Annotated in this window: 120 protein-coding genes, 1 pseudogene and 1 riboswitch (1 of these 122 only partly in view); of the genes and pseudogenes, 62 read left to right on the top strand and 59 right to left on the bottom strand. The window is 57.8% G+C overall.

From position 1 onward, the window contains the following. The 4 genes from ctaD to ACR0BI_RS00590 all read left to right on the top strand — a co-directional run. Positions 1-306, top strand: partial view of a cytochrome c oxidase subunit I gene (gene ctaD / locus ACR0BI_RS00605; protein WP_170393460.1) — the end only. It extends 1,353 nt beyond the left edge of the window; the window shows 306 of its 1,659 coding nt (coding positions 1,354-1,659); the start codon falls outside the window, past its left edge; the stop codon is at positions 304-306. A gap of 231 nt (positions 307-537) precedes the next feature. After that, the gene (locus ACR0BI_RS00600) at positions 538-1,497 is read left to right on the top strand and encodes a bestrophin family protein (protein ID WP_480747106.1); all 960 of its coding nucleotides are present in this window, start codon (positions 538-540) and stop codon (positions 1,495-1,497) included. Positions 1,498-1,580: 83 nt separating this feature from the next. Then, positions 1,581-2,180, top strand: coding sequence for a 2-hydroxychromene-2-carboxylate isomerase (locus ACR0BI_RS00595; protein WP_170393465.1), 600 nt, complete (start codon positions 1,581-1,583; stop codon positions 2,178-2,180). Between the two features lie 46 nt (positions 2,181-2,226). Further along, positions 2,227-2,712 carry a DUF2244 domain-containing protein gene (locus ACR0BI_RS00590; RefSeq protein WP_170510555.1) on the top strand — a complete coding sequence of 162 codons (486 nt, stop codon included), beginning with the start codon at positions 2,227-2,229 and terminating at the stop codon, positions 2,710-2,712. Here ACR0BI_RS00590 and ACR0BI_RS00585 read toward each other — a convergent pair whose 3' ends face one another. After that, entirely contained in the window at positions 2,713-3,195 is a 483-nt protein-coding gene (locus tag ACR0BI_RS00585; protein WP_170393469.1) for a GatB/YqeY domain-containing protein, read from the bottom strand. It abuts the gene before it with no gap. A gap of 182 nt (positions 3,196-3,377) precedes the next feature. On the opposite strand from ACR0BI_RS00585, the gene carA reads away from it, so the two are divergent. Both carA and ACR0BI_RS00575 read left to right on the top strand, forming a co-directional pair. After that, positions 3,378-4,544 carry a glutamine-hydrolyzing carbamoyl-phosphate synthase small subunit gene (gene carA / locus ACR0BI_RS00580; protein WP_170393471.1) on the top strand — a complete coding sequence of 389 codons (1,167 nt, stop codon included), beginning with the start codon at positions 3,378-3,380 and terminating at the stop codon, positions 4,542-4,544. Between the two features lie 62 nt (positions 4,545-4,606). Beyond that, on the top strand, positions 4,607-6,535 hold the full coding sequence (locus ACR0BI_RS00575) for a glycosyltransferase family 2 protein (RefSeq protein WP_480561743.1): 1,929 nt from the start codon (positions 4,607-4,609) through the stop codon (positions 6,533-6,535). Here the strand turns inward: ACR0BI_RS00575 and ACR0BI_RS00570 are convergent. Next, a complete protein-coding gene (locus ACR0BI_RS00570) occupies positions 6,492-7,139 on the bottom strand; it encodes a GntR family transcriptional regulator (protein ID WP_170662202.1) in 648 nt (215 codons plus the stop codon). The two genes, ACR0BI_RS00575 and ACR0BI_RS00570, sit on opposite strands and share 44 nt — an antisense overlap. A 100-nt stretch (positions 7,140-7,239) precedes the next feature. On the opposite strand from ACR0BI_RS00570, the gene ACR0BI_RS00565 reads away from it, so the two are divergent. From ACR0BI_RS00565 to ACR0BI_RS00555, 3 genes are all read left to right on the top strand, one after another. Further along, entirely contained in the window at positions 7,240-7,884 is a 645-nt protein-coding gene (locus tag ACR0BI_RS00565; protein ID WP_170393475.1) for a pyrimidine 5'-nucleotidase, read from the top strand. 87 nt (positions 7,885-7,971) lie between these two features. After that, the gene (locus ACR0BI_RS00560; RefSeq protein WP_170393477.1) at positions 7,972-8,220 is read left to right on the top strand and encodes a hypothetical protein; all 249 of its coding nucleotides are present in this window, start codon (positions 7,972-7,974) and stop codon (positions 8,218-8,220) included. Positions 8,221-8,292: 72 nt separating this feature from the next. Further along, positions 8,293-9,489: a UbiH/UbiF family hydroxylase gene (locus ACR0BI_RS00555; protein ID WP_170393479.1), complete on the top strand. Its 1,197-nt coding sequence runs from the start codon at positions 8,293-8,295 to the stop codon at positions 9,487-9,489. 31 nt (positions 9,490-9,520) lie between these two features. Here the strand turns inward: ACR0BI_RS00555 and ACR0BI_RS00550 are convergent, their stop codons facing one another. Next, entirely contained in the window at positions 9,521-10,648 is a 1,128-nt protein-coding gene (locus ACR0BI_RS00550) for an aminotransferase class V-fold PLP-dependent enzyme (protein WP_170393481.1), read from the bottom strand. A gap of 232 nt (positions 10,649-10,880) precedes the next feature. Between ACR0BI_RS00550 and ACR0BI_RS00545 the strand changes: the two genes are divergently transcribed. Beyond that, positions 10,881-11,582, top strand: a complete 702-nt coding sequence (locus tag ACR0BI_RS00545) for a GntR family transcriptional regulator (protein WP_170393483.1) — start codon at positions 10,881-10,883, stop codon at positions 11,580-11,582. Here ACR0BI_RS00545 and ACR0BI_RS00540 read toward each other — a convergent pair. Together ACR0BI_RS00540 and ACR0BI_RS00535 are read right to left on the bottom strand one after the other, a co-directional pair. Then, positions 11,579-12,037: an Lrp/AsnC family transcriptional regulator gene (locus ACR0BI_RS00540; RefSeq protein ID WP_170393485.1), complete on the bottom strand. Its 459-nt coding sequence runs from the start codon at positions 12,035-12,037 to the stop codon at positions 11,579-11,581. The genes ACR0BI_RS00545 and ACR0BI_RS00540 overlap by 4 nt on opposite strands. Continuing rightward, on the bottom strand, positions 12,034-12,489 hold the full coding sequence (locus ACR0BI_RS00535; RefSeq protein WP_170421091.1) for an Lrp/AsnC family transcriptional regulator: 456 nt from the start codon (positions 12,487-12,489) through the stop codon (positions 12,034-12,036). Before ACR0BI_RS00535 ends, ACR0BI_RS00540 begins: the two co-directional genes overlap by 4 nt. 131 nt (positions 12,490-12,620) lie before the next feature. Here ACR0BI_RS00535 and ilvC point away from each other — a divergent pair, with 131 nt between their 5' ends. Next, positions 12,621-13,643, top strand: a complete 1,023-nt coding sequence (gene ilvC, locus ACR0BI_RS00530) for a ketol-acid reductoisomerase (protein WP_170393489.1) — start codon at positions 12,621-12,623, stop codon at positions 13,641-13,643. 45 nt (positions 13,644-13,688) lie between these two features. Here the strand turns inward: ilvC and ACR0BI_RS00525 are convergent, their stop codons facing one another. Beyond that, on the bottom strand, positions 13,689-14,144 hold the full coding sequence (locus ACR0BI_RS00525) for an SRPBCC domain-containing protein (RefSeq protein WP_170421089.1): 456 nt from the start codon (positions 14,142-14,144) through the stop codon (positions 13,689-13,691). Beyond that, on the bottom strand, positions 14,141-14,449 hold the full coding sequence (locus ACR0BI_RS00520; RefSeq protein ID WP_480561745.1) for an ArsR/SmtB family transcription factor: 309 nt from the start codon (positions 14,447-14,449) through the stop codon (positions 14,141-14,143). Before ACR0BI_RS00520 ends, ACR0BI_RS00525 begins: the two co-directional genes overlap by 4 nt. Before the next feature lie 78 nt (positions 14,450-14,527). On the opposite strand from ACR0BI_RS00520, the gene ACR0BI_RS00515 reads away from it, so the two are divergent. Next, the gene (locus tag ACR0BI_RS00515; RefSeq protein ID WP_480561747.1) at positions 14,528-15,430 is read left to right on the top strand and encodes a DMT family transporter; all 903 of its coding nucleotides are present in this window, start codon (positions 14,528-14,530) and stop codon (positions 15,428-15,430) included. Here the strand turns inward: ACR0BI_RS00515 and glmM are convergent. From glmM to ACR0BI_RS00470, 9 genes are all read right to left on the bottom strand, one after another. After that, the gene (gene glmM / locus ACR0BI_RS00510) at positions 15,427-16,770 is read right to left on the bottom strand and encodes a phosphoglucosamine mutase (protein WP_170393497.1); all 1,344 of its coding nucleotides are present in this window, start codon (positions 16,768-16,770) and stop codon (positions 15,427-15,429) included. The two genes, ACR0BI_RS00515 and glmM, sit on opposite strands and share 4 nt — an antisense overlap. A 33-nt stretch (positions 16,771-16,803) precedes the next feature. Then, complete coding sequence (gene folP / locus ACR0BI_RS00505; RefSeq protein WP_170563320.1) at positions 16,804-17,802, bottom strand: dihydropteroate synthase; 999 nt, start codon at positions 17,800-17,802, stop codon at positions 16,804-16,806. Continuing rightward, positions 17,799-18,719 (bottom strand): dihydroneopterin aldolase, encoded by a 921-nt coding sequence (locus ACR0BI_RS00500; RefSeq protein WP_170801230.1) that lies wholly within the window; start codon positions 18,717-18,719, stop codon positions 17,799-17,801. The genes folP and ACR0BI_RS00500 overlap by 4 nt, the downstream gene beginning before the upstream one ends. Before the next feature lie 105 nt (positions 18,720-18,824). Beyond that, positions 18,825-20,198 carry a multicopper oxidase family protein gene (locus tag ACR0BI_RS00495; protein WP_480561749.1) on the bottom strand — a complete coding sequence of 458 codons (1,374 nt, stop codon included), beginning with the start codon at positions 20,196-20,198 and terminating at the stop codon, positions 18,825-18,827. Positions 20,199-20,271: 73 nt separating this feature from the next. Then, positions 20,272-20,910: a cell wall hydrolase gene (locus ACR0BI_RS00490; protein ID WP_170393504.1), complete on the bottom strand. Its 639-nt coding sequence runs from the start codon at positions 20,908-20,910 to the stop codon at positions 20,272-20,274. Between the two features lie 186 nt (positions 20,911-21,096). Further along, positions 21,097-23,658: a pyruvate, phosphate dikinase gene (locus tag ACR0BI_RS00485; RefSeq protein WP_170563328.1), complete on the bottom strand. Its 2,562-nt coding sequence runs from the start codon at positions 23,656-23,658 to the stop codon at positions 21,097-21,099. A 36-nt stretch (positions 23,659-23,694) separates the two neighbouring features. Continuing rightward, entirely contained in the window at positions 23,695-25,914 is a 2,220-nt protein-coding gene (gene glyS / locus ACR0BI_RS00480) for a glycine--tRNA ligase subunit beta (RefSeq protein ID WP_480561751.1), read from the bottom strand. 9 nt (positions 25,915-25,923) lie between these two features. Then, positions 25,924-27,132 (bottom strand): sodium/glutamate symporter, encoded by a 1,209-nt coding sequence (gene gltS, locus ACR0BI_RS00475; RefSeq protein ID WP_170596125.1) that lies wholly within the window; start codon positions 27,130-27,132, stop codon positions 25,924-25,926. Between the two features lie 5 nt (positions 27,133-27,137). Then, entirely contained in the window at positions 27,138-27,659 is a 522-nt protein-coding gene (locus ACR0BI_RS00470; RefSeq protein WP_170635552.1) for a DUF6446 family protein, read from the bottom strand. Positions 27,660-27,737: 78 nt separating this feature from the next. On the opposite strand from ACR0BI_RS00470, the gene ACR0BI_RS00465 reads away from it, so the two are divergent. After that, positions 27,738-28,370, top strand: coding sequence for a MarC family protein (locus ACR0BI_RS00465; RefSeq protein ID WP_480561753.1), 633 nt, complete (start codon positions 27,738-27,740; stop codon positions 28,368-28,370). Positions 28,371-28,378: 8 nt separating this feature from the next. Here the strand turns inward: ACR0BI_RS00465 and ACR0BI_RS00460 are convergent, their stop codons facing one another. Next, complete coding sequence (locus ACR0BI_RS00460; protein WP_480561755.1) at positions 28,379-29,308, bottom strand: glycine--tRNA ligase subunit alpha; 930 nt, start codon at positions 29,306-29,308, stop codon at positions 28,379-28,381. A gap of 206 nt (positions 29,309-29,514) precedes the next feature. Between ACR0BI_RS00460 and ACR0BI_RS00455 the strand changes: the two genes are divergently transcribed. Continuing rightward, complete coding sequence (locus ACR0BI_RS00455; protein ID WP_480561757.1) at positions 29,515-31,254, top strand: serine protease; 1,740 nt, start codon at positions 29,515-29,517, stop codon at positions 31,252-31,254. A 56-nt stretch (positions 31,255-31,310) separates the two neighbouring features. Here ACR0BI_RS00455 and ACR0BI_RS00450 read toward each other — a convergent pair whose 3' ends face one another. The 5 genes from ACR0BI_RS00450 to metZ form a co-directional block, all read right to left on the bottom strand. Further along, positions 31,311-32,885 (bottom strand): thiamine pyrophosphate-binding protein, encoded by a 1,575-nt coding sequence (locus ACR0BI_RS00450; RefSeq protein ID WP_480561759.1) that lies wholly within the window; start codon positions 32,883-32,885, stop codon positions 31,311-31,313. After that, positions 32,885-34,333: a TrkH family potassium uptake protein gene (locus ACR0BI_RS00445; RefSeq protein ID WP_170393516.1), complete on the bottom strand. Its 1,449-nt coding sequence runs from the start codon at positions 34,331-34,333 to the stop codon at positions 32,885-32,887. The genes ACR0BI_RS00450 and ACR0BI_RS00445 overlap by 1 nt, the downstream gene beginning before the upstream one ends. A gap of 51 nt (positions 34,334-34,384) precedes the next feature. Continuing rightward, positions 34,385-35,152 (bottom strand): hypothetical protein, encoded by a 768-nt coding sequence (locus ACR0BI_RS00440; RefSeq protein WP_480561761.1) that lies wholly within the window; start codon positions 35,150-35,152, stop codon positions 34,385-34,387. 281 nt (positions 35,153-35,433) lie between these two features. Further along, positions 35,434-36,537 carry a GTP cyclohydrolase FolE2 gene (gene folE2 / locus ACR0BI_RS00435; RefSeq protein ID WP_170511035.1) on the bottom strand — a complete coding sequence of 368 codons (1,104 nt, stop codon included), beginning with the start codon at positions 36,535-36,537 and terminating at the stop codon, positions 35,434-35,436. 181 nt (positions 36,538-36,718) lie between these two features. Then, positions 36,719-37,909, bottom strand: a complete 1,191-nt coding sequence (gene metZ / locus ACR0BI_RS00430) for an O-succinylhomoserine sulfhydrylase (RefSeq protein WP_480561763.1) — start codon at positions 37,907-37,909, stop codon at positions 36,719-36,721. Positions 37,910-37,971: 62 nt separating this feature from the next. Then, positions 37,972-38,049: riboswitch (SAM riboswitch) on the bottom strand. A gap of 130 nt (positions 38,050-38,179) precedes the next feature. Between metZ and ACR0BI_RS00425 the strand changes: the two genes are divergently transcribed. From ACR0BI_RS00425 to ACR0BI_RS00410, 4 genes are all read left to right on the top strand, one after another. Next, on the top strand, positions 38,180-38,869 hold the full coding sequence (locus ACR0BI_RS00425; RefSeq protein WP_480561765.1) for a glutathione S-transferase N-terminal domain-containing protein: 690 nt from the start codon (positions 38,180-38,182) through the stop codon (positions 38,867-38,869). Positions 38,870-38,929: 60 nt separating this feature from the next. Continuing rightward, positions 38,930-39,556: a GNAT family N-acetyltransferase gene (locus ACR0BI_RS00420; RefSeq protein ID WP_480561767.1), complete on the top strand. Its 627-nt coding sequence runs from the start codon at positions 38,930-38,932 to the stop codon at positions 39,554-39,556. 136 nt (positions 39,557-39,692) lie between these two features. Next, on the top strand, positions 39,693-40,016 hold the full coding sequence (locus ACR0BI_RS00415) for a 2Fe-2S iron-sulfur cluster-binding protein (RefSeq protein ID WP_170393530.1): 324 nt from the start codon (positions 39,693-39,695) through the stop codon (positions 40,014-40,016). Positions 40,017-40,108: 92 nt separating this feature from the next. After that, entirely contained in the window at positions 40,109-40,807 is a 699-nt protein-coding gene (locus tag ACR0BI_RS00410) for an FG-GAP repeat domain-containing protein (protein ID WP_480879046.1), read from the top strand. A gap of 94 nt (positions 40,808-40,901) precedes the next feature. Here ACR0BI_RS00410 and purD read toward each other — a convergent pair whose 3' ends face one another. After that, complete coding sequence (gene purD, locus ACR0BI_RS00405; RefSeq protein ID WP_480561771.1) at positions 40,902-42,164, bottom strand: phosphoribosylamine--glycine ligase; 1,263 nt, start codon at positions 42,162-42,164, stop codon at positions 40,902-40,904. A gap of 74 nt (positions 42,165-42,238) precedes the next feature. On the opposite strand from purD, the gene xseA reads away from it, so the two are divergent. Both xseA and ACR0BI_RS00395 read left to right on the top strand, forming a co-directional pair. Beyond that, on the top strand, positions 42,239-43,723 hold the full coding sequence (xseA, locus tag ACR0BI_RS00400) for an exodeoxyribonuclease VII large subunit (protein WP_480561773.1): 1,485 nt from the start codon (positions 42,239-42,241) through the stop codon (positions 43,721-43,723). 3 nt (positions 43,724-43,726) lie between these two features. Continuing rightward, positions 43,727-44,389, top strand: a complete 663-nt coding sequence (locus ACR0BI_RS00395) for a glutathione S-transferase family protein (protein ID WP_480561775.1) — start codon at positions 43,727-43,729, stop codon at positions 44,387-44,389. On the opposite strand, the gene ACR0BI_RS00390 is transcribed toward ACR0BI_RS00395, so the two are convergent. Beyond that, a complete protein-coding gene (locus tag ACR0BI_RS00390) occupies positions 44,365-44,760 on the bottom strand; it encodes a hypothetical protein (RefSeq protein WP_170421058.1) in 396 nt (131 codons plus the stop codon). The genes ACR0BI_RS00395 and ACR0BI_RS00390 overlap by 25 nt on opposite strands. 141 nt (positions 44,761-44,901) lie before the next feature. Between ACR0BI_RS00390 and ACR0BI_RS00385 the strand changes: the two genes are divergently transcribed. The 5 genes from ACR0BI_RS00385 (at position 44,902) to ACR0BI_RS00365 (ending at position 49,129) form a co-directional block, all read left to right on the top strand. Beyond that, on the top strand, positions 44,902-45,540 hold the full coding sequence (locus tag ACR0BI_RS00385; RefSeq protein WP_170645842.1) for a lysoplasmalogenase: 639 nt from the start codon (positions 44,902-44,904) through the stop codon (positions 45,538-45,540). Between the two features lie 58 nt (positions 45,541-45,598). After that, positions 45,599-46,738 (top strand): signal recognition particle-docking protein FtsY, encoded by a 1,140-nt coding sequence (ftsY, locus tag ACR0BI_RS00380; protein ID WP_170645841.1) that lies wholly within the window; start codon positions 45,599-45,601, stop codon positions 46,736-46,738. 88 nt (positions 46,739-46,826) lie between these two features. Next, positions 46,827-47,729, top strand: coding sequence for an EamA family transporter (locus tag ACR0BI_RS00375; protein WP_480561777.1), 903 nt, complete (start codon positions 46,827-46,829; stop codon positions 47,727-47,729). Between the two features lie 16 nt (positions 47,730-47,745). Beyond that, positions 47,746-48,351 carry an inner membrane-spanning protein YciB gene (locus tag ACR0BI_RS00370; RefSeq protein WP_480561779.1) on the top strand — a complete coding sequence of 202 codons (606 nt, stop codon included), beginning with the start codon at positions 47,746-47,748 and terminating at the stop codon, positions 48,349-48,351. 109 nt (positions 48,352-48,460) lie between these two features. Then, entirely contained in the window at positions 48,461-49,129 is a 669-nt protein-coding gene (locus tag ACR0BI_RS00365; protein ID WP_170393550.1) for a Crp/Fnr family transcriptional regulator, read from the top strand. A gap of 229 nt (positions 49,130-49,358) precedes the next feature. Here ACR0BI_RS00365 and ACR0BI_RS00360 read toward each other — a convergent pair whose 3' ends face one another. The 6 genes from ACR0BI_RS00360 to rpiA all read right to left on the bottom strand — a co-directional run bounded on the left by ACR0BI_RS00360 (position 49,359) and on the right by rpiA (position 55,559). Continuing rightward, complete coding sequence (locus tag ACR0BI_RS00360; RefSeq protein WP_480503421.1) at positions 49,359-50,801, bottom strand: Do family serine endopeptidase; 1,443 nt, start codon at positions 50,799-50,801, stop codon at positions 49,359-49,361. Positions 50,802-50,980: 179 nt separating this feature from the next. Then, on the bottom strand, positions 50,981-51,175 hold the full coding sequence (locus ACR0BI_RS00355) for a DUF2065 domain-containing protein (protein WP_170393554.1): 195 nt from the start codon (positions 51,173-51,175) through the stop codon (positions 50,981-50,983). Further along, positions 51,175-52,071 carry a protease modulator HflC gene (hflC, locus tag ACR0BI_RS00350; protein ID WP_170393556.1) on the bottom strand — a complete coding sequence of 299 codons (897 nt, stop codon included), beginning with the start codon at positions 52,069-52,071 and terminating at the stop codon, positions 51,175-51,177. Before hflC ends, ACR0BI_RS00355 begins: the two co-directional genes overlap by 1 nt. Further along, positions 52,071-53,213, bottom strand: coding sequence for an FtsH protease activity modulator HflK (gene hflK / locus ACR0BI_RS00345; RefSeq protein ID WP_170393723.1), 1,143 nt, complete (start codon positions 53,211-53,213; stop codon positions 52,071-52,073). The genes hflC and hflK overlap by 1 nt, the downstream gene beginning before the upstream one ends. 72 nt (positions 53,214-53,285) lie before the next feature. Beyond that, positions 53,286-54,644: a glutathione-disulfide reductase gene (gene gor / locus ACR0BI_RS00340; RefSeq protein ID WP_170393558.1), complete on the bottom strand. Its 1,359-nt coding sequence runs from the start codon at positions 54,642-54,644 to the stop codon at positions 53,286-53,288. Between the two features lie 129 nt (positions 54,645-54,773). Continuing rightward, a complete protein-coding gene (gene rpiA, locus ACR0BI_RS00335) occupies positions 54,774-55,559 on the bottom strand; it encodes a ribose-5-phosphate isomerase RpiA (protein ID WP_480561781.1) in 786 nt (261 codons plus the stop codon). A 167-nt stretch (positions 55,560-55,726) separates the two neighbouring features. Here rpiA and ACR0BI_RS00330 point away from each other — a divergent pair, with 167 nt between their 5' ends. Genes ACR0BI_RS00330 through ACR0BI_RS00315 form a run of 4 tightly spaced genes read left to right on the top strand, consistent with a single transcriptional unit; the run spans position 55,727 to position 59,207 of the window. Continuing rightward, complete coding sequence (locus ACR0BI_RS00330) at positions 55,727-56,428, top strand: glutathione S-transferase family protein (RefSeq protein WP_480561783.1); 702 nt, start codon at positions 55,727-55,729, stop codon at positions 56,426-56,428. A 1-nt stretch (position 56,429) separates the two neighbouring features. Next, positions 56,430-57,803, top strand: a complete 1,374-nt coding sequence (locus ACR0BI_RS00325; protein WP_170393564.1) for an L-serine ammonia-lyase — start codon at positions 56,430-56,432, stop codon at positions 57,801-57,803. Positions 57,804-57,830: 27 nt separating this feature from the next. Continuing rightward, positions 57,831-58,247: a GFA family protein gene (locus ACR0BI_RS00320; protein WP_170510657.1), complete on the top strand. Its 417-nt coding sequence runs from the start codon at positions 57,831-57,833 to the stop codon at positions 58,245-58,247. A 45-nt stretch (positions 58,248-58,292) separates the two neighbouring features. After that, positions 58,293-59,207: a DMT family transporter gene (locus ACR0BI_RS00315; protein ID WP_223118233.1), complete on the top strand. Its 915-nt coding sequence runs from the start codon at positions 58,293-58,295 to the stop codon at positions 59,205-59,207. Here ACR0BI_RS00315 and ACR0BI_RS00310 read toward each other — a convergent pair. Further along, complete coding sequence (locus ACR0BI_RS00310) at positions 59,152-59,859, bottom strand: thiamine diphosphokinase (RefSeq protein ID WP_170510662.1); 708 nt, start codon at positions 59,857-59,859, stop codon at positions 59,152-59,154. The two genes, ACR0BI_RS00315 and ACR0BI_RS00310, sit on opposite strands and share 56 nt — an antisense overlap. Positions 59,860-59,979: 120 nt before the next feature. Here ACR0BI_RS00310 and ACR0BI_RS00305 point away from each other — a divergent pair, with 120 nt between their 5' ends. Next, on the top strand, positions 59,980-61,668 hold the full coding sequence (locus tag ACR0BI_RS00305; protein WP_480561785.1) for a hypothetical protein: 1,689 nt from the start codon (positions 59,980-59,982) through the stop codon (positions 61,666-61,668). A 99-nt stretch (positions 61,669-61,767) separates the two neighbouring features. On the opposite strand, the gene ACR0BI_RS00300 is transcribed toward ACR0BI_RS00305, so the two are convergent. From ACR0BI_RS00300 to nthA, 6 genes are all read right to left on the bottom strand, one after another. Beyond that, a complete protein-coding gene (locus ACR0BI_RS00300) occupies positions 61,768-62,475 on the bottom strand; it encodes a porin family protein (RefSeq protein ID WP_480561787.1) in 708 nt (235 codons plus the stop codon). A gap of 79 nt (positions 62,476-62,554) precedes the next feature. After that, positions 62,555-62,797 carry a DUF2842 domain-containing protein gene (locus ACR0BI_RS00295; RefSeq protein WP_170393574.1) on the bottom strand — a complete coding sequence of 81 codons (243 nt, stop codon included), beginning with the start codon at positions 62,795-62,797 and terminating at the stop codon, positions 62,555-62,557. Then, the gene (locus ACR0BI_RS00290; RefSeq protein WP_170465502.1) at positions 62,797-64,089 is read right to left on the bottom strand and encodes an adenylosuccinate synthase; all 1,293 of its coding nucleotides are present in this window, start codon (positions 64,087-64,089) and stop codon (positions 62,797-62,799) included. Before ACR0BI_RS00290 ends, ACR0BI_RS00295 begins: the two co-directional genes overlap by 1 nt. A 220-nt stretch (positions 64,090-64,309) precedes the next feature. After that, positions 64,310-64,639 carry a nitrile hydratase accessory protein gene (locus ACR0BI_RS00285; RefSeq protein WP_170404914.1) on the bottom strand — a complete coding sequence of 110 codons (330 nt, stop codon included), beginning with the start codon at positions 64,637-64,639 and terminating at the stop codon, positions 64,310-64,312. Then, complete coding sequence (gene nthB / locus ACR0BI_RS00280) at positions 64,636-65,313, bottom strand: nitrile hydratase subunit beta (RefSeq protein ID WP_480561789.1); 678 nt, start codon at positions 65,311-65,313, stop codon at positions 64,636-64,638. Before nthB ends, ACR0BI_RS00285 begins: the two co-directional genes overlap by 4 nt. Beyond that, positions 65,310-65,924 carry a nitrile hydratase subunit alpha gene (nthA, locus tag ACR0BI_RS00275; RefSeq protein WP_170393582.1) on the bottom strand — a complete coding sequence of 205 codons (615 nt, stop codon included), beginning with the start codon at positions 65,922-65,924 and terminating at the stop codon, positions 65,310-65,312. Before nthA ends, nthB begins: the two co-directional genes overlap by 4 nt. 151 nt (positions 65,925-66,075) lie before the next feature. On the opposite strand from nthA, the gene secG reads away from it, so the two are divergent. From secG to ACR0BI_RS00245, 6 genes are all read left to right on the top strand, one after another. Then, on the top strand, positions 66,076-66,444 hold the full coding sequence (secG, locus tag ACR0BI_RS00270; protein WP_010439184.1) for a preprotein translocase subunit SecG: 369 nt from the start codon (positions 66,076-66,078) through the stop codon (positions 66,442-66,444). A gap of 159 nt (positions 66,445-66,603) precedes the next feature. Then, positions 66,604-68,247: a CTP synthase gene (locus tag ACR0BI_RS00265; protein ID WP_170421030.1), complete on the top strand. Its 1,644-nt coding sequence runs from the start codon at positions 66,604-66,606 to the stop codon at positions 68,245-68,247. Between the two features lie 102 nt (positions 68,248-68,349). Next, positions 68,350-69,126, top strand: a complete 777-nt coding sequence (locus ACR0BI_RS00260) for an isocitrate lyase/PEP mutase family protein (RefSeq protein ID WP_170393586.1) — start codon at positions 68,350-68,352, stop codon at positions 69,124-69,126. A gap of 71 nt (positions 69,127-69,197) precedes the next feature. Then, positions 69,198-69,491 (top strand): DUF1330 domain-containing protein, encoded by a 294-nt coding sequence (locus ACR0BI_RS00255; protein ID WP_170393588.1) that lies wholly within the window; start codon positions 69,198-69,200, stop codon positions 69,489-69,491. Positions 69,492-69,532: 41 nt separating this feature from the next. Beyond that, the gene (locus tag ACR0BI_RS00250; protein WP_170393590.1) at positions 69,533-69,982 is read left to right on the top strand and encodes a tellurite resistance TerB family protein; all 450 of its coding nucleotides are present in this window, start codon (positions 69,533-69,535) and stop codon (positions 69,980-69,982) included. A gap of 21 nt (positions 69,983-70,003) precedes the next feature. Then, entirely contained in the window at positions 70,004-70,441 is a 438-nt protein-coding gene (locus ACR0BI_RS00245) for a tellurite resistance TerB family protein (RefSeq protein ID WP_170393592.1), read from the top strand. A gap of 31 nt (positions 70,442-70,472) precedes the next feature. Here the strand turns inward: ACR0BI_RS00245 and ACR0BI_RS00240 are convergent, their stop codons facing one another. Continuing rightward, entirely contained in the window at positions 70,473-71,051 is a 579-nt protein-coding gene (locus tag ACR0BI_RS00240; protein ID WP_170393594.1) for a disulfide bond formation protein B, read from the bottom strand. Between the two features lie 9 nt (positions 71,052-71,060). After that, a complete protein-coding gene (locus ACR0BI_RS00235) occupies positions 71,061-71,216 on the bottom strand; it encodes a DUF5993 family protein (RefSeq protein ID WP_223118239.1) in 156 nt (51 codons plus the stop codon). 366 nt (positions 71,217-71,582) lie between these two features. Between ACR0BI_RS00235 and ACR0BI_RS00230 the strand changes: the two genes are divergently transcribed. The 4 genes from ACR0BI_RS00230 to ACR0BI_RS00215 all read left to right on the top strand — a co-directional run bounded on the left by ACR0BI_RS00230 (position 71,583) and on the right by ACR0BI_RS00215 (position 74,913). Then, entirely contained in the window at positions 71,583-72,359 is a 777-nt protein-coding gene (locus ACR0BI_RS00230) for an ABC transporter ATP-binding protein (RefSeq protein ID WP_170393596.1), read from the top strand. A 33-nt stretch (positions 72,360-72,392) separates the two neighbouring features. After that, on the top strand, positions 72,393-73,142 hold the full coding sequence (locus ACR0BI_RS00225) for a transporter substrate-binding domain-containing protein (RefSeq protein WP_170393598.1): 750 nt from the start codon (positions 72,393-72,395) through the stop codon (positions 73,140-73,142). Positions 73,143-73,222: 80 nt separating this feature from the next. Further along, entirely contained in the window at positions 73,223-74,110 is an 888-nt protein-coding gene (locus ACR0BI_RS00220) for an ABC transporter permease (protein ID WP_170393600.1), read from the top strand. Further along, positions 74,107-74,913 carry an ABC transporter permease gene (locus ACR0BI_RS00215; RefSeq protein WP_480561791.1) on the top strand — a complete coding sequence of 269 codons (807 nt, stop codon included), beginning with the start codon at positions 74,107-74,109 and terminating at the stop codon, positions 74,911-74,913. Before ACR0BI_RS00220 ends, ACR0BI_RS00215 begins: the two co-directional genes overlap by 4 nt. Here the strand turns inward: ACR0BI_RS00215 and ACR0BI_RS00210 are convergent. Continuing rightward, positions 74,910-75,719, bottom strand: coding sequence for a M90 family metallopeptidase (locus tag ACR0BI_RS00210; protein ID WP_170404900.1), 810 nt, complete (start codon positions 75,717-75,719; stop codon positions 74,910-74,912). The genes ACR0BI_RS00215 and ACR0BI_RS00210 overlap by 4 nt on opposite strands. A 211-nt stretch (positions 75,720-75,930) precedes the next feature. On the opposite strand from ACR0BI_RS00210, the gene ACR0BI_RS00205 reads away from it, so the two are divergent. The 5 genes from ACR0BI_RS00205 to ACR0BI_RS00185 all read left to right on the top strand — a co-directional run bounded on the left by ACR0BI_RS00205 (position 75,931) and on the right by ACR0BI_RS00185 (position 81,976). Continuing rightward, complete coding sequence (locus tag ACR0BI_RS00205) at positions 75,931-77,250, top strand: glutamine synthetase family protein (RefSeq protein WP_480561795.1); 1,320 nt, start codon at positions 75,931-75,933, stop codon at positions 77,248-77,250. Between the two features lie 58 nt (positions 77,251-77,308). Then, positions 77,309-77,989: a type 1 glutamine amidotransferase gene (locus ACR0BI_RS00200; RefSeq protein WP_480561797.1), complete on the top strand. Its 681-nt coding sequence runs from the start codon at positions 77,309-77,311 to the stop codon at positions 77,987-77,989. Further along, complete coding sequence (locus ACR0BI_RS00195) at positions 77,989-79,347, top strand: glutamine synthetase family protein (protein WP_170393610.1); 1,359 nt, start codon at positions 77,989-77,991, stop codon at positions 79,345-79,347. The genes ACR0BI_RS00200 and ACR0BI_RS00195 overlap by 1 nt, the downstream gene beginning before the upstream one ends. A 12-nt stretch (positions 79,348-79,359) precedes the next feature. After that, on the top strand, positions 79,360-80,664 hold the full coding sequence (locus ACR0BI_RS00190) for an NAD(P)/FAD-dependent oxidoreductase (protein WP_170817600.1): 1,305 nt from the start codon (positions 79,360-79,362) through the stop codon (positions 80,662-80,664). 112 nt (positions 80,665-80,776) lie between these two features. After that, entirely contained in the window at positions 80,777-81,976 is a 1,200-nt protein-coding gene (locus ACR0BI_RS00185; RefSeq protein ID WP_170610082.1) for a DegT/DnrJ/EryC1/StrS family aminotransferase, read from the top strand. Between the two features lie 9 nt (positions 81,977-81,985). Here the strand turns inward: ACR0BI_RS00185 and ACR0BI_RS00180 are convergent, their stop codons facing one another. From ACR0BI_RS00180 to ACR0BI_RS00165, 4 genes are all read right to left on the bottom strand, one after another. Further along, positions 81,986-82,741 carry a trypsin-like serine protease gene (locus ACR0BI_RS00180; protein ID WP_170393616.1) on the bottom strand — a complete coding sequence of 252 codons (756 nt, stop codon included), beginning with the start codon at positions 82,739-82,741 and terminating at the stop codon, positions 81,986-81,988. A gap of 8 nt (positions 82,742-82,749) precedes the next feature. Continuing rightward, on the bottom strand, positions 82,750-83,304 hold the full coding sequence (gene phaR / locus ACR0BI_RS00175; RefSeq protein ID WP_170583624.1) for a polyhydroxyalkanoate synthesis repressor PhaR: 555 nt from the start codon (positions 83,302-83,304) through the stop codon (positions 82,750-82,752). 136 nt (positions 83,305-83,440) lie between these two features. Next, the gene (locus ACR0BI_RS00170) at positions 83,441-83,887 is read right to left on the bottom strand and encodes a phasin family protein (protein ID WP_170393620.1); all 447 of its coding nucleotides are present in this window, start codon (positions 83,885-83,887) and stop codon (positions 83,441-83,443) included. Between the two features lie 132 nt (positions 83,888-84,019). Next, complete coding sequence (locus tag ACR0BI_RS00165) at positions 84,020-85,822, bottom strand: PHA/PHB synthase family protein (protein WP_223116716.1); 1,803 nt, start codon at positions 85,820-85,822, stop codon at positions 84,020-84,022. Positions 85,823-85,933: 111 nt separating this feature from the next. Here ACR0BI_RS00165 and phaZ point away from each other — a divergent pair, with 111 nt between their 5' ends. Both phaZ and ACR0BI_RS00155 read left to right on the top strand, forming a co-directional pair. Then, positions 85,934-87,205 carry a polyhydroxyalkanoate depolymerase gene (phaZ, locus tag ACR0BI_RS00160; RefSeq protein ID WP_170626086.1) on the top strand — a complete coding sequence of 424 codons (1,272 nt, stop codon included), beginning with the start codon at positions 85,934-85,936 and terminating at the stop codon, positions 87,203-87,205. After that, positions 87,202-87,786: a DUF6151 family protein gene (locus ACR0BI_RS00155; protein ID WP_480561800.1), complete on the top strand. Its 585-nt coding sequence runs from the start codon at positions 87,202-87,204 to the stop codon at positions 87,784-87,786. The genes phaZ and ACR0BI_RS00155 overlap by 4 nt, the downstream gene beginning before the upstream one ends. On the opposite strand, the gene ACR0BI_RS00150 is transcribed toward ACR0BI_RS00155, so the two are convergent. From ACR0BI_RS00150 to ACR0BI_RS00135, 4 genes are all read right to left on the bottom strand, one after another. Next, positions 87,783-88,493, bottom strand: a complete 711-nt coding sequence (locus ACR0BI_RS00150) for an alpha/beta fold hydrolase (RefSeq protein WP_170510715.1) — start codon at positions 88,491-88,493, stop codon at positions 87,783-87,785. The genes ACR0BI_RS00155 and ACR0BI_RS00150 overlap by 4 nt on opposite strands. A gap of 73 nt (positions 88,494-88,566) precedes the next feature. Further along, positions 88,567-89,181: a hypothetical protein gene (locus ACR0BI_RS00145; protein ID WP_480561854.1), complete on the bottom strand. Its 615-nt coding sequence runs from the start codon at positions 89,179-89,181 to the stop codon at positions 88,567-88,569. Positions 89,182-89,201: 20 nt separating this feature from the next. Next, a complete protein-coding gene (locus ACR0BI_RS00140; protein WP_170645820.1) occupies positions 89,202-90,209 on the bottom strand; it encodes an alpha/beta fold hydrolase in 1,008 nt (335 codons plus the stop codon). After that, on the bottom strand, positions 90,209-90,958 hold the full coding sequence (locus ACR0BI_RS00135; protein WP_170645819.1) for an alpha/beta fold hydrolase: 750 nt from the start codon (positions 90,956-90,958) through the stop codon (positions 90,209-90,211). The genes ACR0BI_RS00140 and ACR0BI_RS00135 overlap by 1 nt, the downstream gene beginning before the upstream one ends. A gap of 216 nt (positions 90,959-91,174) precedes the next feature. Here ACR0BI_RS00135 and thrS point away from each other — a divergent pair, with 216 nt between their 5' ends. From thrS to ACR0BI_RS00110, 5 genes are all read left to right on the top strand, one after another. Then, positions 91,175-93,133, top strand: coding sequence for a threonine--tRNA ligase (gene thrS, locus ACR0BI_RS00130; protein ID WP_170626089.1), 1,959 nt, complete (start codon positions 91,175-91,177; stop codon positions 93,131-93,133). A 221-nt stretch (positions 93,134-93,354) separates the two neighbouring features. Next, positions 93,355-93,657, top strand: a complete 303-nt coding sequence (locus ACR0BI_RS00125; RefSeq protein WP_010439128.1) for a BufA1 family periplasmic bufferin-type metallophore — start codon at positions 93,355-93,357, stop codon at positions 93,655-93,657. 71 nt (positions 93,658-93,728) lie between these two features. Further along, positions 93,729-94,586, top strand: coding sequence for an MNIO family bufferin maturase (gene bufB / locus ACR0BI_RS00120; RefSeq protein WP_480561802.1), 858 nt, complete (start codon positions 93,729-93,731; stop codon positions 94,584-94,586). After that, positions 94,583-95,344, top strand: a complete 762-nt coding sequence (locus tag ACR0BI_RS00115; protein ID WP_170635511.1) for an HvfC/BufC N-terminal domain-containing protein — start codon at positions 94,583-94,585, stop codon at positions 95,342-95,344. Before bufB ends, ACR0BI_RS00115 begins: the two co-directional genes overlap by 4 nt. After that, positions 95,341-95,859, top strand: a complete 519-nt coding sequence (locus ACR0BI_RS00110) for a DoxX family membrane protein (protein ID WP_170626091.1) — start codon at positions 95,341-95,343, stop codon at positions 95,857-95,859. Before ACR0BI_RS00115 ends, ACR0BI_RS00110 begins: the two co-directional genes overlap by 4 nt. 1 nt (position 95,860) lies before the next feature. On the opposite strand, the gene ACR0BI_RS00105 is transcribed toward ACR0BI_RS00110, so the two are convergent. Both ACR0BI_RS00105 and ACR0BI_RS00100 read right to left on the bottom strand, forming a co-directional pair. Continuing rightward, entirely contained in the window at positions 95,861-96,229 is a 369-nt protein-coding gene (locus ACR0BI_RS00105; RefSeq protein ID WP_170420996.1) for a hypothetical protein, read from the bottom strand. A 42-nt stretch (positions 96,230-96,271) separates the two neighbouring features. Further along, the gene (locus ACR0BI_RS00100) at positions 96,272-96,589 is read right to left on the bottom strand and encodes an arsenate reductase family protein (RefSeq protein WP_170422413.1); all 318 of its coding nucleotides are present in this window, start codon (positions 96,587-96,589) and stop codon (positions 96,272-96,274) included. A 214-nt stretch (positions 96,590-96,803) separates the two neighbouring features. Here ACR0BI_RS00100 and ACR0BI_RS00095 point away from each other — a divergent pair, with 214 nt between their 5' ends. After that, a complete protein-coding gene (locus tag ACR0BI_RS00095) occupies positions 96,804-97,010 on the top strand; it encodes a cold-shock protein (protein WP_008758035.1) in 207 nt (68 codons plus the stop codon). Between the two features lie 115 nt (positions 97,011-97,125). Here ACR0BI_RS00095 and thyX read toward each other — a convergent pair whose 3' ends face one another. Further along, entirely contained in the window at positions 97,126-98,037 is a 912-nt protein-coding gene (gene thyX / locus ACR0BI_RS00090) for an FAD-dependent thymidylate synthase (RefSeq protein WP_170393643.1), read from the bottom strand. 177 nt (positions 98,038-98,214) lie between these two features. On the opposite strand from thyX, the gene ACR0BI_RS00085 reads away from it, so the two are divergent. From ACR0BI_RS00085 to ACR0BI_RS00075, 3 genes are read left to right on the top strand one after another with little or no spacing between them, the layout of a single operon-like run. After that, the gene (locus ACR0BI_RS00085; protein ID WP_170393645.1) at positions 98,215-98,643 is read left to right on the top strand and encodes a VOC family protein; all 429 of its coding nucleotides are present in this window, start codon (positions 98,215-98,217) and stop codon (positions 98,641-98,643) included. Further along, the gene (locus tag ACR0BI_RS00080; RefSeq protein ID WP_480561804.1) at positions 98,640-99,344 is read left to right on the top strand and encodes a DUF1194 domain-containing protein; all 705 of its coding nucleotides are present in this window, start codon (positions 98,640-98,642) and stop codon (positions 99,342-99,344) included. Before ACR0BI_RS00085 ends, ACR0BI_RS00080 begins: the two co-directional genes overlap by 4 nt. Beyond that, positions 99,341-100,111: a DUF1194 domain-containing protein gene (locus tag ACR0BI_RS00075; protein WP_480561806.1), complete on the top strand. Its 771-nt coding sequence runs from the start codon at positions 99,341-99,343 to the stop codon at positions 100,109-100,111. The genes ACR0BI_RS00080 and ACR0BI_RS00075 overlap by 4 nt, the downstream gene beginning before the upstream one ends. Here the strand turns inward: ACR0BI_RS00075 and ACR0BI_RS00070 are convergent. The 3 genes from ACR0BI_RS00070 to ACR0BI_RS00060 form a co-directional block, all read right to left on the bottom strand. After that, positions 100,058-100,555, bottom strand: a complete 498-nt coding sequence (locus ACR0BI_RS00070; protein WP_170393651.1) for a MarR family winged helix-turn-helix transcriptional regulator — start codon at positions 100,553-100,555, stop codon at positions 100,058-100,060. The two genes, ACR0BI_RS00075 and ACR0BI_RS00070, sit on opposite strands and share 54 nt — an antisense overlap. Positions 100,556-100,632: 77 nt before the next feature. Beyond that, a complete protein-coding gene (locus tag ACR0BI_RS00065) occupies positions 100,633-100,890 on the bottom strand; it encodes a succinate dehydrogenase assembly factor 2 (RefSeq protein WP_170393653.1) in 258 nt (85 codons plus the stop codon). Then, positions 100,887-101,279: a helix-turn-helix domain-containing protein gene (locus ACR0BI_RS00060; protein WP_170393655.1), complete on the bottom strand. Its 393-nt coding sequence runs from the start codon at positions 101,277-101,279 to the stop codon at positions 100,887-100,889. The genes ACR0BI_RS00065 and ACR0BI_RS00060 overlap by 4 nt, the downstream gene beginning before the upstream one ends. A gap of 92 nt (positions 101,280-101,371) precedes the next feature. Here ACR0BI_RS00060 and ACR0BI_RS00055 point away from each other — a divergent pair, with 92 nt between their 5' ends. Together ACR0BI_RS00055 and ACR0BI_RS00050 are read left to right on the top strand one after the other, a co-directional pair. Then, positions 101,372-102,574: a pyridoxal phosphate-dependent aminotransferase gene (locus ACR0BI_RS00055; RefSeq protein ID WP_170420989.1), complete on the top strand. Its 1,203-nt coding sequence runs from the start codon at positions 101,372-101,374 to the stop codon at positions 102,572-102,574. A 14-nt stretch (positions 102,575-102,588) separates the two neighbouring features. Next, positions 102,589-102,990, top strand: coding sequence for a hypothetical protein (locus ACR0BI_RS00050; protein ID WP_170404825.1), 402 nt, complete (start codon positions 102,589-102,591; stop codon positions 102,988-102,990). 4 nt (positions 102,991-102,994) lie between these two features. Here ACR0BI_RS00050 and ACR0BI_RS00045 read toward each other — a convergent pair whose 3' ends face one another. The 3 genes from ACR0BI_RS00045 to ACR0BI_RS00035 all read right to left on the bottom strand — a co-directional run bounded on the left by ACR0BI_RS00045 (position 102,995) and on the right by ACR0BI_RS00035 (position 106,199). Beyond that, positions 102,995-104,359: an MATE family efflux transporter gene (locus tag ACR0BI_RS00045; protein ID WP_480561808.1), complete on the bottom strand. Its 1,365-nt coding sequence runs from the start codon at positions 104,357-104,359 to the stop codon at positions 102,995-102,997. 129 nt (positions 104,360-104,488) lie between these two features. Then, a complete protein-coding gene (gene ppk2, locus ACR0BI_RS00040; protein ID WP_170404818.1) occupies positions 104,489-105,418 on the bottom strand; it encodes a polyphosphate kinase 2 in 930 nt (309 codons plus the stop codon). Between the two features lie 172 nt (positions 105,419-105,590). Then, the gene (locus ACR0BI_RS00035; protein WP_480561810.1) at positions 105,591-106,199 is read right to left on the bottom strand and encodes a carboxymuconolactone decarboxylase family protein; all 609 of its coding nucleotides are present in this window, start codon (positions 106,197-106,199) and stop codon (positions 105,591-105,593) included. A 291-nt stretch (positions 106,200-106,490) separates the two neighbouring features. Here ACR0BI_RS00035 and ACR0BI_RS00030 point away from each other — a divergent pair, with 291 nt between their 5' ends. The 4 genes from ACR0BI_RS00030 to ACR0BI_RS00015 all read left to right on the top strand — a co-directional run bounded on the left by ACR0BI_RS00030 (position 106,491) and on the right by ACR0BI_RS00015 (position 110,425). Continuing rightward, positions 106,491-106,940: an NYN domain-containing protein gene (locus tag ACR0BI_RS00030; protein ID WP_480561812.1), complete on the top strand. Its 450-nt coding sequence runs from the start codon at positions 106,491-106,493 to the stop codon at positions 106,938-106,940. A gap of 150 nt (positions 106,941-107,090) precedes the next feature. After that, on the top strand, positions 107,091-109,049 hold the full coding sequence (gene parE, locus ACR0BI_RS00025; protein ID WP_480561814.1) for a DNA topoisomerase IV subunit B: 1,959 nt from the start codon (positions 107,091-107,093) through the stop codon (positions 109,047-109,049). 23 nt (positions 109,050-109,072) lie between these two features. Next, complete coding sequence (locus tag ACR0BI_RS00020) at positions 109,073-109,921, top strand: DUF3800 domain-containing protein (protein WP_480561816.1); 849 nt, start codon at positions 109,073-109,075, stop codon at positions 109,919-109,921. A 222-nt stretch (positions 109,922-110,143) separates the two neighbouring features. Next, the gene (locus tag ACR0BI_RS00015; protein ID WP_170511160.1) at positions 110,144-110,425 is read left to right on the top strand and encodes a hypothetical protein; all 282 of its coding nucleotides are present in this window, start codon (positions 110,144-110,146) and stop codon (positions 110,423-110,425) included. Positions 110,426-110,484: 59 nt separating this feature from the next. Here the strand turns inward: ACR0BI_RS00015 and ACR0BI_RS00010 are convergent, their stop codons facing one another. Both ACR0BI_RS00010 and ACR0BI_RS00005 read right to left on the bottom strand, forming a co-directional pair. Beyond that, positions 110,485-111,255, bottom strand: coding sequence for an alpha/beta hydrolase (locus tag ACR0BI_RS00010; protein ID WP_480561818.1), 771 nt, complete (start codon positions 111,253-111,255; stop codon positions 110,485-110,487). Between the two features lie 58 nt (positions 111,256-111,313). Then, positions 111,314-111,462: pseudogene (locus tag ACR0BI_RS00005) on the bottom strand (iron-containing alcohol dehydrogenase); the annotation flags it as partial.

The following is a 111,462-nucleotide window of genomic DNA, read 5'->3' as shown; positions in this document are numbered from 1 at the left end:
CTGACCTTCTTCCCGCAGCACTTCCTGGGCCGTCAGGGCATGCCACGCCGCTATATCGACTACCCTGAAGCGTTTGCTCAATGGAACTTCGTTTCGTCGATTGGTGCGTTCATCTCGTTCGCCTCGTTCCTGCTGTTCTTCGGCATCGTGATCTACGCCCTGCTGCGTGGTGCGAAAGAGACACGTCCGAACCCGTGGAACGAATACGCGGATACGTTGGAATGGACCCTGCCCACGCCGCCGCCTGAACACACGTTCGAGCAGCTGCCCAAGCAGGAAGACTGGGACAAGGGCCACGCGCACTAATCCCGCCATCCAAACCAAACTCAGCAAAGCCCCGCCCCGTGCGGGGCTTTGTGTTTTTTATGCCCCCAGTCCGCAACTTGCTGCACCCAACACGTAGACGCACCAAAGATCAGGCCGCTAGTATTTGCGAAAACAGCATAATCTAAGACGGGTGCGCGCCACATGATTCTCCATCACGGCATCACACTTCGGCAACTGGTCAAAGGCTCTGCCGGGTTCATTTGCATCGTCATGGCCTGGATACTCCTGCTTGAACTAGTGGATGAAGTTACTCCGCTTGAGTTGATCTCGAACTCCAGCCCACCGGTCACGATGCTGGGTTTGGCAGTGGCATTTTTTCTGGGTTTCAAGAACACCTCGGCCTATGGCCGCTGGGTTGAGGCCCGCAAGATCTGGGGGGACATCGTCAACGCCAGTCGCGATTGGGGCAACACGATCAGCAATCTGGTTCAGGCTGACGGCACGCCGCTTGCGCCCGAGATACGGCGTGAATTGCTGGAACGTCATATCGCTTGGCTCAACATGCTGGCATTTCAGCTGCGCCAGCCCGCTACGCATGGACGTGCCCGCCGCCCGTGGATGTTCGGACACAAACCGGTCGTGGACAAAATCGCGCTGCATCAGGAACCCGAATGCTGGCGCGATACCCAACTGGCGGCTGATTTGCCTCTGCTCGAAGGGAAATCCAACCGTGCCGCGTACCTGTTGTTTCTTCAGGGTGAGCGGCTTTCATCACTGGCGCAATCCGGCAAGATCGACCCCTATTGGCATGTGGCGCTGATGAACCGGCTAGCACGGTTTGCAGACGCGCAAGGCCAAAGCGAACGTATCAAGAATACCCCCTTCCCACGGCAGGTCGCCGAGGTCGGACGCATCTTCAGCTATATTTTTATCTTCATGTTACCGCTGGCGTTGAATGACCAACGCTCGATCACCGCTGGCATGGGCTACTCGGTAACAAAATCCGTTCTGCTTGACTGGGCAGTCTTTGCTCCGATCGGAGCGTTGGTTTGCTGGATTTTCTTCGTGACTGAACGGGTCAGCGCCTCGATGGAGGACCCGTTCGAAGGCGACGTAACCGATGTTCCGATCTCGTCCATCTGCCGCATGATCGAAATCGACCTGCGCCAGATGACTTCCTGCGGCACTGCCCCTCAGCCGACAGAACCCATCGATAAAGCGTTACTTTGACCATTTAAATTGGGCAAAGATCGAAAAAACCTCCGTTTTGCGGTATTCTGGTTGGCAAAGCCCCTTTTGACAGGAGCCTTGCAATGCCCGAGATCGACTTTTGGTATTCAATCGGCAGCACTTACAGTTTTCTGACCATCACGCGCCTGGATGGCTGGTGCGAAGAAAACGATGCGACGGTAACCTGGCGCCCCTTCAACGTGCGCACGGTGATGTCGGAACAGCAAAATATACCCTTCGCGGGCAAACCGGTGAAGTCGGCCTATATGTGGCGCGATATTGAGCGGCGCGCCGCAAAATATCACATCCACGCCAAACTTCCCGCCCCCTATCCAATTTCTGACCTGGCGCTGGCAAATCAGGTGGCTTTGCTGGGCATGCAGGACGGCTGGGGCGCGGGGTTCACGCAAAATCTTTATCGGATCTGGTTCGAGGACGGGATTGAGGCCGGTAGCGAAAGCGCCATTTCCGAAGCCCTGCTTCGGTGCCAACAAGATCCACGCCTGATGCTTGCCCGTGCCCGCAGCCCGGACGCTGTTGCAGCCTTGGAGGACGAGACAAACAAGGCCATCAAACTGGGGGTTTTCGGCGCACCCAGCTTTGTTGTCCGCGACGAAGTGTTCTGGGGTGATGACCGGCTTGACGATGCCCTGTCATGGGTCCGCGTCGGCCACGTTGTCTGACTGATTTTTGCTTCGACATTGCGCCGGTCTGAGCTAGGTTCTCGCCATGCCTTATCAATGGACAGAAAACTCGGACGCTGAACAGGAACTGCGGCTTTGGCCGCACAACTCCTTGCCACCACGTGGTGCAATGACCGTCATCTTGTCGGTGTTCCTGTTCGGACTGATCCCGCTGCTGGCGATGTTGGGTTCGATCGTCCTGTGGGGTCTGCTGCCGTTCCTACTGCTGACGGTTCTGGGCCTCTGGTTGGCAATCCAGACAAATTATCGCGCGCGCAGCGTGTTCGAGGTTCTGACCTTAGGCCAGACGCAAGCCCACCTTGTGCACCACCACCCAGACAAGGGCGATCAGGAATGGACCTGCAACCGCTATTGGGCCCGTCCTGAAATGCACACCAGCGGTGGTCCGGTACCCCATTACGTAACGCTGATCGGCGATGGGCGCGAAGTTGAGATCGGCGCGTTCCTGTCCGAGGACGAGCGGATCGCGCTGTTTGATGATCTGAGTCAGAAACTGCGCAAATCGACGTGACTAAGCGCCGTTCGAGTTAGCGCAAAGATGATCTTTGACCATCGGTCCTACTTTGCCGAAATCCATCTGACCGGTATAGCGCGACTTCAACTCGCCCATCACCTTGCCCATATCGCGGATTGAGCCCGCCCCAGTAGACGTGATGGCGGTCTGAATGGCCTTGCTAACCTCGTCGTCGTCCAGCTGTTTGGGCAGGAATTCCTCAATCACCTCAACCTCGCGCAGTTCCCGCTCGGCCAAATCAAGGCGTCCGCCCTCTTCGTAGGCGCGTGCGCTTTCCTTGCGCTGCTTGGTCATTTTACCCAGAATTTCAAGCACTTCGGCATCGCCGCAGCCTTTGGTCTCTTCATTGTCAGAGGCGCGCGAAGCAATATCACGATCCTTGATCGCCGCATTGATCAGGCGCAGTGTCGAAAGACGCTCGGCGGCTTTGTCTTTCATAGCTTGCTTCAGGGCAGAGTTCACCCGTGATCGCATATCCATATGGTCTGTCTATCCCCATGGCAAAGGAACCCTGACCATATCGAAACAAAAAGGTTGGTACAACAGTGGACATTAATTGTAACTCATTGATTTTTAACAATAGCCCAAAATTTGAACAGACTTGACCCTAGCGTATAACCCACTTAGTTATGCGCCCGTTTACCTTGCAGGAGAGTCGCGCCATGGCCCAGAACGCCCCGTCCAAGCCCACCGCATGTCTGGCGTTGGCCGATGGAACCCTGTTTTACGGTGTGGGCTTCGGCGCAACCGGTCAAACCGAGGCCGAGTTGTGTTTCAACACCGCCATGACAGGCTATCAAGAGATCATGACCGATCCTTCTTATGCGGGCCAGATCGTGACCTTCACTTTCCCGCATATCGGCAATGTCGGAGTGAATCCCGAAGATGACGAAACCGGCGATCCGGTGGCAGCCGGGATGGTCGTTAAATGGGACCCGACCGAGCCGTCGAATTGGCGCGCGACAGAAGAGCTAAAAAGCTGGCTGGCCCGCCGTGGTCGCATCGCAATCGGCGGCGTCGATACCCGCCGCCTGACCCGGGCGATCCGTCAGCAAGGCGCACCGCACGTGGCGCTGGCTCATGATCCCGAGGGAAACTTCGATATCGAAGCCCTGATTGCTGCAGCGCGTAGTTTTGCGGGTCTCGAAGGGATGGATCTGGCCAAAGAAGTCACGTGCGCCCAAAGCTATCGCTGGGATGAGATGCGTTGGGCTTGGCCCGATGGCTACCAGCGTCAGGAAGCCCCGATGCACAAGGTGGTCGCGATCGACTATGGTGCCAAGCGCAACATCTTGCGCTGCCTCGCCTCGGCGGGTTGCGACGTAACCGTATTGCCCGCCACCGCAACGGCTGCGGAGGTGCTGGCACACAAGCCGGACGGAGTGTTCCTGTCAAACGGACCCGGCGATCCCGCGGCTACCGGCGAATATGCAGTTCCAATGATCAAGGAAGTGCTGGATACAACAGATCTGCCTGTCTTTGGTATCTGCCTAGGCCATCAGATGCTGGCACTGGCGCTTGGCGGGCAGACGATCAAGATGAACCACGGCCACCATGGTGCCAATCATCCGGTCAAGGATATGGAAACCGGCAAGGTCGAGATCACCTCGATGAACCACGGCTTCGCCGTGGACGCAGAAACACTGCCCGATGGCGTAGTCGAAACGCATCGCTCTCTGTTTGACGGCTCGAACTGCGGTATCCGCATGACGGGCCGCCCGGTTTATTCGGTGCAGCATCATCCAGAAGCGTCACCCGGCCCGCAGGACAGTTTCTACCTGTTCGAACGCTTTGCCGCGGCGATGGCGGATCAAAAAGCACAAGCTTAAAGGCGAATTCAACAGCGTTAACCGTGTGTTAACCCTGACTAAGCAACCCTGCCGGATGTTAAATGCGGCAGGGTTTCGTTATGGTCGAATTGAATCTCCAGCGTCAGCCACTGGCGCAGCCTGTGCCCGGGCCGCATTCGCGCAAACCGCTCGGCACATGTCTCGTCGAACAAGGCATCATCACATCCGACCAGTTGGCGCGCGCCCTGCGGATGCAAGTATTCCAGAACGCGCCATTGGGGGAAATACTGGTCAGTGAAGGATGGGCCAGCCGTGCGCAGGTCCTCTCGGCGCTGTCTGACCAAACCGGCCTTCAGATCGCCGATCTTGCGCAGGTACCACCTGCCGCAGACCTCTGCTTGCTCGAACCGGTCGAGTTTTGGTTGGAGCACAATGTACTGCCCTGGATGCGTGTGGGGCCAATCCTGCTGATCGCTACAGCCAGGCCAGATACATTCGACGCAGTGGCAGACGCATTGAAACGCCACCGTTACACAATCATCCCGGTTCTGGCAGGACCCGAGCAGATCGATGCCGCCATCGCCCGTCAATATGCTCAACCGCTGGCACAAGCTGCAGAAACTCGCGTTGAGGCGCGGCAAAGCTGCAGGAATTGGTCGGCCCAGACGCGCCGTGGGCCGATCATTGGATTTATCCTGTTCGCGGCACTCTGTGTTTGTTTCCCGATAGTTGGCCTCGGCCTTCTTTTGGGCTTTGCACTGCTGACCCTAGGACTGTTCTTGTCTCTCAGGCTCTCGGGGCTCATTGCTTATCTATGGCGAGAAAAATCTGAGCCAACAACAAAGACCTCTGGGTCGCTTCGCCTACCCCGCGTCTCGATCCTTGTGCCGCTATATAAGGAACGCGAGATTGCCGATGACCTGATCGCCCGTCTGCGCCGCCTGACCTATCCCAAAGCGTTGCTGGATGTCATTTTGGTGCTGGAAGAGCGGGATGACGTAACCAATGAGGCGCTCAGGCAAATAGAACTGCCAACCTGGATGCGCGCCATTGTTGTGCCGGATCGGGGTGACCTGACCACCAAGCCCCGTGCGATGAACTATGCGCTGGATTTCTGCCGTGGAGAGATTTTGGGCGTTTGGGATGCCGAAGACGCGCCGCAATCCGATCAGATTGAAACCGTTGTCCGCCATTTCGCGAACGCCCCAAAGGAGGTGGTGTGCCTGCAAGGTATTCTAGACTACTACAATCCGCGCACCAATTGGCGGTCGCGCTGTTTTAGCATCGAATACAGCGGCTGGTTTCGCGTCGTCCTGAAAGGCATCGCGCGAATTGGTCTGGTCGTTCCGCTGGGCGGCACAACCTTCTTTTTTCGCCGCGACAAGCTGGTCGAACTGGGCGGTTGGGATGCCCATAATGTCACCGAAGATGCCGATCTGGGTGTCCGCCTAAGCCGTGCCGGATATCGGACCGAGATCGTCAGCACCACGACCTATGAAGAGGCGAACTTTCACGCCTGGCCATGGGTCAAGCAGCGTTCGCGTTGGCTGAAGGGGTTCATGGTAACCTATCTGGTGCATATGCGCGCACCACGCCAATTGCTGCGCGATCTGGGGTTGCTGCGCTTTTTGGGCTTACAGGCCTTTTTTCTGGGAACACTGGGCCAATTCCTTCTGGCCCCGCTTTTGTGGGCGTTCTGGCCCATCTTTTTCGGGCTGCCCCACCTGTATCAACCAATCCTGACACCCGGTTTATTGACTGCCTGCGTGGTTCTGTTTCTCGTCGCCGAAGCCGCCAACCTATTGGTGGGTATCTGCGGTGTCATCGCAGGCAAACGCAGGTTCCTGCTACCCTGGGTGCCGACCATGGTGCTATACTATCCGCTGGGCGTGTTGGCGGCCTACAAAGGCCTGTGGGAACTGGCGGTCAATCCGTTCTTCTGGGACAAGACCCAGCACGGGCATGCGGTCGAGGAACATGAGACCGCTATTTCTCGCGCCGGATCGCATCCTGTTTCAGCCGCGTCATGAAGGCGACCGAAATGTGATCCTGCAACGCCTTGGCCGCCGCGTCCTCGTCTCGCGCCGCAATCGCGTCCACGATGCCTTTGTGCTCGCTCTGCGCAATCTCGCCACGCCCTTCTGCGGCCAGCGATGTGGTCGCCATCAAGGCCATGGTCCGATGCACAAGATCAAGCTGCTGCACCAGATAGCGGTTATGCGAAGCCAGGTGAATCTGTTCGTGAAATCTCCGGTTGGCCCGCGACAGCGCAACAGGATCTCCGATCAACTCATTGTCGGCCACCACCATTTCCTGAAGGACCCGAATTTCCTCTTCGGTTGCGTGTTTTGCGGCCAGACGTGCGGCCAGCCCTTCCAATTCACGCCGGACAACATAAAGCTCGGCCATCTGGTTGTGGTCCAATGAGGCCACGATCAACGACCGCCCGTCCCGTTCCAGCAACGACTGCGTTTCCAGCCGCTGCAGCGCCTCGCGGATCGGAGTGCGCGAAACGCCAAACCGCTCGGCCAGTTCGCTTTCCACCAGCCGATCACCAGGCTTGTAGACACCGACGTCTATCGCTTCGAGAATAAGGCTATAGGCGTCCGTATTGGACTGTTTGGATTGGGGCATCGGCTGAATTGTCTCCTCGTTCGGACCTGTCTAGCCGCCACACGCCCCCCCGATCAAGTGCGGCATTGAAAACCGCAGCCCATCGCCCTAAACCCAAAGCATGGTCAAACCTGCCTTTTCCCATGTCACCCAATGGGTGTTCGATCTAGACAACACGCTTTACCCGCCGCATATGCGCCTGTTCGATCAGATCGAAGTGCTGATGACGGATTACGTCGTGCAAGCTATCGGCGTCGACCGCCCCGAGGCCGACCGGTTGCGTTCACATTACTGGCGCGAATACGGCACGACACTCGCGGGCCTGATGGCAGAGCACGATCTGGACCCCGATCCCTATCTGCACGCCGTGCATCAGGTGGACATGAGCCATATGGAACCCGATGTTGCGCTGGCGGAACATATCCGCGCTTTGCCCGGGCGACGCATTGTCTATACCAATGGATCTGCACCTTATGCCGAGCGCGTTCTGGCGGCACGCGGTCTGAATGGGCTGTTCGACGCGATCTATGGCGTAGAACACGCAGGCTATCGCCCCAAGCCGCAAAAAGCCGCGTTCGAGGCGATCTTTGCGCAGGATGGAATCGATACAGCGAAAGCCGCCATGTTCGAAGATGATCCACGCAATCTGGCCGCCCCGCACGAGATGGGGATGCGTACCGTGCACGTCGCGCCTGACCCGCACGAGGCTGACCATATTCACCATCACACCGATGATCTGACCGGGTTTCTGGGTCGCCTGCGATAGGCTGTCACACTGCGACGATCTGTTCGTTTCGCAGTTGCAGAATTGACCCCATATGCAGCTCAGCGACGAACAGAATCGGAGACCCCAATGACCGCGCTTGAGATGCCTCAGCGCCTGCCTCTTTGGCAGCGCTTTTTGTTTGCAATTCCCGTGTTTGGCTGGATGGCCCGGGACGCGGCCAATGCCGAAGCTGAAGACCTTTATTATACAGCCGCGGCGCTGGTCAGCATGTGGGGCTGTTCCATCCTTCTGTTCGGCCTGCCGGGTCTTTACATTCCCGCCCTGATGCTGGTGCCGACGATGTTCCTTGTCCTGATTTTGATCTCTCGGGGATAAAGCACGAGACAGGATGTCACTTGGCGCCCACCGCGCAACAGCACTAGTGTCTGCGGCAACGGAGACATACTCATGACTGACAGCTGTGACATCCTGATTTCCGGCGGCGGAATCGCCGGATTGACCGCCGCCGCCGCCTTTGGCGCTGCCGGGTTCGACGTAGTCTGCGTCGATCCCACCCCTCCGATCACCGAGCGGGACGTGGACGGATCGGATCTGCGTACCACCGCTTTTTTGCAGCCTGCCCACGGTCTGTTGGAACAATGCGGGCTTTGGGCCAAGCTGGATGCCCACGCCGCGCCCCTGCAGATCATGCGCATCGTGGACGCGGGTGGCGATGTGCCCGAACCGCGCGTCGTGCGTGATTTCAACGCCGCCGATATCTCGGATCAGCCATTCGGATGGAACCTGCCCAACTGGCTGCTGCGCCGCGAGATGGTGGCGCGACTAGCCGAACTGCCGAATGTCGATTTCCGCCCCGGCACCGGTACGGTCAGCCTGTTCACCCGCACCAATGAGGCACGGGTCGGCCTGAGCGACGGCACCCGCATCCGCTGCAAACTGGTAATCGCCGCCGACGGGCGCAGTTCACCAATGCGCAAAGCTGCCGGGATCAATGTTCATACCACGCGCTACGGCCAAAAGGCCCTCGCCTTCGCCGTCACCCATCCCATCCCGCACGACAATGTCTCGACCGAGATTCACCGCTCGGGCGGGCCGTTCACATTGGTCCCCCTGCCCGACTGGCAAGGCCAGCCGTCCTCGGCCATTGTCTGGATGGAACGTGGGCCACGTGCCGTTGAACTGTTAAACCTTGAAACCGACGCGTTCGAAGCCGCCATGACCGAACGCTCTTGCGGGCTGTTCGGACCGCTGAAATTGGCCTCACGCCGGACGATCTGGCCGATCATCAGCCAGTCGGCGGAACGGTTGTCGGGCGAACGCATCGCGCTGATGGCCGAGGCCGCGCATGTGGTGCCACCTATTGGTGCGCAGGGGCTGAACATGTCGTTGGGCGATCTGCGCTGCTTGCTGGAATTGACGCAAGCCCGGCCCGAGGGCTTAGGCGATGCGCAGATGCTGGATTCCTATCACAAGGCCCGCCATACCGAGATCGAACTGCGCGTCAAAGGCATCGACCTGCTGAACCGCGCATCGATGATCGAAGCGCGTCCGCTGCGCGACGCACGAGCGATGGGGCTGAATGCGCTCTATTCCCTACCACCCGTGCGCAAGACGCTAATGCAAATGGGCCTCGGCGTCCGCTGAACCGTAGGGCGGGCTTCTGCCCGCCACGCTATTACAGCACCTGATCCAGAACCCGTTTCAGGCGCGCAATCGTGTCGTCAACATCATACAGCTTGTCCAAGCCAAACAGGCCGAGACGGAAGGTGCTGAACCCTTCGGGTTCGTCACATTGCAGCGGTACGCCGGCTGCGATCTGCATGCCCAGGGCCGCGAACTTCTTGCCGTTCTGCACTTCGGGGTCTGCTGTATAGCTGACCACCACACCCGGCGCGCCGAACCCTTCGGCGGCAACCGACATGACGCCCTTGTCCCTAAGATAGGCCCGGACGCCATCACCCAGCGCCCATTGCGCCGCGCGCAGCTTTTCGAAGCCGTACGCGCGCGTCTCGGCCATTGTGTCGCGGAAGGAAAGCAGAGAATCCGTTGGCATGGTGGCGTGATAGGCATGGCCGCCATTCTCGTAGGCCTGCATGATCTGGCGCCACTTCTTCAAATCTATCGCAAAGCTATCGGATGAGGTTTCTGCCAGCCGCGCCTCGGCGCGTTCGGATAGCATGACAAGACCGGCGCATGGCGTTGCGCTCCACCCCTTCTGCGGAGCCGAGATCAGCACATCCACTCCGGTGGCCTTCATATCGACCCAGGCACAGCCCGAGGCGATGCAGTCCAGCACCATCAACGCCCCCACCTCATGCGCAGCAGCGGCCATCGCTGTCACATAATCATCAGGCAGAATCACTCCGGCCGAGGTCTCAACATGCGGCGCGAAGACAATACCCGGTCGTTTCTCATGGATTGTCGCCACAACTTCATCAATCGGGGCCGGAGCAAAAGGTGACGGGCTGGAATTGCCGGTTTCGCGCGCTTTGAGAACGGTGGTCGACGATGTCAGATCACCTGACTCGATGATCTGGCTCCACCGATATGAAAACCACCCATTGCGTACGACAAGCACATCAGCATCCCGCGCAAACTGTCGCGCGACGGCTTCCATCCCATAGGTGCCTCCGCCGGGAATGACCGCAACGCCTTCAGCATTGTAAACTTCACGCAGCATTGCTGAAATATCGCGCATGACTTGCTGAAAACTTGCAGACATATGGTTCAGAGAACGGTCGGTAAAAACCACCGAGAACTCCTCCAGCCCGCCCGGGTCAACAGTATTCAGTAGTGCCGGCATGACGCATCCTTTCTATTGGGTCCTTTTTGTTCTGCCTTGTCTTGCGCGCTCGGTAAAGCGTCAAACGCAGCCTGAAGTTGACCCAAAGTAACCCACAGCCAAAAATTTCATTTTGAGTTTTTACATGCCACAATTAGCAGAAATGACGCCAACCAGAGTCAGGTCCCCTTTACACCCTAGCGTGTTTCTGAACAGATACACACACTTTGAACAAGAACGGATAATTTTACTCGTGACTGCGCAAAAGCGGATTAGTTTTCAAGTCGTTCGAGACGAGGTAAAGCGGCGGATTGAATCCCGCATATGGCCTCAGGGCTCGCTTTTACCCACCGAAACCCAATTAGCGGAAGAGTTCAATTGTGCCCGCGCCACGGTGAACCGGGCGCTGAGGGAGCTCGCTGAACAGGGCTTTGTCGAGCGCAAGCGCAAAAGCGGAACGCGGGTCAAGAAAGAACCACGCAAACAAGCCAAGCTTGAAATTTCACTTGCGAGACAAGCGGTTGAGAACCAAAACTCAGCCTATCGCTATGCGCTGGTGGAACGGAACGTGGTCTACAGCCCCGGCTGGCTGACCTCGCAACTGAATGTCGAACCGGACGCGCGCGTTCTGCACGTGATCTGCATGCACTATGCAGACAACCGCCCCTTCCAGCTTGAAGAACGCTGGATCAATATCGAAGCCGTGCCCGAGGTCGAGCAAGCCGACCTCAACAAAAGTGGCCCACACGAATGGTTGTTGAATGCTGCCCCGTTCACCGAAGCTGAAATCGCCTTTTGCGCGATCTCGGCGGACAATCGTCTAGCTGATTTCATGGGCACGACCACTGGCACTTCGATGATTCAGCTGGAACGGACCACGTGGAAGGACGGGCAACCGATGACTTTCGCCCGCATGACCCATCATCCGGGGTTCCGCATCCGCACTAAATACTAACCGATCGGCCCGGGCAGGCGTTCTTCGCTCAGCAGTACATTGGCTTCGACCTCTCCGGCCCCTGGTAAGGTCATCACCCTTCGGCGCAGAACCCGTTCGAAGTCTGCCAGATCCCGCGCCACGACGCGCAAGCGATAATCATAAAGACCCAGCACATGCTCAACCGTCTGCACCTCGGGAATGGCGCTGACGGCACGTTCAAAATCTTCAAGGCTGACCTGCCCTTTTCGCGCAAGTTTCACGCCGAGAAAGACGGTCACTCCAAAACCCAGGGCCTCGGCATTCAGACGCAGCCGCCGCCCCTTGATCACGCCTGCTTCTTCCAGTCGACGAATACGCCGCCAGGTCGCGGGCTGCGATAAGCCAAAGCGGCGCCCCAGAGCTCCCGCGCTTTGGGTCGCGTCCTGCACCAGCGCGCGCAGAATTCTGCGGTCGATCTCATCCAGTTCGATCATACCGGCAACACCTCATCCCGTTTGACTCGGGCGATATGCATAAGGGCTTCGATATCGGCGATATGCGGTAGGGTCAGAATGCGATCGCGATAGACCTGTTGATAATGCGCCATATCTCGCGCCAACACCGATAGGCGCACATCCACCCGGCCAAGGAAGGTCTGGATCTCGATCACCTCGGCCACGTTCCGCGCCGCCGCCGTGAATTCGTCGAACGCCCGTGCCTGCGTCTTGTCCAGCGTTATCCGCAAAGAGACCTCGACCGCATAGCCCAAGGCGGCCCAGTCGATAACGGCTTCCTGCCCCTCGATCACTCCTGCCGCTTGCATCTTTTCGATCCGGCGCCAGCAGACGCCCGTAGTGATGCGGCATCGCTCAGCCAATTCTGCCGTTGTCAGGCTTGGCTCGGCCTGGAAGTGGCGTAGTATACGTCGATCAACATCATCAAGCATGATTTTTTCACATTTTGTTCACTAGAAGAATTATTCTTCATCTATTTGTCAAATACCCAATCCAAACCCTATCGCCAATAGCAATCACGCAAGATAGAAGCACATCAACCGAAACTGAAAGGACCGGCGAAATGCGCGTCTATTACGATCGCGATTGCGACATCAACCTGATCAAAGACAAAAAAGTGGCGATTCTGGGCTATGGCTCGCAAGGCCACGCCCACGCGCTGAACCTGCGCGACTCGGGCGCCAAGAACCTGGTCATCGCCCTGCGCGAAGGCTCCCCCTCGGCCAAGAAAGCCGAAGCGGAAGGCCTGCAGGTGATGGGCATCGCCGAAGCCGCAGCCTGGTGCGACGTTATTATGTTCACCATGCCTGACGAACTGCAGGCTGAGACGTACAAGAAATACGTCCACGACAACATCAAGCCGGGCGCTGCCATCGCGTTCGCCCACGGCCTGAATGTCCATTTTGGCCTGATCGAGCCGAAAGAAGGCGTTGACGTGATCATGATGGCCCCCAAAGGCCCCGGTCACACCGTGCGCGGCGAATACACCAAAGGCGGCGGCGTTCCTTGCCTCGTCGCGGTCGACAACGACGCGACCGGCAAAGCGCTGGAAATCGGCCTGTCCTACTGCTCGGCCATCGGTGGCGGCCGTTCGGGCATCATCGAAACCAACTTCCGCGAGGAATGCGAAACCGACCTGTTCGGTGAGCAGGCCGTACTGTGCGGCGGCCTGGTTGAACTGATCCGCTGCGGCTTTGAAACGCTGGTTGAGGCCGGCTACGCGCCCGAGATGGCATATTTCGAGTGTCTGCACGAAGTGAAGCTGATCGTTGACCTGATCTATGAAGGCGGCATCGCCAACATGGATTATTCGATCTCGAACACGGCTGAATATGGCCAGTACGTCACCGGCCCGCGTATTTTGAAATACGACGAGACCAAAGCGCGTATGAAAGAGGTTCTGAACGACATCCAGCAGGGTAAATTCGTCCGTGACTTCATGCTGGAGAACGCTGTAGGCCAACCGACCATCAAAGCGTCGCGCCGTGCGAACGATGAGCACATGATCGAGGAAACCGGTGCAAAACTGCGCGCCATGATGCCCTGGATCTCGGCTGGCAAAATGGTCGACAAAGAAAAGAACTAAGTCTGACAATTGTCAGCGAAAGGGCGGCCCCGGTGGCCGCCCTTTTCATTTGGTGACAGCATTTGCGTAGCATTCGCCCAGAACATAATCCCAGCCACTGTCGTAACCGGTGCGTTTGTCCGACGCCTCAGATGCCCAGACTTCCCAGCCCGAATGGGTCAGAGTGACCGTGGTATGCCCGGCTCCGTGGGCTGCGAACCGGACCTCAACCCGCGTGGGGCGGTCGGTGTTGGTGCCGGGGTGCCAGCTGAAGGCCAGGCGAGCCCCCTGTTCGAAGATCAACACCTTGCCCCAATCAGCGCGGGTGCCATCGAACATGGTTTCATAAACCGCACCGCCGACATGAGGTTCGATCACAACTGCCAGCGCAGGCTTGCCTTGCGCCGCTGAGACAGCGTGCCCATCCAATGGCCACCAATTGGCGATGCGATTTACAAAAATGTCAAAGGCGCGCTCGGGCGTTGCGTTCACAACAATGGTCTTAATGATTGGTTCGATCATGCATCTCGTCCTTCGTTTACCTCGGCGGCGAAACTCTCCAACACGTCCGACCAGTATTGCTCGAGCCAGGCGCGCAGGTCGGCCAGCCCCTCGGGTCGGGCGGCATAGATGCGGCGCGTTCCCTCAGCCCTGCAAACGACAAGTCCGGCATCGGACAAGACCTTTAAATGTTGCGAGACCGCCGGGCGGCTTACGGGCAAATCCGCAGCCAGATCACCAACCGCCCTGGGGCGCTTGGCCACCGCCTCAAAAACCTGACGACGGGTCGAATCCCCTAAAGCCGAAAGCACTTCTCTGTAAGCCATAGCTTACGGTAAGTAATGACTTACCTAATGTCAATATCAGCGCGTGACACCGTCAGATTCGCGGGATAAGTGGATGGAATGGTTCAACAACCGACAAAACAGGATTGGAGCGGTGTTTTCACGCTGGGCCTCATCTGGGGCGGGACGTTTATGGTGGTTGCCATGGCGTTGGAAGGCTATGGACCGGTCACCGTGGCGACGTCGCGCACCACATTGGGTGCCGTTATGCTGCTGGTGCTGATGCGCCTTACCGGACGGCGTATTCCGAGTTTGGCACCAGCCCTTTTGAGTTCGATTTTCTTCATCGGCATTCTGTCGACGGCGGTTCCCTTCATGCTGTTAAGCTGGGGGCAACAATTTGTCCCTTCGGCCTTTGCGGGTCTGTCCATGGCGGCGATTCCGCTGATGGTTCTGCCGCTGGCACATTTCTTTTCGGATGAGCCTATGAACCTACGGCGTCTGGTCGGCGTTTGCCTTGGCTTCTCTGGCGCGCTTGTGTTGATCGGGCCCGGTCTGGCGCAATTGGGTCAGGGTACGCAGCCACTGGCGCAAATGGCCTGCGTTACGGCAGCCTTGTGCTACGCCAGTTCGTCGATCCTGACCCGCCGCTGCCCTCCGATTGAACCGATGGCTCTGGCAGCCCTGACGCTGCTGGTTGGCGCAGTACTATTGATACCTATCATGCTGCTAACCGAGGGGCTTCCCTCGTGGCAGGGAACGCGCCCCAGTCTGGCCCTGATCGTTCTGGGCCTTGTCCCCACGGCCTTCGCCACCCTGCTGCGAGTATCCATCACCCGCAGCGCCGGGTCGGTCTTTCTGACGCTGGTGAACTATCAGGTGCCCGTTTGGTCGATGGTGTTCGGGGCCTGGATTCTATCCGAAGCCCTGCCGCTGCGGTTCTATATCGCGCTTGCCATGATCCTAACCGGGCTGGCAATCAGCCAGTGGTTCACTCTGCAGAAAATGCTGCTGGGGCGTTAACCTGTCGCCGCCTCAACCTCGGATACGATCCCATCGACCACTTGGGTCAGCAGTGCGGCATCCTCGCATTCCGCCATCACCCGGATCAGAGGTTCCGTGCCCGATTTGCGGATCAGCAAACGCCCCTGCCCATTCAGACGCGCCTCGGCCTCGGAAATCGCGCTTTTGACGCTGGCCGCTTCCAGCGGGGCCTGCCCCGCGCTAAAGCGCACATTCTTCAGCAATTGCGGCACCGTCTCAAACTGGCGCGATAGGTCCGAGGCTTTCTTGCCGGATTGCACCATCTCTGCCAGAAAATGCAGCCCCGCCATCAGACCGTCGCCGGTTGTGGCATAATCGCTCATCACGATGTGACCTGACTGTTCGCCACCAAGATTGAAACCACCCTCGCGCATCCGTTCAACCACATAGCGGTCGCCAACGGCGGTCCGCTCCAGACGCAGCCCCTGCCCGGCCAGGTGCCGCTCCAACCCGAGGTTCGACATCACAGTGGCGACCAAGGCGCCGCCTTTCAGCTGATCCGCGCGGGACCAGGCGGTCGCCAACAGAGCCATCAACTGATCCCCATCGGCGACAGCGCCAGTTTCGTCGATCACAACGACGCGGTCGGCATCCCCATCCAGACATATACCTACATCGGCGCCATGTGAAACCACGGTTTCGGCCGCAACACGAGGCTGGGTTGAGCCACATCCGAGGTTGATGTTCTTGCCGTTCGGCGCGATGCCGACCGGGATCACATCTGCTCCCAACTCCCAAAGAACTTCCGGCGCAGTACGGTGCGCGGCACCGTTGGCGCAGTCGATCACGACCTTCAGCCCATCCAAGCGCAGGTTGCGCGGCAGCGATGATTTCACGCGCTCGCCATAACGGAACCGCGCATCGTCGACCCGACGCGCACGACCAATATTCTGCGCCTGTGCGGGGCTTACGCCTTCTTCGATCAGCCGCTCGATCTCAATCTCGGCTTGATCGGACAGCTTGAACCCGTCCGGCCCAAAGAATTTAATTCCATTGTCGATCGCCGGATTGTGACTGGCCGAGATCATCACGCCCAGATCCGCGCGCATCGAGCGCGTCATCAACCCTACCGCAGGAGTCGGCACCGGCCCCAGCAGAAGCACGTTCATACCGGTCGAGGTCAAACCTGCCGTCAGCGCATTTTCCAGCATATAGCCCGACAGCCGCGTATCCTTGCCAATAACAACGCGGTGTACGCCTGAGGCATCGCGGCGGAAATACCGCCCCACAGCTGCGCCAATTCGCAAAGCCATTTCCGCCGTCATAGGGTGCGTGTTGGCGGTGCCCCGCACCCCGTCGGTTCCAAACAGCTTGCGCATAAGTCGGTCTCCTGAAAATTCCTTTTGCCCGGATTACCGGACGGCGGCCCATAGACGCAAGGCCTGAGCCGTCTCGGCCACGTCATGTACCCGTACAATCTGCACGCCCTGTGATATTCCCGCCAGAGCAACCGCGATTGACCCCGGCGCGCGGGCATCCTTGCGCGGCTCTTTGCCGATCTGACCAATAAATCCCTTGCGCGAAACGCCCAAAAGGATTGGACAGCCCAGCCCGTGAAACAGGCTGAGATTGCGTAGAAGGGTCAGGTTGTGGTCCAGATTCTTGCCAAACCCGATGCCCGGATCGATGACAATCAAATCGCGGCTGAGCCCCAGTCCTTCAAGATGCGCGATTTGCCCCTCAAGGAAATCGTAAACATCCAGCAGAACATTGTCATAGTGCGGGTCATCCTGCATCGTGGTCGGATCACCCTGCATATGCATCACACAAACCGGAGCCTCAATCTGCGCGCAAAATGGTGCAAGTTTAGGATCGAAGGTAAATCCTGACACATCGTTGATCAGTCCCGCACCCGCCTGATGCGCTGCCTTGGCAACACCGGCCTTGCGAGTATCGATCGAGATCAACACATCCGTCTCGCCCCGAATTGCCTCAATCAAAGGGCGTGTGCGGGCAATCTCTTCGTCTTCAGGCACAAAATCAGCGCCCGGGCGCGTGGATTCGCCGCCAATGTCCAGAATACTTGCACCATGCGCTACCATGTCGGCGGCAGCGGTCCGAGCGGCCTCGACCGAGTTATGCAGCCCCCCATCCGAGAAGCTATCCGGCGTGGCATTCAGAATGCCCATGATCTGCGTTCGTGCCATATCAAGTCCGGCAATCGCTGGACGCGCGCAGGTCAGACGATCCAGCTGTTCCTTTGGGATTTCAACGGCATCGACGATCTGGGTGCTTTGCCCGCGCTCAATCCGCTCGGCCTGTGAGAACCACAGCACCTGCCCTGCCAGTGGCACCGCCCCGTCGACGCGCGTGCTCCCATGCTGGACCAATGGGCGGTAATAGACGGTCACAGTTGCGCCTGCTCCACCGGAACTGCGCGCAATGGCGTTTTGGGGGCTTCGGGCAGGTCTCCGCCAATAACCAGCATCTCGCTGGCTTCAAAGGTTGCAGCGAACCAAGCAGCCAGCGCCACCGCGTCAGACGGCGCGGCTGAGGGGCCATCGACCGCATCCAGAACAATTTTGGAGGGTGCCCAAACACAAATCTGGCCGTTTTTCATCGCCCAATCCAACTCGGTCCGCGTTGAAACGACCACGCAACGGTGATCGCGCGCAGCCAGAACCCAGGCGTTCTGTTCAATTGCCAACAGATCTATCCGGCGTTGGGTCATTGCGTGACCCGTCTGCGGCACATCCAGATCAGACGCCCCAACACACAGGATCAGCGGGCGCTGGCGATTCTCAAGCTGGTCGATCCAGCCGGTGAGATTACCTGATGAAATCGCTGCATTCGACAGAAAGACCAACCGTGGATGTGGCCGCTCTTCTTCGGCCACATCATGATGTACCGCATCCTTGCCGCGCACGATCTCGACGCCAAGCGCGCCGGGTCCACGATCCAGTTTTTCAATGCGGACAAAAGCTCTTACAGCCTGAGGCTCAAGCAGAATGCGCTCCGCCACGCGATCTGCCAGTGTCTCGAGCAAATTTAGCCGTTCAGCAGCCAGCTCAAACGCAATCGCTTCGGTTACACGGTCGTAAGACAGAATACGATCCACGTCATCATCGATGGGGTCTGTCAGCGGACGCACCTCGACCACGATGTTAAAGCAGATCCGTTGCGTGGTACCGCGTTCGGCCTGAAACGCCCCGATCTCGACCTCAACGATGTGATCGCGCAGCGAAATGCGGTCCAGCGCACCGCGCGCGGCGGTAGCCTCGGACCGTTCGGACGGGTGCGCAAAGGCGAGACGGATTTCAGAGCTCATGCGGCGGACCTTTTCGGGCTCGGTGGACTGATGATGAGCCCACTTTAGGCGTTTCGCGGGCGTATAGCATCGCAGCAAACGCCTTTCCAGCCACGGAATGCGGCGTTACGTGACCCGGAACCAGCTCATCATACCCGATGCCGCATGGCCTAGCATGTGACAATGCAACAGCCAGTTGCCCGGATTGTCAGCTACCAACGCTACCTGCCGCACCTGCCCTCGTTCGACTAGAACAGTGTCGCGCCACGGCCCCAGTGTACCGTCCTGCAGGATAATGCGAAAATGGTGCCCATGCAGATGCATCGCATGTGGAAACGCCGTTTCATTTGCGAATTCAATCCGATGAACTGATCCCAATCGCGCATCCAGAAACGGATCATCTGGCCGCTCTGCATATCCGTTCAAAGCCCAGAATCGTCCAAGCTGAGCCAACTCGCGCCCCGACAGCTCGGAATCGCCCAATTTGGCGCTCTCCAGCCAGCGCATTGCACCCCCCTGCATCGTCATACGATGCAGAGGTGTATTCTGCAGTTCAATTTCGGGCATTCGGTTTGCTGGCAACGGTCTAACTTTTGCATTAGCAATACGCGATGATACTCCGAACACATCAAATTTGACGAGTCCGTAAGCGCCATCCCGTTCTACACTCACAATACTTGCCGTCTGGCCGGATTCCGCTGAAACATCAACGATCAAGTCAACCCGCTGCGCAGGCGCCAAAGGAAAACTGCTCTCAACTCGCAATGGAACCTCAAGCGGCATACCGTCAAGCGCAACAATCCAGCCAGCAAGCCCGTCGAGCGCTACGTCGAATACCCGGGCATTCGCGGCATTGATCACCCGCAATCGCAATCGTTCAGACGCCTGCACCGGATAAGTAGGGTCAAACTCTCCGTTCACCGTTACAATGTTGCCCAGCCGACCCGCATGGCTCAGATCATGAGCATTATCGAAATCGCTGGATATCTTTGCGCTCTCGGTGTCAAGGCGCCAATCGTCCAGCATTAAGGTCAGGTCCTGATCAACATCGGGTCCGCTGGCTTCTTCGACGATCAAAGGGCCATAAAGCCCACGCGCGACCTGCTCCATCGATTGGTTGTGCGCATGATACCAATAGGTTCCCGCATCCGGCACCACGAAATCATATTCAAAGTTGGAATCTGGCTGCACAACTTCCTGCGTCAGGCCGGGCACTCCATCCATCGCATTGTCGATCCGGATGCCATGCCAGTGAACGGTCGTTGGTTGCGGCAGCATGTTTACAAGCTTGCGGCGTACCCGAGCACCCTGCGGAACACGGATTTCCGCGCCCGGAACACCGCCGCCATAACTCCAGACCGGAGTTTCCGGATATCCCTGGGGCGCGATCTGCTGGAGGGAAGTCTGTGCCACCAGTTCGGTGGCAGATGCCATCGCCACGCGTGGTATCATCGACAAGGCCAGGGTCGATTGCAGAAACTGTCGGCGTGTTATGGTCATTGCAAGCCTCCTGGCTCGCAACATAGTTGGTAAAACGCCTGTTGCCAGCACCCTTCCAGCGCTGGTGCGTCAATCAGTTGCTGGCCGTGCGATAATTGTGCTTGTAGAAGATATGCACGCCAATACGCGCCGTTTCTTTATAGACGCGGGACCAGGACGGGCGCACTGCCTTGGTGTGATAGTGCGTGGCACCTGCGGTCATCTCTTCAGCTACACCATCGATTGCGGCACGGGCGACTTTCGAAACGCGATCATAAGCGCGTTTTTCGTTGATAATCTCTTTCTGCCCGTCACAGGTGTAGGTGAACTGGCACTGATATTTCTTGCCCGTTCCTTGCTTGATCACACCGCACAGTGAATCCGGAAAGCGACCGCTTTCAACACGGTTCAGGATAACTTCGGCCACAGCAAACTGGCCACGCACGCTTTCACCGCGGGCCTCGAAATAGAGCGCTTCGGCAAGACAACGGAAATTTTCATCTCCGGTCGCCTTTGGCTGCTGGTCCAGCCAGGCTTTGGTGTAGGAGATTTCGACTTTTTCCGGCGCCTTACGCGGCTTAAACAGTTTCAGGTAATCGCGGAAGCTTTGTGCTGGCAACTCGTTACGTGTGACCAACTCAACAGATTTTGTATCGCCTTGCCTATCGGCAAAGGACAAACTCGGTAGCAAGGCTGCTGCCCCCACGGCAACAGCCACTATGTAGCGTCTCATCAGATAACCTCGCACAGGCACAAACGCGCCATACCCTCCCCCGGCGGGCGCGACGAGGCTAATACCCCAGACGAAGCGAGACGTCCAGTTCTGAAAAAAATGCAAGAGAAAAACCGCTCACGCCGCCAATTATTATCGACAGCGGAACGTTTCTTACGCCACTATTTCTAGGTAGGAGACAGTTAGTCAACCCCCAAGTTTGGACGAAATCGCCAGTTGAGCGGCAGACAGCCGAGCGACAGGAACCCGGAAAGGAGAACAGGACACATAGTCGAATCCAAGTGACCTGCAGATTGCGATTGATTCGGGGTTACCACCATGTTCGCCACAGACAGAAAGCGTAACGTCTGGTTGGGCTTGGCGCCCGCGCTCGGCCCCCAGCTTCAGCAATTCACCTACCCCATCTGCATCCAGAACGTGAAATGGATCTTCGCCAAACACGCCTTGGCGGACATATGCCGACATGAACCGCCCCGCGTCATCGCGCGACAATCCATAGGTCATCTGGGTCAGGTCGTTTGTTCCAAAGCTTAGGAAAGCGGAATGCGGCGCAATCTCATTCGCGCGCAGACAGGCCCGAGGCGTTTCCACCATCACTCCCAATCGATAGTCGAACTCCTGCCCCTGCTCCGAGGCAACCTCGGCCGCTACAGTATCAATGCGTGTTTTGACCAGTTCAACCTCGCGCTTGGCCGAGACCAGCGGGATCATGACCTCAGGCACGACAGGGGCACCTTCTTTGCTGGCCTCAACCGTCGCCTCGAAGATCGCGCGTGCCTGCATGTCGTAGATTTCCGGCACGGTGACACCCAGACGAACCCCGCGCAATCCCAGCATCGGGTTGTACTCGCTCATCGCCTCGACCCGACGTTCGACATCCGAGATTGGCAAATCCAGCGCCTCAGCCAGCTCGCGCTGACCAGTGCGCGTAGTGGGCAGAAACTCGTGCAAGGGCGGATCGAACAGGCGGATGCAGACCGGCTGCCCCTCCATAATCCGGAACAACTGCACAAAATCCTGCCGTTGCATCGGCAGCAACCGTTCCAGCACAGCGGCACGTCCAGACGGGGTCTGCGCAAAGATCATTTCGCGCATAACGGTCAGGCGGCCAGGATCGAAGAACATGTGTTCCGTTCGGCACAACCCGATCCCTTCTGCTTTGAAGTTTCGCGCAGTTTGCGCGTCAGCGGGTGTATCGGCGTTGGCGCGGATAGCGATGTCCCTCTCGGCATCGGCCCAGCTCATCAGGGTCTGAAAGCAATCATCCAGCGCCGCTTCAAGCATCTCGGGTTGTCCGGCCAGAACCTGACCCGAAGTCCCATCGATGGTCAGAATATCGCCTGTCTTGAACACACGCCCATCCGGTGCGCTTAGCAGCTTTTTCTTGGTCTGGAATCGCATCTCGGACGCGCCGACGATACACGGCAAACCCAGACCACGGCCAATCACCGCCGCATGGCTGGTGATCCCGCCCTTTTCGGTCAAAACAGCTACTGCGGCATGCATTCCGCGCACATCTTCGGGCGAGGTTTCTCGGCGCACAAGAATACAGGGCTCCCCCCGCGCGGCGCTGGCCTGCGCTTCGGCAGCCGTAAAGACAATTCGACCGGTCGCTGCACCGGGGCTGGCCGCGATGGCTGTGGTCAGCACATCACGCTCGGCCTCAGGATGGACCTGCCGGTGCAGAAGTTCATTCAGCGAATGCGGGTCGATCCGCATCACGGCCTCTTGCGGCGGAATGATCCCGTCTTCGGCCAAGCGCACCGCGATCCGCATCCCGGCCCGCGACCCGCGCGGAACCCGCACGCCGTCCAGAATATGCACCTTGCCGTTCTGCACCACGAATTCGACCTGCATCTCTTCGCGCAGCTTCTCGCGCATTAACGCTGCGTGGGCCTTGAGATCGGCAAAAGCCTCGGGCGCCACATCCTCCAGCGATTGGCCACGCTCGTCCTTTTCCAGATATAACGCAGCGACACCTTCGCCCAGAGCATCGCGCCCCTGGCTTTGGCTCAGATAGCGGCCTGTGATTTGGGGCATACCTGTCGCGGGGTCAATCAGTTGCAACACGCCTGAACCGCATTCCCCCTGTCCGACGCCCGGGATCATCTCTTGAATCACCAGCCCCAAACCGGCATCCGCAGGTGCGCCCTTGGCCTGCCGCAGCAGCCGGGCCGACGTGCCATCCCAGGCACGCGCCATCGAGCGCAGAACACCAATCAGTTGCTCTCCTCGATCTTGCGGGAAGGCCTCGTCGGTTTCATCTTCATACGCCCGCAGGGACAAGCTCAGCCCTTCGCGCCCATCCGCATCGATGGTATCGAACACATCCGGGTCCAGACGCGCAATATGGAGCGCATAGCTCTGCACAAACCGCAGATATAGCGCCGCCGCCGCATCCGCCCCCATTTCCGCAGACCGATCCAGATATCGGGCATCGTTCATGCCGATATTCAGCACCGCCCCCGGTCCACCCCAGTCAGGATCTTCCGAACTGGGCCGTACACACAGCAATGACTCGGCGTCGAACTGTTCCAGAATGGCTGCGATGTCGGGAATGTCGCCCTTGGCAATTCGTTGCACCGCGTCAAAAGAAAGGGCCACGGTCCGCGGCACCGGCATGTCCAGCCGGACCAGTCTTTGCAGGCACTTTGCCCGGCCACCATGGGTATTGGCGGCAACGGGCGCTTTTGGAGTGATAAGCGTGGTATGCGGATTATTCTGCACTGCGGCACCTTTTGGTTTCACCGCAGCATAAGCCCCTGCGCCCTTGGTGCAAGGGCGTTATCCCTCGATACGGGTCAGATCAGCAACGCTAGAGCAGACCTTACGGATCTGGCTCAGCAGGTTCAGACGGTTGCGGCGCAGAATGTCATTATCGGTATTGACCTGCACGTCCTCAAAGAACGCATCCACCGGCCCGCGCAGTTCGGCCATTGCCGCCATCGCTGTCGGGAAATCCTCGGCCTTCAGCGCGGGATCGATCTTGGCCTCTGCCGCGTCAAGCGCTGCAAACAGTGCCTTTTCGCTGTCAGTTTCAGCAAACTTCACATCCGCGCCGTAAGAGTATTCGACTCCATCCTTCTCTTCCGCCTGAGACAGGATGTTGTTCGCACGCTTGAACCCCTGCACGAGGTTCTCTCCATCCTCGGTCGCAATCACCGCATTCAGAGCGCGGGCGCGTTTGACCAGCAGGTTGAGGTCGTCATTCCCCTCCATCGCGATACAAGCGTCGATGACATCATGGCGGATGCCCTCGTCTCGGAGGAAGACTTTGAGGCGGTCGTGGAAGAAAGAAAGAAGATCGTCAGACGCGTCAGGAACCTTTTTCTCAAGCTCAAGAAATGCTGCTGCGGGCGATCCTTCAAGCTTTTCTTTGACAGTATGGAATGAAGCACCAAAGACACCATGTTTTGCGATTTCTTCCAGGAGATCGCGGACATTCGCTTCGGGCAAAGCCTCATTGATAGCGCGTTCTGATCGAACCAGTTGACTATCGAAAAAACGGTCCAACCGAAGACGCAGATCATTATTCACGATTAGTCGAATTACCCCTAACGCCGCACGACGCAAAGCAAAGGGATCTTTCGAACCCGTGGGTTTCTCATCTATCGCCCAGAACCCGGTCAGCGTGTCCAGCTTGTCGGCTAGCGCCACTGTCACAGACAACGGTGCGGTCGGAACATCATCCGACGGCCCCAACGGCGAGTAATGTTCCTGCGCAACGGCGGCCACTGCGGCATCCTCGCCTGCCGCTTCGATGTAATACCGCCCCATAAGCCCTTGAAGTTCAGGGAATTCATAGACCATTTCGGAGTTTAGATCAGCCTTGGCCAAACGCGCGGCTTTCTCGGCCTGATCCGCATCCGCCCCGACCACCGGGGCCAGTTCTCGGGCCAGCGCGGCAATGCGGTCGATGCGTTCCGCCTGAGTGCCCAGCTTGTTGTGGAAAGTCACATTCTCCAACGCGCGGGTCCATTGGGCGATGTCCGACTTGGCAACGCGCAGGTCGTTCTCCCAGAAGAATTTCGCATCGGCCAGACGGGCCGACAAAACCTTCTGGTTCCCCGCCAGAATGGTTGCGCCGTTATCGGCGGTCTCGCGATTGGCGACGGTAATGAAGCGCTCGATCCGCCCCGTCTTGGGGTTCTTCACAGAAAAGAACTTCTGATGCTCTTTCATCGAGGTCTGCAGTACCTCGGGCGGCAGCTCAAGAAACTCCTCGTCGATCTGCCCCATCAGCACAACGGGCCATTCGACCAGACCGGCAACTTCTGCCAGCAGACCCTTCTCGTCGACGACTTCCAGACCTGCGGCGAAGGCCATGTTCTGGGCATCGTTCCAGATATGTTCGGCGCGCTCTTCGGGCGACAGCACCACGAAGGCGCGTTTCAGCTTGGCGGCATAATCCTCGAACGAGGTCACCGTAAACCGGTTCGGGGCCATAAAACGATGGCCCTCAGTCGTATCACCGGACGTGATCCCTTCGATCGCAAGCGGCACGACCTGCGCACCTGCTTCATCGGTCAGGATGCACAGGATCGAGTGCAAGGGCCGTACCCACCGCATCGATCCAGCCCCCCAGCGCATGGATTTGGGCCAGGGGAAGTTTCGAATGGTAGCTTCTAAGACCTCGGCGATGATTTCAGCTGCTGGACGACCCGCCTTTTCAATGGTGGCGAAATACACTGCGCCTTTGGGCGTGTCGCGCTCTTCCAACTGGTCTCGGGTCAGTCCCGCGCCGCGTAGAAAGCCTTCGATGGCTTTGTCAGGCGCGCCGACCTTTGGGCCTTTGCGTTCTTCGCGGATTGTCGGGCTTTCCGCCAGCAGGCCTTCAACCGCCAGCGTCAGGCGACGCGGCGTCGTCAGTGCAGCGGCAGAGCCATAGGTCAGACCGTCTTCGACCAGACCATCGGTGATCCGCTTTTTCAGGTCTTCACCGGCGCGGGTCTGCATGCGCGCGGGGATTTCCTCGGAAAACAGTTCGATCAGCAGGTCGGGCATTTTCGGTCCTTAGAAATTGACAATCGTCTGAATGACGATGGCATTGGCGATGTCCACAAAGAATGCGGATACAAGGGGCAGTACGATAAAGGCAATAGGCGACGGGCCATATCGCTTGGTTACGGCGGTCATATTTGCGATAGCTGTGGGGGTAGCACCCAGAGCGAACCCCCCGAACCCGGCGGCCAGAACGGCGGCGCGGTAATTCGATCCCATCAACGGAAACAGAACCCAGATCACGAACACCACGGCAAACAGGGTCTGGGCGGTCATGATCACCGCAATCGCAAGGCCCAGTTCGGCGATGGTCCACAGTTGAAGGCTCATCAGCGACATCGCCAGAAATGCACCAAGCGCGAATTCCGAGATCAGCGCCAGCGAGGGCGTGCGTGAGACCGGCTTGGCATTCGGCGCGAACATGGCGCGGAGATTGGCAATCACGATCCCCATGATAAGGCAGGGCACAAACAACGGCAGTTTCAGCCCTGCGGCGCTGATTGCTTCGCTCAGGATCGCGCCTGAAATGATCGCGAGGTTGAGATACAGCAGCACCCGCATGATTGTCAGATGATCAATCTCGGATTTCTGGTCGACCTCATTGGGCAGGCCCACCGTATGCTCTTCCCCGGGGCGTTCGGGGCTGAGATTGCGCCCCTCGATCAGCAGCCGCGCAATCGGCCCCCCGACCAGAGCGGCCAGCACGAGACCCAATGTGGCCACGGCCACCCCCAACTCGGTTGCGCCACTCAAACCGGTGGCGCCCGCAACTTCGGGGGCCCAGGCGATCGCGGTTCCGTGCCCCCCGATCAGCGCAGCAGACCCGAACAGCACCCCGGCTTGCGCCGGATAACCGAACATCGCGGCCCCCGCAGCGCCGATCACGTTTTGCGCAACGATGGTCAGAAGCGTCAAAATCAGAAGCAAAAGCAAAGGCTTGCCGCCCGCAATCAAATCGGACAGACGGGCATTTAGACCAATCCCGGCAAAGAACAGAACCAATAGAAAGTCTCGTGCGGTCAAGCCAAAGGATAGCTCAATGCCGAAACCAAGATACAGCGCCAATACCACGAGCGAGGCAAGAAGGCCCCCGGTTACCGGCTCGGGGATGTTGAAGCTGCGCAATTGTGCGACACGGGCGTTGATCTCTGCCCCCAGCAGATAGACCGCAAAGCCCAGCGTTGCTGTCAGGAACTCCGGTATCTCAACGACCATCCCCATCTGCATCAGCCCTCGGGCCTGGGTGGGCACTCCTCGCCCACAACCGTGCCGTCATAGGCCTTTTCACCGCAATTGTTCAGCGCATGCCAGACGTAGCCTTTACCATCCTGTGTAATGGCAACGATCCGGTCGACACCATAATGGATGTTCTTGGTGCCCAAGAAAGCCTGTGCTTGACCCGATTTCAATACGTCGGCCAGCGCAACTGCGTCGTAGCAGTCAAACCACCCTGGCGCGGTCAATGGCTCGGGGTTCTCGACAGGGGTAAAATCCACCATTTGATCCGGCCTCAACTCGGTTTCGAAACAGGCCCGATACCGGATCGGAGAACTGTCGGCGTCAATGGCCTTAAACCCAGAATAGGCGATGGCTTCGGGCGCTTCCGCCCCTTGCGCCAGCAGGACCACATCCTGGCCCGGGCGCGGTTCTACCTCATAATAGAATCCATAAACCTGCAGGTAATACATGCCAGCACCGGCCAGAACTCCAGAAATCAGAAGGATTAGCGCAACCAATTTTCCAGTCATCGTTTACGCCGCCTCTTTCAAGTTCGCAGAAAATAGGACAGTTTCCCAACCAGTACGGGCAGAAACGAGGCTACACGCATGGAAACCACCCTTGCCGTCGGATTTTTCGGCGCGTTGTTCGCGATCATGAATCCGATCACCAACCTGCCCGTGTTCCTGAGTGTTACGCAAGACCTGCCCGTTTCGGATCAACGCAAAGTGGCTGTGAAAACCGCGCTCTACTGCTTGATCCTTGGTGGAGCCTTCGCCGCGATCGGCAGTCAGGCGCTTGGGCTGTTCGGCATCAGCGTCGATGATTTGCGTGTCGCTGGTGGCCTTGTCGTCCTGATGATCGGGCTGAACATGCTGAACGGAAACGAAAGCAGCTCGCATCACGGGACTGATGGAGAAAAGAAATCCTACCCCGCGCCCGAAACGGTTGCGTTCTATCCCTTGGCCTTTCCGATACTGGTCGGGCCCGGTACGATCACGACCTTGATCCTCTACGCGCATCACATCAAGACACCGGTCGAAGCCATTGTCTATGCAGGCGTATTTCTGTTTGTCGTCGCTTTGCTGTTGGGGACGTTCTGGAACGCCTCGGCACTGGCCAAACGGCTGTCGGAAAATGCGCGCGTGATCATGAGCCGCTTCATGGGCATGATCCTTGCAGCAATCGCAATCAGCATGATCGCAGACGGCCTGAAGGCGTTGTTGCCCGGTCTGGCCTAGGCGTTGCATCAAACCTGGAACCCGGCCGCCTCGGTCTGCACGAACGCATCGGCGCATTGCTTAGCCAACGCGCGAACGCGACCTATATAGGCCTGCCGTTCGGTCACCGAGATTACCCCGCGCGCGTCCAGCAGGTTGAAGATGTGGCTGGCCTTTATGCACTGATCATACGCGGGATGCGCCATGATGATGCGCTTGCCCGTCTTCGGATCGTCATGCTCCTGCGCCAGAATGGCCGCGCATTCGGCTTCAGCTTCTTCGAAATGGCGCAGCAAGACCTCGGTATTGGCGACGTCAAAGTTCCAGCGGGCGTATTCCTCTTCGGTCTGCTTGAAGATGTCGCCATAGGTCAGCGGGCTAGGTGATTGCGGATCGTTGAATGGCATATCCATCACATGATCGATGCCCAGTACATACATCGCCAGACGTTCCAGACCATAGGTCAACTCGCCCGAAACCGGCGTACAGTCGTGGCCGCCGACCTGCTGGAAATAGGTGAACTGGCTGACTTCCATGCCATCGCACCAGACTTCCCAACCCAGACCCCACGCGCCCAGCGTGGGGCTTTCCCAGTCATCTTCGACAAAGCGGATGTCGTGCAGGTCCATGTCGATACCGATGGCCTCAAGGCTGCCCAGATACAGCTCTTGCAGATCCGGCGGGCTGGGTTTGATCAGCACCTGATACTGATAGTAATGCTGCAACCGGTTCGGGTTTTCGCCATAGCGCCCGTCCGTCGGGCGGCGTGAAGGCTGAACATAGGCCGCCGCCCAAGCCTTGGACCCCAGCGCGCGCAGTGTGGTTGCGGGGTGGAACGTACCCGCGCCGACCTCCATGTCATAGGGTTGCAGGATCGCACAGCCTTTCGACGCCCAATAGGTCTGAAGCCGCAGGATAATCTCCTGAAATGAACGTGGTGCGCTTTTGGGTTCGGTCATGACATTTCCCTTAGACGCGCGGAGCGCCCGGTTCCGGTAGGTTCGGCCCTTCCTATGCAAGGCATCCAAAGGCGTCAACGGGCCAATCGGCCACTCTGTCACTGCGCAGCCACACCCAGAATTCCCCGTATTCCGGGCATGGCAATCGGGCAGCGATTCCGCGTAATCTGCGCGAAAGTGAAAACACTGCATAACACGGGCAGACAATGACACGCGTATTTACGGTTACTATATTCTTTTTCCTCTTCGGCCTGCGCGCCGCTTTTGCCCAGCAAGATGCGGGCGTCTTTGTTCAGATCGAGGCGCAGCCGTCGCTGCGCGAGGCGCAGGAACGGGCGCAGGCCTATGCGAACGCGCTGCCTGATGTGAACGGGTTTCGCCTGAATTCCGGCTGGTATGCCATTGTTATCGGGCCCTATTTGCGCGACGACGCCGAACAGGTTCTGCGCGTTTACCGGGCCGAGCGTCAGATTCCCTCGGACAGTTTCATCGCCTTTTCCAGCGCGCTGGGGCAACAGTTCTGGCCCATCGGCGCCAACATCCTGAACCGCGGCGTGGTCACCGCCCCTGTCCAGCCCGAGCCGCAACCCGAACAACCTTTGGCCGGTTTGACCCTGCAGGACGCGGATGAAACCCGTTCGCAGGCGCTGCAAGGCGAGCGCCTGTTGACCGCGCAAGAGCGTAAGGACCTGCAGACTGCACTGCAGGCCGCCGGATTCTACAACTCGACCATCGACGGCGCTTTTGGACAGGGCACCCGCCGCTCGATGGGTGATTGGCAGCGCTTCAACGGTTTCGAGGCGACCGGCGTTCTGACCACGGCGCAGCGCAAGACCCTGATGGATGACTATAACGCCCCGCTTACCAGCGTCGGCATGGCGCGGCATTCGGACCCGCAAGCCGGGATCGAACTGGATATGCCGCTGGGTGTCTTGGGCTTTGACCGCTACGAAGCTCCGTTTGCCCATTTCAACCCCACCTCTGATCTGGACGCCAAGGCGCTGCTGATCTCTCAGGAAGGCTCCGCCGCGACTTTGCGGGCGCTCTATCAGGTGATGCAATCGCTTGAAATCGTCCCCCTGGACGGTGAACGTAACCTGCGCGGCAACAGCTTTACGATTGAGGGGCGTGGCAACGGGGTTATCTCGTTCACGCAGGCGGCGCTGAAGGACGGCAAGATCAAAGGCTTCACGCTGGTCTGGCCCGCCGGGGATGAGGCCCGCCGCGCCCGAGTTTTGGCCGCGATGCGCGCAAGCTTTGCCACGACCGATGCCGTACTGGATGCCGGTGCCGGAGCGGATGCTGACCAGCGCATCGATTTGATGTCAGGACTGCAAATCCGCAAACCGCGGCTATCGCGATCGGGCTTCTTCGCCGACGCTGATGGTACGGTTCTGACGGTCACCGAGGCCGCTGAAAGCTGCACCCGCATCACGCTGGACGGTGACCAAGAGGTTCAGCTGGCTTGGCAGGATGCCGACCTTGGTGTCGCTGTGCTGCGTCCTAGCAAGACCCTAGCCCCGATCAGTGTTGCCGAGTTCCGCGCGGGCGTTCCGCGTATTCAGTCTCAGGTCGCTGTTTCGGGCTTTTCTTACGAAGGCGCATTGGGTGCCCCTACTCTGACCTTTGGCGAAATCGCTGATATCCGCGGCCTGAATGGAGAAGATGGCGTCAAACGCCTTGCACTGTCCGCCCAGCCCGGCGACGCGGGAGGACCTGTTTTTGACGATAGCGGCAGCGTTGTTGGCATGTTGCTACCTGCCCCTTCCGATGGGCGTACCCTGCCCGACTCGGTCAGCCTTGCGGCGAATGTGGCACGTCTGACCGAAGTTCTGACCAAGGCGGGCATCTCAGGTCAGCCCGCGCAAGGCTCAGCCCAGATTTCACCCAACGAACTGAGCCGCAGAGCCAACGGAATGACCGTTCTGGTGCACTGCTGGGACTGAACAATCAGGTTCAGGGAAAAGGCGCTGCACGAAGGTGCACGCCTTTTTTCATAGGTTTACAGGATATCCGGTGTGACCCGTATCAATGTGGGAACCTCGGCCTGAAAGGCGGCGCGCACTGCGGCCTGCATCTCATCCAGCGTCTTCGGTGCAGCTGACAGCGCCCCGAACGCCTCGGCCAGTTTGCAGAAATCCGGGTTTCGCGCGATCACCGCATTGGGCGCGATCTGACCGCGCACCATGCTCTCTTCAATCTCTTTGAGTTTACCATTGTCCCACAGAATGATGGGTAGCGGCAGGCCGAGTTCGACAGCAACCCCAAGCTCTTGCATTGTGTAGTGAAAACCATAGTCACCCGCGATGACCGCTGTGGGTTTGCCCCGCCGTGCTACTGCACCACCGATCCCGGCTGGCAGGGCGTACCCCAGCGTGCCAAATCCAGTCGGGTGGTGCCAATGATAAGGAAAGCCCATGTCCCAGACTTCTTTCGCGACATACGCGAATTGGGTCATGTCCGAATAAATCATCGTATCCAAGGGCATGGCCGCCCTGAGTGCATCGACCACGGGGACAATGCCCGGGCGCTCGGCATCTACCTCGGCCCGCCAGCGTGCGCGCGCCTCGCGCACCTCGTCCGCAGACCAACCAGCGGCTGGTTTTACCTGATCGGACACTGCCCACAGCGCATGCGCAAAACTCTCACCATCTGCCTGCAGTTTGACAGCCGCACGATGGTGGTCTGACAGCACTTGCGGGTCCAGATCAACACGCACCATAGTTGCGTTGTGGCCCAGATCATGGCGCCACAGATCAACCTCGCCCAGTTCAGCACCGACAACAACGACAAGATCAGCCGAGGCAATTACTTTGGCGCTGCCCGGTCGTGGCAGCATCGATCCGAAATCCAGCGGATAATCGGACCCGGCCAGCCCGCGACCGGCATATGTCGTGAAGCACGCCGCCCCCAACTGGGTCAGGATCTGTCGCCAAAGGTTAGACCGGCACCCGCCGCCTAATATGAACAAAGGCCGCTGCGCGATATTCAGCAGCGACAGAACCGGTGCCACATCCGGTGGAACAGTCTGGTTGCGCAAGGCAGTTTGGTTTGGAAAAGGTGCAGGCGCTGCCTCGGCCTCCAATTGCGCGATGGGTACCTGAATGTGTTTCGGTCGCGGGCGCGACAGCTCAAACTCTTCGAAGGCGCGCTCGATCAGACCATAGGCAGCCTTGGCATCGTTCGCCTGACAGGACCAGTCTGTAACTGTCTCGGCCGCAGCGCGTTGATCCTTCATCTGATGCAATTGGCCACGCAGTGCTTGTGTCTCTTCGAGGCAAGAAGACAACACCAGCATCGGCACCGAATCCGAATAAGCCTGCCCCATCGGCGAGATGATGTTGCACAGGCCCGGTCCGGTGATCACATAGGCCACCCCCGGCTTGCCAGACGCGCGGGCATATCCATCGGCCATGAAACCAGCCCCCTGCTCGTGCCGGGCCAGAACATGCGTGATCCCGGCCTCTTCGATACCGCGATACATTTCCTGATTATGCACGCCCGGTATGCCAAAGATCACGTCAACGCCACGATCCTTAAGCATGTGCGAGATCTGCGCCCCAAGGGGTCGTTTCATTAGCCTCTCCAGAATTGAACGGTAAAGATTGCGTAGACAGCCAACAGTTCAAGGCGTCCGACCAGCATCCCGATCGTCAGCAGCCACTTGGCGCCGTCATTCAGCCCCGCAAAGTTGCCTGCTGGCCCGATCTGTTCCCCCAGCCCCGGCCCCACATTAGCCAGTGCCGTCGCGGCCCCCGATACCGAGGTGATAAAGTCCAACCCGGTCAGGGCCAGTGCCCACGACAGAACCCCCATCGATAGTGCAAAGAACATGAAGAAACTCATGACCGAGGTCAGCACGTCGCGACTGATCGGTCGTCCATCATAGCGCGGCACGAACACACCATGCGGCGAACGAATTCGGCTAAGCTGGGTTTTAATCGACGCAAACAGCAATTGATAGCGGAACACCTTGATCGAACACGCGGTGGACCCCGCGCAACCGCCAATCAATCCGATCAGGAAGAACAACATGACCGGGAAACTGCCCCAGCCCATATAGTCGACACTCGCGTACCCGGTGCCCGAAATGATCGATGTGATGTTGAACAGCGACTCGCGGAATGCCTGCTCCCAATGGTGCGGAAAGACCGAAGTCAGGAAGATCGACATAATCACAACCAGAACCACGATGGTTGCCAGAAACGCCCGAATCTGGCTGTCTTTCCACAACGAGCTTGTGTGACCATTGGCCAATTGCACATACCGCACGAATGGCAGCGCCGCGAGGATCATGAAGATGGCAGCGGCATATTCCAGAGGTCCCGAAAACCGGGCGAAAGAGCTGTCATAGTTTGAAAACCCGCCCGTCGCGATTGTGGTCATGGCATGTACGACGGCGTCAAAAAAGCTCATGCCGAAACCGGCATAGACCAATGCGCAGACCACCGTCAGAAATACGTAGATCAAGGAAATCTGCCCGGCGATCTCTTGCGCACGGGGCAGAATTTTTCCCATGGTTTCAAACCCTTCCGAGCGGAAAATCTGCATCCCACCAACGCGCAGCTCGGGTAGGAACACCATCGCCACGACGATGATTCCAATGCCCCCCAACCATTGCAAAACGCCCCGCCAGAGCAACAAGCCCTGTGGCAGTTCGTCTAGCCCCGAGATCACGGTTGAACCTGTGGTGGTCAGCCCCGACATCGCCTCGAAATAGGCATCGACGAAACGCAGTTCAGTTTCCCCGAACAGAAACGGAATTGCGCCAAAAACCGGCAACGCCACCCAGACACCCGAGGTCAGCAAGAATGTCTGACGGATGGTCAAACCTTCGCCCACCCCGTTGGAACAGCTCATCGCAAGAACACTGCCGGTCAGCAGTGTGATGACCGCGCTTTCAAAGAAAACATGCCACTCGCCCCGCCCCTCGATCATGTCGACAAGCATAGGCAGCAGCATGGTCGCCCCTAGAATGGCGACCAGCAGGCCAATCACATATCCGACCGGGCGAAGATCCATCATGACGGGCAGCGTTGGCGCGCCAGCCCGACGGTGTCAAGCAGATGATCCGTGTTAACTGTCGGATTTTATCTCAACGCCCGGCATCGCGGGTGGCTTCGACGGGGCGCGTGCACGACGCGGTGCCGGTTTGGCCTGCTCAGCCGACGCAGCTGCGGGTTTCTTCGTCGCAGGTTTTCCAGCGGCAGGTTTCGGAACCGCTGTGGCCCGAGGCGCAGCTTTTGCCGGAGCGGGCTTGGCTGGGGCGGGCTTAGCCACCGCAGGTGCCTTGGGCGCCGATTTTGCCGTGTTTGCCGATGCTTTTGGCGCTGTGGCTGCCGGTCGTGCCTTGGCCTGTGCGGAAGATTTGAACTCCGCAACCGGCTTGGCCGCCGTTGATACTGGCTTGGCCGCTTTCGAGGCGGGTTTTGCAGGTACTTTGGCATTCTCCGGTGCTGCTTTCACAGCCGGTTTGGCTACCGGGGCCGCCTTGGGTGCAGGGGCCGCAACCTTAGGAGCCGCCGCTTTCGGCGCAGGTGCCACCGCAGGCTTAGCCGCCGCCTTCGGCTTTGGTGCTGCTTTGGGTTTCGGCGCCTCTTTAGGCTTTACTGCAACCTTGGCTTTTGCAGCCGGTCTGGCTGGCTTTCGCGTTGCTGGTGTCGCCACTTCGCGGGCAACCGGTGCGGGTGCCTCGGCTGTCTTCAGTCCGTGCAGAGGTGTCATCGGCAGATCAAAAGCCGCGCGGGTCATGATCTGCATGATCTCCATCTGACTGGCCATTGCGTAACCGGCCATCCGGATGGCGGCTGCCTGAAACTCAAGCGGTTGAGTAATCGGATTCATTGCATGTCTCTCCTGATAAAACCGAGGCAGCGGGTAGATGAGTAAAGGACCCCGCCCGCCCCAATCGTCCGGGCGGATTTGCAGGTTGGCGGTCCAAGGCGTTGCACGTCCCGGTTTCCTTTCGGGCTGCGCGACCCGGTTTTTACGGATGCGCAGCAGCTGCACTCGGGGACAATCTAGCGCAATTCAGGGTGCAGATGCAGCATTTCCTGCTGCATTGCGGCAAAAAAGCGCCCATGCAGGATTTTTGACTGTTTTTCCAGCAGCTTCCGCGGGGTCAATCAGCCCACATGAAACAGCGTCGTGAACAAACGCGGGTCCAGGCTCGCGGATTCGAAGGTTGGACCTTCGGTCAGAATCGAGACTGCATCATGGCTGTGCAGGCTTTCCTGATGGCTGGCGATCACACGGAAATCGCCGACATGATGATCGGCCTGCAGCTCGGCGCAGAACAGACGCGCGGCATCTTCCACGAATATGGGATTGGCCGCGTTCAGTTCGGCAAAGGCCTGTTCATCTTCGCGCTTGACCATCACCTGAGTTTCGGTCGGCACCGCGCGGCGGCACAGCGCGATCAGATCTTCGAACCACAGACAATCGGCGTTGCAATCGATAACCACCGAAATCCGCGCCACCGAGCGCTGGGAATGCGGCGTCGCCAACTGCCCGCGGGTTGCGCGCGCGTGTTCGCTAAGTTCCAATGAACAAGGGCATGTGGACGAATAGACATAGTCCAGATGCATAATCTTCAGACGTTCCCCGCCTTGATCAACCAGTTCCAGCGCGATGTCGTAATACTGGTATCCGGACAAGCCCGAACGCAGGCTCTCAATCCGATCGGGATAGGAAAACCGCATCTGTATGCGCGCATCCAAACTATCCAGATCAGTCAGATAGTCGTTCAGCGCTGCCTCCATCACCTCAAAACTAAAGGTGCGCTCGGCGTGCTTGTAGAAGGACCGCATGATCCGAGACATGTTGATGCCCTTCTTCTCGGCCTCAAGGCTGACAGACCCGGTGACCGAGGTCTCAAGTGTCAGCTCGGCACCACTTTTGCGATGGAACCGGATCGGCAGACGGAAATTCGAGATGCCGACATGCTGGATCTGCTGCATCGAACCCCGGATCAGGCTGGACGGACCGTTTTGCAGATCCGGCAATGTGGCCTTGTAGGCTGCATCCGCCTCGAACCCTTGGGGATATTCGCGCGACAGGGCTGGATAGTTTGACGGCAACAGCCCCGGGACAAGCTGCGCAATGGCCGGGTCCAGTTGACTGATCTCGGCCGCCGAGGCTGATTTCGCCCATTCGCGCAGCACCTTGAGCGCTGCTGCGGCCTGATCGTGATCGGGTGTCTCGTTGATGTCGCGCGGATGAATGTTCATTGGCACGGATCCCTTGCTAGGCCGACGGTTATATACCACCGAGGTTTAATTACCAGTCCGGAACGATACGCGCCGAATATCATCCCGGATCGAAATTAGATGGAAAAAACCGTCACTTTTCAACCAAAAGCGCCCGATCAGGCGGATCACACCCGCCTGATCATGGGTCATAGGCGCTGTCCTAGCTCTGCGAGGCGGCCAAAGCGCGTTCGATATCCGCGAGCAGATCATCGGCATCTTCCAGCCCCACCGAAAGGCGGATCAGGCCCGGCGTGATACCCAACTCATCGCGTTGTTCGTCGCTCAGACGCTGGTGCGTTGTGGTGGCCGGGTGGGTTGCGATCGACTTGGCATCGCCTAAATTATTCGAGATCACAGGGATCGTCAGCGCATTCAGGAAAGCAAACGCCGCCGCTTTGCCGCCCTTGATGTCCAGCGATAGAACCGTACCGCCCTTGCCGCCCAGCTGCTCTTGCACCAACGCGTTTTGCGCATGGGTTCTCAGCCCGGGATACAGCGTCCGCTCCAGCGCCGAATGCCCTTCCAAAGCTTCTGCAATCTTCTGTGCGCTGTCAGCTTGCGCATTCACACGCAGGGCCATAGTTTCAAGACCTTTGACCATGATCCAAGCGCTGAACGGGCTAAGCGCACCGCCGGTGTGCTTCATGTAAGGCTCGACCGTGCCACGGATGAATTCCTTGGTGCCGATGATCACGCCGCCCAGCGCCCGGCCCTGCCCGTCAATATGCTTGGTCGCCGAATAGACCACCACGTCGGCTCCCTGTTCGATCGCGCGCGAGAACACGGGTGTCGAGAACACGTTGTCCACGATTACAACCGCACCCACCGCATGGGCCAGCTTAGACACGGACGTGATGTCGATCACTTCAAGCGTCGGGTTCGACATGGATTCAAAAAACACTGCCTTGGTGTCAGGCCGGATCGCGGCCTCCCACGCGTCCAGATCGGTGCCGTCTACAAAGGTCACCTCAACGCCATAACGCGTCAGGATGTTTTCGAGGATATACAGACAGGACCCAAAAAGCGCCTTGGCTGAAACCACATGGTCGCCCGCCTGCAGCATCGAAGTCAGCGCACCGTTCACAGCGGCCATACCTGAAGCGGTGGCAAACGCATCCTCGCCGCCTTCCAAAGCTGCGATACGCTGCTCGAACATCGACACGGTGGGGTTGCCATAACGGGCATAGATGAACTCATCCGGGCCGCTTTCGATAAACCGGGCCTCGGCCTGCTCGGCGTTATCGTAGACAAACCCCTGCGTCAGAAAGATCGACTCAGAAACCTCATTGTACTGACTGCGACGGATGCCGCCATGGACGGCTTGGGTGCGTTTGTTCCAGCTCTCGCTCATCTCATTCCTTTCAGCCCCGCATTGGAGGCAAACAAAAAACCCCAGACGCGGCCAAGCGAAAGGGGTCTTTCATCCTGACCTTTTAGCGGTGTTGTTTAACGTGGCCCGCAATCCGGTAACAAATCGCCACATGAATGAAGATGCGTTTACGCCCCGCCCCGGAACACGTCAAGCCCGACTGATCACCGGTCACGCTTTCGTAACACAGCCACGCGCGCTCTTGCCGTTTGTGCAGAAAGCTTCATGATCGCTCAAACTCAAGGAGGCCCCATGATTGATCTCTATTTCTGGCCCACGCCCAACGGCTGGAAAGTGTCCATCGCGCTGGAAGAGATGGAGCTGCCCTACAAAACCCACTTAATCAACATCGGCAAGGGCGACCAGTTCGATCCCGAGTTTCTAAAGATCTCGCCCAATAACCGCATGCCCGCCATCGTCGACCCGGACGGCCCTGACGGCGCGCCTGTTTCGGTGTTCGAAAGCGGCGCGATCCTGATGTACCTCGCCCGCAAGACCGGGCGGTTCTACGGCAAATCCGAACGTGACAGGATCGCAGTCGAGGAATGGCTGATGTGGCAAATGGGCGGCGTAGGCCCGATGGCCGGCCAAGCGCATCACTTCCTTAAATACGCTCCACACCTGGACCCGCCACAAGACCATCCCTATCCGAAAGACCGCTATCGCAGTGAGGTCGGGCGTCTCTACGGCGTGCTCGACCGCAGGCTGGCCGAAAACGAATACGTCGCCGGCGATTTCTACTCCATCGCCGACATGTCGATCTGGGGCTGGGCCAGCCTATGGGAAGGCCAGCAACAGGTGCTTGAGGACAAACCGCATTTCACCCGTTGGCTGGACATGATGAGCGCTCGTCCTGCGGTTATAGCAGGCCGCGCGTTGCACGCAGACCTGCGGGGAGATCATCGGGACCAGAAATCACAGGGCGTTTTGTTTAAACGGTAAGCAGGGGGTATGTTTGGATCGCAAGTCATATTTTCTGGATGCTAGAATCAGGAGTGACTTTTGACTGCGATAGTACAATCGGCTTCTAAATCTGTTCCGCCCGAGACTCTCGCCGATCTTCTTTGGAGCACAGATCCAAAACTAAACGGCTACATGTTTGGTAAAATGGATGTCTTGCACAAGATCATCGGGACGGAATGGCGTGCGCAACAGGGTTTGTATTCATACAAACATGCCTTTACGGCCATGCAACACGACAAGGTTGCGGGTCTCCTTATTGGGCATACAGACGAAGAGTATTCTGCGAATTTCGATTTTTCCGTGGATAATCAGGCTAATGCTCTTGGCGAAGATGAAGCGCTTCATCTAAAATCTGTCTTGCATTGGATGGATCGGTTATTTCCTGCCCCGCGTCAAAACTCCTACTACATTCTCGAATTCGCCGTGAGTCCAGATATGCAGGGCACTGGTATTGCCGGCCAACTCTTTGAAGTAGCAACAAAACGAGCTTTGGCGGGCGAGTGCAATCAGATATGCCTTGACGTAGCCGCCAACAATGAAGCCGTTAGTTTTTATGAGCATATTGGATTTAACGTCGAAATTGAAACGCGCGTGCCCGTATTGGGCGACGAATATGGAATAGGTGTGCACCTGCACATGGTCCACGAGATCGATCAAAGCCTCTGACATCGGCGCAGGCTCAATTACAATATTGTTGATAAGAACATTCATGCGCGACCGTTCAAGTCGCAATTCCCTCTAGAAACACTTAACTCGCTTCACTAAGGAAGAATTCGACAACCGAAAAAGGAAGACGCACGCAATGGCAAAGATCACCTATGTCGAGCATGGCGGTACCGAACATACAGTCGAGGTCGCCAACGGACTGACAGTCATGGAAGGGGCCCGTGACAACAACATTCCCGGCATCGAGGCCGATTGCGGCGGTGCCTGCGCCTGCTCGACCTGCCACGTCTATATTCATCCTGACTGGGTCGAGAGAATCCCCGCCAAGGACGACATGGAAGAAGATATGCTTGACTTCGCCTATGAACCCGACCCGGCCCGCTCGCGCCTGACCTGCCAGATCAAGGTCACCGACGCGCTGGATGGTCTGGTTGTGCAGATGCCCGAAAAGCAGATCTGATGCACTCTGATGCGCCGCGTCAGCCCAACCGCCTTTGGCACCGTCGGGCGCGCGGCGCTGTTCTGATGGTTTGCATTTGGCTAACGGGGAATATGCCCGCAGCCAGCGGCGAAACCAAAGTATCTGCTCGCTTCACGGAACCAACAACAAGCTACGCCCATGGTGTGCTTGGCGACTCCATCGAATACGGTGCTTTGGAAATTGGCGTCGGAACAAGTATTTCCTCGGCGGCGCGGCGAAAAGTCGATAGTTCCAAACGCTCGACCGTTACAATACGTCTGCCTGAAGACCGCGTATTCGAAGATCTTGCCCCACGCCTGGCCGATATCGATCAGGACGGGTTACCTGAAATCATCGTTGTAGAGACCCAGCAGCATACGGGTGCTCAACTGGCGATCTATGACATAAACGGTCAAAAAATCGCCGCCACCCCCCATATCGGCACGCGCAACCGCTGGCTCGCCCCCATCGGTGCCGCCGATCTGGATGGTGATGGACATGTCGAGATCGCCTATGTCGACCGCCCACACCTTGCGAAAACTCTGCGCATCTGGCGTTACAAAGACGGTGAACTCATTGAAATCGCGACAATCCCTGGCCTTACCAATCACAGGATCGGAGAAGATTTTATTTCAGGCGGTCTGCGCCAATGCGAAACGCACCCTGAGCTGATCCTCGCCAGCGCCGACTGGTCGCGGATCATAGGCGTCTCGTACAGCAAAGGCTGGCGACAAAAAGACCTCGGACCACTCAACAGTCTCAAAGATCTGGCCAACGCACTAAAGTGCTGATCAGATCTTCATCTGGCCATAAATACCTCGGGGAGCGCGAGGGGCTGGCCCCTCGCCCCGAAATCAACAAGCCGGGCGCAGCCCGACTACTGAGTTAAAGCGCGCGCCAGCCGATGTCGCGACGGAAGAACCCTTCAGGCCAATCAACACCTTCAACCATGTCATACGCCCGGTCGCGTGCGTCTTTCAGCGTTTCCCCACGCGCAGTCACATTCAGAACGCGGCCACCCGCGGCCTGAACCTTGCCTTCAGCCGCTTTTGTCCCCGCGTGGAATACCATGTTGCTACTATCCTCGGCCAGATCACCCAGGCCGTTGATCACAGTGCCTTTTTCATAAGAACCAGGATACCCCTTTGCCGCCATCACGACCGTGATGGCGTGATCGTCGGCCCAGTTCACCCGCGTCTCAGCCAAGCGACCCTCGGCCGCCGCGTGCATCAGGTCCATGGCCTGAGCGCCAAGGCGCATCATCAGTACCTGACATTCGGGATCTCCGAACCGCACGTTGTACTCCACCAACCTGGGCTGACCATCCTTGATCATCAAACCGGCGTAGAGCACACCCTGAAACGGTGTCCCGCGCCGCTTCATCTCGGCCACCGTCGGGCGCACGATCTGATCCATCGCAAGGGCCTCGATCTCGGCGCTCAGCACCGGGGCCGGAGAATAGGCGCCCATCCCCCCAGTGTTCAGCCCGGTATCGCCCTCGCCGACGCGCTTGTGATCCTGCGCTGTGCCGATCGACAGGATATCCTCTCCGTCACAGAGCACGAACAGAGACGCCTCCTCGCCCTCCATGAACTCCTCGATCACCACTTCGGCCCCCGCGCCACCAAAGGCTCCGCCGAACATGTCGTCAATCGCGTTCAGGGCGGTTTGCTCGTCCATCGCAACGATCACGCCCTTCCCGGCAGCCAGCCCATCGGCCTTGACCACGATCGGGGTCCCCTGCGCACGGATGTATTCCTTGGCGGGCTCAGCCTCGGCGAACCGGGCATAAGCCGCCGTCGGCGCGCCGGATGCGTCACAGATTTCCTTGGTGAAACTTTTTGAGGCCTCCAACCGCGCCGCTTCTGCCGAGGGCCCGAAAACCAGCACACCCGCTTCGCGCAGCCGGTCAGCGACCCCTGCGGCCAAAGGCGCTTCGGGGCCAACGATCACGAAATCAATCGCGTTTTCCTCGGCAAAGTTGACCACAGCACCGCCATTCTCAATGTCCACCGCCGCGCACTCTGCGATCTGGGCGATCCCGGCATTCCCCGGCGCCACAATCAGGCGATCACATTTGGGGTTTTGCATCACCGCCCAAGCCAGACTGTGCTCGCGTCCACCGCTGCCGAGAATGAGGATATTCATGAAACGCTCCGATCTGCTTGGCCTTGCCTGCGCGGCGTTCTAAGCTGCGCAGAGATTTGACACAAGGCGCTGAAATGTCCGACCTGCTAGATGACCCGATTCCGGGTCAGAACACCCCCGAATACACTGTCTCGGACATCTCAGGCGAGGTGAAGCGCACGCTCGAGGGCACCTTTGGCCGAATCCGTGTGCGTGGAGAAGTGGGCCGCGTGTTCAAGGCCCGTTCGGGTCATCTGTATTACGACATAAAGGACGACCGGAACGTGCTGGCCTGCACAACTTGGAAAGGGCAGATTTCTGGTCTTTCAGTTGTTCCCGAAGAAGGCCTCGAGGTTGTCGTCACCGGGCGCCTGACAGCTTTTGGAGCCCAGTCGAAATACAACCTGAATGTCGATGAAGTCGCCGTCGCCGGGCAAGGCGCGCTGATGGCATTGCTGGAAAAGCGCAAAAAGCAGCTCGAATCCGAAGGCTTGTTTGCGGCTGAACGCAAGAAACCCCTGCCCTACTTGCCGCAGATCATCGGCGTTGTCACTTCGCCCTCCGGTGCGGTGATCCGAGACATCTTGCATCGGCTGCGTGATCGGTTCCCGCGCAAAGTACTGATCTGGCCCGTCGCGGTTCAGGGGGCAAACTGTGCCCCCGAAGTGACCCGCGCCATCGAAGGCTTCAATCAACTCACACCGGGCGGGGCCCTCCCGCGACCCGACCTGATTATCGTCGCGCGCGGCGGTGGGTCCATAGAAGACCTCTGGGGCTTCAACGAAGAAAGCGTCGCGCGCGCGACTGCAGCCTCAGAAATCCCGCTGATCTCGGCCGTCGGGCACGAGACGGACACCACCCTGATCGACTATGTCTCGGACCGCCGCGCGCCTACGCCAACCGCCGCTGCCGAACTTGCCGTACCGGTCCGCATGGAACTGCTGGCTTGGACCAACGAACAAGGGGCCCGCCTGTCGCGCGCCTCCACGGATGCCGTGCAACGCCGCAGCCAGCGTCTGCGCGACCTGTCCCGAGCCCTGCCCCGCCCCGATACACTGCTGGAAAGCCCGCGCCAAAGGCTCGACCAAATCTCGGAACGCCTGCCCAACGCGCTGATCCGGGGTGTTCAGAACCGCCGCGTCAAACTGCTGGACAGTGCGGCCCGCCTGCGCCCCTCGACCCTGCGCAGCTTTGTCGAAACCCGCCGCGATCGCTGGCGCAACCTGTCCTCACGCCTGTCACTGCGCCCGATCCAGCGCGAGCTGGAAACACGGCGCGACGCTCTGAATCGCCTATCCGAACGCCTGAACACCGGGCAATCCACGCGATTGGACCGCCTGCGCCAGCAGATGGACGCCACCGACCGCCTACGTGAAACGCTGAGCTACAAGGCGACGCTCGGGCGTGGCTACGCCGTCGTGCGCGCCGAAGGAGAGGTCATCACAACCAAAGCTCAAGCCTCCGGTCACGCTGTTCTTGAGATCGAATTCGCTGACGGTCGCCTCAGCACCGGGGCTGCGGGCAAGGCGCCACCCAAGAAATCCAAACAGGCACCTCCTGATCAGGGATCGTTGTTCTGACCGATGTTGACGATCTGGGGCCGTAAAACATCCTCGAACGTTCAGGCCCTAATGTGGTGCGTGGGTGAGCTTGGCCTAGAATGCCAGCGTCACGATCTTGGCCATCGCTTCGGCGGGCTGGACACTGCAGCGTTTCGGGCACTGAACCCAAACAAAACCATCCCCGTCCTGCAAGATGGCGACAACCCACCGCTTTGGGAAACCGGCGCCATCCTGCGATATCTGGCCACCCAATATGGTGATCAGGCATTCTGGCCTTCAGATCCTACCCGGCGCGCCACGATCGACAAATGGGCCGAATGGGCGAAACTCAACGTGGCGATGGCGTTCACCGTTCCGGTGTTCTGGCAAATTGTGCGAACACCCGTTGAACAGCAGGACCAAACAGCGATCCATCGGGCCGTCAGCGATTTGGAAATCAAACTGGCAATCGCAGACAAGGAGCTGGACCAAAACACGTTCCTTGCGGGTGAGCATTTTACACTGGCGGATATACAGTTCGGCCACGTCCTTTACCGCTACTACGATATCGACATCGTCCGCGCATCGTTACCGCATTTGCGTCGATACTATGAACGGCTAACCGAAAGGCCCGCGTTTCAACATCACGTCATGCTGGACTATGAAGACCTGCGACCATTTCAGACCCCGACATCCGGTCCGTAGCACAACATCTCTTCGCCAATATCCTCGGCCTCGTACAGCTCGGTCGCGGTCGGGTCACCCTCAAATTGCGCGATCAATCCGCCTCCGGATTGCCAGAAAACCCAGCATTGCGGCGCCAGTTGATCCTCATAGATGAAACAGATCTGATCTTCCTGCTCGTACCAAACCCCGTTCATGCAATTGCCATCCAGAAATGACCAGATGACTCTGCGGTCTGGCAGATACCGTTCGACTCCGTAGGCCTGCCCATCGAACCCGTAATACAAGGTTTTTCCACGCGTATACGCATCAAACTCAGGCCCTGTCAGAGGCGACTGCGCCGCAACGGGCTGAGCGAAAAGGGTCAGCAGAATCAAGCAAATTCGGATCATGACCACACTGTGTCAGAAGCAGCCCACAAGTGCCATTCAACCTTTCCACATCGCGGCGATCGGCAAGATAACTCCACGTCACGCCTTGATGCACCGCCGAGATCATGGCGATGATTGCCTCAAAAACATCGGGGACGCACCATGACGACACTTCTTTTCTGGATTGCGGCGGCCTGCGCGCTGACCTACCTGCCACTTACCGCGCGCCCGGCCGGCACCCTGCGTAGCATGCTGAAAACAGCATCGGTCGTGCTGCTGGCAGGCGTCGCCATACTGGCAAGCGCGCCATGGCTCCTGATCCTCGCCCTTACCTTCTGCGCGATAGGCGATGCCCTTTTGTCACGCGAAACCGACAGCACATTCATGGCAGGCATCGGTGCATTTGCTGCGGGGCATTTGGCCTATATCGCCTTATTTTTGACGAGCCCCAGCAGCAACCCTGAACAGATCTTCGACCACCCCGCGATCATCTGGTTCCTGATCATCCTGGGCATCGTTATGGCCACGCTGCTCACCCCCCGCGCCGGAGACCTCAAGATCCCCGTCCTCGCTTATATTCCAATCATCCTGGGCATGGGCATCACCGTTCTTGCCCTTCCCGAAACTGGAGCCTTACGCTGGGCCCTTCCCGCCGCAATGGCCTTCATCGCCTCGGACCTGGCGCTTGCGACTGAAAAGTTCCTGCTACCTGCCAATCACCCGACCCTGAAGCTTACGCCCTATCTGGTCTGGCCGCTTTACTGGGCTGCCCAAGCCGGGTTTCTGATCGCCTTTACCTGACCCTTTGCAACTGCCGCCAATCCGCATTAGGTGAGGGGAACACCTGCGGAGACCAAAAATGGCGTTTTTCTCAAAGCTCAAGGACAAGCTGTTCAAATCCTCATCGCGCCTCGAAGAGGGGCTGGATGCGATTGTCGAGGATGGCGGCGAGGAAACCCCAAATCCTGATCCGGTGATCCCCGAACCAGAACCCGAACCGCAACCGGTTCCCGAAGTTCCAGAACCCACGCCCGCGCCGCAACCGGTCGAGCCCCCTGCTCCGATCCCAACTGATCCTACACCGGCCCCTCCACCCCCAGAGGTTCCAGAATCCAAGGGTTTGATGGGTCGCCTGTTCGGCCGAAATGAATCCAAGACCGTTGTCCGCCGCACGCTGGACGACGACATGCTGGAACAGCTCGAAGAGCTTCTGATCGCCTCGGACATGGGCGTCGACACCGCCCTGCGCGTTACGTCCAACATGGCCGAGGGGCGCTTTGGTCGCAAACTCTCGACCCAGGAAATCAAGCAGCTTCTGGCGCAGGAAGTCGCCCGCGTAATGGACCCCGTGGCCAAACCCATGCCAATCTACCCCAAGCGCCCACAAGTGGTGCTGGTCGTGGGCGTGAACGGCTCAGGCAAAACCACGACCATCGGCAAGCTCGCCAGCCAGTTCAAAGCCGCGGGCAAAAAGGTCGTCATCGCCGCCGGAGATACCTTCCGCGCAGCCGCCGTCGAGCAGTTGCAGGTCTGGGGAGACCGCGCAGGCGTCCCGGTGCTGACCGCGCCCGAAGGCTCAGACCCCGCTTCGCTGGCCTTCGATGCCCTGACAAAAGCGCAGAACGAAGGCGCTGACCTTCTGATGATCGACACAGCGGGCCGCCTTCAGAACCGCGCCGACCTGATGGAGGAACTGGCCAAGATCGTCCGCGTCATCCGCAAGGTCGACGACACCGCCCCGCACAACACCCTGCTGGTACTGGACGCCACCACCGGCCAGAACGCCCTTAGCCAGGTGGAAACCTTCCGCAATCTGGCAGATGTCTCGGGCCTCGTAATGACCAAACTGGACGGCACAGCCAAAGGCGGCGTACTGGTCGCCCTCGCCGACAAGTTCGGCCTGCCGATCCACGCCATCGGTGTCGGCGAACAAATCGACGACCTCGCTCCGTTCGACCCCGAAGAATTCGCCGCCGCCCTCACCGGGTTGCAAAGCTGATCCGCCCCTTCATCTGGCCGAAAATACCTTCGGGGGGCGTGGGGGGCAGACAGCCCCCCACTCTCTCCGCCCAAGCGAAAGCCCCGATTTGAGCGACTGGCTGATCTCCCTCGAAGGCACCGAAGCAGGCCACCAACTCGCCCTCGCGCTCGCGCTGATGGCGGCCTTCCTGCATGCGGTTTTCGGTGCACTGCAAAAAGGCCGCCACGACCCGTGGATGTCGCGCGGGGCGATCGATGCCTGCTACTGCCTTATGGCGATGCCATTCGCCTTCTTCATCGTGCCATGGCCCGAACCTTATATGTGGCCGATCTTTGGCGTCGTCTGGCTGATCCATATCGGCTATAAAGTGCTGCAGGCGATGGCCTACACCAAAGGCTCCTATACCGTTGTCTATCCGGTCGTGCGCGGTACTGGCCCGCTCTTCACCGTGATCGGAGCCTATCTTTTGTTCGGTGAAACCTTCTCGGCCATCCAATGGCTTGGAGTCGCGACGCTTCTTGCGGGTATCTTCGGCCTTGCCGCCTATAACCTGCGCTACCTTGAGACTAATCGAGATACGCTGCAAATCGCGCTTGTGCTGGCGGTCGTCACGGGCCTCTTCGTGGCGCTCTATACGACCTATGATGCCTACGGTATCCGCGCTACGGCCGACCCGTTCACCTTCCTTGCGTGGTTCTTCATGATCGACGGGGCCGCGATGCCGATCTATGCTGCGCTCAGATACCGCGCTATGACCCACCGCCCGGCACTTGGCCCCCTGATGCTGCGCGGGTTCGCGGGCGGTATAATCGCGCCGATGTCCTTCGGTGCCATCATGCTCGCCACACGGCTCGACAAGGTCGGAGAAGCGGCGGTCCTGCGCGAAACCTCCACCGTCTTCGCCGCCCTCATCGGCTGGCTGGTGCTGAAAGAAACCGTAGGGCCCAGACGCATCGCGTTGATGGCATTGATTGCACTCGGCGCCGTAATAGTTGAAATGGGCGGGTAAGCAGCAGGTTGGAATCATGGCAGAGAAAAAAGACATCAACCCTTTCCTCAAACAGGCACTGGAACTTGGGCCTCCGCTTGCCTTCTTTTTCATCTACCTGCGCCTGCGTGATGACAATTTCGTGATCGGCGGCACCGAGTATTCGGGCTTTATCGTCGCCACCATCCTGTTCGTGCCTCTGATGCTGGCTGCCATGGGCATCCTCTGGTACCTGACCGGCAAGCTCAGCCGGATGCAGATTTTCACCGCATTCATGGTGATTTTCTTCGGCGGCCTCACCGCGTGGTTCAATGACGAGCGGTTTTTCAAGATGAAAACAACACTGGTCTATGGCTTCTTTTCCGCCATCCTCGGGATCGGGCTTTTGCAGGGGAAATCCTACCTGGCATATGTTCTGGACGAGATGCTACCCATGCAGCACGAGGGCTGGATGATCCTCACCCGGCGTCTGTGTGCCTGTTTCGCAGTACTGGCCGCAGCCAATGAATTGGTCTGGCGCACGATGTCAACGGACCTATGGGTCAAGATCGAAACCTTCGGCTTTCCCATTGCCTTGATGGCGTTTCTGATGATGCAGTTCAACCTGCTACAAAGCTATATGGATGATCCCGACAAGCAATAACTGTTCTTGCCCAAGCGTAACAAGCTAACAAAATTTCTTGGCTTAAGCTTGAAGCTGTGAAAAGTTGGGTCACCACCCGCACCACTCAACCCCGGAGATCAGCGCCCGAATGATGGCATTTCCCAACAGTGGATTCCTGTCCGAAGCCTCTGAAGAGCTGCGCACCATGCTGGCAGCCCAGGCCACCGAAGTCACATTGGATCGGGGCGATGTCCTGTTCGAGCAGGACGATGAAGGCGATGCGCTCTATGCCATTCTTTCCGGTGCGCTCGAAGTGTCATTTCTTGCGTCGAGCGGGCGCAAGCTGTCTCTCAGCATGATGCGCCCAGGTGAGGTGTTCGGGGAAATCGCGTTGTTCGACAGCGGTCCCCGCACCGCAACCGTAACAGCAGCTGAGCCCTCCAAAGTCCTGCGCGTTCGCCAGAAAGACATGATGGCGCAGATCCGGGAACATCCTGACCTTGCGGTGGATCTGATCCGCTTGGCCGGTCTTCGCATGCGTTATATGGGCGCTCAATTGAACGAGCAGGTATTCCTGCCGATGCCGATCCGACTGGCGCGCAAGCTTTTGCACCTGGCAGGACAACAGGACAGCCCAACGGCACGTATCACGCTTTCGCAGAGCGAATTGGCTGAATTTGTCGGTGCGACGCGTGAGGCAGTGTCAAAGACCATTTCGACATGGAAACGCGACAATGTCGTCGAAGCTTCGCGCGGCGGGCTGCAGATCCACGACTTTGACGCGCTGCGGCAACTGGCCGAATCCGATTTAATCTAAATTTTCGGCACAGATGTGATCCGCTTCACATACGCAGCTTTAAGATTGCCCTAAGGTCAATCCCGTTACCGTAGGAGGTCGGTTTTATCATCCCCGATATCTGTCCACCGACCTCTCCCTGTACAGAGCCATATGCCTTCCCCGGCATATGGCTTTTTTCTTTACAAAGTATGAAAAAGGCCGGGAAAATATCCCGACCTTCTAACTTCAGATCTGTTCGCTGAGTTTATTATTCTAGGCTCAGCGCTACGAACCGGGGTTCCCCGCCCCGCCGCACCAGCAGCAACAGAGATTTGCGTCCTGCTTCACGCGCCTCATCCATCCGCGTCTCCAGATCAGTGATCGAAGTCACCTTCTGCTGCCCCGCCTCAGTGATAAGATCACCGGCGCGCAGACCCTTTTCAAAGGCTTCCGAGGATTCATCAACATTGGTCACCAACAATCCTTCGGCATCGGCATCCAGACCCAATTCCTCGCGCTGGCTATCCCCCAGCGGAGCGATGGTCAGGCCAAGAATATCCTTGTCTTCCTCCGTCGGCGTTTCGGCTTCCGGCTCTTCGCCGTTCTCGGCACGTTCGGCGTCTTCGCGGCGGCCCAGCGTCACCAGCACGGTCTGGGTGCCTCCATCACGGTGCACGACCACACGCACAGATTTGCCAACGGTGGTCTCTCCCACCTGCCGCACAAGGCCGCGTGTATCCTCGACCTCGACGCCATCAAAGCTGATGATCACGTCTCCGGCCAGCAGGCCCGCTTCTTTTGCCGGGCCGTCCGGTACATCGCTGATCAACGCACCTCCGGGTTTGTCCAGCCCCATCGCCTCGGCCATATCCTCGGTCACGTCCTGAATGCGCACGCCCAGCCAACCGCGGCGGGTCTCCCCGAACTCACGCAGTTGATCAACGACCTTGATCACCACGTTCGAAGCCATCGAGAAACCAATCCCGATCGAACCGCCATTGGGAGACAGGATCGCCGTATTCACACCAATCACCTCGCCATTCATGTTGAACAGCGGCCCACCCGAGTTGCCCCGGTTGATCGCAGCATCGGTCTGGATGTAGTCATCATATGACCCGCTCAGCGCCCGATTCCGGGCCGAGATAATCCCTGCTGACACCGAAAAGCCCTGCCCCAGCGGGTTCCCCATCGCGATCACCCAATCGCCCACGCGGGCAATGTCGCTGTCACCGAACTGCACGTATTTCAGCGGCCCTTCCGCCTCGACTTTCAGCAGCGCGATGTCGGTCTTTTCGTCCCGGCCGATTACCTTGGCAACCAAATCTTTCGCGGGCTGGCCATCACCGGGAAAAAACTCGACCAATATCTCATCGGCTTCGGCAATCACGTGATTGTTGGTGACGATATAGCCGTCTTCCGAGATCACGAAGCCCGAGCCCAGCGCATTGCTGCGACGTGGACGATTTTCATTGTCCCCACCATTGCGATCCTGAAACTCTCGGAAAAAGTCTTCGAATGGTGAGCCCTCTGGCACGATCCCTTGCGGGCCAGTCTGGCCTTCGATCAGCGTCGACGTGGTGATATTGACCACCGCAGGGCTAATCTGTTCAGCCAGCGGTGCCAGGCTGTCACCCCGCGCCTGCGCGGACACAGATTGAGCCAAAACCAGCAGCACCCCCACTAACGTCAGCCACATCAGCCGCATCTTCATAACAAAATCGTCCCGTCGGACGGACACACTGCGCGCCTTAGCCTGCACTTGGGGTCTCCTTGTTGACTAATTCTCTGTTGGCATCACCCGGATGCCCTTCTTTGCAACCAATGTAGTCAGTTTGTCCCGGCCCGCAACTCGGGATCGCGGGGAAATCACCGGTGCGTGAAACCATCGCATCAAAAACCGACCTGATATGCGCCCCACAGCAGCACCAGCCCACTGACCACACAAAGCAGCCCGACCAGCCGCCGCGCCTGTTCCGGCAACGCGCGCAGCGCCTCAAGCATGCGTTCTATAAGCGAAGGGGCCAGCGCATAGGCCAGCCCCTCGACAATCAGTACCAGCCCGAAGGCCAGAAGGATCATGCCCATCACTCAGCGGCCGCAGCTGCCGGTGCCCGACGCCCGGTCGGAGAAGCAAGGTAGTTGAAGAACTCCGAGTCCGGGCTCAGGATCAACGAGCTGTTGCTGCCTTGCAGGGCATTCTCATAGGCGGTCAGCGAACGGTAGAATTCAAAGAACTCCGGATCGGCACCATAGGCTTCGGCGAAGATCGCGTTGCGTTCGGCATCTGCCTCACCGCGAATGATCTCGGCCTCACGGTTGGCGTCCGATACCAGTTCAACCACGGTCCGATCGGCCTGCGCGCGCACACGCTGCGCGGCTTCGTTACCGCGAGCGCGTTCGTCGGTCGCTTCACGTTCACGTTCCGCCTTCATCCGGTCAAACGTCGCCTCAAGGTTGGCCTGCGGCAGATCGGTCGCCTTCAGACGCACGTCGATTACGTTCACGCCCAGCGCACGTGCCTGTGCAATCGCGCTGTTGCGGATACGCAGCATCAGTGCGGCACGATCCGAGCTGAGGATGTCACGGGACGAAACCGAACCCAGCACTTCGCGGGTTTCGGCGCGCAGGATGCGGTCCAGACGATCCTCGGCAACCGGGATACCTCCGACACCAACGGCCTGACGGAACTGTTCCAGATCAGAAATCCGGTAGCGTGCGAAGGCATCGACCACCAGACGACGATCGTCCAGAGGCGTCACTTCCAGCGGCTGAACGTCAATCGACAGGATACGGTCGTCATACCGCACCACTTCCTGAATCAGCGGGATTTTGAATGCCAGCCCCGGATCTTCCTTAACCGCAACAACGCGACCAAATTGCAGAACCAGAGCGCGTTCACGCTCGTCCACGATGAAGATCGAGGACAGAACACCGACAATCGCAAGAAAGATGATCGGCAGAATAAACGTTGTCTTACGCATCAGTTGCTCTCCCCTGCAGGGTTACGGCGCAACTCGTTGAGCGGCAGATAAGGCACAACGCCCTGCCCCGATCCTGTCGAGTTTTCATCCAGAATGATCTTGTCCACGTCACCCAGCACCTGCTCCATGCGTTCCAGATACAGACGTTTGCGGGTCACATCAGGTGCTTTGGAATATTCCTCCAAAACCGCGCTAAAGCGGCTGGCTTCACCCTGTGCACCGTTGATCTGCTGGGCACGATAAGCTTCAGCCTCTTCCAGTACCTGCGCGGCTTCACCACGCGCCTCAGCGAGAACGCGGTTGGCATAGGCGTCAGCGACGTTCTGCAACCTGTCACGCTCCTGCGCGGCGGCCTGAACGTCGCGGAACGCGGCAATCACGTCCTGCGGTGGATCAGCCTTGTCAAAGTTCACACGAACGATGTTCACACCCGAATCGTAGCTGTCCATTGTCTCTTGGATCAGTTCCTGCAGGCGATCAGCAATGATACCGCGATCGCGGTTCAGGATCGGCGCAAGTTCGCTCTGCGCAATAATCTCACGCATCGCCGATTCAGACACGGCGCGGATCGTCTGGCGCGGATCACGCAGGTTGAACAGGAATTTCGCCGGGTCGTTGATGTTCCAGACAACCTGATAGTCGATATCAACCACATTCTCGTCACCGGTCAGCATCAGACCATCGTCGCTGCCACGGGCACCGCCCATGTCTTCGTTCTGTTCGCGGGTGACCGGAATGACCTCGGCGGTCACAAACGGCCAAGGCGCAAAGTTCAGACCCGGATTTCCGACAGCCGAGAACTCACCCAGAAACAGTTCGACAGATTGTTCTTCGGGTTTGACTGTATAAAAGCTTGCTAGCCCCCACAGACCTGCCGCAACCAACAGACCGATCGCAACGGTCCCTTTGGTAAACGCGGGGCCACCGCCGCCGCCCGAACCATTTGTACCACGGCCACCGCCGCCACGACCGCCCATCAGGACGCGCAGCTGTTCCTGGCCCTTTTTCATCAGCTCATCGATCTCGGGGATCTGCGGGCCGTCACCTTCGGGGGGCTTGCGCCCATCCCCGTTATTACCCCGATTTCCTCCGCCTCCGGATGAGCCTCCGCCCCCCCAGGGGCCGCCGCTGTTGCCCGCCATATGTATCTTTTCCCTTGTGTTGGACCGTGTGATCACGGGTTCCCTTGTAACGTGTGTGCGCGCGCTTGCAAATCAAGCCGTGCGCACAGGTTGCCGCATTGTCACCAGTTCTTCGGCCATCACCGGATGAACTGCAACCGTACGGTCGAAATCTTCTTTGGTGGCACCCATCTTTACGGCAATTCCAGCAAGTTGGATCATCTCACCCGCGCCCGGCGCAACGATGTGACAGCCGAGTATTTTCCGCGTCTCTTGCGACACGATCAGCTTCATCAGCACGCGCTGTGTGCCTCCGGCAAACGCCTTCTGCATGGGCTTGAATGAGGTCGCATAAACCTCAATCGGTTCCTGTTCCGCAGCCGCTTCCTCGCTGAGGCCCACAGTACCCATTTCCGGCTGGGTAAAGATCGCGGTCGGGATCAGTTCGTGATCAACGGGCGTTGGGTTGCCTTTAAAGACGGTCTCGACAAAGGCCATGCCTTCGCGGATCGCCACAGGGGTCAGGTTCACCCGATCGGTTACATCACCAATGGCAAATATCGAGGGCACGCCTGTCTGGCTGTACTCATCCACGATGATCTCACCCTTGCGACCGCGCGCGACGCCCAAAGCCTCAAGCCCCAGATCATCCGCATTCGGCGCGCGACCCGTGGCATACATCACAACGTCGAACAGCTGCTCGGAGCCATTTGTGGCCTTCACCCAGATTTTGTCGCCTTGCTTTTTCATCTCAAGCACGTTGGTGCCCAGATGCAGGTCGATGCCGTTCTGGCACATCTCTTCACTGATCAGCCCGCGCGCCTCATCATCAAAGCCCCGCAGAATCTGCGCCCCGCGATAGAACTGAGTCGTTTTGACCCCCATCCCATTCATGATCCCGGCAAATTCACAGGCGATATATCCACCGCCAACGATCAGCATGGATTCGGGCAGTTCCTCCAGGTGGAAAATCTCATTCGAGGTGATCGCAAGATCAGATCCGGGGAACTCGGGTACAACCGGACGACCGCCCGTTGCGACAAGAATATGCTTGGCTGTCTTGCGGGTACCATCAGCCAGTTCCACCGTATGCGGATCAACGACATGGGCGCGCTGGTCGAAACTCTCGACACCATTGTTCTTCAGGATATTGCGGTAGATACCTTCCAACCGATCGAGCTCTGCGTGCAGCTTAACTTTGAAAGTGTTCCAGTTGAACGCACCCGGCTGCATGTCCCAGCCATAAGCCTGCGCGTCCCCGACCGTATCCGCGAACTCGCTAGCGAAAACCATCAGCTTCTTGGGTACACAGCCACGGATCACGCAGGTTCCGCCGTAACGATCCTCTTCCGCCAGAGCCACCTTGGCGCCGTTTTCACCCGCCGCCACCCGTGCCGCGCGAACTCCGCCCGAGCCGCCTCCGATGACGAACAGATCATAGTCAAAGCTCATGTACGAGTTCCTTTTATTCCGCGTGGCCAAAATTCACTGGATATCTGGGCGCAAATCCTGAACTGCCAACCCCTGGCGCGGGAAATAGTGATTTTTCTTCTGCAGTTTATCGCGCTACTTGCCTGATCTTTAGTCCGCCAGATCGGAAAACAGGTTGTCCCCACCGTCACCCAGCATATCGGTCAGGACTGTACCCTCATTGATATCACGCAATTCGACCCGGCCATCGCCATAACCAATGACAACCTTGTCGCAAATATCAATGAACAGCCCATTTTCGACCACACCCGGGATCTGATTCATTACCAGTGCCAATTGGCGGGCATTGCCGATCCGCTTGAGATGCAGGTCCAGAATGTGATTGCCCTCATCTGTAACCTGGGGCGCCTCACCGTTCATGCGCAAAGTGACCGAGGTGCCCAGCACATCCATTGTGTCCAGCGCTTCTTCAATCAGGGTGCGGGTGGTCTGCCAGCCGAACGGGATCACCTCAACCGGCAGAGGGAATGCGCCCAGCGTCTCAACCTCTTTGCCTGCATCCGCGATCACCACCATCTGATCGCTGGCTGTGGCCACAATCTTTTCCTGCAACAGCGCAGCACCACCGCCCTTGATCAGGTTGAACTCGCCATCAAACTCATCCGCGCCGTCGATTGTCAGGTCCAACCAGCCGGCCTGATCCAGCGAGACGACCTCGATCCCTTCTTCCCGCGCCAATTGCGCCGTCGCGGTCGATGTCGGAACGCCCTTGATTTTCAACCCTCCATCGCGCACCCGTTCACCCAGGCGGCGCACCAACCATGCGGCGGTCGAGCCTGTCCCCAATCCCACACGCATCCCGTCCTGAACAAGATCGGCGGCGCGACAGGCAGCAACGTATTTCGCTTTGTCGATGGGCGACAAGTCTCTGGTCATGGCAGCTTCCCCCAAGAATACTGCCAGACTTATACGGAATGCCCCGCGCAACTGCGAGAGGCAAAACACGCCATACCTGTGCTAACATGTCGCTGAAATACGCGTTTCCGATAGGAAACGTCGCAATCAGCCTCTATTGTGATCGCCAGACCCCCTAGATAGTCGCCATGGAATCGCCATACCGCCTGCACTACGCCCCCGACAACGCCTCGCTGGTGATCCGACTGGCGCTGGAAGAGATGGGCCTACCCTATGAGACCATACTGGTCGATCGCGCCCGTGATGCACAGAATAGTGCGGCGTATCGGGCGTTGAATCCGAACAGGCTGATCCCGGTGCTGGAGACGCCCCAGGGTCCGATCTTCGAGACCGCCGCAATCCTGCTGTGGCTGGCTGATACGCATGGGCAATTAGCCCCGACACAGGTCAGCCCTGATCGGGCGGCATTCCTGAAGTGGCTGTTCTTCGCCTCGAATACCCTGCATGCCGATCTGCGAATCCTGTTCTATGCCGAAAAATACATCGCGGCAGATCAAGCCGATACACTACGCTCCGGCATCCACCCGCGGCTGCGGCAGCACCTGAATCTGCTGGATGCTCAAGCCCAAAAAGCGCCCGACTGGTTCAGTGCTGATCACCCTTCAGTCCTGACGATATATGTCGCCTGCATGATGCGCTGGATGGCGCTTTATCCCGCTAAGGCGGACCGCAGCTGGTATCAACTCGCCGACACGCCTTATCTGCAAAAAATCCTGATGCAGCTAGAATCAAACCCGTCGACCCGCGCAGCTATTGCCGCCGAGGGGCTGGGGGTCACTCCCTTCACCTCGCCGACCTACGCCAACCCTCCAGAAGGCTCAGCTACCTGATATGTTTCTCTCTGTCTTCGATATGTTCAAGGTGGGCATCGGCCCATCTTCTTCCCACACCATGGGTCCGATGGTGGCCGCCGCACGATTCCTTGACCTGATGCGCGCCTCACCGTTCGAGTTTTCGGGCCTGCGCGGCTCGTTGCACGGCTCGCTGGCCTTTACCGGCGTCGGCCACGCCACCGACCGCGCTACCATTCTGGGCCTCGCCGGGTTTGTGCCTGACACCTATGACAACGACAAGGCCGAAGCCACACTGGCAGCTATCGCAGAATCCCATACGGTGACACCCGAAGGCCTGCCGACGCTGAGCTTTGATCCCAAAGCCGATCTGATCTTCGACTACGACAACAATCTGCCCGGTCATGCCAATGGTATGATCCTGATGGCCACTGACGCACAAGGCGATGTCATCCTGCGTCAGGTCTACTACTCCATCGGTGGAGGATTTGTTCTTACGGAAGAGGAATTGGCCGAAGGCAAGGCAACTGACGAAGGTGCGCCTGTGCCCTTCCCGTTCAAATCCGCCGCCGAAATGCTGCAAATGGCCAAAGACAACGGTAAAAGCATCGCTCAGATGAAGCGCGAAAATGAGATCGCGCGCGGTTGCGCGGATAGCTTTGCCAAAGGCACCGCGCGTCTTTGGCAGGTCATGAATGACTGCATCGAGCGTGGGCTAAAAACGGATGGCATCCTGCCCGGTGGTCTCAGCGTGCGCCGCCGCGCCAAAGGCATTCACGATGCCCTGCTGGCGGAACGAGGCATGAACCTGAATGCCCCGCATACGATCAACGACTGGATGAGCGTCTACGCCATGGCCGTGAACGAGGAAAACGCAGCCGGTGGGCAAGTTGTCACCGCCCCCACAAATGGCGCGGCAGGCGTGCTGCCATCAGTTCTGCGCTATTACCTCGATCACGTGCCCGGCGCGTCCGAAAGCCATATCGAGGATTTCCTGCTGACCGCCGCCGCCATCGGTGGTCTGGTCAAATTCAACGCTTCGATCTCGGGCGCTGAAGCGGGCTGTCAGGCCGAGGTTGGCAGCGCGTCAGCCATGGCTGCGGCAGGCATGTGCGCCGTGATGGGCGGTACGCCTGAGCAGGTTGAAAATGCCGCCGAGATCGCGTTGGAACACCACCTTGGCATGACCTGCGATCCAGTCGCGGGCCTTGTGCAGGTGCCGTGTATCGAGCGTAACGGATTGGGCGCGATTAAGGCCGTCTCGGCGGCCTCGCTGGCCCTGCGTGGCGACGGCAAGCACTTTATGCCTTTGGACGCGGCCATTGAAACTATGCGCCAGACCGGCGAGGATATGCACGAGAAATACAAAGAAACATCTTTGGGCGGGTTGGCCGTCAACGTGCCGAACTGCTGATCTGACAGCAAGAACAAGTGGGGTGACATGCGCGGACACTGCCTGTGCGGCAAGATTGGATACGAGGTTGATCCTCCGGTTCTGTCCTGTGTCACCTGCCATTGTGACAGCTGCCGTCGCCAATGCGCCGCTCCGATGACCACCTATTTCGGCGTGCGCGACGGCAATTGGCGCTGGATCGGGGAAGAACCGAAACGCTTCAACTCCTCCCCCGGGGTCGAGCGCAGCTTTTGTCCCCATTGCGGCACACCGATATCCTTCCGGTCGACGGTGATGTCGGATGTGATGCATCTCTACGTCGCGACACTGGAAAATCCCGAAGTACTCAGCCCGACCTTGCATGTCGCGCACGAGGAAAAGCTTAGCTGGCTGCAGCTTGGTGACGGCCTGCCCACCTGCATCGGCCCGGATTACACCAAAGTCCAACCCCTGCCCGACACCTGAGATCAGAGCTTCCCCCTGTGCCGCTAAAGCGCTAGCGTCGCGCACATGACTCAGGATCGTCCCGTTCTCGGCATCATTTTGATGCTCGGTTTTTGCGTGCTCGCACCGCTGGGTGACGGGATGGCAAAGCTGTTGGGTGAAACCACAGCTTTGGGACTGCTGGTACTGGTGCGGTTTGCTGTTCAGGCGATGATCCTGATCCCACTGATCGCGATGACCGGCAAGCCATGGAAGATGATGCCGCGCGTTTTGCGCCTGACGATGATCCGCACCCTTCTGCACATCATTGGTATCGCAGCGATGTTCACAGCGCTGCAATATATGCCGCTGGCCGATACCGTGGCCATCGCCTTTGTAATGCCCTTCATCATGCTGCTTTTGGGCAAATACGTACTGGGCGAACAGGTCGGCCCCCGACGTCTGGTCGCCTGTGTCGTGGGATTCATCGGCACCTTGCTGGTCATCCAACCCAGCTTTGCACAAGTGGGCGCGCCCGCCTTGCTGCCCCTGATCGTTGCGGTGGTCTTCGCCCTGTTCATGCTGGTTACGCGGCAGATCGCCAAGGAAACGGACCCGGTTGCGCTGCAGGCTGTATCGGGGGCCATGGCAACCGCCTTTTTGCTGCCGATTGTCCTGCTGGGTTCCCAGATCGGCCTGCCCGCAATGTCCCTGACAATGCCCACTGGCGAGACACTCTGGCTGCTGCTGGGAATCGGTGTGCTGGGCACCGTGGCGCATCTACTTATGACATGGTCTCTGCGCTATGCGCCGTCTGCGACTTTGGCCCCGATGCAATATCTAGAGATTCCGGTCGCCACCCTGATCGGCTGGCTGATCTTCCACGATCTGCCAAACGGGCTGGCCGCGCTAGGCATCGGCATCACAATCGCGGCCGGGCTCTACGTTATCCTGCACGAGCGGGCCAACGCTCGGTCCGGCCCGACTGAAACGCCTGCATGACCTGATCCAACGCCGCGCGCGGCAGGATCGTCAGCAACCCGGGTCCATCGACCTCAAGCGTTAGCGCTCCTAGCGCTCGGTTTGAGGTTCCGACCTGCCCGTCCGGTTCTAGCACCAGATCATCAATCGGCCATTCCAGCCCCTCGCTGCGACCGGTCACCCGCCGTAGCGGAAACAATGAAACCGTGTCTCCTGCCGTGAGCTCCAGACTGATCCTGGGTGGCGCATGAAAGACAATTTCTCGTGCACCCAACAGGACACAAGGCCGATCCTGCAACCGAACCAGAGTATTGAACGCCACCAACTGATGATCCACCCGCGCGCCCAGAAATCCTGCTGCCAGCACCACAGGCGCATCCATATTGCGCAGCGCCTTGTCAAAATCGGTGCTGTTCTGCTCGGATATCCGGAACAACCGATCCTTGGGAATCCGGGCCCGATATTCTGCCGTAATCGAGTCCAAATCGCCGATCACTGCGTCCGGCATCCGTCCCGAATCAATCAACGCAGCCGCACCGCCATCCGCCGCAACGGCAGAATTGACGCGATTTAGCACCAGATTCACATCCTCTGAACAGATTTCGCCCCCACCAAACAGCCCGATTGGCCCGCCAGAGCGAACAATTGCCCCATTTTCCACAAGATTGACCATATTTTCCAGTTTTGGACATAATGAAACCACAAAATGATAGCTTCATGGCTAGAGTTTCGAGTCGGTTGCCCCTGCTGTGTCTGGTAGTCGACCTGGTAGTTTGTAAAGGACATGCGTCTGATGGTACAGAACAACAAGGTACTCACCGTTTCATACGGCACCTTCTCGTGCACCCTCGAAGGCTTTGACGATTCATTTGAAACAATGAAGGCGATCGCCGAGTATTTCCGGGACCTTGCAGCGGATGACCGATACTTCGGATCGGAACCCCCTCAGCCTGACGCCGAGATGCTGACCCGGATCGCACAGCGGGACGCCGCACAGAAGGTTGAAGCCAGCCAGAACGAGACCGGCCTGTTGCTGCGCGCAACGGAAACCGCCCCGGTTGCAGCACCGACCCCCGCTGCAATTGCGCCAGCCACAGCACCTGAACCTGTTCAGCCTGTCGCGGATGTTGTTCCCCCTGCTCCGTCTGCTCCGCAATCCGAAGATGCTCCCGCCGCTGACAGTATCGCAGCCAAGCTGCAGCGAATCCGGGCTGTTGTTTCGCATTCCGATGCTGCCCCTGCCGGATACTCTGAAGACGAAGACGTCAGCTATCTGCAGCCCGTGAAGCCAAAGGCCGATGCAATTTCTGCCGCTTTTGAGTCCGGCGCGCTGAGCCCGACCGATCTGGAAGACACTGCTACGGACGACGCTCCGGCAACGGCCCCGCAGGTCGAACAGCCTGCCGAACCCGAGCAAATGGCAACGATCGCTGAGCTGCCCGTTCAGGACGAAGAACCACTCGCGCCTGCCGCCATCAAGCAGGACGAAGTCGAAGCAGCCCCGATCATCTCACCGGCGATCACTGCCGAACTTGAAGACGAGGACGAAGCGCCCGAACAGCCGGCAGCCGATGTCACGGACAAGGACGTGTTGTTCTCGGACCTCGACGACGACCCTGAAACTGAAGACGAAGGCCCGTCAAACATTCTGAATGGCCAGGACGACACCGACGAAGACGACACCGACGAAGATGAAACATCACCGGATCTTACCGGCCTCACCCATGGCGTCATCTCGGCCGAGGATGAGGCGCTGCTGCTTGACGAAATGGCGCTGGTAGAAACCGAGCTGGCGGCAAACACGACGGCTGAGCTGCCCGATATGACGGGTCTGGATCAGGACGTCTCGCGCCTGATGGACGAAGCGGGCGCCCATATGGATGATCCTGCCACCAGCGGCCAGCGCGAAACATATTCTCACCTGCGCACTGCCGTTGCTGCAACCGAAGCAGACCGCGAAGATGGCGCAGACAAATCTCAGACCCCCGAGGATGATTATCGCGGTGATCTGGCCTCGGTCGTCAATCCACGCCGACCCGAGATCGAGGTCACCAGTGAACGCCCCACCCCGGATGCTGCCGCACCATTGAAACTGGTGGCTGAACAGCGGGTGGATACCGAAACGGCTGACACCGGCCCGGTGACACCGCGCCGTGTCACCTCGGCGGACGAGGAAACTGCAGATGAAGAAGGTGGTTTTGCAGCCTTTGCGCAAGAACAGGGTGCCCAATCACTACTCGACCTGCTGGAAGCTGCCGCGGCTTATCTGTCCTTCATCGAAGGTCAGGAGCAGTTCTCGCGTCCACAGCTGATGAACAAAGTTCGCTCGCTCAAGCAGGACTCGTTTAACCGCGAAGAAAGCTTGCGCTCATTCGGTCAGTTGCTGCGGGACGGCAAAATCGAAAAGGCCGGAGGTGGCCGTTTCGCCGCCTCAACCCAAATCGGGTTCCGCCCGAACGACGACGAGCGTGCCGCTGGCTGACACCAAGATCCCCCCAATACCCCCTCAAGACAAAATTGGGCCAGAGGAAACTCTGGCCCTTTTTCGTTCCGTGGCTGGCAGCCAAAAAGCCAATCAAGTTCAGAAGTTGAACGCCAGCGCCACGTAAGGGCCGGTCAGGATCAGATCAATCACATCGCGCCCGTCTTCAAACTCAACATCCAGATGGCGATACCCGCCCGCAACGTTGATATTCTCACGCCAATTCCAACTAGCCTGCACCAGCGCCTCCCACTGGAATTCCGAGCCATAACCGAAGCCGCCGATATTGCCCATCGCTGTGAGGCTCCAGCGATCATTCAACGCGTAGTTATAGCGTGCGCCGATCAACGGGTCGGTCCAGCTTTGATCTGTGCTGAAGGTGCGATCCAGCACGGTGGTCGAAACATCCAGGTCCCAATGGCGCAGCCCGGCCAACGCTTCCAACCGTGACCGATCATCCTGATAGACCGCATAGCTGGCCGCCAGTGAGACCATCGTGCCCTCAAGATCCCAACTGGCTGCATCGTCAAACCGACCGACCGAGACATCGTCACCCAAATTGAGATAATTGAACTCACCACCAATGGTCCAACGCCCATTTCGGGCCTGACCAGCGATCAGGAACGCGCCCTTCAGAATGTCGAAGATCGAGGTATCCCCGTTCACCGGCGGGTTTGGTCCCACGTTCAGTGAGGTTCTGAATTCCGGCCCCCAGAAATAAGGCGCAATGGTATAGCGCCAATCATCGGCCTGAGCGCTGCTCGCGATACATGTTGTGGTAACCGCCGCTAATACCCGGTTTTTCATGCCCTATCTGCCTCTGGTTGCCGCGAAAGAAAGTCGCAAACATCGTGCCACGCAGAAGACACCAAGACAATCGGGCGGCTTAGCTTTGATCTTGATCCGGGTCCTCTTTGCCCACCCCGCGGAAGACAAATTTGAACGGCAACGCCCAGACAATGCCAAGCGCGACATATACCAGAAGTTCCAGCCAGATCGGCGGGCGATCCAACCAGTTCACGATTGTCACAACCGCAACGATATAGATGGGGAGCCCGATCAGCAGCAGCACCAATGACCACCGCCGACGTGCCTTATAGCTGAGGCCGGGTTTGTCGTTGCTGCTCATCAATCTGCAAACGGGTCGGTCACCAGAATGGTGTCCTCCCGCTCCGGGCTGGTGGACAAAAGGGCGACCGGACATTCGATCAATTCCTCGACGCGGCGCACGTATTTGATCGCGTTCGCAGGCAAGTCTGCCCAACTGCGCGCGCCTTCGGTGGATTCGCTCCAGCCCGGCATCTCTTCGTAAATCGGCGTGCAACGTGCTTGCTGGTCGGCGGCGGTCGGCAGATAGTCCAGACGATTGCCATCCAGCTCATACCCGACACAAATTTTCAGCGTCTCGAACCCGTCCAACACATCCAGCTTGGTCAGGGAGATGCCGTTCACACCGCTGGTCGCGCAGGTTTGGCGTACCAGACAGGCATCGAACCAACCACAACGGCGTTTGCGCCCCGTCGTGGTGCCGAACTCATGCCCCCGTTCGCCCAGGCGTTGGCCATCTTCGTCGTCTAATTCGGTTGGGAAAGGCCCCTCACCCACGCGGGTCGTGTACGCCTTGACGATGCCCAAAACGAAGTCGATCGAACCCGGCCCAATCCCAACGCCTGTCGAGGCCTGGCCCGCAATCACATTCGACGATGTCACAAACGGATAGGTCCCGAAATCGATATCCAGCAGCGCACCCTGTGCGCCTTCGAACAGGATTCGCTTGCCTGCCTTGCGCTTCTCGTTCAGCACCTTCCACACCGGTGCTGCGAAAGGCAAAATCTGCGGCGCGATCTCTTTCAACTGCGCAATCAACGCGTCACGATCAATAGGTTCCAACCCTAGCCCATTGCGCAGCGCATTGTGATGGACCAGAGCCCGATCGACCCGCAGCGCCAGCGTCGCATCATCAGCCAGATCAGCCACCCGGATTACACGCCGACCAACCTTGTCTTCATAGCATGGACCGATCCCGCGACCGGTCGTGCCGATCTTGGCCACCGAGTTCTGGCTTTCGCGCGCACGATCCAGCTCGCCATGGAACGGTAGGATCAGCGGGGTGTTCTCGGCAATCATCAGCGTCTCGGGCGTGATATCGACACCCTGCGCGCGGATGGTACCGATCTCTTTGATCAGGTGCCAAGGGTCCAGAACGACCCCATTACCGATCACGCTCAGCTTTCCACCGCGTACGACGCCCGAAGGTAGCGCATGCAGTTTGTAAACCTCACCCTCAATGACCAGCGTGTGCCCGGCATTATGTCCACCCTGAAAACGCGCGATCACATCCGCTCGCTCACTGAGCCAGTCGACGATCTTGCCTTTTCCTTCGTCGCCCCACTGGGCGCCGACAACAACCACGTTGGCCATATCCGGTCCTTTTGCGCTGAATATTCAAACCCGGCTCATATAGCCGGGCACAGACGGCAGGGAAACCGATATTTCGCCGCAGATACAAATCGTGCTGCGCGCGATGCCTCCGGCGGAGGTGTTTTTGGCCAGATGAAGAGCGGATCCCCTGCTTCATCTGGCCAAAAGTACCTCGGGGGAGTCGCCCGGACGGGCGGCGGGGGCAGCGCCCCCTCTGCTTTTAGCGCAATTGTACGGGATGACCGTGGGGTGTTGTCAGGTAAGCCTCTTCCCATGCATTGCGAAGATCCTGGACATCATCAGTGGGCGCTTCCCCCTGCTCAGCCAGCAGCGCCTCCAAGGTCTCTAACCAAGCGTGAAAGTAATCGTCCCCACCATCCAGATCTTTTTTGAGGCCGTTCCGTTTCAAAGTATTGGAAAACCGTTCCGCCCAGTCCGGCCAATCAAACCGGCCCGCTTCGTTCAAGGCCACTGTGACCGCAAAAACCTGCGCGTGCCAGGGCTCGGCAAAAACCGGCTCGGGGGCCGAGTGAGTGATACAATCGCTCATGCGGGCTCCAAATAAGACTGCCAGAGGTCCAGCACGACTTCATCCGCCGGATGCTCGGGGTTTGCCCAAAGTTCTGAGGCGGGAAACACGACCGCATATAGCGGCTCGGGGGCTTCACCCAACCCATGGGCGTTGGAATCCGGCAGGACATGAGTGCCATGCAGCCTGAGGATGCGACCCGTTGCACCCGCGGCATAGATCGGCAACCGGGTGTGGCCGCCATCAACCAGTCGATTGGCGCTCTGGCTCAAGGTTCGGACTGCTTGTTCGGCTTGAAACCGAACTTCGACGTTCGACGGGCGATCTGCGGGTCCACCTTTGGCCAAAGCGCCTGCGACGGCGTCAGCCATCAGGGTACGCTCAGTCAGAGGATGAACACCATCCCCGTCAACACCGCGCAAATCATCAAGCGTCAGGACACCCTTTTCGACCAGAAGATCAGCCAGACCAGACATCCATTTCTCATAGTAAGAAAACCGCGCGTAGTCCGTAGGAGACAACCTTTCCCGCGCGTGACGTGAGACATCGATATTCCATTGCCCCAGAAACCCCGCAGCGAGCGTTACCGCCAGCGCCCGACCGTGCCAGTCTTCGGCAAACACCGGCGCGTCTTCGGGTTCCGGGTTCACCGGACCATCACCAAAGCGCCCTCCCATATCATGGACCCGCGTCATGACGGCACCTTGGGTAGCCCAGTGCCGATCATGCTGTCGCGGGTGACCAGCGCCGCCAATTCGTCCGCGTTCAATCCTTCTGTGCCCTCTGGGCGCATCGGCAGGACGAGGTAACGAATTTCGGCCGTCGAATCCCAAACGCGGACCGAAGTGCCTTCGGGCAAGGTAACGCCAAACTCAGACAGGACCTTGCGCGGCTCTCGCACGGCGCGGGCGCGGTAAGCGTCAGATTTGTACCAGCCGGGTGGAATTCCTAGCAGCGGCCACGGGTAACAGCTGCACAAGGTGCAGACGACCATGTTGTGCTGTTCAGGCGTGTTCTCGACGACCACCATATGCTCACCCTGACGACCGTAAAACCCCAGATCGGCCACGACCGATGTGGCGTCCGCCAGCAGCGCGGCTCTGAAATCGGGATCACTCCAAGCCTTGGCAACAACATGCGCGCCGTTCTGTGGACCTATCTTGTTCTGATAAGTATCGATGATTTCATCCAGCGCTGCAGGATCAATCAGACCCTTGCGGGTCAGAATTGTCTCAAGCGCTTTGACGCGCAGCGCGGGTTCGGGAGGCAACAGGGCGTGCGGGTGGTCGTGATCATCATGTGGCATGAGGCGCAGCCTGCGCGACAGAACAGCGCTCTGTCCAGTCTCTTTGGTGTGATATGAAACATCACCGCACGTGATGCCAACTCGTGACTTGCCCCCGCTGGCAAACTTGCATAAGTACCACGCGATACACGCCACGCTGTACAGGACCACCATGGAAAACGTCGTTCTCATCATCCACCTTCTTCTGGCCTTGGGCCTGATTGTCGTTGTGCTGATGCAACGTTCCGAAGGCGGCGGCCTTGGGATGGGTGGCGGTGGCGGCGGGGCCATGACGGGCCGCGCGGCAGCAACGGCGTTGGGCAAGCTGACATGGATCCTGGCCGCGTGCTTTATCGTCACCTCGATCACGCTGACGATTCTGGCGGCCCAGAAATCTTCTGGCAGCTCGGTGATTGACCGTTTGGGCGTGCCTGCCCCGGCCCCGGCTGAGGAAAGCGCTCCGGCAGTCCCATCGGCAGATGAATTGTTGCCGCCGGCGCAAGGCGACAATGCTCCGCTGATCCCGCAGGCGGCCGACTAAGCCACAAAACCTAGAAAATCATAAGGGAACTGCAACAGCATCTTGCGGTTCTCTTGCGCTATGTGCGCGAATCCTTTATACGTGAAGTCCCGTGATGCAGCGGTTTTTTCGAACCGCCGGGCAGCTAATAATGACGTCTCACGGGAGCAGCCGAAAAACATGGCGCGTTTTATTTTCATCACTGGTGGTGTGGTTTCGTCCTTGGGCAAAGGACTGGCTTCGGCGGCGTTGGGATCGCTGTTGCAGGCCCGGGGATATTCGGTGCGTCTACGCAAGCTGGACCCCTATCTAAACGTCGATCCGGGCACCATGTCGCCCTTCGAACATGGCGAAGTATTCGTCACCGATGACGGCGCTGAAACCGATCTGGACCTTGGTCATTACGAACGCTTCACCGGTGTGGCGGCACGCAAGACCGACTCGGTCAGCTCGGGGCGGATTTATTCCAATGTGCTGGAGAAAGAGCGCCGTGGAGATTACCTCGGCAAAACCATTCAGGTGATCCCGCACGTCACCAATGAGATCAAGGATTTCATCGCGATTGGCGAGGATGAAGTTGATTTCATGCTCTGTGAAATCGGCGGCACCGTAGGTGATATTGAGGGCCTGCCCTTCTTTGAAGCGATCCGCCAGTTCAGTCAGGACAAGCCGCGCGGTCAGTGTATCTTCATGCACCTGACGTTGCTGCCCTATATCAAAGCCTCGGGCGAGTTGAAAACCAAGCCGACCCAGCATTCGGTGAAAGAGTTGCGCTCGATCGGTCTAGCCCCCGACATTCTGGTCTGCCGGTCCGAGGGACCGATTCCAACCAAAGAACGCGAAAAGCTGGCCCTTTTCTGCAATGTCCGCCCTGACAGCGTGATTGCCGCACAAGACCTCAGCACCATCTACGACGCCCCGCTGGCCTATCACCGTGAAGGTCTGGATCAGGCGGTTCTGGACGCATTCCAGATCAGCCCGGCCCCCAAGCCCGATCTGGCCAAATGGGAAGACGTCAGCGACCGCATCCACAACGCCGAAGGCGAAGTGAAAGTAGCCATCGTCGGCAAATACACCCAGCTTGAAGATGCCTACAAGTCAATTGCCGAGGCCCTGACCCATGGCGGCATGGCCAACCGCGTCCGCGTCAAGATCGAGTGGGTCGATGCCGAGGTGTTTGACAACGAAGACGCCGCACCTCATCTGGAAGGCTTCCACGCCATCCTGGTCCCCGGCGGCTTTGGCGAGCGTGGGACAGAAGGCAAGATCAAGGCCGCTCAATATGCGCGTGAACACAAAGTGCCCTATCTGGGCATCTGTCTGGGCATGCAGATGGCCGTGATCGAAGCCGCACGCAACGCGGCGGGAATCACCGAAGCCGGGTCCGAGGAATTCGACCACGAGGCTGGCAAAAAGCGTTTTGAACCCGTTGTTTACCACCTGAAAGAATGGGTGCAGGGCAACCACAAGGTCGAACGCAAAGTCGGAGACGACAAGGGCGGCACCATGCGTTTGGGCGCCTATAATGCGGTTCTGGCCGAAGGCTCGAAGGTCGCGGAAGTCTATGGCGGCACCCAGATTGAGGAACGCCACCGTCACCGCTACGAGGTCGACATCAAGTACCGCGACAAACTGGAAAAGGCAGGCCTGAATTTCTCGGGCATGTCCCCGGATGGTCGCCTGCCGGAAATCGTCGAATGGTCGGATCACCCATGGTTTATTGGTGTTCAGTATCACCCGGAACTGAAATCCAAACCCTTCGACCCGCACCCCCTGTTCCGCGAATTCGTGCGCGCCGCGAAAGACACCTCGCGTCTGGTCTGATCACGGGCCGATAACAGATTTGTACCAGTCGGCGCGAAATATCTTTACGCGCCGGCGGTTTGCACGGTTAACTGCCGCCATAGCAGCGACAGGAGACCGGCCATGACCGATCAGATTACCCAAGCAGAAACATTTGCCGCCCTGCACAAGAAGGGTGATCCGGTCATCCTCTATAACATTTGGGACCCCGGCAGCGCCGTCGCTGTACGCGATGCAGGGGCCAAAGCGCTGGCGACTGGCAGTGCTCCGGTCGCGATGGCGCAGGGGTTTTCGGACGGCCAGAACATCCCGTTTGAGTTGGCGTTAGACAACGCTCGCCGCATTGTCGAGGCGGTTGATATACCGGTCACCATGGACCTCGAAGGCGCTTATGCCGAGGATACTTTTGGCATATCGGCCAATGTCAAACGCGCGCTGGAAACCGGTGTAATCGGCTTTAACTTCGAAGATCAGGTCGTTGGAACTAAAGATCTTTATGACATCGAAACACAGGCAGCGCGTGTCGCTGCGATGCGCGAAAGCTGTGACGTGGCCGGTGTTCCCGCCTTCATCAACGCCCGCACTGACATCTTCCTCAAAGCCGCTCCGGACACGCATGATCAAGCGATGCTGGATGACGCCATGGCCCGCGCGGCCGCCTACGCCGATGCCGGAGCCAGCGGGTTCTTCGCGCCGGGCCTGAAAGACGAATCCATGATCGGCCAGCTTTGCGCGGCCACCGACCTGCCGGTCAACATCATCGCCCTGCCCGGCACGCCTGACACGCCGACGCTGGCGAAACTCGGCGTGGCCCGGATCAGCTATGGCCCGGTTCCCTATCGGCAAATGACCGCTTGGTTACAGGATTCAGCACGCGCCGCGCTGCAATCCGGTGGATGATCCACTTTTAGGGGATTGCATTTCAACCTGTTCCTCCGCACCTTGCATCCGATACCAGCGGAGGACACCTTGTGGCCAAAGGATACTGGGTTGCCCATGTCGATGTAGACGACATTGAAACCTACAAATCTTACATTGCTGCCAATGCGGCCCCATTCGCCGATTACGGGGCCAAGTTTCTTGTACGCGGCGGCGAGAGGAGCGAGCCTGAAGGCAAGGCTCGCGCCCGCACAGTTGTCATCGAATTTCCCAGCTATGAACAGGCGCTGGCCTGCTATGAAAGCGATGCCTATCAAGCCGCCAAGGCCTTGCGCGATCCGGTTTCGACCGGCGATCTTGTGATTATTCAGGGCTATGAGGGCTAGCACCGCTTGGCGCGCCTCGAATTACGGAATATCCTGCCGATATGTTGAAAAAATTCTTCCAGGCCTTTCGGCCGCCGCAACATGACAAACTGCCCGATCCTGATGCCGAACTGGCCCTGGGGGCATTGCTGGTACGTGTCGCGCAGGCCGACCGCGACTACAAGCTGGAAGAGATCAGCCTGATCGACCGCATTCTTGCGCGACTTTACCAGCACAATGCGATCGAGGCCGCCAAGGTCCGCGCCACCTGCGAAAAATTGCACGCAGCTGCTCCGGAAACAGATACATTCGGCAAACTGATCCGCGAAACCACCGATCTTCAGGAACGCTTGGCCGCGCTTGACGCCCTGTGGGAGGTCGTGCTGGCCGATGGCAACTCGGACGAGGGCGAGGTCAAGATCGTCGAAGAAGCCCGCATTGCCATGGGCCTCAGCTTCAACGACAGCAAAGCGGCACGCGAGCGGATACAAAGCCGCTTGGAAGCGACCTAGGCTATCTCTATATAAACGCTTATGTTCAGTGATTTCCTGTCCCGGCTCACGCAGCCGCAGCCCGACCCGCTTGTCGAAGATGATGCCCGTCTGGCCCTCACCGCCCTGTTGGTGCGTATCGCTCGGTCCGACAACGACTATGCCGATACCGAAATGGCCCGAATCGACCGCATCTCGGCCGAACGCTACGGCCTGTCGCCATTTGAGGCCGCAGCCCTGCGCGCCCGAGCCGAAGACCTTGAAGCCGAGGCGCCCGACACCGTCCGCTTTACTCGCGCCATCAAAGAGGCGATCGCCTATGACGACCGCCTGGCCGTTGTGCAGGCCATGTGGTCGGTCGCACTGGCGGATGGGCACCGCAGCGGTGAAGAGGATTCTCTGCTACGCCTTGTCGTCAGCCTGCTCGGCGTGAGCGATGTGGATTCGGCGCTTGCAAGACAAAAGGCGGCGAAGGTCTGATCAACCGGCAAGCCTTTGGGCGTTGTCAGCGCTATGAATCGCTGCCTTCAAGCTCATTCAGAAACTTGTAGTCTGTCGGCGGATCGTCACAGATGCCGGGCCCACACTCCAAAAGCGCCGAACCAGCGTTCGCGACGGCCAATGCCAAAATCAGGAAAAACGCTGTTTTGGCCAATGTACTTCCTCCGAAGCGTTCGGTTGCCCGAACGTCCGACGCAAGATCATACTGCTTCTCGAATACCAGCATGATTGCGGTGCCAAGGATGATCAAACCAAAGGCAACTCCCGCCCAGGTATAGAAGTGTAGGCCCAGAACCGGGGAGCCGTAGTGCCCTGTTCCGGGCACGATATGCAGCAGAATCTGCCGGATCGAAACACTGATCCCAAAGATCGCCGCCACCAGCACGATGCCATAGTTTCTGGCGCGCGTACCCCACAACAGGTTAAGAGCAAGCCCGAACCCAACGGCCACGAATCCCACGCGTTGGAGCAAACATAACGGACAGGGCAGTTCGTAAAGGACAAGCTGAAAGTAGAAGGCAAGCACCAGAACCAGGCAAACCGCCAGTGCACCAATCGCATTCATGTTACGAGCAAATTCAGGTGACATTGGACGACCTCACAGTTGAATCGTTAAGGGGGTCGTGGCGTGAAACTTCAGCCAGTAGGCACTAGCCAAAAGCGTCAGCACGAACAATGCGTATGAAATTCTGACCAGCTTAAAGTATGCCAGCACCATCGTGCCGGCGAACAATGCAAATAATAGCGCGATCACAAGAAGCCCCTTACGTGAATTGAATTCGTATATTTCAATCTTTAACTCAAAACGAATTATTCCCAAATTCAAACAGTTTTGGTGATTGGATCAAGCCAGTTCAATAATTTTGGTTTCGCTGAGGATCACCTCGGTTGATCCGGAATCCTGTGACCTGAATCTCTGGGCCGCAATCAAGAGATTGATCTGGCTGACCTGTCGATAATGGTGCATCGAGTCACAGAATGCGCCCAACAAACTGACAGTTTAGACAGCGCGACCGCCCGATTTGGCAATTTCGCTGCGTGAACTTGTCAATTGCGCATTGCATTAGCCCGATTTTTCAGCCCTATTACCGCACCAACACCAATCATATCTGGACTGCCCGTGACAGACGCCGCTCCCGTCATTGAGATCAAGAACCTGCACAAAAGCTTTGGCCAACTCGAGGTGCTCAAGGGCGTGGACATCACCGCGCATCGCGGCGACGTCGTGTCGCTGATCGGATCATCCGGTTCGGGGAAGTCTACCCTGCTGCGCTGCTGCAATCTGTTGGAAGACAGCCAAGAGGGCGAGATTCTGTTCAAAGGCGAGCCCGTCCGTTGGACTGGCAGCCACAATCATCGCCGTCCCGCCGATCCCAAGCAGGTGCTGCGCATCCGCACAAATCTGTCGATGGTGTTCCAGCAGTTCAATCTGTGGGCCCATATGACCATCCTGCAGAATGTGATGGAGGCTCCGGTCACTGTCATGGGCCGCGACAAGGCCGAGGTCGAAGACAGCGCGCGCAAATATCTGGAGAAGGTCGGCATCGGCGACAAATGCGACGTTTATCCGGCGCAACTATCGGGCGGACAGCAACAACGCGCCGCAATCGCACGTGGGCTGTGCATGGAACCTCAGGCGCTGCTGTTTGACGAACCGACCTCAGCGCTCGATCCCGAACTGGAACAGGAAGTGATCAAAGTGATCAAGGATCTGGCCGCAGAAGGCCGCACCATGATCATCGTGACTCATGACATGAAGATGGCTGCGGATATCTCCAGCCACGTTGTGTTCCTGCATCAGGGCCTGATCGAAGAAGAGGGTTCAGCCGAAGACATTTTCACTGCCCCTGAATCCGAACGGCTTCAGGGCTTTCTCTCCGCCACTCAGGCGGCTTAACCAACGGACAGAACCAATAAAGGGGAGTAACTCATGAAAAACCTGATTCTGACCACCGCAGCGCTGGCGTTGACCGCCGGTATCGCAATGGCCGAAACTGTGCGCATGGGCACCGAGGGCGCCTACCCTCCGTACAACTTCATCAATGATGCTGGTGAGATCGACGGCTTCGAGCGTGAAGTCGGTGACGAGCTGTGCAAGCGCGCCGGTCTGGAGTGCGAATGGGTCAAGAATGACTGGGATTCGATTATTCCGAACCTGGTTTCGGGCAACTACGATACCATCATCGCCGGCATGTCGATCACTGACGAACGCGATGAGGTCATCGACTTCACCCAGAACTACTACCCGCCGACCGCCTCAGCTTACGTAGCTGCTTCAGATGGCGCTGACACGAAAGGTGGCATCGTCGCTGCACAGACCGCAACCATTCAGGCCGGTCACGTTGCTGAATCCGGCGCGACTCTGGTCGAATTCGCCACCCCCGAAGAAACCATCGCCGCCGTACGCAACGGCGAAGCGGATGCTGTGCTGGCGGACTATGACTTCTTGGTCCCGATTGTTGAGGAATCCGGTGGCGAGCTGGTCTTTGTCGGCGATCTTGTCCCGCTGGGCGGTGGCATCGGCATGGGCCTGCGCGAGAGCGACGCAGAACTGCGCGGCAAGTTCGATGACGCGATTTCGTCCATGAAGGCAGACGGCACGCTCAACGAGATGCTTGTCAAATGGTTTGGCGAAGGTATCGCAACCTACAACACAGACGGTTCGGTCGTAACCAACTAAGCCCTCCGTCCAATTGTCCGGCGCGTGCGCGCGCCGGACCTGCCGGACCTGAGACCGGCCAGACGTTCGAAAGACGCCTTATGTTCTCCTACTGCGCTGATCCTGACACGCTGGGCACGTTCCGCTGGTTCTCGTGCTATCTGACCAATGGCGTCCACTGGTCGTTCTACTTGTCGTTCTTCAAGGTGCTGGGTCTGCTGGCCGTCACCGCCCCGGTCGCCCTGAGCTTCGGTTTTGCCGGCGCTATGGCAGCGCGATCGCATTTCCCGCCGCTTAGCTGGCTGGGTAAGGCCTATATCGCCATCGTGCGTGGCGTGCCTGATATCGCTTTCTTTCTGTTCTTCGTGATCGCTCTGGATCAGGGCTTTGAATGGCTGCGCCATAAAGTGCTCTGCCCCGAATGGACCGATCCGGTGCGGCAGGGCAACGACTTCATCGTCTGTCAGGCCGCCAAGCTGCCGCTGGGCACTGCACCCGAATGGGTGCATGAAACCTACGGCTTCTTCCTTGCCGTCGTCACATTCTCTATCGTGTTCGGCGCGTTTGCCGCCAACGTCCTGTTCGGCGGCATGCGGGCTGTACCACACGCCCAGCTTGAGACGGCCGCAGCCTACGGCATGACACGCCGCCAGACCTTTTGGCGTATCCTGGTGCCGCAAATGTGGGTCTACGCCCTACCTGGCCTATCGAACCTGTGGATGGTGCTGATCAAGGCCACACCACTGCTTTTCTTGCTGGGCATCGAAGATATCGTCTATTGGGCTCGCGAGTTGGGTGGCACAAAAACATCCCGCTTTACCGATTACCCTCATGGCGACTGGCGCATGTGGTACTTCCTCGCCCTGCTGATCTTCTACCTCGGCATGACCCGCGTCTCGGAAATCGGGCTTGAGAAACTGATGCGCCGCCTGTCCCATGGTCAGGCCACATCGGGCGGAGAGCTTCTGCGCAAGGAGACCACCGCATGAGCTGCATCCAGACCATTCAAGATTACGGCCTCCGTTCGCTGGGCTTCGGGGAACGCCTGCTGCCCAAAACCGATTTCACCCTCTGCGAGCACTTCACGCTGATCGGCTCGGGCATGATCTGGAATATCTATTTCGGGATCATGGCGATGGTCACGGGGTTCTTCCTCGCCACCGCGTTGGCCGCCGGCAAAGCCTCGTCGAATAAATGGCTGCGTAAACCGTCCGAGTGGTTCATCTTTTTGTTCCGCGGCTCGCCGCTGTTCATCCAGTTCTTCTTTGCCTATTTCTTCTTCCTTTCGCTGAAGAAGCCCTATCCGATGTTCGACGCCTTCACCTCGGCCTGGCTGGGGGCGCTGATCGTGCTGTTCCTGAATACTTCCGCCTATTCGGGCGAGATCTTCTATGGCGCCCTTCGTTCAATCCCCAAGGGCGATATCGAAGCCGCCGACGCCTATGGCATGTCCGGTTGGTCGCGCTTCCGACGTATCGTTTGGCCCACAATGCTGCGGCTGGCGTGGCCCGCCTATACGAACGAAGCGATCTTTGTCTTCCAGTCCACCACACTGGTCTTCTTCTCGGCCTTCCCGGCCTGGCAACAACGGGGCGACGCGCTCTACTACGCCAGCTACTTCGCGGACAAGACGTTCAACCCGTTCATCCCCTACCCGATTCTGGCGTTCTATTTCATCCTGCTGACGCTGGTCATCGTTTGGGGCTTCGGAAGGGTCAACAAACGCCTGAACCGCCATCTACCTGCCGAGCGGAAAGCCAAGATGCGCTTCCGACTAAATCTGGCGCGCTAAGCCCACTCCACCGGGTTCAGCCGGAACAGTTTCGAAAGCTGCTCATAGACCTCAGGCACCTCGTGCTTCAGCGCCTTCGGGCGCTCAAAGAACACTTCAACCGAAACGGCAAAGAACTCTTCATGCCCGGTCGCGCCATACGGATCGATGACTGTCCGCCGTCCGCTTTCAACCGCGTGAACATGCGCGTCATAGGCGGTCAGGAATACCTTTTCCCATTCGGCAAAGCTCTGCCCTTCACTCAGGATCGGTACGCCATTTGTACCCCCGGACAGATCATCGATCTGATGCGCAAATTCATGCAGCACTACGTTCTGCCCGTCGCGATCATCCAGAGCGCCCTGCTGGCTGTGTGCCCATGATAAAATGACCGGTCCGCGATCCCAGCTTTCCCCGGTCCGCACGATCTCTTTCTCTGACACAACATAGCCCGAGCGCCGCTGCTGCTTTGACTTGAACGCATTGGGATAGATCAGAATGGTCGTCAGATTGTCATACCAAATGTCGCTATTGATCACGAGCAAACAGGCCTGCGCCGCAATCGACAGCTCCATCTCCTCAGTCACTTCCAACCCGTCGCAGCCGTAGAAGCTCACTTGATCCAGAAACAGGTTCACCTTGCCATCCAAGTGGCTGCGCAGCCCGGCGGGCAGCCGCCGGATGATGGGAACTTGCTGATCAATGATGTCCTGTTGATCCGAGGTCAGACGCGTCGCCAACAGCGCCGCGCGGGCCTGTCTCTTGGACCAGACGTAATAGCCGACCCCGCCTGCGATCAGTAACACTATGGTAAGAAAGATGAACATATATGAGACTATAGGCATCGCTACGTCCGGCACAATCGGGCACCTGAATGTTGTACAACTCGGAAGCCAGCGGTCTCGACCACTGTACAAGTCGGTTGATTTTCAACATCGCGCCCCACCGCAAGCGACGCCTGTTCGTAATTTGATCAAATTTCGTGACAAGACGCTAATCCTGATTTAAACCTCTCGTGACTAGACCACGGAGCCCCCAATGGACCTGAGCGCCCTGCATACATTCCGCGTCGCCGCCTGTGACCTCAACGGTCAGATGCGTGGCAAACGCGTGCCGCCCTCATACGGTGCCAAGTTGGACAAAGGCGCCGTGCGCATGCCGTTCTCTGCGCTCAATGTCGATCTCTGGGGCGCTGATATCGAAGGCAGCCCGCTTGTCTTCGAAAGCGGTGATGCAGATGGTGTGTTGCGCCCCACCGGGCGTGGTCCGGTTCCCATGCCCTGGCTTGATACACCCACCGCGCTGGTGCCCATGTGCCTGTACCACGATGACGGCACGCCTTTTGCGGGCGATCCGAGACACGCGCTTTCTGCGGTTCTAGATCGATTTTCCGAACGGGGCTGGTCGGTCATCGCCGCCACCGAACTCGAGTTCACTCTGCTTGACGCCTCAGGCGACCAACCGCAGCCTCCGATCAACCCGGTCACGCGCCGCAGGCTGCGGGACGAAGCCGTTCTGTCGATGGCCGAAATGGACGCGTTTGATGCGTTCTTCACCGACCTCTATGATGGTTGCGCCGCTATGGGTATTCCTGCTCAGACTGCAATATCTGAAAGCGGGATCGGTCAGTTCGAGATCAATCTGAACCATCAGGACGCCATGCGCTGCGCCGATGATACGTGGCTTTTCAAGACCTTGGCGCGTGGCATGGCCCGCAAGCATGGCTTCACAGCAACCTTCATGTCCAAGCCCTATGCCGAGGATGCGGGCAACGGGATGCATGTGCATTTCTCGGTCGTCGATGTCGATGGACGCAATGTCTTCGATGACGGAGGGGCCGAGGGAACCGATGAACTGCGCTCGGCGGTTGCCGGATGTCTGACCGCGATGCCCGGCTCTACGCTGATCTTCGCTCCTCATGGCAATTCTTACACGCGCCTGGTGCCTGGTGCCCACGCACCCACCGGAGCAAGCTGGGCCTATGAAAACCGCACAGCGGCCCTGCGCATTCCGGGTGGTGCCCCTGCCGCCCGACGGATCGAACATCGCGTTGCTGGCGGTGACATCAACCCCTATCTCATGCTGGCCGCAGTTCTGGGCGCGGCAATGGTTGGGATCGAGGATGGCCTGCGACCGCCCAGCCCGATTTCGGGCAATGCCTATGAGTTGACGGATCTGCCGCAGCTGGCAGCCGACTGGCCGTCGGCCATCTCTGCTTTCGAAACTGACCCGTTAGTTGCGCGCATTTTCCCGGACGATCTGATCCGCAACCTGGTAATGACCAAACGGCAGGAAATTGCACGATTCGCGTCCCACCCCCCTGACGAGCACTGGCTCAGCTATCTTGAGAGCGTTTGAACCTCTTGCCCAGCTCGCTTCGCTCCGCTAGAATAAATTTGATCAAATTTGGTGAACTATGAAAATCGGCATCCTTGTAACCGGCCACCCACCCGATGAATTGCATGAACAATTCGGGGAATATGATGGCATGTTTCGCGCATTACTGGGTGGGAACGGCTTTGAATTCCAAACATACGCAGTGGTCGATGGTGAGTTTCCGGAAGACGCGCATCAGGCCGACGGGTGGATCATCACCGGATCTCGTCATGGCGCATACGAAGATCACGCTTGGATTCCCCCGCTTGAACAGCTGATCCGGGATATTCAGAAGACAGGGAACCCTTTGATTGGTGTTTGCTTTGGCCATCAGATCATCGCACAAGCGCTTGGTGGAAAAGTGGAAAAGTTTGATGGTGGCTGGGCTGTAGGACGCACGGAATACAGCTTTGGCGATCAGACCGTCACCTTGAATGCTTGGCATCAGGATCAAGTGACCAAACTGCCCGCAGGTGCGGTGGTCTCCGGTACGAATGACTTTTGCCAAAACGCCATGGTCAACTATGGCGATACGATCTGGACCGTGCAGGCCCATCCTGAATATGGAAATGAGTTCATACAGGGCTTGATGGAGACCCGAGGCAAAGGCGTGGTTCCCGATGCGTTGATGCAGGCGGCAGCGAACCGGAAAGATGCCCCGGATGATAATGCCAAAATCGGGCACCACATGGCAGAGTTCCTAAAGAAAGTGAGGGCCTGATGGCCGACTGGACAGATCAGCTGCCTGAGGCGGCGCGCACCTACTTTGAAGGCAAACGGCTGGATGAGGTTGAATGCATCATCTCTGACCTGCCCGGCATCGCCCGCGGCAAGGCGGTCCCGGCGTCAAAGTTTGCCAAGCAATCCTATTTTCACCTACCCGACAGCATTTTCTACCAGACCATCACAGGGGATTGGGGCGAAGCTGCAGGTGAGGACGGTTTCATTGAGCGGGACATGATCCTGAAACCCGACTTCTCAACTGCGTCGGCCGCTCCTTGGACGGGCGACTGGACCTTGCAGGTGATTCACGACGCGTTCGACCGAGATGGCGAGCCGATCCCTTTCAGCCCCCGCAATGTGCTCAAACGCGTTGTGAAGATGTATCACGACAAAGGTTGGAAGCCGGTTGTCGCCCCCGAGATGGAATTTTTTCTTGTCGCGCCGAATGTAGATCCCGCGCAAGGGATCAAGCCGATGATGGGCCGCTCGGGCCGACCTGCGGCGGCGCGGCAGGCTTACTCGATGACAGCGGTCGATGAATTCGGGCCGGTGATCGACGACATCTACGACTTTGCCGAGTTTCAGGGGTTTGAGATCGACGGGATCACGCAAGAAGGCGGTGCCGGACAACTAGAGATCAATCTGCGTCATGGCGATCCGGTGAAGCTGGCGGACGAGGTATTCTATTTCAAACGCCTGATCCGCGAAGCCGCGTTGCGTCACAACTGCTTTGCGACATTCATGGCGAAACCGATCGAGGATGAGCCGGGCTCGGCCATGCACATCCATCACTCGATCATTGAAAAAGAAACGGGACAAAACATCTTCTCCGGTCCACAAGGTGGCGAGACGGATGCGTTTTATCACTTCATCGCCGGCTTGCAGAACCACCTGCCTGCAGGGCTGGCGGTGATGGCACCGTATGTAAATTCATATCGCCGCTACGTCAAAGACCATGCGGCCCCGATTAATCTGGAGTGGGCACGCGACAATCGCACAACTGGCATTCGCGTACCTCTGTCCGGCCCCGAGGCGCGCCGGGTCGAAAACCGCATCGCAGGCATGGACTGCAACCCCTATCTGGGTATCGCATTGTCGTTGGCCTGTGGCTATTTGGGCCTGACTCAGCAAGAACGCCCACGCCGCCAATTCTATGGCGACGCCTATGAAGGCGACGGCGATATCCCTCAGATCATGGGTGAAGCTCTGGATTTGTTTGATGAAGCCACTGCCCTGCACGAAGTTCTGGGTCCCGAGTTCGCCCGTGTCTACGGCATCGTCAAACGTGCTGAGTACGAAGAGTTCCTGCAGGTCATTTCCCCGTGGGAACGCGAGCATCTGCTGATGAACGTCTAGGGCAAAGACGCGATGAACCTGCTGTATTCTAATGACCGCAAGGCGGAGTATCCGCCAAGCTGGTATGCCGCAACGGCGCACGCCTTCGACCGCCACCCGGCGCTTGAAGGCGACCATTCCGCAGACGTCTGCATTGTCGGGGGCGGATATACGGGCCTTTCGGCAGCATTGCACCTGGCTGAGGCTGGGTTCGATGTTGTCCTGCTGGAAGCTCATCGCGCGGGCTTTGGGGCTTCGGGTCGCAACGGAGGCCAACTGGGCAGCGCGCAGCGTTTGGATCAAGAGGATCTTGAACGGCTTGTCGGCGATGAAGATGCGTTAAAGCTTTGGGATCTGGCCGAAGAAGCCAAGGATCTGGTCAAATCTCTGATCTCAAAACATCAGATCGATTGCGACCTGAAGCCCGGCATTGCGGTTCTGGGCTTTAACAACTCGGAGCGCGCAGAGCTACATGATCACGCGGCGCATCTGTCGGGCAAATACAAATACGACCAAATCGAAACTTTAGATGCCGATGCCGCGCGCGGGCTTTGTCCTTCACCAGCCTATGCGGGTGGGTATCTGGACAATGGTGCCGCGCACCTGCACCCGTTGAACTACGCCCTCGGCCTTGCGCGTGCCGCTGTCAGAGCCGGGTTAAGACTGCATGAAGACACCGAAGTTCTTGGCATCGATCAGGGCGCTCGTGTTACTGTACGCACTGAAAAGGGCACGATCACTGCCGATCACGTTATTCTGGCCTGCAACGGATACCTCGGAGATCTGAACCGGCAAGTTGCATCGCGCGTGATGCCAATCAACAATTTCATCGCGGCAACCGAACCTTTGGGCGCTGAAGTGCAAAAAGTTTTGGCCAAAGATATCGCCGTTGCTGACACCAAGTTCGTGATAAACTATTTCCGGCTAAGCGCCGATGGCAGGCTGCTGTTTGGGGGTGGCGAAAGCTATGGTTATCGTTTCCCCGAGGACATCGCCGCAAAAGTCCGCAAGCCGATGACCGAGATTTTCCCGCATCTGCGTGACGTCAAAATCGACTACGCATGGGGCGGAACGCTGGGCATCACCATGCGGCGCATGCCCTATTTGACCCGGGTTGCGCCAAATATCCTGTCCGCCTCGGGTTATTCTGGCCACGGCGTCGGCACCGCGACCCATGCGGGGCAACTCATGGCATTGGCGATCCAGGGGCAGGCTGAGGGGTTCGATACCATGGCCCGCGTTCCTGCAGTGCCCTTCCCGGGCGGTCCTGCTTTGCGGACGCCGTTGCTGATACTGGCCATGACTTGGTATGCGCTGCGTGACAGGCTGGGTATCTGAACACATTCTTTACGACGAATTGGTGAAATCTCGCTGACGATGCGAATTGGGACTTGGCTTGCCTGCACATCGAATTTATATTTCCCAAAGATAAAATTCGGGAAATCCAAATATGACGCTTGTACCCAACGTTCATGAAGCCGAACCCATCCCCGCAGCCGCCCGAGACGCAATCGACGCCCTGATGAAGTCAGGCGATCTGTTTCGCTATACCGCACCTCAGGATGCGCCCGTTGCCCTGCTGGAGGCAGAGTTTGCCGAACTGCTCGGCACAAAATACGCGCTGGCGGTCTCTTCCTGTTCTGCCGCGCTGTTTTTGTCGCTCAAGGCGCTTGGGCTGCCCCGCGATGCGCGGGTTCTGATCCCCGGATTTACCTTTGCCGCCGTGCCGTCATCGATTGTTCACGCGGATTGCATTCCGGTTCTGTGCGAGGTCGGGGACAATTATCGCGTCGATATGGCCGATTTCACGGCCAAGCTGGACAGCGTGCAGGCAGTGATCATCAGCCATATGCGCGGCCATACCTCGGACATGGACGCGATCATGGAGCTGTGTGAAGCGCGCGATATCCCGGTGATCGAAGACGCCGCCCACTCATTGGGCACAACCTGGCATGGGCGCAATATTGGCACCATCGGTAAGGTCGGCTGCTTCTCGTTCCAGTCCTATAAAATGATCAACGCAGGCGAAGGTGGCATTCTGGTCAGCGACGATGCGGATCTTGTGGCGCGCGCTGTCATCATGTCGGGCGCATACGAGCACAACTGGAAAAAGCACTCTGGCTCACCAGAGCTGGAACAGGCCTTTGCCAAATGGCAGAACCAGTTGCCACTGTATAACCTGCGCATGAGCAACCTCAGCGCTGCAGTCATTCGTCCGCAAATCCCCGAATTGGCACGCCGTGTCCGCGACGGGCTGGCAAACCATGACTATGTGGCTGATCGTCTGAACACATCGCCCTACATCGATGTCCCTGCCCCTCTGACACCCGAGCAGCGCGCACCGGATTCGATCCAATTCAATCTGGTTGACCTCAGCGACGATGAAATCCGCGCCTTTGCCGCCGCAGCCGAGGCACGCGGTGTCAAGGTGCAGGTCTTTGGCCTGAGTCAGGATAACGCTCGTGCCTTCTGGAACTGGCAGTTCCTACCCGAACAGTTCGACCTGCCACAGACCCGTGCGATGCTGATGAAGGCCTGCGATGTACGTCTGCCCGTGCGTTTGACGCGCGATGAACTGGACGTAATCTCGGACATCCTGCTGGCTTCTGTTGGCGAGGTTGTTGGCCCGGTGCCAGTCTACGGGACCTGATCGTCAGTACTATTGCAGATCAAGGTCATGAACTGAAAGTAACAATGCGTCGATCCCGTCAGGGGTTGGCGCGACGCGCGACAAAATCCCGGCAACGGCAAGCCCGGTTTCTGTTTGCATCAGAAACGGCGCACCGGAATCCCCCATCATGACGGGGCAGATCGCGCGCATCAGCCCTTGGCCGGCCTGTGCGGCATTACAGCTATCGGTGCGACTGAGCACGTGGGGCCGCAATCCGGGATAGCCCGCGAACGAGCCCATCTGCGGGACAGTCCGGGAAATATCGAAAAAACCAACCTGCTCTCCAATTGGCTCGGCCAACTCCAACACGGCCCAATCCAGATCGGCGCGATTGTTGAATACACCGTCGCGCCCCTGTTCCGAATCCAGCCGATAGGCCAATACATTGGACACGGCGGCAGCCTCGCCGCGCTGATACCCTGCGGCAAACCGGATACTGGCCGGAGGAATCCAGCGGTTGCGCGCGCTGTTGTACAAGCAATGTGCCGCGGTCAAAACCAGCCGCTCAGACACCAGCACGCCGGTACAATGGGACCGCTGGCTGCGGCTGGCAAAATTGACCCGGCCAATGGCGCGCCAGGGCGGGGTCGTTGCATCCAGAATTTCGCGCGCGCGAATCTCATCGCAGCCCGCAGCCGTATCCCGACCCATTGTGCAGATAGGTTCCCACACGGATGTAAACTGGCCTTGGGCCTGTGCAGTCTGGGCCCAGATCAACGCGCCCAGAACAGATAGCCAGCGCATCGGTCAGGCTAGCTCAGCTTCGATAGTTTTTGCTGCAGCTCGGCAAGTTGCTTTTTGATGTCGTCCAGATCCTCTTTGGGCTCGGGGGAGGCTTCTTGCTCGTCATCCGGCCCTGACCAGTTCCCCGACAGACCACCGGTCATGGCTTTTAGAAACGCCTTTTGCTGCGCCTGCATCGCCTCGAACCCCGGCATCTGGGACATCGGGTTCATAGCGTTCATGTTTTCCATCATCTTGGACTGGCTCTCGCGCAGCATGTCGAATGAGCTTTGCAGGAATTGCGGCATCATGCCCCCACCCGGCACCATGTAGCTGCGCACCAGATCGTTCAGCACATTAATCGGCAGAACATTTTCGCCACGGCTTTCGTGTTCGGCAATGATTTGAAGCAGATACTGACGAGTCAGGTCATCACCGGTTTTCAGGTCAATGATCTGAACCTCGCGCCCGTCGCGGATGAAACCGGCGATATCTTCAAGCGTCACGTAATCGCTGGTCTCGGTGTTATACAGCCGACGGCTGGCATAGCGCTTGATCAGCAGAGGTTTGTCTTGTTCCGACACCCTGTACCCTCCCCAAGGATGATGCGTTGCAGCGCAGGTTATGCGACTGCAGAACAAAAAGAAAGGGCAGGTCAAGCGACCTGCCCGCAGCGATTGCACCATTTGGGAGGAATGGGTGCTAAGTCGCAGTCTTATCTTACTTGGTGGTTGCTGCTTTCTTTGCTGCAGCGGTCACCTCGTTGGTGGCTTTTTTGACGGCTGCGGTTGCATCTTCTGCAGCGTCTTTGCCAGCCGCCATCAGCAGCTCAACTGTTTCGGTCTGAACTTTTTTCGCGATCTCAGCGAAAGCAGCCAGGTTTTCAGCAGCAACTTCAGCCGACGCGCTTGCGAAGTCGGTTGCAGCTTTTGCGTAATCCGCAGGCTCGGTTTTTGCTTTCGACATCTCGGTCAGTTTGGCCAGGGTTTCTTTGGTCCATTTGTTCGAGATTTCAGCCGATTTCTCAGCTGCGTCCAGAGCAACACCCGACAGCTTTTCGTTCAGAGAAGCGGTCGATTTGAATGCGTCTTCCAGAGCGGTTGTGTCAACCGGGAACGCGCCCATCATGTCTTTCAGGGTCGCGGTAAAGTCTTGGGTCTTTGCCATTGTCCTAAATCCTTCTAGCCGTTCCGGGCCCACCCCGGTTCTCATCAGCTTGAAGGCAATATGATTGCTGCATTGCAGCATTGCAAGTTTTTTCTTGCTGCAATGCAGAAAAATTTGAGTTTCAAAATGATATCAGCGGTTTGCCTTGACCAAAACATAGGTACCCGGAGCCGGGCAAAGGCGCGGATGATCCGAATCGCCGGTATCGCGCGCGGGAACCTGCTTGCCTGATCGCTTCTTTAACCACGCTTCCCACATCGGCCACCATGAACCTTCGTGGAAGTCAGCTTCTTTCAGCCATGTATCAGCATCACACTTCAGCTCAGGATTGGTATAGTGACCATATTTTTTCTTACTGGGCGGGTTCACAATGCCCGCGATGTGACCGGACTCGGACACCACAAAGGTCTTCGACTTCGCGCCCATCTGCTGTACCCCGCGATAGCAATCCTTCCACGCGGCAATATGATCCGTCTCGCAGGTGATCGCCATCAAAGGCACATCGACATCCTTGATATGCAGCTTATGGCCAAACAATTCGAACCCGTCGTTGACGAAATCGTTGCTCTGACACAAACCGCGCAGATACTGGATCGCCATCCGGCCTGGCAGGTTGGCCCCGTCGCCGTTCCAGTACAACAGGTCAAACGCTGGCGGTGTTTCACCCATCATGTAGCTGCGGATCGCCGGAGTATAGATGAGATCTCTGGATCGCAGGAAAGACATCGTTCGCCCGATGATCCATGCCTTTAGAATACCATCCTTCGAGACCTGTTCTTCGATGCCATCTACAAAGTCATTTTGCAGGAACGGCGTGAACTCCCCCTGCTCACCAAAGTCTGTCAGGGTGGTGAAGAAAGTGGCAGATTTGATCGACTTGTCACCGCGCTGCTTCATCAGCGAAAGCGTCAGGCTCAGCGTCGTACCAGCAATGCAATACCCAACTGCATTGACCTGCTTGACCTTGCAGATTTTCTTCGCCTCTTCGATGGCGGTCAGGAACCCTTCCTGAATATAGTCCTCCATCCCAATATCGGCGTGTGAGCTATCGGCATTCACCCAGCTGACCACAAACAGGGTATAGCCCTGCTCTGTCACCCATTTGATCAGGCTGTTCTGAGCCTTCAGGTCCAAGATATAGAACTTGTTGATCCATGGCGGGAACAGAACGATCGGCGTTTCGTGCACCGTCTCGGTCACCGGTTTATACTGGATCAGTTCCATCATTCGGTTGCGATAGACGACGTCGCCGGGTGTAGTTGCGATATTCCCGCCAATCTCAAAGGCACTTTCGTCAGCAAGTCTGACAACCATTTCGCCGTCATTGGCCTCAAGGTCCGACACGAGGTTCTCCAGCCCCTGTATCAGGGACTGCCCTTCGGTCTCGATCGCCTTTTCCAGCGCATCGGGGTTGGTGGCCAGAAAATTCGTTGGCGCCATCATATCTATGATCTGCTGCGAGAAATACTGCAGACGCTGCTTATCCTTGGTTTCCAGATCGTCAACCGATGCAACGGCCTGCGCGATCGCTTCGGCATTGGTTTGGTACTGCTGGCGAATGAGGCGAAAGTAGGGGTTGGTTTCCCACATTGGATTGGCAAACCGTTTATCTTTGGCAGCGGCTGGGGGTGCATCCCCGTCGCTTTGGGTCATCGCTTTCTGCGCTTCCGCAAAGTTGAGAACCGATTTTCCCCAATACTCAATTTGCTGCTCCAACAGCTTTGTGGGGTTTTGAAACGCTTCAGCCCAATACGCAGTTGCTGCTTTTGCAAAAAGCTCTTGATTCGGGCCATCCAGAGCGGGGGTGTGCGGCGTTTTTCCGGCCATGACCTCGACCAGGCGTTTGGACAGTTCTTCTACTTTGTCCATATTTTCTTTAAGTCGTTCAATATGTTCTTCGGTCAGTTTTGGCGTCTGGTCTTCGGTAGTTGTCATTTTAACAATTCCCCCCTAGTCTCGCTGCTGTGCAGAATAACGTCGTTGGCGTCGGGGGGCAAAGCGGCGAATGGTCCGAATTCTCAGGCTGATACTCAGGAGGCACATTCGATGCGCTACATGATGACCTATGACCTGATGGAAACCATGCGTAACACCAACCAATGGCTTGGTGCAACCGCAAGCGCGATGGCATCCTACCCCCTGTTCTCGATGACACCCAACCCGGCCTTCAACTGGATGGCTGCATGGGGCGAAGTAACCGAGCGCACATTTCAGCGTATGGTCGTCAAGCCTGATTGGGGCATCCGCACCTTTACCTGCGAAGACGGCAAGGACCATTTGGTCGATATCACAACCGTGCTCGAGCGTCCTTTCGGCGACCTGATCCATTTCCGCGTTAATGGACGCAAAGAACAGCCGCGCAAGGTGCTGCTGGTTGCGCCGATGTCGGGGCATTACGCGACCCTGCTCCGCTCGACCGTCAAAAGCCTGCTTGTCAATTGTGAGGTCTACATTACCGATTGGCATAACGCGCGCGACATTCCCGTGTCCGAAGGCAAGTTCGATGTAGAGGATTACACGCTCTACCTTGTCGATTTTATGAAAGAGCTCGGCCCCGATACGCATGTTATTGCGGTTTGTCAGCCTGCACCGCTGACTCTGGCCGCAACCGCCTATCTGGCCGAGGTCGAGCCGAAGGCGCAGCCAAGTACCCTGACCCTGATCGGCGGTCCCGTCGACCCCGACGCAACTCCGACCGAGGTTACGGATTTTGGTCGCCGTGTTACGATGGGTCAGTTGGAAGAAACGATGATCCAGCGGGTTGGCTTTAAATACAAGGGCGTAGGCCGGATGGTGTATCCGGGCTTGCTACAACTGGCTTCGTTCATGTCAATGAATGCCGAACGTCACAGTAAGGCGTTCTCGGATCAGATCCAGCGCGTTATTCGTGACGAGGCATCCGACCACGATGCCCATAACCGGTTCTATGACGAATATCTGGCGGTGATGGACATGACTGCCGAGTTCTATCTTTCGACCGTTGAACGTGTCTTCAAAAACCGTGAGATCGCGCGCAACGAGTTCGTTGTAGCCGGCCACAAGGTAGATATCGGTAAGATCACTGATGTGGCTGTGAAATCGGTCGAAGGCACGAATGACGATATCTCAGCCCCCGGGCAATGCATCGCGGCGCTGGATTTATGCACGGGTCTGCCCGACAGCAAAAAGGCCAGCCATGTTGAACCCGGCGCGGGTCACTATGGCATTTTTGCGGGCCGCAGCTGGCGCGACAACATCCGTCCGCTAGTGATTGATTTCATGAATGAAAACAGCCGCAAACCCCGTCGACGAGCCGCCAATAGCAACAAAGTTGCATGAGCCGCGCAGCGGCAGGAGACCTTCCTTTCCGTTGCAATTGCGGCGCCCTTTCGGGGCACATTACTGAACACGGCGTCGTATCCGGCACTCATGTCGTGTGTTTTTGCCATGACTGCCGCGCGGCTCAGCTGTATTTTGAACAGCCCGACCCTGCGCCCGACCCAGTCGAGGTGTTTCAGATGTCACCGGAAGACATCAAGATCGATGCAGGGGTCGAGCACTTGGCAGCTATGCAACTTAGCCCCAAGGGCATGTTGCGATGGTATGCCAGATGCTGCAACGCGCCGCTGGCCACGACGCCGACAACTCCAAAATTTCCGTTCGCGGGTTTTATCGTCAAACGTATTCCCCACCCCAGCAGTTTGGGTCCCATTACTACGCGTGGATTTGTGCCAAGGGCTGACGGCAAGCAGTCTCATGAGAAAATCCGCTATGCCGCTATGGGTCTGCTTAAACGCGTACTAAAATCGCGTCTGTCCGGGAGCTGGAAGAAAACGCCATTCTTTGACTCTGAAACCGGTCGGTCGGTGGTGCAACCAACTGTTCTGACCAAGAACCAGCGCGCGGTTTTCTACGACTAGGTCAGCCGCAGTGGTTTCCGGAGCCAATCCTGCAGCATCGCAATCACGGATTCGGGTGCTTCCAGTGTCGGATAGTGCCCGGCCTCATCAATCACGCGCAACTCTGCATCCGGAATGAGATCAGCCATGAAGGTATTCTTGCGGACCGGATTCTCCGCATCATGGGCACCGCAGATGATCAGCGTGGGCATCCTGATCCGGCGCAGCGTGCCTTGTTGGTCCGGACGGCGTTGCATGGTTCTTATCTGACGCACAAACACATCCGAGCCCAATTCCTCGGCCATCTGCAACACTTCGTTCAAAATCGGGATGCGTTGCGGACCGGGAGACAACATGTCCGAGCCGATCAGCTTGCGCATCACTTCGTCCAACCTCCCCGCCTGCGCGCCAACGATCAGGTCTTCGCGACTCGCCGCGATATGAGGTGTGTCGGCCTGCGCATCCGTCGCCAGCAAGGCCAATCGTGTCACCCTCTCAGGTGCGCGCCGCACGATCTCAAGCGCGACGCCACCACCCAGACCAAACCCGCACAAAGCAAACCGGTGCGGCAGTTGATCCAGCAAGCCCGACGCGATCTCTTCGAACCGTTCACCGCCGGTGATTGGTGCGACCATAACTGCACGTTCACGCGACAGCGCGGTGATCTGCGCCTGAAACAACCGTGCATCGCACATCAATCCGGGTAGCAAAACCAACGGCTCGATCACCTCGGTGCCCTCCGCTCGTTGTTATTGTTTTGTTACAGGATGAGAGGTTTGCCAACAGCGGGCAAGCAAAACTTCACGGATAGCTGATCGCCCGAAACGGTGGGAAATCCGCATAGCGTTCCTGCCTTTGGCCCAGCGGTTCATCTGGCTCCGCCCCGGCCCGCAACAAGCAGCCGCGCGGGGCGATGTAGCTGTCGATCCGCCATACAGGCTTGGGCCGCCAAACCAGATTGAACGCGCATAATTTGGGAAAAAACCAAATCTCGGAATAATCCAGATGGTCGTGCATCCACCACGCCAAATCGCGCCAATCGCGCCCCTGCGCATAACGGTCTGCAAACCACGGAATTACCACCGACGCCCCTGCTACACGTGCGCCACCTTCGCCCCAATCCCAAATGTGGCACTCCAACGGGTTGTCATTGCGGGCACAGTTCAACCTGTTCTCGTTCCCGAACCGGTTCAGAGATCGCGAGCGATAGCCCGAGCGCACCGCGATACGACCAAAGGTTTCTTCCAGCGGATCCAGCAGGGTCTCGCAAAACGCGCGCCCGGTCTCGATCGCAAGATCAGGGTTGTCGGGAATATTTTGCAATGCGTGAAAGTTCCCGATCTCGGAATATAGAAAATCACGCATGAAAAAATGCCGGGATAGTCGCACGCGACCCAACGTCTCAAGGCTCCACATACTGCCCGGTCTACGCATATTCAGCCCCCGCTTTGCCTCTGAATCCCCTGCTCTGACAGCCACTCCAATATGCCCGCGACCGCCGCGTCGGTCTGACCCGGTGACATCAGACGCCCCGCGACCACGTGTGAGGCCGGATCATCCCCGGGCCCCATTGTCACCAATGAAACCATCGCCTGACCACCCCAGGTCTTGGCCACCTCATGCATTTTATCCGGACGCACCACCTGATCATCATCAGAAAACCAGAACAGCGCCGGAACCCGCGCGCCCGAGAAGTCCAGCGCATTGACCGCATCTACAAGGGCAAACATCGGCACGACCGCCTCCCACGGATAAACAGTTGTCCAAAAGATGTTCTTCTCGGGATCAGTGCTTGAGACATCCCGGTCCTGTCCCATCAAAGGCGGCAGCCAATGCCGGGCCCACGGCAAGGATGGCACCCAGGAACCAGCCGAGTTTACGCCAAAGTTCGGCGACACCAAAACCAACGCAGCCACATCAGTGCTCAGTTCCGTATCCATCGCAGCCGCGGCGGCCAATGTCGCCCCCGTTGATGTTGCGATCACAATGACTTGCTCACCAACAGCCCTGGCGGCAGCCAACGCCTCGGCTGTATCCTGCATCCAGCCCGACGCTGTACCTTCGGCCATTGCGTCCCCATCGCGGCCATGCCCCTGAAGCCTTGTGTAGACAAGGTTGGCACCCAACGCGTCCGCAACGCGATCAGGTACTGGCCTGATCTCCTCGGACGTGGCGGAAAACCCATGAATGTAGAGCACCGCATAAGCTGTCCGCTGTTCGACAAAACCATCTTGCCAGACCACGCGCTTTTCAACACCTGGCACGATGTCATCATAGGCGGATTCGATGCTTTCAAAGTAAACCTGAACGCCCTCGCCAAATTTGCGCGGATCGAAACGCGGATGCAGGTCCACTGGCTCGCGCGGGCCAAAGGCGTAGATCAATACACCAGCCAGCGTCAAACCCACCAGCACCCGCCCCAAAACCCAGCCCAGGCGACGCATCAGGTGCCTTCCAGGACTTCTCGCAGAGCCTGCTCAATCAGCCCGAGGCATCGCTCATCCGAGAACCTGTGATCCGCATCTTTGACCAGCAGCAGTTGCATGTCCGGACCAGTGGCATGATCCAGCAGGCGCACTGCCGTATCGGTCGAGACGGCCGTATCTGCTGTCCCCTGCAGGAGACGCAAAGGGAAAGGCAGATCAAGCGAAGCGCGCAAAACCAACCGCTGCCGCCCATCCTCAATCATCCGCTTGGTGATGACGTAGGGCTCCATGTAGTCCGATGGCAGTTCCACATGTCCAACCGTCTCTAGTTCAGATTTCTGCTCGTTCGAAAACGACGCCCAATACCCATCCTCGGTAAAATCTGGGGCCGCCGCAATTGTCACCATACCAGCGATCCGCTCGGGCATGACACGCGCCAGCAACAGCGCTTGCCACCCGCCCATCGACGATCCCACAACAACCAGCGGACCATCAGTTAACCGAGAAACTGCGGCCAGCGTATCCTCGTGCCAGTCCCCGATACACCCGTCAGTAAAGGCGCCCGAGCTTTCACCGTGCCCCGAATAGTCAAACCGAAGGAACCCCTGCCCGCGCGCGCGGGCCCACGCTTCCAGATGCACCGCCTTGGTGCCCTCCATATCTGATTTCAAGCCACCTAGAAAAACGATGGTCGGCCCGCGCCCATCACTCTTGTGATACGCCAGACGTCGTCCCTGAGCGGTTTCCAGAAATTCTGCCTCTGCCATGCTACCCTCTTTGCTTGTCCGCCCATCATGCATGTCACGCACCTCTCTGCAATTGCCCGATCCTTCTTCATCTGGCTAAAAATACCTCGGGGAGTGCGAGGGGCTGGCCCCTCGCTCCTGCCCTTGACACCTGTGTCCCCACCTGCCACATGAGCCGAGCATACATAACCCGCAACCGGGCGTTCAGTGGGCGCCAAACCGACGAGGAGAGCCGATATGGCCCTGGACTCACAGTCAGTCTCCCTTACCTTTCCCGATGGCAATTCCCGATCCTATGAAGCAGGCGTTACGCCCGCACAGGTCGCCGCCGACATCTCGACCTCGCTGGCGAAGAAAGCCATTTCTGCCACGGTGAATGGACAGCATTGGGACCTGCAATGGCCCATCGAAGCCGACGCGCAAATCGCTATTCACACCATGAAGGACGAGGCGCAAGCCAATGAGCTGATCCGACACGATCTGGCGCATGTCATGGCCCGCGCCGTGCAAGAGATTTGGCCCGCAACCAAGGTCACCATTGGCCCCGTCATCGAAAACGGCTGGTACTATGACTTTGACCGTGAGGAACCGTTTACGCCCGAAGATCTCGGCCTCATCGAGAAAAAGATGAAAGAGATCATCAACAAGCGTGACCCGGTGACCACCGAGGTCTGGGATCGCGATCGCGCAATCGAGTTCTACAAGGCCAATAATGAGCCCTATAAAGTTGAACTGATCGAATCCATCCCGGGTGACGAACCGCTGCGCATGTATTGGCACGGTCACTGGCAGGATCTCTGCCGTGGCCCGCACTTGCAGCACACCGGTCAACTGCCAGGCGACGCGTTCAAGCTGATGTCAATCGCCGGGGCTTATTGGCGCGGCGACAGCGACCGCGCAATGCTACAGCGCATCTACGGCGTGGCCTTCACCGGCAAGGAAAAGCTTAAGGCTCATCTGCACATGTTGGAAGAAGCCGCCAAGCGCGACCACCGCAAGCTGGGTCGCGAGATGGATTTGTTCCACATGCAGGAAGAGGCCCCAGGGCAGATTTTCTGGCACCCTAATGGCTGGACCATCTACACTCTTCTGCAAGATTACATGCGTCGGCAACAGCGCAAAGGTGGCTATGTTGAGGTGAACACCCCTCAGGTCGTCGACCGCAAGCTGTGGGTAGCTTCGGGTCATTGGGACAAATACCAAGAGAACATGTTCATCGTCGAAGTGGACGAGGAACATGCACGGGAAAAGGCGGTCAACGCCCTGAAACCGATGAACTGCCCCTGCCACGTGCAGATTTTCAATCAGGGTCTCAAATCCTACCGCGACCTTCCTCTGCGCATGGCCGAGTTCGGATCGTGTAACCGGTACGAACCTTCCGGCGCGCTGCACGGCATCATGCGCGTACGCGGCTTTACCCAGGATGATGGCCATATCTTCTGCACCGAAGACCAGATCGAATCTGAAACCGCTGAGTTCATTCGGTTCCTGTCCGGTATCTACAAAGACCTCGGGTTTGAGAACTTCTCGGTCAAATTCTCGGACCGGCCGGAAAAACGCTCAGGATCGGACGAAGTTTGGGACAAGGCTGAAGCCGCCCTGCTCAGCGCAACACGCGCGGCTGGGATCGAGCCGGAACTCAATCCGGGTGAAGGGGCATTCTACGGCCCGAAACTCGAGTTTGTTCTGACCGATGCGATCGGGCGGGATTGGCAATGCGGCACGCATCAGGTGGACTTTGTTCTGCCCGAGCGTTTGGACGCCACGTATATCGGCGCTGATGGTGGCAAACACCGCCCAGTTATGTTGCACCGCGCGACCTTGGGCTCGTTTGAACGTTTCATCGGCATTCTGATCGAAGAACACGCGGGCAAGCTGCCGTTCTGGCTGGCCCCGCGCCAGGTCGTTGTGGCCTCGATCACCTCCGAGGCCGATGAGTATGTGGCCGAAGTGGTCAGCACCCTTCGCGCAGCAGGCGTCCGCGCCGAGGCGGATATTCGCAACGAGAAGATCAACTATAAAGTCCGCGAACATTCGGTTGGCAAAGTGCCGATCATTCTGGCCGTCGGTCACCGTGAAGTCGAAGATCGCACGGTCAGTGTCCGTCGCCTTGGCGAAAAACAGACGCAGGTCCAATCGCTTGAGGCTGTAACAAATGAGTTGAGCGTGGCTGCAACGCCCCCCGATCTGCTGTAACATTCGGCAGCAAACCGCTAGAAATCCGGCCCGGTATTTTGGGCCGGATTGAAACAAATATCATTTTTCAATTCAAAAACAATTTGTTAACGTTCAAGGGTGCATGACGACCTTTGACGGGGTTGTGAGACACGGGCTCGTGAATTCAACTGCAGCCCCTGAACCATTACCTTGTCGTTGTCACAAGCAGACATACGCAGTCATTAACAAGGATTACCAAGATGTCGAACACTGCAAAAACACTGGTTATCGCAAGCGCAGTTGCTGCAGCCGTTTCCGGCGCGGCCACAACCGCAACAGCCCAGGCCAAAGAAAAGTGCTATGGCGTTTCTCTGGCAGGTCAGAACGACTGTGCAGCCGGCCCCGGCACAACTTGCGCGGGCACTTCGACCGTCGACTATCAGGGCAACGCATGGACCCTGGTTGACGCAGGCACCTGCGCCGACATCGAGCTGCCTAAAACAGCAGACGGTGCAGATCGCAAAGGCTCGCTTGAGCCGCTGGAGCGTGACCTGCCTGCATAAGGCTTTTCCGAATGAACCAGAAAGGGCGGGCAGGATCGCCCGCCCTTTCCACGTGATCAGGGGATTTGCAAATGTTGGACAATGCGCTCAGTTCGAACCGGCTGCCTGCAGCACCGGGCGTTGGTTACAAACCACAGCATTTCTCGCAGATTCTTGAACAGGCCAAGCCTGTGGCGTGGCTAGAGATTCATGCCGAAAACTATATGGGCGATGGTGGCAGACCTCTGGCACAACTGCGTCACCTGTCCGAACAATTCCCGATTTCAGTGCATGGTGTCGGGCTGTCGATCGGCGGCGAAACGCCACTTGACCCAGATCACCTGGACCGCCTGAAGCATCTTGTCGGCTGGTTGAACCCGGCCAGCTTTTCGGAGCATTTGGCATGGTCAACCCATGACAGCCACTTCCTGAACGATCTACTTCCTCTGCCCTATACTGATGCCACTCTGGACCGTGTTTGCGACCATATTGATCAGGTGCAAGAGGTGGTCGGGCGGCAAATGCTGTTAGAGAACCCCTCAAGCTATTTGGCTTTCGAGGAAAGCACATGGTCCGAACCTGATTTCTTGCGAGAAATCACCCGGCGCACCGGATGTGGGTTGCTGCTGGACGTGAACAACGTCTTTGTTTCAGCCACCAATCTGGATTTCTCACCGCAGGGCTATATTGATGCCTACCCGTTGGACCAAGTAGGTGAGATTCACCTGGGCGGTCATGACGAAGACGAAGACGATCATGGGCATCCTTTGCTGATCGACAGCCACGGGCGCGAGGTCGTTGATCCGGTCTGGTCCCTGCTGGACTACGTTCTGGACAAATCCGGCCCCAAACCCCTGTTGATTGAATGGGACACCGATGTGCCAGACTGGCCGGTGTTACGGGCCGAAGCCGAGCGCGCGCAAAAAGCGCTGGATCGCGTGCCCGCATGAGCGTGTCGCAAACGACATTCCACATGGCACTGCTAGATGCCAACAAGCCCATTCCCGATGGGTTGCTGGACGCCGAGGCGCAGCCCGCCGGTCGTCGCTTCAGCGTCTATCGCAACAACGTCGCCGTCTCGCTGACCGAGGCGATGCATCAGGCCTTCCCGGTGATCACAAAACTGCTGGGACCCCAGAATATGGACGGGCTGGCTGGAATATTCTTGCGCCAGCACCCGCCGTCCTCACCCCTGATGATGTTTTATGGCGAGGAATTCCCAAAATTTCTGGAAGGAATGGAGCAGTTGTCGCATCTGGGCTACCTGCCAGATGTTGCCCGTCTGGAACTGGCGCTGCGTAGGGCTTACCACGCCGCTGATCGACAATCCATAGATGCCGAAGCGCTCAGCTTGCCACCGGAAGATTTGATGCAAGCCAAACTGACCCTCGCGCCGTCGGTGCAGGTGTTGCGTTCAAGCTGGCCCATACATGCGATCTGGAAATTTAACACCGAAGAAGGCGCGCCGAAACCCGAAGCGGGCGCTCAGGATACTTTGATCATGCGTCCCGAATACGACCCTGCCCCACACCCATTGCCACCCGGTGGTGCGGCATGGATCGCGCTGATTCAAGATGGCAAATCCATCGGTGAGGCATTTGAATCCACGATGGCCGAAACACCCGAATTTGATCTTGGAACCACTCTGGCACTGCTTTTGCAGGGCAGTGCAATAACTTCTGTGACTATCGAAAGGCTGGACACATGACTGCCCTGATCTCAACTTACAATAATGCGATGGAAAAAGCGGATCACGCGTCCGGTTGGCTGACACCAACCCTGGCTCGGGTGGTCTTTATCGCCGTGTTGTTCGTCTACTACTGGAACTCGGCCACGCTGAAAATCGACGGCTCAATCTTTTCGCCATCGGCCGGAGCCTTCGGTCAGATCTTTCCCAAAGCTGCAGAGGCGGTGCTGTATGATGTGACTCAGATGACCTTTTTCCAGCGGGTCGTCATCTTCTTTGGCACAGTGGCCGAATTTGTCCTGCCTGTGCTTTTGCTGGTCGGCCTGCTGACGCGCCTTGCCGCGCTTGGCATGATCGGATTTGTCTGGGTTCAAACACTGACCGATGTCACCGGACATGGCGTCAAACTGGGCGGCTTGTTCGACAACGCAATTACGTTGATGGATCAGCGCGTGATGTGGACATTCCTGCTGCTGGTGATTGTGATCAACGGCGCGGGTCCGCTGTCTCTGGATCGGTTACTACGCCTGAAGTGACCTAGAAATGTGCCTTGGGCTCGTCCGGTTTTCCTGCGGCGAGCCCAAGCAACCCTGCTACGCCTGCAAAGGCAATCGGGAACATGGTGAAAACGCCGAAGCCAAAGGCATAGTACATCCCAGCCGCAGAAATCAGCAGCAATAAACCCGCAATCAGCGCTCGAGAATGGGCCATCGCCCCGCCAACGATTGCCAACAAAGGCGCCACGATCGAAGCCGTCTGGATCAACTCGGGGTTCTCTACCTGCTCGGCAATGCCTTCGATCTCACCAAACTGGTCGATCAGTTCCACAAAGCCGTAGCCAAAAAAACCGACGATCATCCCGATCAGCCCGGCAATGACGCCTAAAATCATGGCAGCGTTTCGCATTCACAGGTCTCCGCTTGTTGCCCGTGTCACATAAGCAGTTCTTCAGGCAACACCAAGGGCCTGACGGGTTTCAGGCGTCCAGCCCAGATACATCTGACCATTGGATACTATCAGTGGGCGTTTCATCAGGGTCGGATGATCAGCCAACAGCGCGAGCACCGGTCGATTGCGTGTGTCATCATCCAATCCCCGCCAGGTTGTTGATCGCGTATTGAGCAAGGCTTTGCCGAAAGTCTCGTACGCCTCGGACAGCACATTTTCGGGAACCCCTTGTGCGCGGACATCAACGAAAACCGCATCTGGAAGCAGTTTCAATGCCTTACGGCACGTATCGCAAGTTTTTAACCCATATAGCTGCATTATCTAACTAATCCTGTAATCGCTGCAAATTTAGACAAACCCATCAGGCTGCCCCAGTTATTCTTGATTTTTTACTTCACCGTGTAATGTTGAAAAAGGCGAAACACGCGACCCGGGCTGTATCGTGAGGGCGAACAGTGACGTGTGGCGGTTTTGCCAGCCAAGGCCCCCACCAATTTGTGGGACAACTTGTAAGTAGAAGGAGACACGGGAAATGCCAACCGGCACCGTGAAATGGTTTAATACAACCAAAGGCTATGGTTTTATTGCGCCCGACGAAGGGGGCAAAGATGTGTTTGTTCATATCTCGGCCGTAGAACGATCCGGTCTGACCGGACTCGCTGACAATCAGAAAGTCTCGTACGAGTTGCAGGACGGACGTGACGGCCGCCAAATGGCTGCTGATTTGAAGCCGCTGTAAGGCACAGCCCGCCCCGGCGGGAAAGATAAAAGAAGGTTGACGGCCAATTTCAGGCCGTTAACCGCAAACCCTAGTGAACGCGCCCACCTTGGGACGTGCTCGGTTTTCTGTTGAATCAACCCTCTCGGATAACAGCCTCAAACTCACGCCATTCCCGTGCGGTCATGCCTGAGTTTTCCTGAGTGACATCTTCACCGCTGAGCATCCGACGCAAGCAGGTCACCATCTGCGCCGAGAGGTTGACTGCGCCAAGGCGGTAGTCCTCAAACGCGCGGTAGGCAAACGGTACCCAGTCGGCGACAATCTTGCACATGGTATCTGCGTAAACGCGGATTTCGTACTGCGCGTGCGGGTCGGCACGCAGACGCAAGAAGTGGAACAAGTTGTGCAAGTCCACCTTCCAATACCATTGCGTATAAATGTTGGCTGGAAGGTTCATCCGCGCCAGTTCACGCGCAAGCCCTTGCTGGCCGTCCTGACCGATCATCGCCTCGTAGTTGTCATAGCAGCGCGCACTGTCCGCTTTCAGTATCTCCAACACGCGCGCGGCCTCTTCGCCTTGCAATGTGTCTCCACGGCCCTGATTGTTAACCTCGGATTGCGCGGCGACATGTTCGGGTGCCGGGATATAGAACTCTCGATCCAGGATCGAATACCGCGCCGAATATTCGTTCACATTCGCCGTGCGGTGGCGGATCCACTGGCGGGCTACGAATACGGGCAGTTTGACGTGCAACTTGATCTCGCACATTTCAAACGGGGTCGAATGCCAGTGGCGCATCAGATAGCGGATCAGACCTTCATCATTTTGCACCGACTTGGTGCCTTTGCCGTAGGAAACACGCGCGGCCTGACAGATCGCAGCATCGTCGCCCATATAGTCGATAACGCGGACAAATCCGTGATCCAGAACCTGATGCGCCGTGTACAGATGATCTTCCATACCTTCGGCAACGACGCGGCGGGTCGGGCTCGACTGTGCGCGCTGAGCTTCGATCTCGGCCAGTTGGTCGGCAGACAGAGGCATGAAATTATCCTTTCCAGCAATGAGTCGCCGACCACTATATATCGGCAAGCTTGCCATCGGAACCGCGATATGTGCGGCGCATTGCGCTAAATCGGAATTGTGTCCGGCCAGCCCCTCGACACGGGATGAAGGCGCGCTAAGGTGCTTGGCATCACAACCAATGCAAGGAAAGTCGCGATGGGGCTGACATATCTCCACACCATGGTCCGCGTGAAGGATCTTGAGAAATCCATAGCGTTTTATGAACTATTGGGCCTGAAGGAAACGCGTCGTTATGAAAGCGAGGCTGCGCGGTTCACACTGGTATTCCTCGCCCCACCGGGACAAGAGGACGCGCCCATTGAACTTACATACAACTGGGATGGCGACGACGCACTGCCAAGCGACAGCCGCCATTTCGGGCATCTCGCCTATGGCGTCGACAACATTTACGAGACCTGCCAGCATCTTCAGGACAATGGCGTCGTGATCAACCGCCCGCCACGCGACGGGCGTATGGCGTTCGTTCGCTCGCCCGACAATGTCTCGATCGAGTTGCTGCAAAATGGTGAAGCGTTAGCCCCGGCAGAGCCTTGGTCTAGCATGGAAAGCACCGGCCACTGGTGATCCGCTGGCTGGGAGCATTGGGGCTGGCTGTCGCGGGCAGCCCCCTTTGGGCCGAGACCTGCCGCCTGGCGCTGGCGCTGGCCATGGACATCTCGACCTCGGTGGACGCGACTGAGGATGCGCTGCAACGACAGGGGCTGGCTAACGCATTGATTGCGCCCGAGGTGCAGGAGGCTTTCTTCCTTTCACCTCAACCGGTTGCATTAGCCGTCTATGAATGGTCCGGCAGTTTCAACCAGACATTGCTTTTGGATTGGACGATAATCGATACTCGGGCCAATTTGATCTCCGCCGCGCATCGGATCGGGACATCGAAGCGATCGGAAAACGAGTTTCCAACTGCAATGGGTCACGCGCTGGCGTATGGGGCAACCCTGCTGGCGAGCGCCCCGAATTGTCTGTTCCAAACCATTGATATCTCGGGCGATGGCAAGAATAACGATGGCTACGGGCCACAGATCGCCTACAAGCACTTTCCATTCGAAAACACGACCGTGAATGGTCTGGTGATCAATGCAGCTGATTTCGAAGGAGAAATCGACTTGATCCCGTTCTTTCAGAAAAATGTACTACACGGACCCGGAGCTTTTCTTGAGATCGCCGCCGGGTTCGAAGATTTTGAGCGTGCCATGCGTCGCAAACTGGAACGGGAATTGAAAGGGTTGGAACTTAGTGCGTTGCAACCGGATAATGCGAAATGATCCGCCTGTGTGCGACACTTCTTTGCCTGCTGGCCAACCCGCTTTCAGCGCAATGTCGACAGGCTTTGGCGTTGGGAACGGATGTCTCTGGTTCGGTCGACAGTCGTGAGTACAGGTTGCAACTTAGTGGCCTTGCGGCGGCGTTGCGCCATCCCGAGGTGGTTCAACTGATCCTTTCAAACCCGTCTACCTTTATTCGGATCGCTATCTACGAATGGAGCGAACCTGGCCACCAACGCCTCTTGCTTGGTTGGACAGATGTTCGCTCGACTGCTGATCTGCGTCGAATTCAGCAACATTTAGAAAGCACAACACGCTCATCAGCGCCGCAGGGAACGGCGGTCGGGTCGGCCATGTTGTACGGTGCTGAGATGTTGGAGAGCCAAAGCGATTGCTGGCGGCGAACACTGGATCTGTCCGGTGATGGTAAACACAATCTCGGACATCACCCGCGGGACATAAAAGCCGCTTTGCAAAACACTGATATTACAATCAATGCCCTCGTAATCGGCATCGACGACCCCAATCCAGGAGACACCCGCCAGGTAGAGATTGGGGAGCTATCTGCTTATTACCACGCGTGGGTCATCCGAGGCCCCGATGCTTTCGTCGAAGTCGCCCTTGGCTTCGAAGCCTATGAAGATGCGATGACACGTAAACTGATCCGTGAGCTTGAGGGACTGTCGCTCTCCCAAACTCAGCCATCAAAGCTATCAGTAGATATACCGAATCTGATCGGTCCAATATCGTTCGACCCGACGCAGTGAACCGGTGATCTCTTCAATCCCATCGGTCCCGATCACGCCGCGGTTTTGCAGCCCTTCTGCATGGCGGGCGAACAGGTCTGACACGATATCGCGAATCTCACGCCCACGCGGCGTCAGGCGTACCCGTACCGAGCGGCGGTCAATCTCGCATCGTTGATGGTGCATATAGCCCATCTCGACCAGTTTCTTAAGATTGTAGCTGACATTGCTGCCTTGATAGTAACCACGGCTCTTCAACTCTCCGGCGGTTACTTCATGGTCGCCTATGTTGAACAACAGCAGGGCCTGCACCGCGTTGATCTCAAGTACGCCGACACGCTCGAATTCATCCTTGATAACGTCCAGAAGCAAGCGATGAAGACGCTCGACCAGCGCCAACGCCTCAAGATAGCTCGTCATGAACCCCTTGGTCCCGGGCGCGGTGACCTGTAACTCCATACTCATTCAATCCTCCGATTCATCGCGCTGTTTCTGAAAACATGACGCGAATTCCCGAAAAATCGGTTAAGCCTGATGATTGCTTATTTTTGAAAGGTTTGCGCGATATCCGCGATCAATTCGGCCAGCGGTTCCGGCGGGCTGGCCTGACCAGTGACCCATTGATACAGGTCCTGGTCATTTTCATGCAACAAGGCATCGTATGTGTCCAATCCCGCCTCGTCCATAGAAGACAGATTGCGATCGGCATATGCCGTCAGGATCAAATCCATCTCTTTGATGCCCCGCCGCATCGAACGCATTTTCATGCGCTTGATCCGGGTCTCGCGCGGCTCGGTCATTGATTGCGTTCCAATTTCAGACGCAGCGCTTTTTCGACGCGGGCCAGCCGCTCGGAGTTGGCTCGCATCTCACCTCGGATCGTGCGTAGCTCTGCAACGAGATCGCGCAATTCCGAGTCCGTATCGCCATGCAGGCTTGTTTCGTCCATGCCGTCGCCCTCGCCCGTCAGAAGCCACATGATCGAGACATTCAGTAGCCCCGCCATCATCGACAGCTTGTTCGCGCGGGGTTCGGACAAATCATCTTCCCACGAAGTGATCGTGGCTTTTTTGACACCAAGCCTGCGGGCCAATTGGGTCTGCGTCATGCCTGCGGCTTCGCGTGCGCCAGCAACGCGATCCCCGAAGGTTGCGGTGTCCGGTCCGAACCAGTCTGTTTCGTCGTTCATCGGGGTCTCCAAAGGGTAAAACTCAATTGGCTTGATCGTTATTTCGGCGCACCCTATGACAGTCGGGCTGAACATACAAACCGAGGCCGACCATGAGTTTCCTGTCTGCGACACTGTCACGCGTAAAACCCTCGCCCACCATCGCGATGACGTCCAAAGCAGCCGAGCTGAAGGCCGCCGGGCGCGATGTGATCGGGCTGAGCGCAGGCGAGCCCGATTTCGACACGCCGCAGAACATCAAGGACGCCGCCGTGGCCGCCATCGCTGCGGGCAAGACCAAATACACTGCTCCGGACGGCATCCCCGAGCTGAAACAGGCGGTTTGCGCCAAGATGAAGCGTGACCACGGATTGGACTATACGCCCGCTCAGGTCTCGGTCGGGACCGGGGGTAAGCAGACGCTTTACAACGCGCTGATGGCTACGCTGAACGAGGGCGATGAGGTCCTCATCCCCGCGCCCTATTGGGTCAGCTACCCGGACATGGTGTTGCTGGCCGGTGGCACACCAGTGATCGTCGAAACTTCGCTGCAGACCAATTTCAAACTGACAGCGGATCAACTGGAAGCCGCAATCACACCTAAAACGAAATGGTTCATCTTCAACTCACCCTCGAATCCCACCGGAGCGGGCTATAGCCGGGCTGAACTGAAAGAACTGACAGATGTCCTGATGCGGCATCCGCATGTTTGGGTGATGACCGATGATATGTATGAGCACCTGGCCTATGACGGGTTCGAGTTCTGCACGCCCGCACAGGTGGAACCGAGACTTTATGATCGGACGCTGACCTGCAATGGCGTCTCCAAAGCCTATGCCATGACCGGTTGGCGTATTGGCTATGCGGCAGGCCCGGTCGAGTTGATCGCCGCGATGCGCAAGGTGCAATCTCAATCAACTTCGAATCCCAGTTCGGTCAGCCAATGGGCAGCAGTCGAGGCTCTGAATGGAACTCAAGCATTCCTTGCGCCGAATAATGAGATCTTCAAACGCCGTCGCGATCTGGTCGTCGACATGCTCAGCCAAATCGACGGTATCTCGTGCCCGACACCCGAAGGCGCGTTCTACGTCTATCCATCAATTGCAGGCTTGATCGGGAAAACCACACCCGCGGGCACCGTGATAGATTCGGACGAAACCTTCGCAATCGCCCTGCTGGAAGAGGCCGACGTGGCGGTGGTGTTTGGCGCAGCTTTTGGTCTGTCGCCCAATTTCCGCGTCAGCTATGCGACCTCTGATGAAGCCCTGACTGAAGCCTGCACACGCATCCAACGTTTTTGCGCCGCGCTCACCTGATACCGGAGTTTGTTATGTCCACAGCCCTGCCTGAATACTATTTCCGCGTGCGCGAAAATGGGGCAGCGGTGTTCAGGATCGACACGGAAAATCGCCATCGCCGGATCGAGATGGAACAGATCGCGGTCATCAACATCCGCAATGGCGAGGTCAAACCGCAGGGCCAGCGTGTACTAAGCGACGCCGACAACGATGAAATCGCGCGCTGGATGGAAGAGCGCAAAGCCCTGCTATCCCGCCGCGATATGGATGATATACACCGTGCGGTTGACTACCTGAATCTGACCACGCAATGGGCCCAGTCTAAAGCAACGGATGCGCAATTAGAGGACGTGACCGACCCATTGCTGATGGCAATGCACGACTTGCGGTCGGTACTTGTTCGAAAGAAATCCGACCGGATGAGCAAAGAATGATCCCCTAGGCGGAAACTTCTCCTACATCGCGCACCGACCTTAGCCAGAAGCGCGCCATCAACAATACGGCAGCACAAGCAAGGCCAATCACGAGGCCAAGCCAGACTCCGATCCCCTCCATACCTTGAACAAAGCCGAAATAGTACGAAGCGGGGATACCGATCACCCAATAGCTGAGTGCGGCCATCACCATCGGTATTTTTGCATCCTGCAAACCTCGCAACAGGCCTAGTGCGATGACCTGCGCCCCATCGACCAGCTGGAACAAAGCAGCCATCGCCAGCAGGCCAGTGCCGATTAGCAGGATCTGTGGCCGCTGCGGATCATCGGCCTCCATAAACAGCGAGATCAGGGGCTCAGCGCATGTCAGGAATAGAACAACCGTCAAGACCGACACGATCAACGACATCCCGGTCACCGTAATCGCGCCTTTCTCAAGATGCGCCCGATCCCGTCGACCCAACGCGTTGCCCGCCCGAATAGTCGCCACATTAGACAGGCCCAAATGAACCATGAACGTCGCCGAGGCGAGGTTTAACGCAATCCCGTGAGCTGCCAGCGGCACTGGACCCAACCAGCCCATCATGACAGCAGAGATCGCGAACAACGACACCTCCGCCAGTGTCGTCAGACCGATGGGAACGCCCAAACGCAGCACGCTCATGAACATCTCCCAATCCGGGCGCCAAAACCGCTGAAACAAGCTGTGTTCCGGCAACGCACGCACCGCATAGATCACGACCGCCACCAATGATACGATCTGCGTCACCACTGACGCGATAGCCGCACCAATCACCCCAAGTTCGGGCGCGCCCCAGTTTCCGAAGATCAACGCATAGTTAGTCACGCCATTGACCACAGCTGCAACAATCGTGATCCACAGCACAATCTGCGTCCGCTCAAGCGCGGCCAAATAGGACTTCAGGACCATCACCAACAGCGCCGGGAACAAGCCCCACCCCGCGACCCGCAGATATACTGACGCAGTTTCAGCAACTTGCGGCTCTTGCTTCAAAGCAATCAGGATCGGATGGGACCACCACAAAAGAGGCATCATCACCGTCGCATAGATCAGAGATAGCCACAGACCCATGCGAGTGGAGCGGCGAATGCTGGTCTCATTCTCCTCGGCGGCAGCGGTCGCCACCATCGGCATTACAGCCCACCCAAAACCGGCACCAAACAGGAACAGGACGAAGTAATAGCTGTTGGCCAGCGTCACGGCAGCCAACGCCTCGACCCCGTACCAGCCCAGCATGACTGTATCGGTCAAACCAATCGCATACTGTGCCAGATGCCCGCCAATCAATGGCAGGCCAAGCACCGCGATTGCGCGCAAATGGCCGGGATATGTCATCACCTTGTTCATTCCGCCAGCCTTAGGCTTGCGCGCTGCCCGAGACAAGAGCGGAACAAACTTATTTCACAATGAGACTAACGAGAACAAAGCGACGCAAGCCATCACCTTTGGTGCAACGGCTTTACAGTTTATCGATTTTCAGCCGATCTTCGCGTCAGGATGCAGCGCTGTCCCCAGAATGTGGTCCGAGTTATGAATTACATGATGCGCCTGCCCAACTATCAACGGATCAGGCTCACCAACGATCCTGAGGTCTTTGTCCGGGTAGTCCAGCGTCGACAGGAAATGCCGCATGCAGTTCAGACGCGCGCGTTTCTTGTCGTTGGATTTGACAATCGTCCAGGGCGCATCAGCGGTGTCGGTGTAGAAGAACATCGCCTCTTTCGCCTCGGTATAGTCATCCCATTTGCTCAGGCTAGCCTTGTCAATCGGTGACAGTTTCCATTGCTTCAACGGATCAGTTTCACGACTCCCAAAGCGCCGCTGCTGCTCTTCCTGCGTGACCGAGAACCAGTACTTATAAAGTTGAATGCCCGAGCGCACCAGCATCCGCTCCAACTCGGGCGTCTGCCGCATGAATTCCAGATACTCATTGGGTGAGCAGAAGCCCATCACCCGCTCGACGCCCGCACGGTTGTACCAGGACCGATCATAAAACACCATCTCGCCCACGGTGGGCAGCTGCTGCACATAACGCTGGTAATACCACTGCCCCTTCTCCTCATCCGTCGGCTTGTTCAATGCGACCACACGCGCCTGGCGCGGGTTCAGATGCTCCATGAACCGCTTGATGGTCCCACCCTTGCCGGCGGCGTCGCGGCCCTCGAACAACAGCACAAACCGCTGCCCGGTCTCCTGCGCCCACAATTGAACCTTCAGCAACTCTGCCTGCAGCTCGGCCTTTTGCGCCTCGTAATCCTTGCGTGCCATCTTGCGGCCATAGGGATACTTGCCGCTCTCAAAAGCTTGCCGGATTTTCTCGGATGTTGGTGCCGAGGCATCCGCCTTCAGGTCAGTTACAGCTTTGATCTGAGATGATTTTTGTTTGATCTGGGGTGCCGCATCCATACATGTTCTCCTCGGTTTCACTGTCGAGGAGATGCTTAGCCGATTGTCACACGGCGCGCTTTGATTGGTGTCAAATTGACATAGGTTTTGTCGGGGCGTCAAAGAACAAGCCTATGCCCGTTCTTTACATGACCCCAAAATACATAGGGGGGGGGAGCGGCCAGCCCCGCACTTACCGATGTCCCCAATCATCAGGATTGTCCGAGTTGTTCGGCGACAAGCCCAAAACGTCTCCGTCAGTCGAACACCCCAACCCCAAAACGGTTCTGTTCGCATAGGAGAAATACGAACACACCTGATTGATCTCCAGAATCTCGCCATCTTCCCACCCCGCCTCACGCAGGGCAACTACATCCGCCTCTGACAGATCACCCGGCGCCTCGGTCAGCTTGCGCGCATATTTCATCGCTTCGACCTGTGCCGCGTCCAAAGGCGCTGAGGCCGGATCACCCGCCTCAATCGCCGCACGGATCGCATTGCCGCGCGCCTCATCCTGCAGCAACCGCTGCAATCCGGAAAAGTGATGTTCCACGCAATACCCGCATCGGTTCAGAGCGCTGACCCACACGCCCAGCACCTCAAGAAACCACTTCGGTATCTTGTTGCTCGAGTGATGTAGCACCGCCTTGTACATCGCCATATGGCCTTCCATCGAATGCGGCCGCAGGCTGTGCGCCATCATGATATTGTCCACATTGTTGTCCGGCCCGGTGACCCGTTCATAAAGCTTCCTCAGCTTTCCCGTCGCCTCTTCGAATGGAATGGTTCTGATCCAGCTCAATTCTTCTGCTCCCTAATTTCTGCTTCCGGAACAAAGCCTAAACGGGATTTCGAAACATGACGAGACCTTGGAAAGCTCGCGGTTTAATATCAATCTGTTTTGCATCACTGATATATGCTGGGCAGCCACCCCTACTGTCTGCTACGTCCCTATTGAAACAACTTTCTGACCAAAGACTTTTCAACTGTGCGCCCTCTCATCTGTATTTTTGCCCTGTCTTGTTTTGGCTCTGCTATAGCTATGTTCAATCCAGCGTTCTCAGATTGGTTATTGCTGACAGGACCGTGCGCATTGGCAAGTTTGCTGCTGCTGTTCGGAAAAAGGCTACGCCGGCTCAAAACTTCGAAAAACTGGGCTGTCGTCGATGGATCAAATGTTTTGCACTGGAAAGGCGGTGTTCCTAATATCGCCACAGTGCGCGAGGTTGTCGACGAGTTGAAGACAAAGGGGCGGACACCGGGCGTCGTCTTTGATGCCAATGTAGGATACAAAATCTCAGATCGCTATATGAACGACAGTTACCTTGCGGCTTTGCTTGGGTTGCCATCCAGCCACGTGATGGTTGCGCCAAAGGGTACTCCTGCCGACCCGCTGGTCCTTCAGGTAGCGCGGGATCTCGGCGCTGCTATCGTCACAAATGACCGGTTCCGTGATTGGGATGACGAATATTCGGATGTGCTTGAGAAAAGTTCTCTTGTTCGAGGTGGCTTTAAAGACAAAACTCTCTGGCTGTCATTGTAGTCTGTCATTGTAAACGCGCTGCAATACAGCGCTGAAATTCGCTCCGGTTCCGGTGACCCCGACAAACCGGATACAACACCTCGCGTCCCTCTTCCCCCGGACCACATCACCTGCCATAATGGGGGAAACTCAAAAACAAGAGCAGCACCCATGCCCGACGATCTGTTGACGCCAGAAGCGACCTCCACCTATGACGCCTCGTCCATCGAGGTGCTGGAAGGTCTGGAACCGGTCCGCAAACGCCCCGGCATGTATATTGGCGGCACCGATGAGCGTGCATTGCACCACATGGTGGCCGAAATCCTCGACAACTCGATGGACGAAGCGGTCGCGGGCCATGCCAACCGGATCGAGGTCGAGCTGCACGCAGATTACGCCCTGACCGTTCGTGACAACGGGCGCGGCATTCCGATCGACCCGCATCCCAAGTTCCCCGACAAGTCGGCACTTGAAGTGATCCTCTGTACCCTGCACGCAGGCGGCAAGTTCTCGGGCAAAGCGTATCAGACTTCGGGCGGTCTGCACGGTGTGGGTGCATCGGTGGTGAATGCCCTGTCGGATTCGATGGTCGTGCAGGTGGCACGCGACAAGCAGCTATTCGAACAACGCTTCTCGCGCGGTATCCCTCTAGGACCGGTGGAAAAAGTAGGCGCAGCGCCCAACCGGCGCGGTACAACCGTCACGTTCCACGCCGACGCGGACATCTTCGGCCACCACAAATTCAAACCCGCGCGCCTATTCAAATCCATCCGTTCAAAGGCCTACCTGTTCTCTGGCGTGGAAATCCGCTGGAAATCCGCCATCGACGACGGTGAAACCCCGACCGAGGCCACCTTCCACTTCCCCGGCGGCCTGTCGGACTATCTGAAGGAGACGATGAACGGCTCGTCGACCTATGCCGAGCAGCCCTTTGCTGGCACCGTGGACTTTAACGAGAAGTTCGGCACCCCCGGCAAAGTCGAATGGGCGATCAACTGGACGCCTTCACGCGACGGGTTCATCCAGTCCTACTGTAACACTGTCCCCACCCCCGAAGGCGGCACCCATGTGGCGGGATTCTGGGCTGCGGTCCTCAAGGGGATCAAGGCCTATGGCGAGCTGATCAACAACAAGAAAGCAGGTCAGATCACCCGTGACGACCTGATCACCGGCGGCTGCGCGCTGGTGTCCTGCTTTATCTCGGAACCGGAATTCGTCGGCCAAACCAAAGACCGTCTGGCCACGGTCGAGGCGCAACGGCTGGTCGAAAACTCCGTCCGCGACCATTTCGATAACTGGCTGGCGGCTGATACGAAATCCGCCGGGGCGATCCTCGACTTCCTCATCCTGAGGGCCGAAGAACGCCTGCGCCGACGGGCCGAGAAGGAAACACAACGCAAGTCCGCCACTAAGAAACTTCGTCTCCCCGGCAAGTTGGTGGACTGTAGTAGTTCAACACGGGACGGCACGGAATTATTCATCGTCGAGGGCGACTCGGCAGGTGGCTCTGCCAAAATGGGCCGCGACCGAAAGACCCAAGCCCTACTGCCGCTGCGCGGCAAAATCCTGAACGTGTTGGGCGCGGCCAGTTCGAAACTGGGCACCAATGCCGAAATCAACGACCTGACCCAAGCGCTGGGTGTTGGCCTTGGCACCAAATTCAACGTCGACGACCTGCGCTATGACAAGATCATCATCATGACCGACGCGGATGTGGACGGAGCGCATATCGCCTCGTTGCTGATGACGTTCTTCTTTACCCAGATGCGCCCGATGATCGACGCGGGGCATTTGTACCTCGCCTGCCCGCCATTGTACCGCCTGACCCAAGGCGCCAAGCGCGTTTACTGCCTGGACGAGGCCGAGCGGGACGAGTGGCTTGAGAAAGGTCTGGGCGGCAAAGGCAAGATCGACGTATCCCGCTTCAAGGGTCTGGGCGAAATGGACGCCAAGGACCTGAAAGAGACCACGATGGACCCGAAATCCCGGAAATTGATCCGGGTCACTATCGACGAGGACGAACCCGGCGAGACAGGCGACCTTGTCGAGCGCCTGATGGGCAAGAAACCCGAACTGCGGTTCCAGTACATTCAGGAGAACGCGCGGTTTGTGGAGGAGTTGGATGTTTAAGGCTATTTAATAAGGCTTTTTTTATGCATTTCTTTTATCTTGATGAAGCTGGGTGTACAGGCGCCCAGTTAAACAATCCGCAGCAACCAATTTTTGTATTGGGAGGCATTTCCGTCAAGGATGTAGGTTGGACCAGAACCGTTGAATCCATGCGAAAGATACTTGTCGATTTCTTCCAACACGATTTGCCTGAAAGATTCGAACTTCATGCACACGAGCTAGTGAACCAGCAAGGCGCTTTTGAAGGCTTTTCACGAGAAGATTGTTCTGAGCTCGTTTTCGAGTTGCTGGGATTGCTAGAAAACCGCAAACATCCTGTTCACCTAGTTGGCGTTGACAAGTACAAGCTCGCCGAAGCAGAGAATGGCCAAATGCACCCCAAAATTGACCCGAGTATTCCTTACCAACTCTGCTTCAATTATTTCGTCAACTATGCAGAGAAATACACCGGTGAAAAGCTGGGTCGCACCGCCCGTTCGATGATTATCATTGATGAGAAAGAAATCTATCAATCGTCAATTGACGAATTAGTAGAATACCGGCGATTTCACGTCGCTGCGGCACGCAGAATCAAGCAAGTTGTTGAATTTAGCTACCCGATAGACTCGGTTAGGCACCCTATGATTCAGTTTGCTGACTTAGTCGTGTTTTTGTCGAAGAAGTTCTTTGAAATTGAAGGTGGGTACAAAGTTGATTGGCCTCAAGAGGCAAAAGACTTCTACGCGACTTGTTTCTCAAAAATCGCGTCGCGTATGCCATGGCGCGGATTAATTGACATTACCGGTGTCGAAGAAAGACCTTCGAAACAGCTTTTGCAACTAGCCTCGGCTTTCCCTACACGTCGATGGAGAAATCACTACAACATCGGCTGAGATATCCGTTCAGCGCGTGTATAAAGAAACTGGGCGCACGTGCATGAGACCGTCCGACAATCCATAGGCCTGGCTTCAGCCCGGCCCTCCGCAATCCCTCTTGCCTAACCCGTTGATCCCGTTCACACTTACACTCAATCCGTCATCCAAGAGCGACATTTGAGGTTCCGAGCGTCCAAGACCTAATTTAACCACGAACAATATTCCGAACGGGAGGACGACATGAAAACATTAACCCTCGGGCTGGCCCTGACCCTGCTGGCCTCGGCAGCCCCCGCGCAGCAGATGCTCAGCACTGCATCACCCATTCCGGACGGGGCCGAGACGCGGTTTTGCTACTATGGCGGGATGGCCTATTCGCCAGACGCGTTCATCCTGCTGACCGGTGACAACACCGTAACCTCAACCATCAGCACGCGCGAGGAACGGCTGCTGCGGTGTCATCGCAATGACGATGGCTCTCTGGTCTGGAAACCGCAGAGCACGTTTCAAACCAACAACTGACGTAGGATGGGTTTCCAACCCATCAAAGCGGAATGGGAGCGATGGGGTGAAACCCCATCCTACCCAACATTCCGATCCAACCAGTTGGCAATCTGTTCGGCTGGCCCTTCCCATCCCGGCTCCATGAACAGAAAATGCGCGTGGTTGTCGACGGGCAGGAAAGTCGCACGGTCTCCGTAAAGCTTCGCCAGAGCGCGGCAGGTGTTGGGGTTCACGGCCCGGTCCTCGGTGCCTGAAACAATCAGCACCGGGCAATCGACCTTGTCGGTGTCCACCTTCATCGCGTGGTGATCGTCGAACATCCAGAAGAACATCTCGAACATCACCCGCCCGCTTTCGGGGCCGAGTTGGTCATACACCTCATGCTGCTGCACCTCGGGCATCTTGTTGAGCGCAAAAGGGGCCATCAGGTCGAAATCAACGCGCATGGGCTGTTTCCAGAACGCCCCACCCTCCATCAACGCGCGCGGCACAGCGCGTTCGTCGTCGGTTTCCGGCAATGTGCCCCAAGCCGCGTTTGGGTTGATCAGGACAATTGCGCTGGCCAACCCCCGAGACGCCACCTTCTGCGCCACTACCCCCGCAATCGCATGGCCCAGTAGCACGGGTTCGCTATCCAACCCCTGCACGAAGTCCGAAATGTCATTGGCGTAATCTAGGACGCTTGTGTCGGTGAGGCCGGGATCGGGATCTGCCTTGGGGTCGCCACCATGGTAGCGTAGCGCTGGCGTATGCACCGTCCAGCCACGTGCACGAAAGAAGCCTGCATAATCCTCCATACACCACGGTCCGGCAAAAGCACCGTGGGTCAGAACAATCTCTTTCGTCATGAAAATCTCCCTCACCTCCGACCAGTATGAGAGGTGAGGGATGGGTTCGGCAAGCCTGTTAGTGTGCTGCGTTGAAGAGCGTTGTCAGGTTTTCTTCGGTCAATTCGATCGGATTCCCTCCGCATGAGGGGTCGATGATTGCGCCTTGGACCAGTTCGGGGATGGCGGCTTTGGTGACGCCCAGGTCAGAGAGTTTGCGGGGGATGG

The sequence above is a fragment of the Ruegeria sp. E5 genome, from assembly GCF_056534105.1.
This window is presented reverse-complemented; position numbering and strand designations above follow the sequence as displayed.

Coding starts and splice junctions, on each gene's coding strand:
- ACR0BI_RS00600 (WP_480747106.1), top strand. CDS start 538: ATGGCCTGGATACTCCTGCTTGAACTAGTGGATGAAGTTACTCCGCTT.
- ACR0BI_RS00595 (WP_170393465.1), top strand. CDS start 1,581: ATGCCCGAGATCGACTTTTGGTATTCAATCGGCAGCACTTACAGTTTT.
- ACR0BI_RS00590 (WP_170510555.1), top strand. CDS start 2,227: ATGCCTTATCAATGGACAGAAAACTCGGACGCTGAACAGGAACTGCGG.
- ACR0BI_RS00585 (WP_170393469.1), bottom strand. CDS start 3,195: ATGGATATGCGATCACGGGTGAACTCTGCCCTGAAGCAAGCTATGAAA.
- carA (WP_170393471.1), top strand. CDS start 3,378: ATGGCCCAGAACGCCCCGTCCAAGCCCACCGCATGTCTGGCGTTGGCC.
- ACR0BI_RS00575 (WP_480561743.1), top strand. CDS start 4,607: ATGCGGCAGGGTTTCGTTATGGTCGAATTGAATCTCCAGCGTCAGCCA.
- ACR0BI_RS00570 (WP_170662202.1), bottom strand. CDS start 7,139: ATGCCCCAATCCAAACAGTCCAATACGGACGCCTATAGCCTTATTCTC.
- ACR0BI_RS00565 (WP_170393475.1), top strand. CDS start 7,240: ATGGTCAAACCTGCCTTTTCCCATGTCACCCAATGGGTGTTCGATCTA.
- ACR0BI_RS00560 (WP_170393477.1), top strand. CDS start 7,972: ATGACCGCGCTTGAGATGCCTCAGCGCCTGCCTCTTTGGCAGCGCTTT.
- ACR0BI_RS00555 (WP_170393479.1), top strand. CDS start 8,293: ATGACTGACAGCTGTGACATCCTGATTTCCGGCGGCGGAATCGCCGGA.
- ACR0BI_RS00550 (WP_170393481.1), bottom strand. CDS start 10,648: ATGCCGGCACTACTGAATACTGTTGACCCGGGCGGGCTGGAGGAGTTC.
- ACR0BI_RS00540 (WP_170393485.1), bottom strand. CDS start 12,037: ATGATCGAACTGGATGAGATCGACCGCAGAATTCTGCGCGCGCTGGTG.
- ACR0BI_RS00535 (WP_170421091.1), bottom strand. CDS start 12,489: ATGCTTGATGATGTTGATCGACGTATACTACGCCACTTCCAGGCCGAG.
- ilvC (WP_170393489.1), top strand. CDS start 12,621: ATGCGCGTCTATTACGATCGCGATTGCGACATCAACCTGATCAAAGAC.
- ACR0BI_RS00525 (WP_170421089.1), bottom strand. CDS start 14,144: ATGATCGAACCAATCATTAAGACCATTGTTGTGAACGCAACGCCCGAG.
- ACR0BI_RS00520 (WP_480561745.1), bottom strand. CDS start 14,449: ATGGCTTACAGAGAAGTGCTTTCGGCTTTAGGGGATTCGACCCGTCGT.
- ACR0BI_RS00515 (WP_480561747.1), top strand. CDS start 14,528: ATGGTTCAACAACCGACAAAACAGGATTGGAGCGGTGTTTTCACGCTG.
- glmM (WP_170393497.1), bottom strand. CDS start 16,770: ATGCGCAAGCTGTTTGGAACCGACGGGGTGCGGGGCACCGCCAACACG.
- ACR0BI_RS00500 (WP_170801230.1), bottom strand. CDS start 18,719: ATGAGCTCTGAAATCCGTCTCGCCTTTGCGCACCCGTCCGAACGGTCC.
- ACR0BI_RS00495 (WP_480561749.1), bottom strand. CDS start 20,198: ATGACCATAACACGCCGACAGTTTCTGCAATCGACCCTGGCCTTGTCG.
- ACR0BI_RS00490 (WP_170393504.1), bottom strand. CDS start 20,910: ATGAGACGCTACATAGTGGCTGTTGCCGTGGGGGCAGCAGCCTTGCTA.
- glyS (WP_480561751.1), bottom strand. CDS start 25,914: ATGCCCGACCTGCTGATCGAACTGTTTTCCGAGGAAATCCCCGCGCGC.
- gltS (WP_170596125.1), bottom strand. CDS start 27,132: ATGGGGATGGTCGTTGAGATACCGGAGTTCCTGACAGCAACGCTGGGC.
- ACR0BI_RS00470 (WP_170635552.1), bottom strand. CDS start 27,659: ATGACTGGAAAATTGGTTGCGCTAATCCTTCTGATTTCTGGAGTTCTG.
- ACR0BI_RS00465 (WP_480561753.1), top strand. CDS start 27,738: ATGGAAACCACCCTTGCCGTCGGATTTTTCGGCGCGTTGTTCGCGATC.
- ACR0BI_RS00460 (WP_480561755.1), bottom strand. CDS start 29,308: ATGACCGAACCCAAAAGCGCACCACGTTCATTTCAGGAGATTATCCTG.
- ACR0BI_RS00455 (WP_480561757.1), top strand. CDS start 29,515: ATGACACGCGTATTTACGGTTACTATATTCTTTTTCCTCTTCGGCCTG.
- ACR0BI_RS00450 (WP_480561759.1), bottom strand. CDS start 32,885: ATGAAACGACCCCTTGGGGCGCAGATCTCGCACATGCTTAAGGATCGT.
- ACR0BI_RS00445 (WP_170393516.1), bottom strand. CDS start 34,333: ATGATGGATCTTCGCCCGGTCGGATATGTGATTGGCCTGCTGGTCGCC.
- ACR0BI_RS00440 (WP_480561761.1), bottom strand. CDS start 35,152: ATGAATCCGATTACTCAACCGCTTGAGTTTCAGGCAGCCGCCATCCGG.
- folE2 (WP_170511035.1), bottom strand. CDS start 36,537: ATGAACATTCATCCGCGCGACATCAACGAGACACCCGATCACGATCAG.
- metZ (WP_480561763.1), bottom strand. CDS start 37,909: ATGAGCGAGAGCTGGAACAAACGCACCCAAGCCGTCCATGGCGGCATC.
- ACR0BI_RS00425 (WP_480561765.1), top strand. CDS start 38,180: ATGATTGATCTCTATTTCTGGCCCACGCCCAACGGCTGGAAAGTGTCC.
- ACR0BI_RS00415 (WP_170393530.1), top strand. CDS start 39,693: ATGGCAAAGATCACCTATGTCGAGCATGGCGGTACCGAACATACAGTC.
- ACR0BI_RS00410 (WP_480879046.1), top strand. CDS start 40,109: ATGCCCGCAGCCAGCGGCGAAACCAAAGTATCTGCTCGCTTCACGGAA.
- purD (WP_480561771.1), bottom strand. CDS start 42,164: ATGAATATCCTCATTCTCGGCAGCGGTGGACGCGAGCACAGTCTGGCT.
- xseA (WP_480561773.1), top strand. CDS start 42,239: ATGTCCGACCTGCTAGATGACCCGATTCCGGGTCAGAACACCCCCGAA.
- ACR0BI_RS00395 (WP_480561775.1), top strand. CDS start 43,727: ATGTTGACGATCTGGGGCCGTAAAACATCCTCGAACGTTCAGGCCCTA.
- ACR0BI_RS00390 (WP_170421058.1), bottom strand. CDS start 44,760: ATGATCCGAATTTGCTTGATTCTGCTGACCCTTTTCGCTCAGCCCGTT.
- ACR0BI_RS00385 (WP_170645842.1), top strand. CDS start 44,902: ATGACGACACTTCTTTTCTGGATTGCGGCGGCCTGCGCGCTGACCTAC.
- ftsY (WP_170645841.1), top strand. CDS start 45,599: ATGGCGTTTTTCTCAAAGCTCAAGGACAAGCTGTTCAAATCCTCATCG.
- ACR0BI_RS00370 (WP_480561779.1), top strand. CDS start 47,746: ATGGCAGAGAAAAAAGACATCAACCCTTTCCTCAAACAGGCACTGGAA.
- ACR0BI_RS00365 (WP_170393550.1), top strand. CDS start 48,461: ATGATGGCATTTCCCAACAGTGGATTCCTGTCCGAAGCCTCTGAAGAG.
- ACR0BI_RS00360 (WP_480503421.1), bottom strand. CDS start 50,801: ATGAAGATGCGGCTGATGTGGCTGACGTTAGTGGGGGTGCTGCTGGTT.
- ACR0BI_RS00355 (WP_170393554.1), bottom strand. CDS start 51,175: ATGGGCATGATCCTTCTGGCCTTCGGGCTGGTACTGATTGTCGAGGGG.
- hflC (WP_170393556.1), bottom strand. CDS start 52,071: ATGCGTAAGACAACGTTTATTCTGCCGATCATCTTTCTTGCGATTGTC.
- hflK (WP_170393723.1), bottom strand. CDS start 53,213: ATGGCGGGCAACAGCGGCGGCCCCTGGGGGGGCGGAGGCTCATCCGGA.
- gor (WP_170393558.1), bottom strand. CDS start 54,644: ATGAGCTTTGACTATGATCTGTTCGTCATCGGAGGCGGCTCGGGCGGA.
- rpiA (WP_480561781.1), bottom strand. CDS start 55,559: ATGACCAGAGACTTGTCGCCCATCGACAAAGCGAAATACGTTGCTGCC.
- ACR0BI_RS00330 (WP_480561783.1), top strand. CDS start 55,727: ATGGAATCGCCATACCGCCTGCACTACGCCCCCGACAACGCCTCGCTG.
- ACR0BI_RS00325 (WP_170393564.1), top strand. CDS start 56,430: ATGTTTCTCTCTGTCTTCGATATGTTCAAGGTGGGCATCGGCCCATCT.
- ACR0BI_RS00320 (WP_170510657.1), top strand. CDS start 57,831: ATGCGCGGACACTGCCTGTGCGGCAAGATTGGATACGAGGTTGATCCT.
- ACR0BI_RS00315 (WP_223118233.1), top strand. CDS start 58,293: ATGACTCAGGATCGTCCCGTTCTCGGCATCATTTTGATGCTCGGTTTT.
- ACR0BI_RS00310 (WP_170510662.1), bottom strand. CDS start 59,859: ATGGTCAATCTTGTGGAAAATGGGGCAATTGTTCGCTCTGGCGGGCCA.
- ACR0BI_RS00305 (WP_480561785.1), top strand. CDS start 59,980: ATGGTACAGAACAACAAGGTACTCACCGTTTCATACGGCACCTTCTCG.
- ACR0BI_RS00300 (WP_480561787.1), bottom strand. CDS start 62,475: ATGAAAAACCGGGTATTAGCGGCGGTTACCACAACATGTATCGCGAGC.
- ACR0BI_RS00295 (WP_170393574.1), bottom strand. CDS start 62,797: ATGAGCAGCAACGACAAACCCGGCCTCAGCTATAAGGCACGTCGGCGG.
- ACR0BI_RS00290 (WP_170465502.1), bottom strand. CDS start 64,089: ATGGCCAACGTGGTTGTTGTCGGCGCCCAGTGGGGCGACGAAGGAAAA.
- ACR0BI_RS00285 (WP_170404914.1), bottom strand. CDS start 64,639: ATGAGCGATTGTATCACTCACTCGGCCCCCGAGCCGGTTTTTGCCGAG.
- nthB (WP_480561789.1), bottom strand. CDS start 65,313: ATGACGCGGGTCCATGATATGGGAGGGCGCTTTGGTGATGGTCCGGTG.
- nthA (WP_170393582.1), bottom strand. CDS start 65,924: ATGCCACATGATGATCACGACCACCCGCACGCCCTGTTGCCTCCCGAA.
- secG (WP_010439184.1), top strand. CDS start 66,076: ATGGAAAACGTCGTTCTCATCATCCACCTTCTTCTGGCCTTGGGCCTG.
- ACR0BI_RS00265 (WP_170421030.1), top strand. CDS start 66,604: ATGGCGCGTTTTATTTTCATCACTGGTGGTGTGGTTTCGTCCTTGGGC.
- ACR0BI_RS00260 (WP_170393586.1), top strand. CDS start 68,350: ATGACCGATCAGATTACCCAAGCAGAAACATTTGCCGCCCTGCACAAG.
- ACR0BI_RS00250 (WP_170393590.1), top strand. CDS start 69,533: ATGTTGAAAAAATTCTTCCAGGCCTTTCGGCCGCCGCAACATGACAAA.
- ACR0BI_RS00245 (WP_170393592.1), top strand. CDS start 70,004: ATGTTCAGTGATTTCCTGTCCCGGCTCACGCAGCCGCAGCCCGACCCG.
- ACR0BI_RS00240 (WP_170393594.1), bottom strand. CDS start 71,051: ATGTCACCTGAATTTGCTCGTAACATGAATGCGATTGGTGCACTGGCG.
- ACR0BI_RS00225 (WP_170393598.1), top strand. CDS start 72,393: ATGAAAAACCTGATTCTGACCACCGCAGCGCTGGCGTTGACCGCCGGT.
- ACR0BI_RS00220 (WP_170393600.1), top strand. CDS start 73,223: ATGTTCTCCTACTGCGCTGATCCTGACACGCTGGGCACGTTCCGCTGG.
- ACR0BI_RS00215 (WP_480561791.1), top strand. CDS start 74,107: ATGAGCTGCATCCAGACCATTCAAGATTACGGCCTCCGTTCGCTGGGC.
- ACR0BI_RS00210 (WP_170404900.1), bottom strand. CDS start 75,719: ATGTTCATCTTTCTTACCATAGTGTTACTGATCGCAGGCGGGGTCGGC.
- ACR0BI_RS00205 (WP_480561795.1), top strand. CDS start 75,931: ATGGACCTGAGCGCCCTGCATACATTCCGCGTCGCCGCCTGTGACCTC.
- ACR0BI_RS00200 (WP_480561797.1), top strand. CDS start 77,309: ATGAAAATCGGCATCCTTGTAACCGGCCACCCACCCGATGAATTGCAT.
- ACR0BI_RS00195 (WP_170393610.1), top strand. CDS start 77,989: ATGGCCGACTGGACAGATCAGCTGCCTGAGGCGGCGCGCACCTACTTT.
- ACR0BI_RS00190 (WP_170817600.1), top strand. CDS start 79,360: ATGAACCTGCTGTATTCTAATGACCGCAAGGCGGAGTATCCGCCAAGC.
- ACR0BI_RS00185 (WP_170610082.1), top strand. CDS start 80,777: ATGACGCTTGTACCCAACGTTCATGAAGCCGAACCCATCCCCGCAGCC.
- ACR0BI_RS00180 (WP_170393616.1), bottom strand. CDS start 82,741: ATGCGCTGGCTATCTGTTCTGGGCGCGTTGATCTGGGCCCAGACTGCA.
- ACR0BI_RS00170 (WP_170393620.1), bottom strand. CDS start 83,887: ATGGCAAAGACCCAAGACTTTACCGCGACCCTGAAAGACATGATGGGC.
- ACR0BI_RS00165 (WP_223116716.1), bottom strand. CDS start 85,822: ATGACAACTACCGAAGACCAGACGCCAAAACTGACCGAAGAACATATT.
- phaZ (WP_170626086.1), top strand. CDS start 85,934: ATGCGCTACATGATGACCTATGACCTGATGGAAACCATGCGTAACACC.
- ACR0BI_RS00155 (WP_480561800.1), top strand. CDS start 87,202: ATGAGCCGCGCAGCGGCAGGAGACCTTCCTTTCCGTTGCAATTGCGGC.
- ACR0BI_RS00145 (WP_480561854.1), bottom strand. CDS start 89,181: ATGTGGAGCCTTGAGACGTTGGGTCGCGTGCGACTATCCCGGCATTTT.
- ACR0BI_RS00140 (WP_170645820.1), bottom strand. CDS start 90,209: ATGCGTCGCCTGGGCTGGGTTTTGGGGCGGGTGCTGGTGGGTTTGACG.
- ACR0BI_RS00135 (WP_170645819.1), bottom strand. CDS start 90,958: ATGGCAGAGGCAGAATTTCTGGAAACCGCTCAGGGACGACGTCTGGCG.
- thrS (WP_170626089.1), top strand. CDS start 91,175: ATGGCCCTGGACTCACAGTCAGTCTCCCTTACCTTTCCCGATGGCAAT.
- ACR0BI_RS00125 (WP_010439128.1), top strand. CDS start 93,355: ATGTCGAACACTGCAAAAACACTGGTTATCGCAAGCGCAGTTGCTGCA.
- bufB (WP_480561802.1), top strand. CDS start 93,729: ATGTTGGACAATGCGCTCAGTTCGAACCGGCTGCCTGCAGCACCGGGC.
- ACR0BI_RS00115 (WP_170635511.1), top strand. CDS start 94,583: ATGAGCGTGTCGCAAACGACATTCCACATGGCACTGCTAGATGCCAAC.
- ACR0BI_RS00110 (WP_170626091.1), top strand. CDS start 95,341: ATGACTGCCCTGATCTCAACTTACAATAATGCGATGGAAAAAGCGGAT.
- ACR0BI_RS00105 (WP_170420996.1), bottom strand. CDS start 96,229: ATGCGAAACGCTGCCATGATTTTAGGCGTCATTGCCGGGCTGATCGGG.
- ACR0BI_RS00100 (WP_170422413.1), bottom strand. CDS start 96,589: ATGCAGCTATATGGGTTAAAAACTTGCGATACGTGCCGTAAGGCATTG.
- ACR0BI_RS00095 (WP_008758035.1), top strand. CDS start 96,804: ATGCCAACCGGCACCGTGAAATGGTTTAATACAACCAAAGGCTATGGT.
- thyX (WP_170393643.1), bottom strand. CDS start 98,037: ATGCCTCTGTCTGCCGACCAACTGGCCGAGATCGAAGCTCAGCGCGCA.
- ACR0BI_RS00085 (WP_170393645.1), top strand. CDS start 98,215: ATGGGGCTGACATATCTCCACACCATGGTCCGCGTGAAGGATCTTGAG.
- ACR0BI_RS00075 (WP_480561806.1), top strand. CDS start 99,341: ATGATCCGCCTGTGTGCGACACTTCTTTGCCTGCTGGCCAACCCGCTT.
- ACR0BI_RS00070 (WP_170393651.1), bottom strand. CDS start 100,555: ATGAGTATGGAGTTACAGGTCACCGCGCCCGGGACCAAGGGGTTCATG.
- ACR0BI_RS00065 (WP_170393653.1), bottom strand. CDS start 100,890: ATGACCGAGCCGCGCGAGACCCGGATCAAGCGCATGAAAATGCGTTCG.
- ACR0BI_RS00060 (WP_170393655.1), bottom strand. CDS start 101,279: ATGAACGACGAAACAGACTGGTTCGGACCGGACACCGCAACCTTCGGG.
- ACR0BI_RS00055 (WP_170420989.1), top strand. CDS start 101,372: ATGAGTTTCCTGTCTGCGACACTGTCACGCGTAAAACCCTCGCCCACC.
- ACR0BI_RS00050 (WP_170404825.1), top strand. CDS start 102,589: ATGTCCACAGCCCTGCCTGAATACTATTTCCGCGTGCGCGAAAATGGG.
- ACR0BI_RS00045 (WP_480561808.1), bottom strand. CDS start 104,359: ATGAACAAGGTGATGACATATCCCGGCCATTTGCGCGCAATCGCGGTG.
- ppk2 (WP_170404818.1), bottom strand. CDS start 105,418: ATGGATGCGGCACCCCAGATCAAACAAAAATCATCTCAGATCAAAGCT.
- parE (WP_480561814.1), top strand. CDS start 107,091: ATGCCCGACGATCTGTTGACGCCAGAAGCGACCTCCACCTATGACGCC.
- ACR0BI_RS00020 (WP_480561816.1), top strand. CDS start 109,073: ATGCATTTCTTTTATCTTGATGAAGCTGGGTGTACAGGCGCCCAGTTA.
- ACR0BI_RS00015 (WP_170511160.1), top strand. CDS start 110,144: ATGAAAACATTAACCCTCGGGCTGGCCCTGACCCTGCTGGCCTCGGCA.
- ACR0BI_RS00010 (WP_480561818.1), bottom strand. CDS start 111,255: ATGACGAAAGAGATTGTTCTGACCCACGGTGCTTTTGCCGGACCGTGG.